Origin of the sequence: Rhodanobacter sp. ANJX3 (genome assembly GCF_014200755.1) — a bacterium.
Classification (GTDB): Bacteria; Pseudomonadota; Gammaproteobacteria; order Xanthomonadales; family Rhodanobacteraceae; genus Rhodanobacter.
The window spans coordinates 228,218-343,560 of the sequence record NZ_JACHCM010000001.1 but is presented as its reverse complement, the minus strand read 5'-3'; the positions used below and the strand labels follow the sequence as shown (position 1 = coordinate 343,560).

The window sequence follows — 115,343 nt, the reverse complement described above, 5'->3', positions numbered from 1 at the left end:
GTTCGTACAATTCCGGCGGGTTGGATGTAACCGGGCTACCGTCAGTTGGCCAGCAACCGTCAACCGTCAACATCAATGGTAATCGGTTAGGCGGCGCTGTCTTTGTGGGAGTAACGATTCCGCTTTACGACGGCGGAATTAGAAATGCAAGACTGGCGCAAGCTCGCGCTGAGAGCGATAGCGCCGACGCCAGGCTGACGCGCGTACGCGAAGACGCCGTCCGCCAGATCGTGTTCGCCGACAATGCCCTGCACACGAGCCTTTCAGCTTATGCCGCTTCGCAAAGCCTGGCGGCCGCGGCACAGACGACGTTCGACGCTGCGCTGGCGGCCTATCGCAGCGGTGTCGGCTCCATCACCGATCTCACCTTGGCTGAAAGCCAGCTCCTGCAGGCAAAGAACGCGTCCACCGATGCTTACAGCACGGCGCTGTCGGCCGCCGCGACGCTGGCGCTTTCGACCGGGACGCTCGGCACTGCGCCACAATAAGCATCTGGGGAATGACGTGAATGTAACTTTGCTTCCCGCTGCCATCTTGTTTGTGATCGCCATTGTCGGTGTCTTTACGTTACGGCGTTTGTCGGATCGAATCCGGATCAGCTTCGACGCTGTCTGTTTCATCGCCATCAGTCTGTACCTGGTGAAACAGGGCACGTTCCCAGTGTTCTCCCCGCTAAGTGGATCAGCGGATAGCGCAGCGCTGTGGCTGCGCGCCATTGGCGGCGCCTGGTGGCTTCTGGGTTCTCGGATCGTCGTCGCCGGCCTTTGGTTTGTCATCCATCGACGGCGACGTTCACACGAGGCCCGGCTGTTCTCCGACCTCGCTGCCGCCGCCATTTACATCGCGACCGCCGCGGTAGTGCTGAACTCGGTCTTCGCGCTTCCAGTGACCGGCGTCGTGGCGACATCAGGTGTAGTAGCGATCGTCCTCGGGCTGGCGCTCCAGAACACCTTGGCCGACGTATTTGCAGGCATTGCAGTTGGGATTGAGGCTCCGTTCGGTGTTGGCGACCGAATCCAGATCGCTGATCGGATTGAAGGGCTGGTCGTTCAGATGAACTGGCGGTCGATTCGCATTCAGACAGATGGTCACGATATCGCGATCATTCCAAACAGCCTTATCGCCAAAGCCGAAATCATCAACAGAAGCTTTCCTGGTGAACGGCGAACAGCATTTGTTGAACTTACCTGCTCAGGAGATGCCGCCCCGGAACGTGTCATTGAGGCGCTACAGCAAGCGACAGCGCTATGCCCGGACATTCTGCGAGCACCGGCGCCGCGAGCGGTGCTGTCGCAACTTGGTTCCAAACGAAGCGTCTACAGAATTTCTTTCTTTGTTGAGAGCACCGCGCATCTCTCATAAACAAAGGATTTGCTCCTGCGAGGAGCGCGGCGCCAGCTTCACTATGCCGGCTTTCTCGACAGGAATCGTGGACGCGAAATAGCAAGCCTCGTTGTCAAAGACCACAGGCTTGCCACCCGCCGACTGTTTCGCGACCTTGCTCTTTTTGAATACCTCGCCGAACGGCAGATCGATGAACTTGCTGATCCTCTCGAAGCGCGTCATTTGGAACCTGGGGATGTCCTTTTTTCACAGGGAGAGTCAGATACCTCGCTCTATGTCGTAGGCTCGGGCATTGTCGAGTTCACACGGCAGGCAGGGGCAAATTTCGAAACGCTAGGTTGTATCGGCGCTGGAGAATATGTCGGTGAGATCGGCTTGTTGACCGGCGCTCCTCATGCGGCCACCGCCGTCGCGCGCACGTATTGCAAGATCTATCAGCTACCACGTGAGGCGATTGCACCGTTGCTGTCCGGAAATGCCGACTTGACTTCCGCTTTTGACAAGGCAGTACGGCGTGGCCTGGACATCCTTCACCGAGAAGTCGCTGTTCGCGCCACATCCGGTGTCGGCGTAAAAGGGCAATTGCTCTTACGTATGCGAAGGGTCTTTCATTTTGGCCCAGAGTGAGCCCTGCTTTTGACTTCCGCCAGAACTGAGCCGGGTTTGGCTCAGTTCTGGATGGAACTCAACAAACATCGTATTCAGAGCATCGTGCAAGCGATTACAACCCAGTCCAGCGATGCTGGTAGACCCTGCTCGATGGCATGCGCAAGGTCACTTCAGTACCCCTCTTGTCGCCGGGTCGCAGCGAGACGGACCCGCCGAACTGACGCGCACGCTCTTTCATGCCAAGGATGCCCCAACGCCCTGATGGCGCGCCGCCTTTCGAAATCGAATCAGGAATACCAAGGCCGTTATCGATGACGCGCACCGTAAAGAAGATCCACCCGTAGCGCAAAACAACGTCAAACGACGATGCTTCGGCATGCTTCCAGACATTGGTGATCATTTCGCGCACGATCGAGAAAATTTCATCCTCGGCTTTGTGATTCAAGGTGGTTGGATTGCCGGTAATCACGAGCTTGGCGGAGCCTGTATAGCCTTGCGACGAATTCAGAATGAGTTGACGAATGGATTCGGCCAGATCAAATGCGCCGCTTCCTTCGTTGCGAAGCTCCATCACCTTGTCACGGCCTTCCTTCAGCACGCTCTGTGCGCTTTGCACGGCCGCGGCAAGCACTTGTTGTCGGACTTGTGGGTTGGCGTCGTAGTCCGACGCGACGTGAACCTGCAAGATCAATCCCTGCACGCTTTGTAGAAGCGTGTCATGCAGGTCGCGTGCTACGCGTTCACGTTCGTTGCGACGAATACGCATGCGCGCTTCCAGGCGGCGAATACGCAAGTGATGCCATAGCCAAACAAATACTAGAAGCGCCGCAACGACGAGCGCGTCGAACCACCAAGTCTGATAAAAGTTGGGCGCGATGGAGAAGATGGCTTCAGCTTGGTTTGAACTCCACATGCCGCCCTCGAGCTTGGCTTGGAGCTCAAAGGTGTACGTGCCAGGCGCGAGATTGGTGAAATAGGCTTGCCGCCGTGCATCGGCGTCTTGCCAAGTCGGATCAAGACCTACGAGGCGGTACCGAAACCGCAGGCGCTCAGGTTCGCCCAAAAGAGGCGCTGTGTAGTCGACGCGAAGGCCATTTGTTCCTTTGGGAAACTCCGGGTGACCGGAGGCGGTGTAGGCGACTCCGCTGGCATTGAGCGTTTGAATGACCGGACGTAGTTCCGCGTTTGACAGACCGAGAAGCCGCGGGTCGATCCACACGACACCATTCTCTGTTGCCGCCCATAAACGCCCATCCGATCCACGGATCAACGTAGGCGTGGGTCGAATCTGGACGGCAGGGCCGTCGAGACCATCGAGCATCGTGAAATGGTCGAAGGTGACCGAGTATGCGGGCTCTTTATTGAGACGCTTAAGCTCGACGGCGGTGATTCGATAGAGACCGAAGGCCCCGTTTAACCACACATCGCCGTCGGCGGTTTCAACGATGCCGGAGATGTCTTTGAATGTCTCGCCATGGGCGCCTTTGAGTGGCGTGAACACGCCGCCCTTTAGGTAGTCGACACCTCGCTCACCACCGACCCACACCTGGTCATCGTGCGCTTCAATGACTTGAATCGCTCCGACCGCTATACCGTTGCTCGTGTCAAAGTGCGTGACCTTGTCACCGGAAACTTGGAACAGCCGGTTCTTCGAATAGCCAAGCCACATTGATCCGTCATATGCCGCCAACAAACTCAATGGATTTTGATCGCTTGGCAATTGCTTGAGACCGCCGTTGGCGGTCCACGATTCATCTTTGTAGCGGTACAAGCCATGCCCAGCGATGGAGAACCAGATTGAACCGTCGCCTTCTGTCGCTAGCGCTTGGCCTGAAAATCCCACAGTCTTAAGGCCCGATGGAAGACCGAAGTTCCTGATCTGGTCACCTTGCACCTGCATCAACCCAGGCGGGGCGGACAACCAGATGGTCCCCTTCCGATCCCGCGTCATCATTGACGTTAGCAATGGAATCGCAGGTACCTTCGCTACAACATCGGTGACGTGATAGCCGGTGTCCCGGGTGCTTGCGACCCAGATGTCGCCATGATCACCTGGCGCGAACGCGGGTTGAAAGATCGCGCCATCGAATGGGACGACATTGAGGCGCGTTGCTCTAAAGCGATCGAGGCCACCGTTTGTTCCCAACCAAAAATTTCCTTCGCTATCCTCGAACATGTCATAGACAAAGACTCCGCTCAGCGGTGTCTGGGGATTCAGCGTTTCAGCGACGGGGGGGGTAGCGTGGGGGCCGCGATTGGGCCATCGATAGCGAATAAGACCCGTCTTGTTCGCTTGCCACACGGCGCCGGACGAGTCGGCGACGGTGGCCGAGACGCCGAGCGTGTCGGGCGACGGTATGGACGCGGGCGAACCGAGTCCTTGTTGTGCGTACGCCGAAAGATCGAGCGTCTCGAAATGCTTCGCATTCGGTGGCAACCGAAATGCGTGCTGACCATCCGCAATCCATAACGTGCCATCGGACGCGAGATGCATTTCTTGCGGATGCGCAATCGCCAAACCCCACGTGGGATTGATCGAATGCCATGCGCTGTGGGTGAACTGCCCGACGCCCAAGGTCGTGACGACCCACAACACTCCGTCTGGCGTTCGTGCGATGCCGAACGCTGTCCCTGGGGGAAGCCCGTTTCCCGAATAGTTTGTGATCTGGCCATTCCGTAAAACGCTTACTCCGCCGACGGAAAAGCCTATCCACAGATCGCCGTTTCTATCTGCCCAAAGCGAATGAATGTGCGACGATTGCAGTTGGTCATCCGCGCGGATTTGAAAGCGAACACCATCGAACTGGTACAGCCCATAGTGAGTTCCGACCCAAAGAAATCCATCCGAGGTTTGCGCGAAGGATGTTACTCCGACCGGCGCACCATCGCGACCAGTGAAGGATGTGTGGTGAAGCGCCAAAAGCGGGCGATCGAGGGATGACGACGCTACGGTCGGCGCAGGTCGGGGCGGAAACGGAGTGGGCTCCGTTCGGGTTAGCCCTGGAACACATATGGCGATCGCCATTACCCAGCAACAGCTGACGGCCTTGCGATGAGATACCTGACGCGGATGATTCTCGGCCTTCCGCTCACTTGCTGCAGCCTGACCCAGAAAAAGTCGTCTTGCAGCTAGAGGGTATAGTGACCTGCGATCAAGCCATGACAGCATGACTGAGCCTCGTCATCCAACTTTTCCTCGGTGGAGGGCGGCCGATAGGACGCCGCGCGGATACTGCAACAGTCGAACGCAAAAATTACTTCACCTCATGATCTCGGCACACACCCTGCAACTGAGTTGATGCGCTCAATGAGAGTCGCAGCCATCCGGGGGGCGCTAACTACCGATGATTCCCCTCTTTATGCCAATCGAGACCGCATGCGTCCTATCTCGCGCTGCGAGCTTAGACATAAGCGCCCTCATATGACTCTTGACAGTCTCCTCGGAGATTGCAAGCTCTCGCGCAACCAGGGCGTTTGAGTTTCCCGCCGCCACTGAAGTCAACACGGCGATTTCGCGCAAAGTGAGCTCATCATCCACGGCATGGCTTGCCAACCCTGCGGCAATTTCCGCAGGCACGTACTTCTTGCCTCCCGATACAAGCCTTATCGCCGGCGACAGTTCATCCAACATGCTGCTCTTGAGGAGGTAGCCGATCGCGCCTGCCTTCAGCGCTCGAAGTGCCTCTACGTCACCTTGATAGGTGGTGACCACAAGCACATGCGCTGTTGGATGCTCCGAAATGATGATCGATGTTGCTTCTACGCCCCCGAGACCAGGCATCCGAAGATCCATAAGCGCTACGTCCGGCTTATGTTCTCGGTAAAGCTTCACTGCTTCGTGACCATCACTCGCTTCTGCCACCACCACCATGTCCACCTCTTTGGACACAACGGCAACCACTCCGGCGCGGAATAGCGGATGGTCATCCGCCACCAGGACTCGAATTCTCCTATACGCTTGTTCCACGGACCTCGATCTCGATAGATAGTTGGGTCAACATGAAAGCGAGAGGCTGACGACCGCTCAGATCCGTGAAGGTCTGTTGACGGCACCAGCAGTCCCGATCTTTGATATCGGGAGTCATTATCTCACCCTTTCCAGCATGAATACTGCGCTGCTGGCGGCATCAGGACAACATCCCCCTCTGCCTACAACCCCGTAAAAACGTGAAGGGGAAACGAGGTGAGGCCACTAAGGATGCGGTGAAATACTTTCCACGAAGCAACCCATGATCTGGGCCGCAAGCTTCGGATACTGGTGCTGAACACCATTACCCGCACGAGGTAAGACGCTGAGAAATAGCGAGCGCCATTTGCGCGGTAGATTGAGCCAATTTTCGACCGGGAACCCGATGTCATGGTCACCTGCGATGACCAAGATGGGAGTTTCCGACCTCTCAAGAAAGGCGCGATACCCACCGTCATCGTGAAAGGCTTCATCGTGCGAAGATTCTTTGAGAAGTCTTAGGTACAGATCCTCTGGCACATCCGGACTACGTCCAGATGTCCTAAGTGCTATGCGCAGGCGAGAGGTCCGGGCGGCCGCCCTGCTTTCTACGGACATGGGCTCGAAAAAAAGGATCGTCTCTTCATCCAAGCTATTGTGGGGCTTCAGCGCACAGGCTGAGAATGCCGGTGTAGAGCCGTGCGCGTTATCTCCAGGTGGCACAGTGCCAATCAGGATCATATGCGTCACGCGTTCTGGCCACACCGTCGCGACAACTTGAGCGGCTTGTCCTCCGAGCGACCAGCCCCCAATGACGAATTTGTCTTCGCCTATGGCATCGGCGAGAGCCACTACGTCACGGGCGAGTGATTTGGGGTCATAGCTCGGGTTACCTGTCGATTGACCAATACCTTGATAGTCGAACGTGATCACGCGAAATCGTTCTGCAAGGCAATCCAGAAAGGCGGGATCCCAAGTATCCAACGTGCCACGGAAGCGAGTGCAAAGTATGAGAGTTGGCCCCGCGCCATACGAACGATAGGCGATCTGGCGATTGGCCGCCTTTGCAAACTGCGTCGGGATGCCCGTAGATATCCAGTTTCCCACCGTGGTCATTGCAAATCTCCGGCATTGGACAAAATGCTCCGACAGAATGTGACCTGTCTGCGAACTCGCTGCGGTATGCGTCAACGCTGGCGACGCGATTGGGCAGACGCTTTGGCCTCAAAGACACAGGCGAAACTACGGCACAAGAGCCCCGCGCCAGAAACTATCGGACCAACCGCTCACTATGAATCTTGTGCGCTTTAGCAGCGTATTTACACACTCAATAGAATCACAATCGTCTACCTCAAAAGAGTGACCCGTTGGTCGCTATTTGATGCAACGAAGCCAAAACCCGGGGCGATGGAAAGCGACATTTCATCCCCTACGAGATCGTCGCCATAAAGCTACCCACGATAACAGCGGCTAATCGCCCGGCCCTGACTAGGCCACTGGTTAAGAGTGGAGGCGCGACGCTGGGGTTAAGCGGCGGCGCATGCCAGTGGAGACGACGAGATCATCACCGTGTCGTCAGTAATTTTACCCTATGCATATTGCCGGCAAAATTATTGACCTCCTCTCGGTGCGCGAGCCAGAAGCTTCAATCTGCCCGTCAGAGGTTGCGCGCACCCTGACTGATGGTGAAATGGCATGGCGGGCAATGATGCCAGCCGTGCGCGAGACGGCAGCCGCATTGGCCCGCTCAGGCCGCATCGTCATCACGCAAGGCGATCAACGGATTGACCCCAATGATGCATATCGAGGCCCCGTACGGCTGCGGCGAGGGCCCGTATTCCGATGAGCGCGTAGAACGCTCACCGCGAAATGCTGTAACCGGCTTCGCCAGAAACTGCGGTGGTTAGGCTAGGATCACCCAATGGAAATTTGCGGTAAATATTCTGAAGTCGGCAGCTCTTCGGCCCCCTTAGCTATAGCTTCCTCGACCTCATGGGGCGAGATGGGCTGCACGAGGCATAGGACATCCAGCTTTGCCTTTGCGCGCACGTAGAGCTCGTCAGTGGGCTTCATACGGCCTGTGCGCACTTCCCGCTCCGTAATTTCCCGAAGCGCAACTTTATTAACCCTTCCAGATAAGGTTGACGCTTCGCTTACGAGTAGGCATCGGAACTGAGTCTCATGAAGAGCTTTGAGCCTGCGAAGCTCTTCAAAAGTGCCAGCCTGTTTTTCCAGGTGTCGACTGAGACCAATGCGCATGGTTAGAAGGTGCTCTCTGCGCTCTATCGACTCCGCTCGGGCATATTCGGCCCTAATCCATCCACGCACCTTCTGGGCGATGAAGTATAAGTCGTGATTTTCCTGCCCGTCACACATAAGGGCTCCCCACCGATATGGTTGACTAAGTTGCGTCGATGAAAAAACTACCGGCGCGGCATACAAAAGTGTGTGAATTCAATCGTAAAAAAAAGTAAAAATTGTGGCTTACATGGACACACTGCCCATGCGACCATACCCCGGAGCGTCCATCTATACCCCAACGAATTGCTGCTGCTCTTAAGCTTAACGTGAACATGTGGAGCTTATCGACCGCTAGACAGCGCCCCTATAGCTGATCACCAATATCGCCGTGGAAATCGATAGCGTCGCAGCTGCCATGATCGATAGCTAAAGCAGAAAGGAGGCGTTTGCCGATGGATACCCTCAAGCGCTTAATTCCCCTGCATCGGTCAGCGAACTTTGGAGATCGGGTGGATAGCAAGGCCACAAGGTACAGGGTAGCGAATGGGACTGCTTCCACCGCCGTGACTCGGCACAGCATAGACGTGAGAAAAAAACCGTCTGCCGAAGCTCTCAATCCACAGGCTTGAGGTCGGGCGTGAATAACCGCCACTTCTTATCTCCGCCTTGCACGCATAAATAGCTACTTCGCTTTGTTCGGTAACCGTTTGCTTGGCAATTCTACGGGCAAATGCGAGTGCATCATTGCGTGAACCAAATTGCCTTTCCCCATCCTTCGGAATCGGTACTTTTCAACCGTGTGTAGCGTCTGGTTTGAAAGGGATATAGAAAATTTCCATCTATGTATCCTCGGCGTCAGGCCACGGATAAGTTCAAACCTGTGATCGCCGGGTATAAAATTTGTCGCATTCGAACGAGTTTAGTCATTCGAGCTAAATCGGTTCCTTCCCAGTCCCGTTGTCGCTAGCGAAGCGAATACGTCAAGCTTCCTTGCGTATATCGTTTTCGGCTTATCGGTTGGGCATAGCCAATCTGGGCCGCGAAGAAGCCTATATACGCAAGTTATTGCCGGTGCTCAGCGATTCCGGCGCGTTCTATACCCTGCTGGTAGGAGGTCTGGAGTGAACAAGCGCCACTGGTCGTCGGCACCCTGGACGCAGACCAAACTATCGCCATGACCCCTCTTACGGTCTTCATTCGCTAAAGCCAGTGCGAAAGCCAACGCTTTATCCCGGGAAGCAAATCTTCTTTCGCCATCGCCGAAAACCGGAACAATCCATTCCCCGGATGGGTCGGAATCAAACGGGATTTCAAAAAGCCTCAAACCCGCATCCTCGGCGAATGGTGGCGGCGAGGCTAGGCTGGCGATCGTGAAGAATCCGTGCATGGAAGAATCGCTAACTATGTGCGGACTACCGGACTCGGAGCGAACATATTTATTGATCCGCGATGGCGGCTTTGTTTAACCAACCTCTCTAAATTTTTTTATGAAACAGTGCAGATAAAACTGCGGGTCTCGTGCACAATTCGCCGCAAAGGCCTTCGTCACCTCAACACAATCTTCGGATGTCCTAGCGCATGACCCGCATTCCTAACGGCGATCCTCTAGCCTTCCTCGGTACTAACAGCGGGATCGCGGCGTTAATTCGATCGTATGACTGGTCTTCAACCCCGCTGGGTACCATTGCCGAATGGTCGACCGAGCTCAAAAACATCACATCCTTTATGTTGCGCTCCAACGTCCCTATGACGCTACTTTGGGGCCCGGAAGGCATCATGATTTACAACGAGGCGTATCAGGAGTTTGCCGGGCAGCGGCATCCTGCCCTTTTGGGGTCGAGGGTCTTGGAAGGCTGGGTAGAAGTCGCCGATTTCAATGCCCATGTGCTGAAAACATGCCTGGCCGGCGGCACACTTTCTTATCTCGATCAACACTTGATCCTATCCAGGAAGGGCGAACCAGCGGACGCGTGGCTCTCACTGGACTACAGCCCGGTCGTTGACGCCGGCGGGAAACCAGCTGGCGTTATGGCCATCGTTCGGGATACCACGGACAGAGTGTTGGCAGAACGAAAGCTTCGCTTTGCACAAGAAGTGGGGGGCGTTGGAACGTTCGAGTGGGATCCAGACACCGGCCAATTGGAGGTGTCCGACCAGTACCGAAAAATCTGGCATATAGCGCCGGATATTGAAGTGACCGAGTCGCTACTCGTTAGCCTGATTCATCCGGACGATCGGCACCTCCTCGGACCGAGCAGATATGGCTCGTTCAATCCCATCAGTTACGCCGAATTTCGGCGCGTGTATCCGGAGACGGGAGAGATTCGCTGGATCGCGCGACGAGGCGAAGCCGTGACGCTAGCCGCCTCGGATCGTCAGCGCTACATCGGTATCGCGATGGACATCACTGAGCGTAAGGCTGCCGAAGAGGCCGTCGCACGCAGTGAGTTTCGTTGGCGAGAGCTGTTCGAACAAATGCAGGAAGGTTTTTTTGTCGGCTATGCCATACGTGATGAAGGCGGTCGCATGGTTGATTTCCAGCTGTTGGAAATCAATCCGGCCTTTGGCACCCAGACAGGCCTAGATGCATCAACTGCGGTGGGGCATTCGATCCTGGAGCTCGTGCCCACTCTGGATGCATCTGTCATCGACACTTACGCCGAAGTGGTGAGAACAGGCAATCCCATTCAATTCGAGATAAACGTACCTGCCCTGCAGAACCGGTGGTTCGAAGCTCGCGCTAGACGCATGGATGCGGACCGCTTCGCGGTACTGTTCGTTGATATTTCCGCGCGTAAGGCCGCCGACGACGCGTTGCGAGAAAGTGAAGTTCGCTTTCGGCTACTAGCGCAATCCATGCCCAATCAGGTCTGGACAGCGGATAGTGCCGGACAACTCGACTGGTTCAACGACCGCGTGTACGAATACTTTCAAGTTGATCCAGGCGCCTTGAACGGGGGGCAGTGGACCGTGGTGGTGCATCCCGACGATCTGGACGGGACGCTCGCTGCCTGGAATGCTTCATTGAGCTCTGGATCTCCCTATCAGTCTGAATTTAGATTGCGTCGCCATGATGGAGCGTATCGTTGGTACAGCACCCGTGCGTTGCCCGTACGCGGCGATAGTGGAAGCGTTGAGCGCTGGATCGGAAACAACGCGGATATTCATGATCAAAAAGTCGCCGAAGAAGCGATCGCCGCGCTTGCGGCATCACTTGAGCAACGGGTGGAAGAGCGGACCGCTGATTTGATAAAAAGTCAAAACGCACTCAGGCAAAGTCAAAAGATGGAGGCGATTGGCAATTTAACTGGCGGTGTGGCACACGATTTTAACAACCTGCTTCAAGTCGTCAGCGGCAATCTCCAGCTGCTCGCCAGTGATGTCGACGACAACCCGCAGGCTTTACGCCGTCTTGATAACGCGATGGCCGGCGTCACGCGCGGAGCCAAGCTGGCCTCTCAGCTGCTTTCCTTTGGTCGCCGTCAGCCGCTTGCACCGCGCGTAACCAACCCGGCACGTCTCATTCGCAATATGGACGATCTGCTGCGGCGAACGTTGGGGGAAGAAGTCGAACTTGAAACAGTCATTTCTGGGGGCCTCTGGAACATTTTTATCGATCCGGGCAATCTAGAAAACGCTTTGCTCAATCTGGCCATCAACGCGCGCGACGCGATGAATGGGCGGGGTCGCTTGACCATAGAAGCAGGGAACGCGTGGCTGGATGACGAGTACGCACGCGCCCACCCTGACGCTACCCCGGGGAGATATGTCCTGGTTGCTGTGACGGATACTGGATGCGGCATGGCACCCGACATCATCGAGAAAGTCTTCGAGCCTTTTTTCACGACCAAACCCGAAGGACACGGCACCGGATTAGGCCTGTCCATGGTCTACGGTTTTGTAAAGCAGTCCGATGGCCACATCAAAATCTATAGTGAAATAGGTCACGGTACGACATTTAAGTTGTACTTGCCTCGTACGACGCGCATCGAAGATAGCTTGCCTGCACAGGAAAAGGGACCAATTCAAGGCGGTCACGAAACGATTCTAGTGGCCGAAGACGACGACTCCGTTCGCGAGATCGTCGTGACACTACTGATAGAGCTTGGTTATCACGTGCTTCAAGCGAAGGACGCGCAGAGCGCGCTGTGTATCCTGGAAAGCGGCATCGAGGTCGATTTACTGTTTACGGACGTCGTCATGCCGGGTCCTATTCGCAGTCCTGAATTGGCAAGAAGAGCGCGCGCACTTCTTCCTGGAGTGGCCATCCTCTTTACGTCGGGCTACACCGAAAACGCCATCGTCCACGGCGGTCGACTTGACGAAGGCGTTGAACTGATCAGTAAACCCTATTCCAATGAGGCGCTCGCGCGAAAAGTCCGTACCGTGCTTTCGTCCCGGCCTCCAGCTGCGCCCGTCGACGCACTATCCTCTCCTCCTTCAAAACCCAGGTTAGCAACTACTGTCCCTAAGACGTCGAAGCCGTTGCGTATCCTGTTGTGCGAAGACGATGAACTCATACGCTTGACAGTCGTGGAGATGTTGCAAATGCAAGGGCACGAAGTCACGGAGGCGACGACTGCGCAACAGGCACTCAACTTTTACGCCGATAGGAGTTATCACTTATTGATTACGGATGTCGGGCTCCCGGACGACTCCGGCGTTGAGCTGGCCAAGGCCATTAGGCAGCACACGCCAGACTTACCGGTGCTGTTCGCAACGGGACGTTTTGACGATGATCGTGTCCGATCAGAACACCGCACGCGCACCATTTTGAAACCGTACGGATCAGAAGACTTACTGCGTGCGATAGAACAACTAACCAACTGATCAACCCGCTTTTTCACATTTTCTTAACGTCTACGGATGTCCCCAATTCGGAAATTTCTCACGCCAAACAATTGCTCGTAAGTTTACGTACGCTTTCTATAGAGCTAAATCCCCGATAGCTACGAACGCGTGATCTGGACTACGTCGGTGCGCTGGATTCACGCTTCGAGATGACAGAATTATCCGTCGAGCGTAGTAATCCTATCGGGGAGCCATAGGCATTGCTAAGAAGGGGAATCGATGTGGGGCACAACGCACCGGTAGATGCCAAAAAATCGTTGTGGGCCAAGCTAGGCGCCGGACTCATCACCGGCGCCGCCGACGATGATCCAAGTGGCATAGCGACGTACTCCCAGGTTGGCGCAGCTTACGGCTACGCAACGGTCTGGAGCCTCTTTTTGGCGATGCCGCTGATGATCGCCATACAGACCATCAGCGCGCGCATAGGATGCGCAACGGGAAGAGGTATCGGCTCAAACATGCGGCTTTATTATCCGCGGGGCGTGGTTTATGGGCTGATCTTGTCTGTGGTCGTAGCAAACGTCATTAACCTGGCCGCCGACATAGGTGCCATGGGGGCTGCGCTGAAGCTGCTTATTGGCGGGCCTGCTGTGCTTTACGCCACCAGTTTCGCTTTAGCCTCGCTGGCCCTGCAGGTGTGGGTGCCGTTTTCTCGGTACTCACCCATATTGAAGCTTTTGACGCTGAGCCTATTTGCTTACATCGCGACCGTATTCGTTATCCACGTACCGTGGGGCGACGTACTAAAGGACATCGTTTTACCAAAAGCAAAATTCGATGCCAAATATGCAGTGGCCATCGTCGCCGTACTCGGAACAACCATCAGCCCCTATCTCTTCTTTTGGCAAGCAGCCCAAGAAGTGGAGGAAATACGTGCAAGCAGTGACCGTAAGGCACTCAAGCGTGCGCCGTCTCAGGGGCTAGAGGCTATTCGACGTATCGGTATCGATACGACGATTGGCATGTTGTTTTCCAACATCGTGGCTTGTTTCATCATTCTGACCGCGGCGGTTGTGTTACATGCACACGGTAAAACGGATATCCAGTCGTCCTCAGATGCTGCCCAAGCGCTACGACCTATCGCTGGCCCCTTTGCCTTTTATCTTTTCGCCGCCGGTATTGTTGGTACAGGACTTTTAGCCGTGCCCATTCTTGCCGGGTCGACAGCGTTTGCCGTTGCGGGTGCATTTGACGAGCCGTACGGCCTTGAACAAAAGCCAAGTCAGGCCAAGCTGTTTTACGGCGTACTGATGTTTGCCAGCGTGGCGGGAATCGCTCTCAATTTCACCCCGATCGATCCGATCAAGGCACTGTATTGGAGTGCAGTTATTAACGGCGTCGCGGCTGTTCCTTCGATGGTGATGATCATGAAGATGAGCACGAACTCGAAGGTCATGGGTGCGTTCACCATAAGCACCTCACTGAATGTCTGGGGATGGCTCGCCACGGCGGTAATGGCCGCAGCGGCGGTGGTTATGTTTGTTACCTGGGGTAAGTGACACCTAATCGCCGATTAAGCACCGGGTCGACCGGCCGCCGCTGTGGGTTTTTTTTAGCAAGGAGATTCTCCACTTCCACCTTGGCCCAAGCGCAGGACTTGCCGCTCGTTCAGAGGTTGGCTTAGCTCGCTGGACTGAGCGCCCAGTTCACAGTCAAGCGACAGTTCATAGGCAATCGCCTCACATGAGAGCGCTCATTGTATCGTGGTGGTCAAACCCACTGAGCATCGATGCAATTGCAGCGGCGGTTATCAAATAAACCTACCGCCTGCCAACGGAATCAAGCTATGACGCTATCTTTGGAAGGACGCGTAGCCGTGGTGACTGGCGCGGCTAAGGGTTTTGGACGTGCAGCGGCTGTTGCGCTAGCCACTGAGGGTTGCGATATCGTCGGAATAGACGCAGCGGCGCCGGTAAGTTCCATTCCTGATTATAGACCCGCGTCGCCTGAGGACTTGTCGCAAACCGGTCGCTCGGTGCAAGCGCTGGGCAGACGCTGGCTCGCTTATCAACTAGACCAGCGAAACATGCCTGCGTTACGAGATCTTGCCCATCAGATCAAAACTGAATTGAAACGCATTGATATCGTCTTCGCAAACGCGGGTATCCAGCCTGGCACGAAATTCGGAGCATCTTATTCAGCGTCAAAGTGGGGAATTCTCGGGCTGATGAAATCAGTCGCTTTGGAACTCGTAGAGCACAAAATTACGGTGAATGCCGTCATTCCAGGCCTCATTAATACGACTCTTACCCGGCATGAGGATCGATACGCGCAAGCGCTCGGGGAAGGCGGAAAGTCAGCATCGGTTGACCCCGAGAAAGACGAATCGGCGGCAATCAAAGTTCTTAAGGGGAAAACTCCCCTTGGTCTTCCCTGGATTGAGCCGGAAGACGTTGCGTCTGCTGTAGTTTTTCTCGCGTCCTACGCAGCACGTATGATTACTGGCACGACAATAGCTGTGACCGGCGGGGACAGTGCTCACGGAGTTGCGTAGAGACCCCACTGAATCTTCGTCAATGAAGCCGCCCATTACCGTGGAGCCTGCTGACCAAGCGTCTAGCGACTGATGCCTATCGACGAATGAATGACGCCACTTTTCGGAGAACGCATATGTCATCAATTATCAACGGACTTGCTCTGCCTTGGTGGGAATTCGCGGTACGAGGCGTCGCAGTCTACCTCATTTTGCTTTTACTGATGCGCGTATCCGGCAAACGCTCCTTCGGCGAAATGTCCGCGTTTGACGTCATCGTTCTTGTCTTGGTCGGTGGCACGCTGCGTACCTCCATCATTGGGGCTGACACCTCCTTCCTTGGGGCGCTGATCGCCGTTACGGGCATCTTGGCGACCGACAAATTTCTTGCAATCATCTGCACAAAATACCCGGTCGTAAATCGTATCGTTGAAGGAAAAGCGACGTTCCTTGTTCGTCGTGGAAAACACGTTCCCGGTGCACTTAAGCGATGCAACATACCTTTAGCCGCGTTTGATCGCGCACTTCACTCTGCGGGCCGCGAAGATATAAACGATTGCGACAATGCCCGTCTGGAGCCGAACGGTCGAATCACTGTTACATCAGATCGTTAGACAGCGTAAGAATCAGAACGGTTGGGCAAAGACGCTCACGCCGTTAGTCTCAAATCGGTGCCAAATAATGAGCTGCCCGCCCCGCCGTGATCGCGTTGTCGGCATCGGGCAACCTGGTTTCGACGTTCCCGGCATACGTTTTGTCGGGGAGCGCGGCGGGGAGAGCCAAATGAGAGTCCGCAGCTAAATATTCGAAACTCGCTCTCGACTGCGGCCGTTCACACCGAGCACGCTTCGAGGACACGCGCTGTTAATGGTCACTGTTGAACGATGCACTGCCATGCGGTTACTTGATACCGCCTCGCCTACACGGGCACGAAGAAATCCATGAAAGCTCTAAGTACTTCTTTAAGAGATCGCCTGCATCGATATTGGTCAGCGGCTAATTACCTGACGGTTGGCCAGATATATCTGCAAGAGAACCCCCTGCTCAAAGAACCGCTGGCGTTTAAGCACATCAAACCCCGATTGTTAGGGCACTGGGGAACAACGACCGGGCTTAATTTCATCTATACCCATCTCAATCGTGCGATCTGTCAGTTTGACCTGAACATGATTTTTATAGCGGGCCCGGGTCATGGTGGTCCAGGCCTAATTGCGCATACTTACTTGGAGGGCTCTTACAGCGAGATCTATCCCAGGGTTGAGCGGAATTCGGCGGGGATGAGACAGCTGTTTCGCCAATTTTCTTGGCCCTACGGCATTCCTAGTCATGCGGCTCCCGATACTCCTGGGTCGATTCATGAAGGTGGAGAGCTTGGATACTCGCTATCCCACGCTTACGGAGCTGCCTTCGACAACCCGGATCTCATTGTGGCTTGCGTGGTCGGCGATGGTGAGGCCGAAACAGGTCCATTGGCTACCAGCTGGCATTCCAATAAATTTCTCAATCCAATACGCGATGGGGCGGTCCTGCCGATTCTTCACCTCAATGGATACAAGATAGCCAATCCCACCCTGCTCACTCGGATAAGTGAAACCGAGTTACTTCAGCTCTTTCAAGGGTATGGCTATGACCCTATCGTCGTCTCGGGGGACGACGAGATGAAAATGCATGACGCTTTTGCCGACGCTCTTGATGGAGCTTTAGCAAAAATACGACGTATACAGCACGCCGCTAGAAGGGCCGGCGAACCTGCTAATCGTCCGGCGTGGCCGCTGATCATTTTTCGCTCGCCAAAGGGATGGACAGGCCCCAAAAGCGTCGATGGACTTCCAGTCGAGGGGAGCTGGCGCTCTCACCAAATTCCCATCGCTCACCTAGAGAAAAAAACGCATCTCAAAGCTCTCGAAAAATGGATGCGCAGCTATTCGCCTAAAAACCTTTTTGACGCGGACGGGCGATTGGTGCCGGACCTACAGGAGCTATCACCCAAGGGCCATCGTCGCATGGGAATGAATCCCCACACGAACGGCGGCTATTTGCTAAAGCCGCTGATACTGGCTGACTTCAGGGAGCAAGCCGTGCTCGTGGAGACGCCGGGTGACCGGAAGGCAGAAGCAACCAAGGTCTTGGGCATCTGGCTGCGTGACGTTATGCACTTAAACGACGCGGAAGCGAATTTCCGTCTTTTTGGTCCGGACGAAACCGCGTCTAACAGGCTGGATGCCGTATACGAAGTGAGTCAGAAAAGTTGGATGGCTGACTCCATTGAGACAGACACCGACTTAGCGACCACTGGCCGCGTCATGGAAGTTCTGAGTGAACACCAGTGCCAAGGCTGGCTCGAGGGTTATCTGCTCACAGGGCGACATGGTCTTTTCAACTGTTATGAAGCCTTTATCCACATTATCGACTCGATGTTCAACCAACATGCAAAGTGGTTGAAGGTAACCCGGTCAATGCCATGGCGTCCGAAGCTAGCTTCGCTTAACTATCTGCTCTCGTCTCATGTCTGGCATCAGGACCATAACGGCTTTTCTCATCAGGATCCTGGCTTCATCGATCACGCCGCGAACAAGAGCTCTGCCGTGGTTCGAATTTACCTCCCTCCCGACGCCAACTGTCTACTGTACGTGGCAGATCAATGTCTACGTAGCCGCCATCTCATCAACGTCATTGTTGCAGGCAAGCAAGCCGACTGGCAGTGGTTGAATATTGAAGACGCCTGCGCGCATTGCGCGGCAGGAGCCGGCACGTGGCGGTGGGCAAGCACAGATCCAGATGATCCAGAGCTTGTTATGGCTTGTGCCGGTGATGCTCCCACCGTCGAGGTACTCGCTGCCGTCATGCTACTGCGCAGCTATGAGCCGGATCTGCGTATCCGGGTGGTGAACGTCGTAGACCTGCTAATTCTTCAACCCACAAGCGAGGAACCGCACGGCATGGATAATGACCAGTTCGATCGTCTTTTTACCGCTGACAAACCGGTAATTTTCGCGTTTCACGGTTATCCCGGAATTGTGCATCGGTTGACCTATCGCCGGCATAACCACCAAAATATTCATGTTCGTGGCTACCGTGATGAGGGCACGACAACCACAGCATTGGACATGATGGTGAAGAATCACATGGACCGCTTTCAATTGGCCTTAGATGCGATTGAACGGGTTCCACGTCTGAAAGATCGTGTCGAAGCAGCAAGGCAGCGCTACTGGACCGATATTGAACGACACCATCTGTACGTCAGTGAAAACGGAATTGATCTTCCCGAGATTGTAGACTGGCAGTGGGTTGCCCCATCGGTCAGCTAACGATGAACGCGAGCCCTGAAAAGAGCGGCATCATTGTTTGCCTCAACATCGGTTCAAGCTCGTTGAAGTTCTCTCTCTACAGTCTGGCTTCTGCCGCGCTGACTGAAATAGGATCGGGGACTATCGGGTCTCGTGAAACCTCCCCTCAGCTGTCCTTCGATTACGTACATCAAGATAGAAAGCCGCTAAAGAAAGTGCCCATCTCCGGGCTCATTACGACCTCGCTTCGTGAATTGGCATTGGCGGAAGGTGAAATCATCGCGATCGGCCATCGTTTAGTGCATGGCGGTCTAACGATCTTGGAGCATCTTGTCTTGTCGAAGACAGTCGTTGCTACGCTTCGGCGTGCGGTGCCCTTTGCCCCTTTGCACCTGCCGCCTTCGCTAGATTTGATTGATGAGTGTTTCGAGACATTTCCGGGTACGCCGCAGGTCGGATGCCTTGACACAGCTTTTCATAGGACGCTCCCCGCTTTAGCGGCAACACTACCGCTACCCACTCAAATCCGCGATAGCGGCATAAGGCGCTTTGGTTTCCATGGCTTGTCCTGCGAGTCGGTCCTTGAACAGCTCAGAAATGCGCCGGTAAGGCGGTTGGTTGTCGCCCACCTAGGTGGGGGATGCAGCATTACGGCGATTCTCAATGGTCAATCCGTGGACACTTCTATGGGACTTACGCCCATGGGCGGCGTAGTCATGAGTCGCCGTACCGGCGACCTCGATCCCGGGATAATTTTTTATCTGATGCGCGAACAGCGTTACGACGTGAACACGTTAGAAGACCTTTTTGAACATCGGTCTGGTCTTGCAGGAATCTCCAAATCGGACGGCGATTTACGCGATCTGCAAAGCGCATCCGATAGGGGCGATGCCGATGCGGCACTCGCACTCGATATCTTCAGTCACTCAGTTGCGAAGCAAATCGCTGGGATGTGCATCGCCCTGGGGGCCATTGACGTACTGGTTTTCACGGGCGGCGTAGGTGAAAACGCTGGCGTAGTGCGAGAACGCGTCACACAACTCATCGGAGCCCTGGAATTGTCACTGAGCATCCTGGTTTTGCCAGCTCGCGAAAATGAGCGGATAGCCTTCCATGTCGCCAACCTGATCTAGCTTTTATCGACGAATACTAAACTTCGATGTCGAGATCTATGACTATGCAAACGTCAACTTACCGTAATGTCGTCTATCCGACGCACCATCTTTTCTCTAAAAAGGGTAGAAGTCTCGCGACTCAGTAATGTAATTAGTCGGCTTTGGATGTGGAGAGAGCTATGCCGATCGCAGCCGGTAATCGAAAGCTAGTACTTGAGGGTTATGAGGCATGGCTCCATGCGACCGATGCTGAAAAGAGCCCCTACGCCGCAAGCTTATTCGCCAAGCTGATGACAGATTTCGGCTCAGCCAACTACGAGGGAATGACGCAGACCGAGGTAGAGGCCGTCATTCTGTTACCTGAATAAAACATCGAAGATCATAGAAGCCCCATAAAAAACTATGACGAAGATTAATTGGACTAGTGGCAACGAACTCACGGAAGCAGCCACGCTGACTTTCGGCACGGCACCTACGTCTGTGGATCATGTCAACGGATTTATCGTCGTGGCCGGTGCTTTTTTTGTTGATGATGTTGGCTGGTATGGGCAATGGTCGATCGCAGAGATGTATCCACCTAACTCGTATCGGTTGTTGCATGACGGTATTACTTTCGACGTAAGGGAGAGCGAGCTGGAAGCCAGAGCGGACGCAAGGATTGATGGGCTAAGCGCTGCCGCTACGATCCGACCCCACGTCGATCGCTGCTAGAGCTCGCCCGTGGTAACAATCGATGGCGACTTTAAGGTCACGTTTGAGAAATGTTGACAGCCTTCCTCCGCTCAGTTTTGTACCATGCCCATACGAAGTCCCAGCGAGGCCATGATCCATAGCGTGCCGGCCAGCATGATGGAAAGAATCAGGGCGGAGAAAATCAAAAGCTGAAGATCTTCGCGCTTCTGCCTGAAGCTGATATGCAGAAAGAAACGAAAGTGCACGACGATTTGCACGAGCGCTAATACGCCGATAACGGCAAGCACGGCTAGCGGCGTCATCGCACCCCATTTCACCATGGCAAACGGCACGATCGTGAGCGCGAGCGCCAAGCCAAGGCCCCAGACATAGCTGAGGAATTCCCGGCGTTCCTGCGCTTTGAGATCGGCTTTTTCGTTACCCGATGGCATGCATGCACCCCGGTAGATAGACGACTGAAAAAATGGCGATCCATATGATGTCCAGAAAATGCCAGAACAGCGCCAACCGCATGATGCCGAGCTTGGCCTTGGTATCCACACCGTAGCGCACGAGCTGGCCCAGCAACGCAATCATCCACAGGCACCCTGCCGCTACATGCAGCCCATGCAGCGGCACCAGGTCGAAGAACGCCGAAAGAAATCCGCTGCGCGTGGGCACGCCACCTTTAGCAGCCATGCTGGCGAAGTCGTGCAGCTCCACGCCGATAAAGGCCAGCCCTAGCAGCAGCGTCACCAACAGCCAGGCAACCAGACGTCGCTCGCTATGCCGATATTTCATCGCCAGCGATGCCATGCCGAAGGTGAAGCTGCTCGCCAGCAGCAGCAGGGTTTCGACGAACGTGCTGGTGAGGTCGTAGAGCTGCGAGGCGCCGGGCCCACCGGCGGTGGCGCTCAGCGACGTGAGGTACGTGGCGAAAACCATGCCAAAAAGAATGGCATCGCTCATCATGAATACCCAGAAGCCGAACATCAGCCCTTCGGCCGCCGCATCGTCTTTGCCGTGACCAGGGCCTAGATTGAGTCCAGGATGTTTGGCGATGCCGTCACTCATTGTTCGGCGCCCGTATCGATCGGCATGGCCAGCCCCTCATTGGCAGAGGTCGTTTCCTTGTCGCGCGCTATCGGCTCGGCGCGCGCCACGGCATCCATCCAATGCTGATGCTGGCGGCGCACTTCTTCCGCAGTCACGACGCGCGAAGTGTTGCGGGCAAAGCCACGAACGATCATCGCGGTGATTACTATCGTGCCGAAGATGATCACCATCCACCAGATGTGCCACACCAGCCCGAAGGCGATGGCGAATCCCGCCGCGCCGAGCACAGGCCCCAACGCGCTGTTTCGGGGAACCTCGATATCCTCGAACGGCACGGCCGCTGTGTAGGCCGCCCCGCTTTCCTTCATCACGGTAAATGCGTCGCGATCGGTCACCACAGGAATTGCCGCAAAGTTGTATTCCGGTGGCGGCGCCGAGATGGACCATTCCAGGCTACGGCCATCCCAGGGGTCGCCAACAAACACGCGGTTCGCGTGCCGGTGTTTGATCGATACCCACAGCTGCACACCCAGCGCGCATAGCGCTGCGACCACCAGGATGGCACCGAAAAAAGCGACCGTTTCCAGCGGCACATAGGCCGGCTCGGTGTAGGCCACGGTGCGCCGGGGCATGCCCATCAATCCCAGGGCATAAAGCGGAAAGAAGGCGAGCATGAAACCGAGAATCCAGCACACCGCTGACACTTTCCCCCCGCGTTCGTCGAGACGAAAACCGAACGCTTTGGGAAACCAGAAATGGTACGCCGCGATCATGCCGAACAGCAGCCCCGGCACGGCCACATTGTGAAAGTGCGCGACGAGGAAAACGCTGTTGTGCACCTGATAATCGATGACCGGGTCGGCCAGCAGCACACCACTCAGGCCACCCAGCACGAACAGCAGCATGAAGCCCATCGCATAGATCATCGGCACACTGAAACGTATGCGCCCGCGGAACATCGTCCACATCCAGTCATATATTTTGACGCCGGTCGGGATGCCGATCAGCATCGTGGCCACGCCGAAGGCTGCATTGAGATCTGCACCCTGCCCCATGGTAAAAAAATGGTGCAACCAGACCGTGAAGGAAAGAACGCCAATCGCCATGGTCGCCACCACGAGCGAACGATAGCCGAATAAGGCCTTGCCGGAAAACGTGGAGATCGTTTCCGAATAAACGCCAAACGCCGGCAGGATGAGGATATAGACCTCCGGATGGCCAAACAGCCAGAACATGTTGGCGAAGTGCATCATGTTGCCGCCAAGATCGTTCGTGAAAAAATGGAAGCCCAGGTAACGGTCCAGCGCCAGCTGCGCCGTCGCCACGGTCAGCGGCGGCATCGCGAAAATCATTAGGATACTGGTGCACAGCGCCGTCCAGGTGAAAAGAGGCAGGCGCATCAACGTCATTCCCGGCGCGCGTTTCTTGTAAATAGTGACCGCGAAATTGATGCCGGTGAACGTGGAGCCCAGCGAGGAAAGCGTCAGCGCCCAGATCCAGTAATCCGGGCCAACGCCCGGGCTGAAGCTGGCTTCCGTATACGGCGGATAGCCTAACCAGCCACCCGTCGAAAACGTGCCGAGCACCAGCGAGATCATGACCAGCGCGGCGCCGGCGGCCGTCAGCGCGAGGCTGATGGAATTGAGCACGGGAAAGGAAACGTCGCGCGCACCGATCTGCAGCGGCATGACGTAATTGATGATGCCGGTCAGAAACGGCATGGCCATGAAGAAGATCATGATCGTGCCGTGCGTGCTGAACAGCTGGGCAAAGTGGTTTGGCGTCAGAAAGCCACCGCCCAGACCGTATGCCTGTTGCGCCCGCATCAGCAGCGCCTCGAGCAGCGCCCGTATCAGCATGACAAAAGCCAGCACCACGTACATGACGCCGATCTTCTTGTGGTCCGGGCTGGTCAGCCACTGCGACCAGAGCACGCGCCACAGGCGATAGCGGCTGATCAGCGCGACGGTGACGATACCGCCCAACACCACCATCAATGCCGCACCGGTGGCGATGATGCCGTTGATCACCACGCCCTTGCTCGGGTGTTGCAGCATGTCCCAGAACGGCAGCGCCTGAAGGCGAAGCCGTCCGAAAGGATGCGCCAGCATGCCGGCGCCGATCACCGTCGTTGCCCCATCGGCATGTCTGCCGTCGTGGCTGCGGCGCCAGGTGTTCCGTTTGTCGCCGCAGCGGAATCCGCAGGGATGGTCATGGGCTTACCAGTACCGGTTGTTGCCACCACGGCGGAAAAAAGCGACGCGGGGACGTCCTTGAAATACACGCTGCCACCAGCGGCCCCACGGCTGGTCAGAGCCGCCACCAGCTCGCCCTGCGTCGACCGTCTGGCGATGAGCGCAAGCGCGGACAAATTCATGGGCACGCCCTGCGTGCGGGCGTGGCGCACCCAACCCAGAAATGCCGTCGGCGTCATGGCGACGGCCGTGAAGTGCTGTTGATGAAAGCCGTCGCCGTTGTACATCGTGTTTTCGCCCAAGAAGCGCCCTGCCTCACTGGCTTCCAGATTCAGCTGGGTAACCATACCGCCCATCGCATAGATCTGGCTGCCCAGCGCGGGAATCTGCAACGACTGCATCACCGTGGCGGAGGTCAGCGTCAGCGCAATGGGGCGTCCGACCGGAAGCGCCAACTCGCCGATGCTGGCCACCCCCTCGTCCGGATAGATGAAGAGCCATTTCCAGTCGTAGCCGATGACCTCCACGCGCATGGGGGCGACGCTGGAAGCGATACGCCTGTACGGATCCAGTGCATGCGTGCTGCGCCAGACCAGGATGCTGAGCAGGGCCACGATCACCAGCGGACCGCCCCAGGTTGCCACCTCCAGCGGCCCGTAATAGGACCATTTCGGCGCGTACCGCGCGCGTCTGGCGCGATAACGGTAGCGCCACGCAAACCAGGGCAGGATCACGAAAATCGGCAGCGCGACGAAGATCGCCAGCAGCACCACCACGTCAAGAAGCTGGTCGTGCTGCGATTGCGCGACGGGACCGTGAGGATCGAGGAAACCCAGACGCACGCTGCTGCAGCCAGCCAACGAAGAAGCCAGCTCGAGAAGGCCAGTCGCCGCGATGGCAACCCTTGTTCCGCGTCCGATGGATTTAAACCCCATGACGTTGATTCGCCCATTGCACATCGCTGAGCAGCGCCGACTTCGGCTCACAATCAAAGTTGCTCACAAATTGCCGCTCCCGGTCGGATCGACTTCTTGTGAGTTGCTCTACCATCCGGTAATCGTGCGCGCGGCCTTGTTCAAGCGACGTCAACCCAGTCGTCATTAACTCAAGCGGCGTTGGCTTGCTTGAGTTCATTCGGTCTCATACTGTTCGGTGAAACTCTCATCCTGCCTGGCGTCGATCGAAACGTCTCTCGCATGATCCCGATGCGCTGATAGGTGCTAACACTTTTGCGCCTTTCGAACTCCCAAGCGATCTGCGCGATTGGAGCAACGATGCTTCCAAGCGCAAGCTATCGACTTTTGCCATGCAGTTGCCGGTCCATACTTTTTCTGGTCAATGAAGTCTTTCGGCTCCATCAAAAGTTTCGTGAATGGAAAATCATGGCATCTGAACTCGCGCATGAAGAATTTTTCGGAGTGCCTCGACGTGCGCACGGAGGGCGTACGTTTGTGTACGTCCTCCAATGTCGAGGGGAAGACTTGCTCAAAGTCGGCTTTTCGCACCAACCGATCGTGAGATTCCACGCGCTGCATCCCCGGTTCTATGCGTTCTTCGACCTCGATGAGAGTTTTCTGATCGAGACGGATCGGCTAAAGGATGCCCGCCGTATCGAAAGGCTCTTCATCGAGCGCTGGCCAGAACATCAGGCACCCGCGCCGCTTGCTATCAAACCGACGGCAGGTGGGCACACGGAATGGTTTCGCGGCGTTGGCGATTCCGTTTTTCAGATCGCGCAGAGACTGGCCGAGCGATACGGCCATCCTGTCCACGCGCCGGTGCGCCTTTGGCTTCGTGCGCAAATGATAGAACGCGCAGACTTGCTCTTTGCGTGGTCGGATCGCCTATTTCAGATCGTCGACTGGCAAGATAAAAATCAGCACGACCAGGCGAGAGATCCGAGATACCGCCGCATGCTTTGCGACGCGCTGGATGCCATGGAATCGGTAGGTATTGAAAGCAAAGAACTTGTCCCCGAGCCTGTGCATCAATGGTATTTGTCGAGCTGCGCATTGAGGTCTTGATGCCTCATGTCGAGAGTCTCAAATTTTGATACAAGCTCGTTGTAAGCTCCGCCCAATGCGCCAGCCTTCCCTATTTGCCAGCGATACATCGGCCTTGTTGAGCGGGCCGGAGGGCGAGGTCCGTTACTACGCGAATGTCCTGACGCCAGAAGACGCCGGCCGATGGTTTGCAGATTTGCATGAGCACACCGTCTGGCAGGCCGAGCGACGGGCAATGTACGACCGTGAAGTGGACGTGCCCAGGCTACGTGCGCATTTTTTACGCAACGACCACCTGTCGCCCACCCTGCTCGAAGCTTTCGGCCTCGTGACCCACTATCTCAATGTTCCGTTCAACAGCGTGGGATTGAACCTCTACAGGGATGGACACGACAGCGTCGCACCTCACAATGACAAGCTTTCTTTTCTCGAGGCCGATCAGCCTATTGCGGTGCTATCCCTGGGCGCGACACGCCGTATGCTCATTCGCCGGAAAAAGGCGCCGTATAGGCGCCTATCCATTGATCTGGAAGCGGGAAGCTTGCTGGTCATGTCATGGACGAGCCAATGGCATTACGACCACGGCGTGCCAAAAGAGCGCGGCGTGGTCGGCCCCCGGATAAGCCTGGCGTTCCGGGTGTCGAAGGGCGCCAGCACCGGCGAGAGTTCTTCGTCCGCTTAGTTGGACGGGCCACCCATCACCGGCACTATGGCACCCGAAATGTAGCTCGAGCACGACGGCGCGGCGAGAAAGACATAAGCAGGGGCGACTTCCTCCGGCTGTGCGGGACGGCCCATAGGGCTGGATTTTCCAAAGTCTCTTATCTTCTTCTACGACTGATCGGCCGGGTTCAGCGGTGTCCACACAGGCCCGGGAGCAACCGCATTAACGCGAATCCCTTTGGCAACCAGGTTTCGCGCAAGCGCTTTGGTGAAGGCATGAATGCCGCCCTTCGTCATGGAATAATCCAACAGGTTTTCATTGCCGAAGAGCCCAGTCTCGGATCCCGTGTTGATGATGCAGTCGCCGCTTTCAAGGTGAGGTAGCGATGCCTTGGCCATATGGAAGTAACCGAAGAGGTTGGTTCTCAGCGTCAGTTCGAAATGCTTCTCGGTAATGTCTTCCAATTGATCAGCATGTTCCTGGAACGCCGCATTGTTGACCAAGATCGACAACTTACCGAGCTTCTTGATCGTCTTTGCCACCGCCTTTTTACAAAAACTGAAATCTCGCACGTCCCCATCGATCAACAGGCATCGGCGGCCTTCCGCTTTGACGTGATCTCGTGTCTTGCGGGCATCCTTGTGCTCGTTCAAATACACGATGGCGACATCGGCGCCCTCCCGCGCAAAGAGCACGGCGACAGCGCGTCCAATGCCGGAATCGCCACCGGTAATGATGGCGACCCGGCCATCGAGCTTCCCGCTGCCGTGATACGCCGGCGCTTCGAATTGAGGAGCCAGAGCCAAATCCGATTCCAGCCCTGGCTTACGCAAGTGCTTCTTCGGTAGCGGATTGGTTGGATACGTCCTTGCTCCCGCTTGTGAAGGCTTGTGAGCTTTCTTGCGCGTGTTTTTAGTTGCGTCTTTCGCGTCTGTTGCGCTTTGAATGCGACGCTGCAGCCGAGCGGTTTTTGACGTTGCTTTTTTTGCTGTTGCCATGGTCATCTCCGATATTTTTGACGATAGCTCGCCATGCGCATGTATCAATTGTTTATGGGCTAACGGATCGCACTATTCGCACGGGAACGCCCTTTGACGCAGGCGTCTTCGACGCCTCGTCGTGATACCACAGAGGTATCAACGGATTCATTTCCGGGTAGTAGCCACCCAGGCAGCCATCGGGGAGATTGAACGGTGTCACCGTCAAACCGGATACTTCTCGATGCACCCCGTCTTCCGCATCGCCTGTGAGATTGACGACATCGCCTTCATTCAAACCCGCGCGCGCCATGTCCGCAGGGTTGATCAGCAGAATTGTCCGCGATCCCTCAAGACCACGCAGTCGATCGCTGAAGCCGTAGATCGTCGTGTTGAACTGATCGTTCGAACGCATTGTGATCAGATGATATCGGCCCGGTGCATCGCCGATTCCCAGGGCCGAGATGACCGTTGGATGAGTAAATTCCGCCCTGCCGCTTTCGGTTTTCCAAATGCGATCATGCGCTGGGTTGCCCCGATAGAAACCTCCCGGCTGAAACATCCGTTGATTGAAGTCGTGAAACTCTTTTGCGTATGTCTCGGCGATAAGATCCCGAACCCGACTGTAGTCCGCCGTCCACTCGTCCCACGGGCGCTTGGGATGTTCGGGTAGCGTCGCTTTGGCAATGCCTGCGATGATCGCCAGCTCCGAAAGAAGGTGTTCGCTGGCGGGCGCTCGTTTACCGATGGACCCGTAGATATGGCTGAAGCTGTCTTCGATCGAGACAGACTGCGGACCGCTAGCCTGGATGTCTTCTTCGGATCGAACCAGACACGGCAGGAGATAGGAGGCTTTACCGTGCACCAGGTGACTGCGGTTGAGTTTGGTAGCGATGTAGACAGTGATTTCCTGGCGCGTCCACGCCTCTTCCATGATGGCCCGATCGGGTATCGCGCGGACAAAGTTCCCGCCCAGACTGATAAAGCCTTTAACTGAGCCATCGCGAATACCTTCGCAGGCGTCGACGGTGGTTAGCCCCTTTTCTCGGGGTGGCTCGAAATCGAACATTTCCGCCAGCTTGTCGAGCGGCACCAGCTCCGGTTTTTCCGAGATGCCCACCGTGCGCTGGCCTTGTACGTTGGAATGGCCACGCACTGGCGACATGCCGGCGCCCTGGCGGCCGATATTTCCCCGCAGCAGCATCAGGTTTACGAGCATGCCAATGCTCTGGGATCCATGAACGTGCTGGGTCAGGCCCATACCGTAAACGCCGATGACGCGCTCGGACGCGATATACACATCTGCCGCCGCCATAAGGTCAGCGCGCGCCAGGCCCGAGGCCGCTTCTATCGTTTCCCATGTCACCGCGCTGGCAATATCGACAAAGGCGTTGAACCCATGGGTGTGCTGGTCGATGAATGCACGATCGAGCACGCCTGGCGACCCCTCGGCAATCCGTGCCGCGTCGACCGCGAGCACGTGCTTGCAAAGCCCCATCAGTGCGGCGATATCGCCGCCAGGCCTAACCTGCAGGTACATATGCGATAGTTCCGTCGCATCATCGGTGAGCATTTGCAGCGGATTTTGAGGATTGACGAAGCGGAGCAGGCCCTGCTCGCGAACGGGGTTAAAAGTAATGATCTTGCAGCCTCGCTTGACTGCGTCCTGGAGAGGATGAAGGAAGCGGGGGCTGTTGGTTCCGGGATTTTGTCCAAAGTAGAAGATGGCGTCGCAGTGTTCGAAGTCTTCAAGCACACATGTCCCGACGGGCGATCCGATGACCTTTTTCAGGCCCACCGACGTTGTTTCGTGGCACATGTTCGAGCTGTCAGGAAGATTGTTGTTCCCGTACAGGCGCGCCGATAGCGCGTAAAGATAGGAGGCTTCCAGACCGGCCTTGCCCGAGGCGTAGAAGACAACTGATTTAGGATCGAGGGTTTTCAGCGACGATCCAATGCCTTCGAAGGCCGCCTCCCATGTGCATTCGACATACTTGTCCGTGGCTTCGTCGTAGCGCATGGGATGAGTCAACCGGCCTTCCATCTCCAGATCGTAATCCCGCCATTCGAGCAGTTCGGTAACCGTATACTTGGCGAAGAACTCCGGCGTACATCGGTTTTTGGTCAGCTCCCATATCGTGGATTTGGCCCCGTTTTCGCAAAACTCGAATTTGTGCGGATGTGCCGGCTTGCCCCACGCACACGAGCTGCACATGAAACCCTCGGTTTTGTTTTGGCGCAGCAGGGTCTGCACAATCGTTGGACTAGGTAATTCTCGAAGAAAGACGCTGCCAATACCTTTGAGAGACCCCCATCCGCCAGCCGGCTCACTCGGGGTTACAGGCTCCACCTTTTCGTCAGTCATAGCTACTTACCCGTTAGATTTTTTGGAAGGCGCTACCGCGCGAGTGAGACGAATCCAGCCTGCGCGCCTCGCCTACTGGTTGTGGTGGTTGTCCTCACCCGTACCGTTCAGCGCATCGCCGCTTGCGTCGGTATCTTCCGGCTTGGTGGGAATTGATGAACTCTCAGAGGATCGCTTTTTATTATCGCTATCGGGCTGAGTATCGGATTCGTTATTTTGGGGCTTATTCATCGATGGCTCCACGAGCTTGTGGTTTTAAGGCGCAGCGTTTTAACAAAAAAATCATTAATGCGATTTGTCGCGCTGCGGCGTTTGGACTTACGGTAGCGCTCATCAAGCGGGTTGAACGAAGATGCGCGAACCCGCCAGATTCACTATGGAGTGAGCACTACCTTGCGGCAGGCGTCGGCCATGTCGTTGAAGGTCTTGTAGCCAAGTGCCGCATCAGCAAGATTCATTCGGTGCGAAATAATCACGTCCGGCTGAAGATCGCCGTCTTCAATATGCTGAAGAAGTTTCGGGAGATATTTCTGTACGTGGGTCTGTCCCATCTTGAATGACAGACCTTTGTCGAACGCATCCCCTATCAGAAACGCGTTGACGAAGCCGGCATAGACGCCTGGAATGCTGACGATACCCGCACGGCGCGTCGACGCAATGCACTGACGAAGGGTTGCGCCCGAGCTAGTTTCCGCCTTTAACGCGGTCATCAGGCTGTCCCCCATATTCCCTTTGGCCTCAAAGCCGACTGCGTCGATACTCGCATCTACACCTCTTCCACGCGTCGACTCCAAGATCTTCTCAGAAGGTTCGACATCATCGAAGTTGATCGGTATCACTCCATATGTGGCTTTTGCAAAATCCAGACGGTAACCAACGTTATCGACCATGAAAATAGTTTCCGCTCCCATGAGCTTCGCTGACGCAGCCGCCATAAGCCCCACCGGTCCGGCGCCAAAAATGGCCACCGTTGATCCCTGCTTGATTTCCGCATTAAGCGCGGCCTGATAACCTGTCGGGAGGATGTCGCTTAGAAACAGAACGCGCTCATCGGACAAGCTACCCGGGACAGCAAATGGGCCAACGTTAGCTTTCGGTACACGCACTAATTCAGCTTGGCCTCCGGGCACTCCACCGTAGAGATGGCTATAGCCAAACAAGGCGGCTGGGGGCGTTATTTTATCCTTGTGCTTGAGCGCTGCGCCTTGGTTTGGATTGGTGGTCTCGCACGCGGAATATAATTCCTGCGCGCAGAAGTAGCACTCGCCGCAGGCAATAACAAAAGGAATCACCACGCGGTCACCTTTCTTAACTGCGGTGACGTCTTTGCCGGCTTCCTCAACGACTCCCATAAATTCGTGGCCTAAGATATCTCCAGATTTCAATTCTGGAATCTTGCCGTGGTACAGATGAAGGTCTGAGCCGCAGATAGCAGTCGCTGTGACTCGCAAAATCACGTCGTCACCCGCTTCAATTTTTGGATCGGGTACGGTTTCGACGCGGACGTCTTTCGTGCCGTGATAAGTCAAAGCTTGCATGATCCATCTCCTCTGGAAGGGAGCCCCACCATGCGAAATTTAAGGTCAATCAAAAGTGATTACCTGACGTCACTGCGATCTCACTTTCCCGCGCATCTCTGCTCCTAAGGAGCGACACCAGCGACTACCCCGAGGTGTGGTGTCTGAAAGATATGAACGCCGAAGCTTCAGCCGGCCCGCTTTGAGCACCTTCCTTTACAGGTCGATCGAATTCGTGATCGTCGGCATGCTCTGCACCGCCGAGGCACGAAGTGGCCCCGGCGATTGACGCGATTTTGCCTTTAGATAAAACAAGATATTTCTCAAAGCCCGATTGAAGAGGAATCGAATGAACGCAAAAGAAAGCTCCGGTATGCGGGCGGCGGCGGCAGCGATGAAATCGTCGAACTCAGAGACCAAGTCACGTTTAATCGTAGTTTCCAATCGCGTAGCTCTTCCCGGCGAAACCTCCACAGGAGGGCTTGCATCCGCCATGAGCGCAGCACTCGCCGAAAGCGGTGGACTATGGTTTGGATGGAGTGGAAAGATTGGTAGCGTCACAGGTGATGTGGTTCATCGTGTATCGAACGGGCAGGTGGACTACGTAACCATTGACCTCTCACGCCCAGATCATGAGCAGTTCTACACCGGCTTTTCCAATAGCGCGTTATGGCCGCTGTTTCATTATCGTCCTGACCTGGTCAATTACCGTCGAAAGGATCTGGATGGATACCTCCGCATCAATGAAACGTTTGCCAACAAACTTTTCCATTTGATCAATCCGGATGACGTCGTGTGGATCCACGACTATCACCTAATTCCCCTGGGTTCGGCGCTACGTGCGCGCGGCATAAAAAATAGAATAGGCTTCTTTCTGCACACCCCACTGCCCGCGGCAGCGCTGCTCATTGCGCTGCCAAAGCACCGGGCGCTATTCGGGAGCTTTGCCAGCTACGATCTCGTCGGCGTTCACACTGCGCGCGATGCGCGGGCCCTTGAGGACTATTTCCTCCATGAACTGGGGGCCGCCATGCGAACGAAGGGCCGGATCCGCAGCCCGAGCGGGAGGGTGTTTCAAGTGGGCGTCTTCCCCATTAGCATCGATACCGAAAAGGTGGCTCGCCTAGCGAGAGACGCGTCACAGGATGTGACGGTCAAGAACCTCAAGGCAAGTATGGTGGACCGGTCGCTGGTAATAGGCGTGGATCGGCTCGATTATTCCAAGGGGCTGGCCGACCGACTAAGGGCGTTTTCGGCGTTCCTGGAAAACAACGGCAACATGCAGCGAAAAGTAACGCTGCTGCAGATCACTCCGCCCTCGCGCGGCACAGTGCCTCAGTATCGGCAGATTCGTCGAGAGCTCGAACGTGAGGCCGGCCACATCAACGGAAAGTACGCGACCGCGGATTGGGTCCCGGTTCGCTATGTCAATCAATCTTTCCCGCATGAAGTTCTCGCCGGATACTACCGAGCCGCCAAGGTGGCGATCGTTACACCGCTACGCGACGGCATGAACTTGGTCGCAAAAGAGTATGTGGCATCCCAAGACCCCAGCGATCCTGGGGTTTTGATACTTTCCGAATTTGCCGGGGCTGCTCACGAGCTTGACGGCGCATTGCTCGTTAACCCGAATGATATCGATGAAGTAGTACAAGCGCTTGAGAAGGCCTTGAGAATGTCCCGGTCAGAACGTCTGAAGAGATGGCGAAAGATGATGGCGGTTCTCGAGAAACATGACCTGACCGCTTGGCGGCGAAAGTTCGTTGACACTCTGTCGAGCGAGCCACATTCGCTCCCCTAAATCTGACCGTCACTTTTGCCTGCCGGGCCACCGACCGATTGGATGTTGGAAGTGGTTACAAAGCGAAATCGGTAGCCCGGTCACATTTGCCTGCGCTCGATACGCAGATTGAAGTCTCTAAGCCGTATACGCTACCGATATTCAGCCCCAGACCTCGGCTTTTCGCTGGAATGGATTGGAAACGTCGAAACGGGGTATCCGGTAGGTAGCTCTTCTAATTTGCTGAGAACTGCATATTGTCCTGATCCTTTGAGAGCTCCTCATCCACTAGCGCTCGGATGTCAGTTTCACAGTCGGCTGCATTTTCCTTGTAAAACGTGAACGTTTTCTTGCCGTCTTTGAAGTGGATGTGACCAACAAAGGCGTCTTGGTCGATGGAGTAGCCAAATCTATAGCGCACGTTTCGATATTCGTGCATTTCAGGTACCGAGGTCGTCATGGGTGCTCCTCCAATTTCGTGGCATTCAGTAGCATCGACAAGTGTCGACGATTAGCTTTGCGGCGTGCGCTCACGCAGGCTCATAACTTTCAACCGCTCGCGGCCTCATCGAGCGCCCTCCTTGGCGCTCTTCAGCCGTTGAAGCTGAAGGCGCTGTCGGTTTGGTAGGACTTAATCTTCCGAGCGTAATGTTTTTTGACGCTCGGACGTATCGGTTGGCATAAGTCCAAATCTCACCTGTCTCCGCGATTAGAACAACCCAATACAAATCCGATTCCGGTCCGTAGTCCAGCATGACGTGGGCGAAGCCTTCGCCTTTTGGGGTATTCATAGGGATAGGTGGATTTAGCTGGATCATTACGTTTTCCGCCTAAGTTATTATCCACTTAATGTATTTTGAGACTTAAAGTTGAACCCTGCAGGGTGAACAAGTCGAGAAAAAAATGGATGTCCATATTTCACTCTGATGAGCCGAGAGGATTAATTTTTTCCGGCAGCTTTGCAGCCTCTCCGATCCACACATTCCTCACGCAGTTGGGCAGTAATATTGAGTTCCAGCCCAAGGAGAGTCGACATGTTTCCAAAAAAAGAAATGCTGGTTGGTTTGGCCATTGCTGCGGCGTTTGCTGCCCCAGTTGGTATGGCGCAGTCTGATGGCTCAAGCATGCACTCGAAACAGGACGCAGTGTTTGTCGCGAAGGCATCGTCCGGTGGACTGACTGAAGTGGCCGCGAGCAAGTTGGCTGAGGCGCACGCTAAATCCGACGACGTCAAAAGTTTCGCAAACACAATGATTGCAGATCACACCAAGGTCGGTGATGAGCTCGCTCAAACGGCGCAGAAAGATGGCTATACGCCGGCGACGGGCCCAACTTCATCGCAGCAGGCGAAGCTCACGAAATTGGGTACGCTCAATGGCGAAGCGTTCGACAAAGCGTATAAATCGATGATGGTCATGGATCATCAACAGACGGCTACTCTATTTAAGAAGGAGGCAGCGTCTGGCAAGAACAGCGACTTGAAGTCATTCGCCTCTGAGACGTTGCCCACTTTAGAGAATCACCTCGCCATGGCGACTAAGCTCTAATAGATACAATGAGCGCCGGCACAAGTTACTTAGTTTTGTGCTGGATGCTAAGGGCTAGCCATGTTTTCCCACTGCTGTTAAGGGAGAGAATTTGAAAAAGGCTGCAGGCTGGTTGTGACATTGACATTGCGGATCTAGACGTTCGGAATAACTTTTTTCGCATGATAGCGACGCTGGATCTGAAGGATTTCAGAAACGTTCATTTCATCCTCAAGCCTTGCGACGCTGACAAATGCAATGAGGGCGCGATCGCGCGTGGGAAGCCACTTCCAACACGCTTTCACTATTATTTTTGCAGAACGGCATTGACTTTTGTTGAGGCGTGCGGCAAGCCCGATGCTGTAGCTCTTTGCAATTTCCAGAGACTTCTAGTTATTTAGGATCCCGCGTTCGCCTTACGCGTTTAACTTCAAAGCGAACGAACAAAGGTAGCTTTGCAATCTTCCCGGCAAGCTCATTAATGGCAGAGTCAACTGTGGACTATGTAGGACTTCTTCAGTGGCCCGCGATGTTGATAACCGTCGTAGCCGCTTGGTTCGTTTCTTCGCAGAAAAAAGCCTCTCGCGGCGTTGGCTTTTGGTGTTTCCTTGTAAGCAACGTGCTCTGGATTGTTTGGGGATGGCATGCTGAGGCATATGCGCTTATCGTCCTGCAATTTTGCCTCGCTTTCATGAACATACGTGGTGCCAGAAAGTCCGACGCTCTGTGATGAGCTGCCATAGCGGATCAAAATTCGCGATCCCTATATGCGGGGGATATGGGCTATCGGTATAGGGTCGCGGTTGTCCTCTTACCAGTAAGCACGTTTTGTTTGGGATAGCCGCCCGAAAGAGTGTAACTATCAGGGAAACTGCCAGACATCCAGCCGATAGTTGGCCGTGTCTCGGCGCTCGAGCGAGGTCAGGTTGGCGTGTCTCGCAAACAGTTCGCATGCTTCGTCGGCACCCAACGGGTAGTCCGTTGAGCCAGTCCAATGCACTCCGATGCACACTGCTGAAGGTTTCACCGCTTCAGACAAGCGCTTCGCGAGCTTGAACAACGCTTCGTGCTCTAAGTAATAGAGGACTTCAGATGCAACGACCAGATCCATTCCCTTGCCTAGCCATCCCTCTGGCAAATGCGCCTGGCGGAAGTCGACGCGAAAGCCGGCACATACTTTTTTAGCTTCACTGATCGCTTTCTCGCTAGTGTCAACGGCGATGATACGTTCGCATCTTTCAGCAAGCAGGCGAGTAAGAACGCCAATTGAACATCCGAGCTCAAGACATAGCGAGAACCTGCCAGGGGGAAGCGCATCGATGGTTTTTTGATATTTATCTGCCTCATAGTCACTGTCCCTGAAGCGCCAAGGATCTATTTCTTCCTCGTAGAGCCGTTCGAAGTGCAAATGGTCATACTTTGACATTCAAGAGAACCTCGTAGGGTAGATCGCTGAAGCGCAAAAGACCTTCAGGCAATACAAAAGGGTCAGCCGCGTCGTTGATTAAGGTGCCGTGCTGGCTCTGGTGCTCAACAATGGCTTTTCTTTTTTTTTCGCGGAATTTCTCAATATCAATGCGGCGTCCCTCCGGCATTTCGCTGCCCACCATCTCGTCGGTTACCCAAGTCCAGACCGCATATGCAAGCATTTCTATATTCTGTACACACCGGATTGCGTCTTTCACCATCGCATGGGCGGCTACATGATCGCTGTGGGGATCAGATGCAGCAGGGATGCAAATGACGGCATCGTTGGATTGCTCGACCCAACTCCGGATATTGCTAACAAGGGCGGCCCGCTCCTTGTCCGAAAGTGCTAGCAGACCCGAGTCCGGTGCACCTAAAAATGTCGTGGCCACCTCGCTCAAACCCAGCGCGGCGCAAGCCTTCTTTCCTTCGCTGCGTCTAACGTTTCCCAACCGGTCTGGTGGGTAGAGACGTGATCCTGGGTGGGAACCTTCCCCGTCGGTGAGAAAGAGTACGCGAGGCTTGTTTCCTGAAGCCGCCGCCCACGCAAGTAATCCACCGCATCCCAGGCTCTCATCGTCGGGGTGGGGGGCGACAACGAGGAGATCTCGGTCGCCGATGACTTCCTGCGGCAAAACCAGTGGAAACGACGACATAACGGATGCATAGCTAAACCTCTGCGTCATCGCCACTCCCCGATAAGGTTGCAATGCCTTTAGCGAAAGCGTGCTCCCCCAAGAATTCAAGCAATGCATCGGGCGCGGGCTGACGAAGGTACGTCGTCAGATCGCGAAGAATGCGTTCCCCAGGATGATCGCGACTGAGTAGCTGCAAGCCGATGCCCCGCTGCACTATCTCCATCACATCCAGCAATGACCTCTCCACGACCACGCGCGCCGCATTGGCGTGCTGAATGACTTTTTCGACTGAAGGCCTCTTTGCAGACGCCAAATAAGCCGTATCAAGAATCCACTTTCTCCCTGTTTCGAGCGCGGTAACACAGTGAGCCATCCGTGCGCGTTGATGGGAGTCCGTCGTTCGTCCTCGCCGGACGAGCTCCAAGCGCATTAATTCAACCAACGCCTCTCCAGCGCCCAACTGAGCTGCGAGGAATCGCCACGAGCCACCGGAAAATTGAGGTTGGCTGTGATAGTCGTCGGCCTTTCCGAAAACATGCGAAGACTTGATTATGCCGTCAAACTTCACCGATCGAGTCACCGATGCGCGCATGCCATGCATTGACCACTCAGATGCGTCACCCACCTTGTAAACGATATCCGGCCAGACTATGACCAGGCCCTTCTGCGGGTGACGTGCGGTGACAAGCGGGCGCTGTATGCCGCCGGCTCCTGACGCATAGGCTTTAGGGCCTTTCAGCATTAGACCTAGGCCTTCCTCTTCACAAAGCAGAAGCTCGCCTTCACGCGAGGGTGCATTCCACACCCCAAGCAATCCACCGTCGGAGACGTAACGGCATACGCTATCCCGTTGAGCGGCATTTCCGAATGTCCATAAAAGCTGAAACGCGTTGACATGCCCTTCAAACAGCCGCGCACACGAGAGATGCAGTCCACCTATCGTGCGCAGTAGATTAAAAAGCAGATCGACGCTCTCAGCATGCCACCCTGCGCTTACCCCGCCATAAGCAAAAGGCAAAACGGATTTGAGGCAGCCTGCTTTTTTCAAAATTTCCATGCTGGCCGCGGGAAATGTTTCGGCTAGATCATCTGTTCGAGCGGACAGGCTCAGCTCTTCTCGAACTTTGCGCAACTGCTCGAGCACACTCTTAGTTAATGGCCTGGTTGTGCGGGTCGCTGCTGAAGTCATGCTCGCACTTCGCTCCTTTCAAAGTCCCAAGCATCCTCGTAGCCATCAACCAGGCTCCGTATGATCTCCTGCGCTTTTCTAATCTCGCTAGGCAGCTGGGAGGGCGGAATGGGAACTCTCTTCAACGAAGGCGCCATCCGCTCCAACTTCTGCCAGATGTCATCGAAATGTTTACAGGCACCTGCCTGGATTGCTAGTTGGTCTGCTATTTTAAGGTAGCGAACCCATTCCCCTGCAGCGCTTGGCCATCTCTCGCGATTGATCCATGCTTCGCGTAGACGTTTTCGAAGTGATGCACGCTGGTAGGCTGCCTGCGCCGTTTCGAGACGAGGGTCACATGGCGTGAGCGGCGCCTTGAGCCGGCGACGCAGAGTATCTGCCATTCCTCCCGGCGCTCGTCCGAACAACCTGCCGGATGTGAGTACTCGGGTAGCGCAGTCGTGCCGCACACGTCTGCCTTGTGCTTCCATCATCCCGATGAGAAGCCGGTCCTCTCCGCAGGGCACTATCGGGAAATCGCAGATCCCGCGCAGAGCGTCGACTCGCACTGCGATGTTCGCGCCCGACGCATTGTAGTGTCGAGGCCACGGGTCATGAGGAATGGGATCGACAATCGAATCGAGCTGATCAAGAAGCGACGTATATTGATTCTCGAGAGTCCCTCGGCTATCAAGCAGGGGAATAATATCGTCGCTGTCGTCTGGATTCAGATCCACCTGCCCTGCCACGGCATCGTATCCACCGCGCAGCATCTGGCAGTAGTTGGCTATCCATTGGGGCGGCGCGACGCTGTCGGCGTCCGTCATGAACAACAGTCCAGACTTTTCGTGGAGGAGTTCGATTGCTGCGTGGTTTGCCATACGGCGCGCAAAACCCGCGTTTCTACGTGTCTCGGGAAGTCGAGCGTGATACGCGGTTACCGCAATTCGAAAACTTTCGAGATTCCGGAGGACGAACTCATAAGTGCCGTCCGTACAACCATTAGCCATCAAGACGACGCGGACCTGACCCCTTCCTATCAGTAAGCCGGAAGAGTCGCGCTGTTCAGACAGCGCCTCCACGCATCGGCCAACGCGTTCAATCTCGTCACATACGGGTATAGCAATACAGATGAGCGGGCGCGGATGTTTTTGGGCTATGCGATTGGACTTGCAGTCAATCAACAACTTTTCCAATTGGCTCATGGCGCGCTTGTGAGAGCGCATAAGACCCAACGCGTTCCCGCGTAAAGCGTCTTCGGTGCCGCTATTAAGAGTTGGCTTGGCGGCGCGGCTCATTTGGGTTTGCACTGGCGATCCCTCCTATTCGCAGAGAGATTTTTAAACTTTGACCATCAATCGGCGGTGATGCAGTCGTATATCGGGCGTTCACGCAAGAGGGATAGAGAGAGCCTGTTGGCACATTGACTCGCACTCTGACGTACTTGGCGCGCGCCATTCTCCGCCGAACTGAACTAGACAGCTGGCGTCTAAACTCACCCTTTTTTTCCGACGACCCGGGTCGTGGGCTGCGGATTGGCTCCAACTTGACGGGTGTTTCACTGGGGCGCTGCTACCTGTAAAAGCACCCAGCGACGAAGGAGTACACCCCTGAGCGATGACAAATCTAAAGCAGGCAGTGCCGATCGCCAGTGCGTCAACGTCAACGAAACCTATGAATTGCGCGACTGGGCTAAAAAATGGGGGGGTCGGAACAGCAAGTTTGCGACGCTGTCGCATAAGTCGGCGTCATGGCGGATGACGTTGAGCGCGAGCTGAAGAAGTGAATCGTGTCACTCGCTCTTTATAAGCGGAAGCGGCAGTTCGATCACACTCCCGAGCCGAAAACCGAACGGTCGGCAAAAGGGTTCGCGCCCAATTTTCGTTGTGCAGCTTCACCATGCGAGCCGGCGGCACTACGACTTCCGGTTACAGGTAGGCGACATGCTGAAAAGCTCGGCATGTCCGAAGGGTCCCAGCTTCGATCCGGCAGTAAAGCGGCTCGCCGTTGAAGTCGAAGACCATCCTCTTTCTTACGCCACATTTACCGCGTATTTTAGTGGCTATGGGATAGCCTGCCCTAAGCATCGCACGTCGCGCGAGGCTTATTTTTGACCAGGGTCGGGGCTTAGGTGTTCAAAATTTGGTTCATACGCTTTGACAAACGCATTGCGAAGCACCGCAACGATAGCTTCTGAAACGCTCAAGCTTTTCTGGTCTGTGCGGCCGCTGATGGGCACACGCGTGGCGAACTGATCTTTGTCGTGGTTCTTGAATATGGATGTCACGCCTTGCAACGTGGCAGACCATGCCACCTGGATCGGATTTTTGTGCTCCTGTTCGACATCTTTTTTCCAGCTGAATATTTTCAAATCGTGGAATAAAGGCTTGGCATAGCCGGACAATTGCTGGTTTCGCGCCGCGAGCTGCATTACGAAGTCCCCCTTCCCGCTGGCAAAGTCGAAACCGCCATACGCCCGCGCCAGGTCATTCGCCTTAGTTAGATCTATGGAGAGCACTCTCAGTTCGAACGAGAAATTACCTTTAGTAGACAGTGGATCAAAGTCGCCTTTGAAGGTCAGGGGCGCCTGTCCGAGAATATCGGCGCGCACCTCTGCCGTCGCCACGACGTCCCCTTGATTACGGGAGGCGTTGGATAGATTGGTGAGCGTGCCGTTGACCTTCGTCGCTTTCAGGTCGACGCGCGGGCTCGATACAAAGTTTTGGAACGTCACCGTGCTGTTGTGAATATTCAACTCGTCAATACGGATGGGGGTGAGCGCCTCCATCTGCGCGCGCCAATCGGTGCCTTTGCCAGTTTGTGACGCCCCTTTTCCACCGCCGTCGACGAAATTAAGCGAAGAATCAAAGAAATCAATTTTCGAACGCACAACGCCATGCGTCAGTGCCCTCCAGCTGACAGCGATGTCGATGCGCGACGCTTTGAGAAACGGGACGGGCACCTTTCCCTCTACGTTCTCAATAACCATCCCGTCCATGGAGTAAGCACCGCGCCATAAATGGATATCGATAGCGGCGACGTGCCCTTTATAGGACCCCATGTTGGCCAGCCGCCGGTTCACATAGCTCAGGGCAAAGTGCGCCAACGCCAGCCGCAGGACCAGCAACAAAACGACCAATGCGGCAAGGGACCACAGGCCGACTCGATAACGGGTTCTCATGGCTTGGCGCCTCCGGCGATAGTTCTGAAGCTTTCCAAACGTACCGTCATGTGGACGTCAAACGAAGTTAGGGAGCCGTACCCTGCGTCAGCCTCCCTTTCTCTTGTCCGCTGTGCCATACGCCGAGGGAAAGCGTCCTCCAGCAACCACGGTGATGGCACCTGAATTTTTCATTGTCCCGAATTCACTAAGTTTGGTACCCGACCGTGATCATGGCGGGTATCGATTTAGTGAAAGTCCCTTGAGCGAGTATCGAGAGTTCCTAGCAGATGGGTTAGGTCGCGCAAATGATGCGCGATCAAGTGACACACGCCGTCCTGCACTTCCCACTGCCCATCGATCGCCAATAGTTGGCTTTCCAGCAGAACACGGTGCTGCAATTCAGCAATCTTTCTCCACACCACCACATTGACCATCCCGTATTCGTCTTCAATGGTCACGAATGTCACCCCACTCGCCGTAGCGGGCCGCTGTCGCATGGTGACCATTCCGGCCACGCGCACGTAGCTTTTGTGTGGGCGGGTATGAAGGGTCCTGCTATCAACGCAGCGCGAGGCATTTAGCCGGGCGCGAATCTGACGAAGCGGATGCGACCCGAGCGTGAGCCCCGTGCGCGCGTAGTCAGCCAGAGTGTTTTCCGCCTGCGTCGGGGCAGGCAAAAGCACCGCCTCCTCCTTTGGACTGCCGTTGCCAAACAGCGGCAGTTGTTTTTCAACGCCCGACGTGGCCCAACGTGCACGGTGTCGGTTGCCGGCTAATCCGCGTAATGCGGACGCATCGGCGAGCAATTCCTGGTGTCGCTTGTCAAGGCCGGCGCGCGCGCAGAGGTCGGGAATGTCATCGAAGGGTCGGACCGCGCGAGCAGTTTCAATGCGTAACGCGATCGCCTCGCTAAACCCGCGCACTTGTCGAAATCCCAGCCGAATGAGTGGTGCCCCGTCGGCATGACGAGGGTCATTTTCCAAGGTGCAATCCCAATCGCTGTAGCGCACATCCACCGGGTAGACGCGGATCCGATGGCGCTGGGCGTCCTGGACGATCTGACTGGGCGAATAAAACCCCATAGGCTGGCTGTTCAACAGCGCGCACGCAAACGCCGCCGGTTCGTGCGCCTTGAGCCAGCACGAGGCGTAGACGATCCCGGCAAAGCTCGCCGAATGGGATTCGGGAAATCCGTAGGACCCAAACCCTTTGATCTGCTCAAACAGCTGCGCTGAAAACTCAGCGGTATATCCCCGCTCGAGCATACCGGTCATGATCCGTTCGCGATGCTTTTCCATGCCGCCATGGCGCTTCCACGCGGCCATCGCGCGGCGCAGCTGGTCGGCTTCACCCGGGGTATAGCCTGCAGCCACGATGGCTAGCTTCATCACCTGTTCCTGAAACAGCGGCACGCCCAGGGTCCGCTCAAAAACGGCCTTCAAATCTTCGGATGGATAAGTCACTGGCTCTTCACCGCGGCGACGCTGTAGATACGGATGCACCATGTCGCCCTGAATCGGACCCGGCCGAACAATGGCTACCTGGATGACCAGGTCGTAGAACGTCGCGGGGCGGTGCCGGGGCAGCATCGACATCTGCGCCCGGCTCTCGATCTGGAACACCCCCAAGGTGTCGGCGCGCTGGATCATGGCGTAGGTCTGGGGATCTTCCGGTGGCAGCGTGGCCATCGTGTAATCCTGCCCGCGGTGACTCCGTAGCAGTTCCAGGCATTTGCGCACGCAGGTCAACATGCCCAGCGCCAAGCAATCAACCTTGAGCAAATTCATGGTGTCCAGATCGTCCTTGTCCCACTGGATAATCGTGCGATCCGGCATGGACGCGTTTTCCACCGGCACCAATTCACTCAACGGGGCATCGGCGATGACGAAACCACCGACGTGTTGGGACAGGTGTCTTGGCTTGCTGAGCAGTTCGCTAGTCAGCCGAATGACACGCCGGATGACGGCGCTGTCCGGATCAAAGCCGCGTTCGCGCAAATGATCGGAGATATCCGCCTCGCCGTCCCACCAAGCAAAGACACGGCTGAGCTGGTCAATCTGGTCGAGCGGCAATCCCAAGGCCTTGGCGACATCGCGCACGGCGCTCTTGCCGCGGTAGCAAATGACCGTCGCGGCCAAGGCCGCGCGCTCGCGCCCGTACTTGCCGTAGATGTACTGGATGACCTCTTCGCGGCGTTCGTGCTCGAAGTCGATGTCGATGTCCGGAGGTTCGTTACGCTCCTTACTGATAAAACGCTCAACTAGAAGATTCATGCGAGCCGGATCGACCTCGGTGACGCCGAGCGCAAAGCACACGGCGGAGTTCGCCGAGGACCCCCTACCCTGGCAAAGAATCCCCTGGCTTCGCGCGAACCGCACGATGTCGTGGACCGTCAGAAAGTAGGACTCGTACTTGAGTTCTTCGATCAATGTCAGCTCGTGTTCGATCTGCTGACGAACCTTGTCCGCACCCCCTTCTGGCCATCGCCAGCGCATCCCGGTTTCGGTCAGCTGGCGCAACCAGCTGGCCGCTGTATGTCCGTCGGGCACTAGCTCGGCGGGATAGCGATACTGCAACTCTTTCAATGTGAATGTGCAACGTCGCGCGATAACGACGCTTTCTTCTAGCAAGTGTTTCGGATAGATCGATGCGAGTTTGGGCAACGCGCGCAGGTGACGCTCACCGTTGCGCGCCAGCACCGCGCCGGCCTCGGCAATCGGCAAGCGATGACGAATGGCCGTGAGCGTGTGCTGCAGTGCCAGGCGCTTGCGGATATGCATGTGGACGTCACCTGCGGCGACCATCGGAAGGTTGAGCACGCGGCTCGCCTGCCCGAGTTCACGCAGACGTCGGGCGTCATCGGGTCCGTGATGTAGTTCGACAGCGAGCCACGCGCGTCCCCCAAACTGATCGCGCACCCATCGGCCCTCCTCCATCGCCACATCAAACCCGGGTATCCAAAGCACCAACGTGCCAAGCAGCCCATCCTCAATATCGGCACGCTCCAGCCGATACGTGCCTTTTTCCGAGGCACGCCGACCTTTGGTGATGAGCTGACACAAACTGATGTAGCCCTGTCTCGTCTCGCACAGAACAACGAGCTTAGGACCATCGGTCAACTGGATCTCACTGCCGACAATCAGCGGTACATCAGTGTCGCGCGCTGCCTCGAAGGCGCGCACGATGCCGGCCAGTGAGCACTCGTCGGTGATGGCCAATGCGTCGTACCCACAGATCTTCGCGCGATCAAATAGCTCGCGCGCACTCGAGGCGCCGCGTCCGAACGAAAAGTCCGACAGGCAGTGCAGCTCCGCATACCCGCTCACGCAAACCAACCGTGGATCATCCAGCCTGATTGTTCGCCCGGCGGGCAGAATGCCCACGCATGCTGACCCAATGACGTCTCCACCACGTAGTAATCGCGGCATACCTCGCCGTCGTCCCACCAGCCGGTTTCCAGGCGCTCAGGGCCCGACAGAATCAGCGGCTCGTACCCACGTAAAGGAATGGGCCGCTCCAATAACCACGTCGGCCGAGGGTGCGCTTCGATCGCTACGTCTGCGCTGGCCGCGATTTGTTGAGCGCGCTCCGGCCGTGGATCGGTCGTGCTGCCCAAGCCATAAACCGCACCATCTCCCAGACGGGCACGCAGACGCTCGCGCAACTGTGCAAACGGCAGCGCGTTGGCGGGCCGCTCATCGAAGAGATCGCGTCCTGCGGGCACGAACGCGGGCAGATCGCGCGCGATCAGTCTCAACGCCAGCACCGGTTCGGTGAGCGTCACGTGCTCCAGGCGGCCGCGGGCAAACTCGAACAGCATGGCTGAGTCGCGCTCGGCAGCGAGCAGGCCTACGACCACGTCGGTGTTGCGATCATCGCGGTGTTCCAGCCGCAAGAGGAACCGCTGGACCCCGCCATCGCGCCCGGCCAGATACGCAGCCAGGTCACCCGTCATGCGGCGAACCGGAAACACCAGCATGGCGAGATTTTCGACCTCGTGAACCAGCTCAATCCTCAGATCAAACACATCGGGCGGTCGGAAGCTGTCGAGCCCGGACGGCAGATCGCCGGTCACACGGTCCATGCTTGCCAGAAGCTCTGCGCCGAAGCGCCGGCGCAGGCCATCTCGAGGAAGCGCCAGAAGTTGACCAAAGGTGCGTACGCCCATCCCCGGCAAGCTCGATGCCGAGACGGGAAGCCGGCTTTTCTGGATGGGCACGCGTCGCAGCGCGTTTATCAAGGTGTCTCGGGTCAGGACAGCCAACCCGTCACTGGCACCGGCCAAAATGTAGGCGGCATGGGGCGTCGGTGCCGCCGCAATGCGGTGGCGGAACCCGAGCTCCTCCAGGTCGGCCCGCAGCATAGCTTCAAGGCGTGGCCAAGGGCCAAACAGCCCCATGCTCTTGCTGACTTCCAGCACGATGGCATGGGGCAGCAAACAGACTTCGGAGCTATAGCGGTAAGCCACCGCGGCCAGAAAACGGTGCCATTTCTCGACCCCGTCCGGGTCATACGGAACCGCATCGAATTGCGCCAGAAGTGCGTGGGCGGCGGTCAGCCTCTGACCGACGTGCAAACCCGATGCGCGCGCCGCGTCATTGGCGGCGACCACGGTCCGCGCGTTGACGGGTCCGTCGACGAGCACCAGCGGCCCATCGACGGGCCGGCGTCGGAGGATCCCATCCAGCGCCAGATGTGGCAGCAATAGACACGCCCACATAGCCGGCCGCCATCAATGCACGTGGCGCGAAAGGGGAACGGGCTGGCTCGGCGCATTGCCACCCCGACATTTGCGCACCCAGATCTGAGCACGCGGCGTCGCTTCCAGTTCCAGCCGCAGGGCCGCAGGCGACGCATTCGACAGATGACGACGGTCGCGAAAGGCCAGCGCGAGCGCTCGGCCCGTGTCGGCGGCAACCTGAAGGCGCCTCAGCGAGCGATCGTCGGCGTGATGCGGCCAGACCAGGACCGCTGAGCAGCTGCCCGACCGCAGGCACTGTTCGGTCGCCCAGAGCACGTCCTTGTCGGCCGCAGCGACAATTTCAACGCGGCGCATGTCGACGCCCCGCTGCTGCCAGCCGGCGACGCACGGCACATAGGGCGGCGCGACAATCACGACGCTGCGCTTGCCTTGGGTCAGCCGCGCGAGGGTGGGCAACACCAGCTGGAGCTCACCGACGCCATCTGCAGGCAGCAGGATTTCCGACAGTGCCGCGTCCGGCCAGCCACCGGCCGGCAGAATCGCGTCCAGAGCCTTCCAACCCGTCGGCTGATCGCCAGCCAGTGCAGGTGCCTCCCGGCTCCTCCAGACCTGGCGACCTTCCAGTAAGCTCGACAGTGCGACAACGGCGGCCATCAGCTGCGCCTCAACAAACCTGCGAACAAGCCTTCAATGGCGAAGTCTTCGGTGGGATCCGGATCAATCGGGTGGTAGCCGGGGCTATTGGGTAACAACCGGATCACTTCGTCTTTCCAATACAGCCGTTTGATGGTGAAACGATCGCCACCCACACGCGCAGCCACCACCTGGCCGTGGCGCGCCACCGGCGTGGCATGCACCCCCACCAAGTCACCGTTGAGGATGCCTTCATCGCGCATCGAATCGCCGATCACCTCGACCAGGTAATCCGGTTGGAGCTGGAACAGCCAGCGTGACACCCGCAATGTCCGCTCCACTCGCTCTTCTGAAAAGATGGGCTCGCCCGCGGCGATGCGCCCCACCAAGGGCAGCTCCATGGTGTCGGCATCAAGCGGGTCGGCTTCGTGGACCAAACGGATCCCACGAGCCTGATTAGGCTGGATAGTCAGCCGCCCTTTGGCTTCCAGGGACCGGACGTGTTTGAGGACCGAACTGACCTGACCGATGCCCAAAGCGTCGCCGATCTCATCCAGCGTCGGAGCCTGGCCGCGGCGCTCGATGTGGCTATGGATGAAAGCCAATATGTTGGATTGGCGGCTGGTCAGTTGAATGGTCATGACTATTAGTTTTCGCCTAAATGGGCGAAAATGGAAGCGGCAAAAAAGCCACCGGCAAGATCAAAGAGTTAGGTCTGGAATCCAAGTGAGGCACCCACATGGTTCAGCGGGAGGATGCCCAAGAGCGGTCTCAGGGCCTGAGATGGCTCCGTGATCCACTCATGACCGACGCACTGACCTGTCACACAGCGTTGGTGAGACTTGCCGGTATATCGTCCACGAACGCCCAGGAGCGCCGAAACCCCTGTGCTACCGCGCGCAAACATCGGCGCGTGGCTGAATCCGGATCCGAACGACCTACTAAGCCAATACGCCGTTCTGAATCGACGTGTGCGGCCCTTTTACGAACATTAGTTGGTAAAGCCCGAAAATTGATCCCTCCTATATTCCCTCACCTGCAGGGTGTCCACTTCCGACGATGCTAATGAGATCCCAGCCCTTGCCACATACGAATGATCCAAGTTCCCACCAGTTTTCAGATGGTCCGGTAACTTCCATGTCTTGTCCTTCTGCCGCATATGCGGACCCATCAGCTTCCCTTTCCTCTCGCAGCACGCTTGCGAAGCGGACACGGCTAAAGACATGGGCCGCCATCATGCTGCTGGGTATCAGTGCAAGCGCACTTTGCGCGCCGACGGCTCCGTTCTTTGACGGGGTTCTCCACGCCCGAAGTCCGCACGGTGTTTACACAGAACTCCGGTTTGAGCCTCATCGCCTGATCGCGCAGGTGCATGGGCCTCGAACATGTGTCTTGCACGCCCACCTTGTGCACGGCGATCCGCATGTCAGCCACTACGCGATCGAAACGCCTCAGGGCGGACATTTTTGCGACGAACTGGTCGACGGAGAAATCGTCATCCACCCACATTCACCGATCGACGTAATGGCTGAATTCAAGTCACCGCGTATGCGTTGGTCAGGTGAGTTTGACCGCTACATGCCAAGGCGCTGATTCGTTTTACCATCCAGGCCCGATATTTTCGAACGGATCCCAGGGAATACCAGAGGGCTCGCCCGTGTTTTTATTTGCCAACTTACAGCTGACTTCGCGCTATGCCCCTCGTCAACATACAAATCCAATGTTTTGATGCCCCCTCTCCCTCCTCGTGGGAAACGGGCACGCGCCAGTGGGTGACCGCCATTCTCAATGATGAGCCGCCGGCAGCCTGGACCGAGTTGTTCGACAGAGAGGTCGCTCAGAGAGGTGGAGACCTCGCGGAAAGCGAACCAATGATCAAAAAAAACACAATTGTTTTTTTCTCCGCGCCCGATAACGCCAGAAATCTCGCAGGTTTGTTTCGCGAGCTCACGGTAGCGGTCAATATCGCTTATGCGGCGACGTCCCTTACAATCGCTTCCAAGGACAAACCCTTCGCTCCGTAGGGCAACTGCCACGGCACGAGCGAGAGCGTTCCGCGCCTTTGCTCTCTTTCGTTTCGGCCCATTGACCCGACCGTAGGCAGCGTACTTTTTCACCATGGCCAACTTACCTACTGAAAAGATTTCACCGGAAAACGATCGGCATCCCAATCGCCCATTGCTATGGCGTGTGCTGCTACGAACGTTCAATGGTTTTTTCGATCATGACGTCTTGTCCCTGTCTGCATCGCTTTCGTTCTACACGCTGTTGTCATTCGCCCCGCTGCTCTTGCTCGGTGTCTGGTTGACTTCGACGGTAGGCTACGACGTGCGCCAGACGCTGCTCGACCAGATCGGTAAGCTCGCCGGGTCCGAGGCGCGAACGACCGCTGCAGCGGTGTATGCCAGCGCCAACCAGCATCCTTCAATCGGAACCTTCGCTGGCATTATCGGTATCGTCGTCTCGGTGGTGGGTGCCACCACCGTGTTTGCTCAGTTGCAGATCTCGCTGAACCTGATCTGGGGTATTCGGGCGCATCCGGGTAACGCAGTCTGGGGATGGCTGCACAGGCGTGTGTTGTCCGTCGGGGTCATCGCGGCGACAGTTTTCGTCATGGTGGTGTCACTACTGGTGAGCTCACTGATCGGCATGCTTCTACCGCTCAAAGGCTCGGTATGGGACGTTCTCAATCAGGTCATCAGCACGGCGGTGCTCGCGGTCCTGTTCGCCTTGCTCTTCCGGTATCTGCCAGACGCGCGTCTACCCTGGCGCCGCGTGACCTGGGGCGGCGGGGTCACGGCCCTGCTGTTCGCCCTAGGCAAATGGGTGATTGGGATTTACCTCTCCAGCGATAACATCGGCGGTGCCTACGGCGCAGCTGGCTCCCTGGTAGTGCTGCTGGTGTGGGTGTATTACTCCGGCGCGATCTTCTTCTTCGGCGCCGAAGTAGTTCACGCCTGGGCGCTGGAGCGCGGCGACCATGTGCAGCTCAGCCAGCACACCGAACGGCGAGACTGAGTGGGACATTTGACCCACAGCTTGATGGCAACCTCGAAATGTTGTCGCGTTTCGGTCGATCAAGCAAAAACTAACGCGCGCACAAGCGACGTTAAGCCCCAGCCTCACATTTAGGTCAGCAGACGGAACGCCAGCATGCTGCGCAGCGTTGGCTTTAATTGATATGACATAGGCATGATCGCCCCTCGATGCGGTGACGGACAAACCGATGTCGGCGCATACGGGTTCTAGCCCGTTTTTGCGCAGATTTCAAAGAAAGCCATTGACTTACTCCACTGGCATAGCCAATAGACCGCCGTCTCGCTCGGAAAGCTAACCCAAAGCGGTTGGTCGCGACGGGCAGAAATGGATCGGAACAAGCCGCCCGCCCTACCCCCGATAACGCTTCCTAATCACTTCGCCAGGCATTCGCGTAGCCCTCCCCTATTCCTCCCGCACCACTGTCTCTGGCCATTGAACCACCTTGTAGTTGGATGGCAAATTCACAGGTCGGTAGCCTGGTAGCCGCTCAATCCGCTCGAACACTGTTCGGTGAATGAACGCCCCTTCCGGGATGAAACGTGGCTCGGCGCGTGGCAAGTACCATCCGAGCACCGAACGGCGCTCCTTCCACTCCCTCCACTTGGAATTCTTGGGCAACCATTCGAGGGGCTTCCATCCGGCCGTCATCGACACGTGCAGCTCTCCCGTTGCATCTGGAGCTACATAGCTATGATTGCTGCCCTTCCTCGGGTGACCAAGAACGAGATGATTGACCATGGCACGATTGATAAGGAGGCCTTTGGCATGGGCCTCTTCGATCATCCAAAGAAGTGGATACTTTGAAAGGCCGCTTTCGGACTCGGGATAGCCTCCACCGACATCAGCATGGACACCGGCGAACCAAACTTGAAGGATATCTTGAGGGATTTCCGAAACGGGGTTAAAGGGAAATGGTCGATACGCTTGCCCCTCCTTCCAGGCATTCAGCCTAAACATGCGTCTACGCTCATCGATCGCCATCGCTTGTCGAAAAATCTTGACGCTTGAATTCGTCCTCGTGAAACGCAGTGTTTGCAGGTCGGGCAGAAACTTTTCTTTGCGAGGAGTGATGACTGACGCAACCGTATCCCATACCCCAACAAACTCGATACGGATGGTCTTTCCGCCCGCGACCCGGCTGAAATGCCACGCGGCCTCAAGCTCTGGGCTTCGATTTCCGTTGCCGGCTTCAGTCGCGGAGTTACCGATTTCCCAACGATTTACGCGCTGGCTATCGCCGCTTGATTTCTTGAAGGCCGTCAGAGCGTATCCGGCCAGATTCAGTTGATCAGGTCGCAGGAGACCTATGACATGGAGAAAGGCGGCGAGAACGCGAACTGTGTAGGCGCCGCGGCTGAATCCGAAGAGCCAGATTTTGTCGCCCTCTTCGTAGGTTTGGCTCAAGAAGCGGTAGGCGCCCAGTACATCGTCATCGAGCCCATAGCCGGTGGCTAGACCAAATACACCAAGCGCCTCTTGCTTGAAGCGCTGCCAGGCGTTTTTCTGGCCAATAGTCCCGATGCCTGGATTGTAGTAAACGCGTTGGCGATCGCCCTTTTCGAGAATTCGGTAAAGCTTGAGCACGTTCGAAATGGTGTTGTCGATCTGATTGCCGGTGCCGTCACAGCAAATGACAATATTTTTCGACATTAGGCCTCCGATTGTTCTTCGCCTCACACATTGCGCCGGCGCCCAAGCTAGCCGGTCCTATTCTGCATCGAATGGTTCTTTCCGCACCCAACGCACTTGCGGTATGGCCAACGTCCCGGGCGTTCAGAGCTGAGCAAGCACCCACAGACAAAAAAACCATTGCCGCCGCCGTGCTCCCAGCGCCAAATCCGAATGCTCTGGTACGAGATGCACGAAATATGTCTGCTTGCGTCAAAAGCAAACCACGGCTCTAGCCAGATAACAGCGGCTTATCGGATCGATTACTAAATCCCCCTCCCTCGCGGAGGAGAGGGTAAACACATCGCGATGGTCGATCAACGACATTAGGCGTCAATCCTCGAAGTCCCGTCTAACGAAATGTCTCTAGTCAACGATACAAAGTCAGCACGCTTGCCATCTACTGAATGAGACCTTTGCACACATAACCGCCCGTGACCGCCACGCACTGTCGATGAGTCTGATCGCACACTTGGCAGGTCTTCAACGGCGGCGGTGGTGGCGGGATGACATGGATGGGGCATTTGCCCGAACCGTTTGGAATGGAAAAGCCCTGGCAATTCGCGGTCCCCGGCGTACACGCCGTGACATAACTCGATGCATTGGGCTGCTCCTGCCCGCTAAAGCTCGTACCTGATTGCTGCAACTGCCCATTGACAGAAAAGTTGACCGTCATAGGGCAGGTGATTTGATATCCCTCATAGCCGCCCTGCGCGGGACAGCCTTTTTCAGCAAAACTACATTTCGTATTGGCTCCCCCCATGCAGATGGGGCCATAGCTGATCTGAGTGTTTCCATCACCCAGATTGTCCCAAACACGCACATAGACCATATGGCAGCCGGGTGCGAACGGGATCTGGATCGAACCACCACTGGGTGAACCGACCACTTGGGGACCGTCCCAGAAGGGGCTTCCAGTGCCCGGCGACGGCTCGGACTTTGGGTCGCCTGGGTCACGATCAGAATAAGCCGTATAGCCAGCAATACCTCGGTTGGCCCCATTGAACTGAAAGTCCACGGTGACCGGACCGGTATAGAGCGTGTCAAGTTGCGCTCCGCTGAAAGATACGATGGGTGGTGTCGATCCATTTGAAAGCAAATAGTAGTTAATGGCCCAAGCGAGCTGCATCATGTTGACCGAGCCAAGCCCAGTCGCCAAGTCATACCCGCGTGCAGCTTGATAGCCGTTGCTTTGACCATTCGCGTTGGATCCTTGCTCGATGTCGTAGAACGGATTGTGCGGTTGGTGAACAGTGGCAAAGATAATAGGACCTGCTCTACCGAGGGGCGCGCAAGGCGCGTCGTGATATGTACCGCAAATGTTTCCAAGCGTAAGTAGGTATGAATTTTCCTGCGCGAAGAAGCCGGCTAATTCAGGAGCAACGATGCTCGATCCTGTCGCAAAGCATCCCGCTCCATTGCCCTTACATTTGCCATAGCTGTAGTAAATACTTTGCCCCGCCCCCTGACCAGCCAGGTTCGGCGAGGCGTTCAGTGACATATCGGGAATCGCTCGTCGATTGCTCGGGCAGCCCGTATTGTTCCAAGCCGTCGCGGGAAAGGTATTGTTACTGCATCCCCCACCACCGCCGCCGCCGTTGTACGTTGGATTCACTTTGGCGCACGCATTCCCCGACCAGGCATTTTCTGATGAAAAGGTGCCATCGGTGTTTAGAATAAGCGTGGAGCCGCCAGCAGCGACGACGTTTGGGTCCGTCGCAGGGTATTGAACCACATTGGTAGTGTTGCATCCGTTGCCGCCGTAGTAGTCCACCCCCGTGTCGCCCGCAGCAGCAACAATCGTCCAACCAAGCGCCGTCATCGCATTGGTGATGTCGGTAAAATCGCCTATGGATGGCGTCCCCAATCCGCCATATCCAGACTCAGCCGCTCCGAAGCTGGTCGATGCGACGCGGGCCTTGTCGTCGGTAAAAGCTGCCTCCCACGCATTCAGTTGATCAGACAGCTGCGTGCCGCCACCTTCGTATACATGGATCGTTGCCGTATCAGAGTTGGCACCTTTGCTATTAGACATAGCCCCAGCCCATTCCGTATCTATCGTCATTTCATCATCGCAGCAGGCCGGGCCATCAATGGCGACATTTTCAATAACTTCGGCCAGACCATACTGTATGAAAAATTTATTCACATCGTTGGGGTCTGCCTTATTTTCACCAATAATGGCGATCGATGTTTCGGGCGGTGAGCCGGTGGCCAAATGGGCAGGATTGCAGCAATGGCTGAATTTCGCCAAGCCGTCGTAGTTATAGGCACTCTCACTCCATATATCTGACGGGACGTATGGATTAGATTGCGTGCGGATGTCCGCAGGCTTTGCTGAATTCATCGTGGCCGAGATCTTAGGCGTAACCACGTGACCGTGGACGGAGCCTTGAGCATCCCCACGCAAGACCGTGCGACTGATGAATGGCTCCGTGCTGACGCGTGGCGTATCTATCGGCGACGAATGGCCCTGGTCTTGCGACAGAGGAAGCACCTGCTGCATCGAATTAAGGCCCAATATGTCAGCGATTTTTGGCGCTATTTCCGACGAGATGGTAGGCCTCTTGTCATTTGCGTAATAGACATTTCCATTCAAGCTGTACTTGCCAAGTTTTACGCCGAGAAGCGTATTGACCTGTCCGACTGTTCCTTGGATCACAATCGCATGATTGGACGGCCATCGTTGGACTTCAGAAAGACCGCCTGCGCGCGCCCACGCTTCGACGGACTCGACATCAGCGTCTGAAGCCATAAAACGTGATTTCAACTGGTCGAAGGTAAGAAAGCGATGGAAGGTTGGGGAAGCAGGGTCGCTTACTTGGTCAATAAAGCTTGCAAGCTCACTGCGATGTGGCATGACGACGATCGTCAGCCGAATGGGAATGGTCGCCGGCAGATCTGCAGCCCGAACTGCGTGACCGGAAGCTACATCGGCTGGAAGCGATCCCACCAAAGCCATAGAGGGTACGACATTGGTCGCGACAGGCTTACTATCTGACGATGAAGAAGCCGCCGACGTTTTCATTCTATTCAATGGATTGGAATATCCAGTGCTACAGAAACATGTAGCGATGAATGCAATGACAATTTTAAAGGCAATGTTCATTAGTCACTCCCTTGTCAACGCATGGAACATCCGAAGAAAAATACACTCTGTGGCCGTACTTACTGTGCGGTTGCAAAAAATTTTAAGAATTGAACAAGACAAAATAAAAACAGATCATTTGATCGCAGTGCTTGCGTCGTCAAATTTTCAACATTACTAATCGATACCACTTTAACCTTGTGAAGCGAGCTCAGTCGCGCAGCGTTACGAGTTCCTTCCGTCGCGCTTTCCGATTGTATGCAAGCGTATTCATGCCTTCGGTTCCCACGTATTCAAATAGTCAAATGTGCGTCATGAAAATCGGGCGGCATATGTCCCGCTGGCCCCTTCCTAGGGCAGCATTCATAGGCGATTCTGTACTCCCCGAACCATGCCGCAGCGTCCGTTGGCGCATCGGAAAAATCTTTCCGGACAACGTTTACCACCTTTCCGCTCGCTGAAATTGTGGACCCGTCCTCACTTATCTGTGGTCTTTGCGCTTGAGGCATGCTCTGAAAGCGTCCGCGTCGGGTCGGCAGCAGTCCCTCCCTAGTATTGATAACTTGACCTAATCATCCGCCCTGCGCCGGCTCGGCTAAATGCGGCTACTTCCTCATCACTACCGACGATAAATCGTCGACGTCGTATTGACTTGCATTTTACATGCGGCTGCTGATTAGTTTTTATTCTAATCAAGACCACTTGCCCCACGTACTTGGAGCAGGGCTTCAATCTTTTTAATGTCTCCCGGACGGAATGGCTTCATATTGATATCAAAATCAAGCGTTCTGTCGTCTCCGACACTATGGATCTCCAACCGGTTTGGAGGTCGACTGCCGTGGGAGACGAGATCAATTTTCCTGACAGCTTTCATAATATTATTCAACTTAACTTTTCTACGTCTCAATAGTGACTGATAAACTAATTCACCGTCCGTTATTTGCAGCAAAAAAGATCTCCACCAGACGAAAATTAATATGCATAAGGCTCCGGCTATCACGGCGCCTCCCCATTCCGCATGATTAAACACCGCGCCATATAGAAATAGAAGAAACATAGGTACGGCGAAAGACTCAAAAATAATTAGCATTGAGGGTGCCGCCGTTGCGCGAATTGAAGGGTCATTCATCATTGGCATCCGCACTCTTCATCGGAACCAAGGGTATCTTCCACGGCAGAAACAACAGGGCCAAGTGCAGTTCCGGAAACTCCCTCAGCTTGCTTTACGGTCGCTATTTTCATGGCGGTGCTTACTGATATGCTTGAAATTGTTCCGTTCGACTGCTTCGTAACCATTTGTTTGAAGATAGCTGAATAACTTCCTCGACCGGATGTAATTCCTTCGATTTCAGGACCGATGATCCTACCTAATCCAGCGCCTAGACCAGTATCGAGCGCTAGCGATCCGTAGTTGAAATGACATTGCTTGTGAGTAGCCATCTTCAAGCCCTGCTTAGCTAAATTTGTGGCTCCCCCAAAAACGGCTCCTGTGGCTAGCGGCCCTAGATAGAGGCTTGCTTCTCCAGCAGCGGCGCCACCGAATGCCGATCCGGCGTAGTCCTGCCAACTGCTAAAATGTCCCTCAATGGCATCACTGAATCCCTGAGAAGCCAGACCGATTACTGCTCCTAAACCGGCGGCGGCGGCATCATCCACACCAAAGTAGAGCCCGGATGGATCGGTGTACATCAGTGGGTTTCCTCCGGCATAGGCATAAAAATTAAGTTGCCCACCGCCAAATCCCATCGGGTCCTCGGAGATAAACCGCCCCATCGTCGGTGAGTAGTACCGAGCCCGGTAGTAATACAGCCCCGTACTGTCCGCTTCCCGCCCGGTATACAGGTACGGGTTGGTAAATCCGATGGTGGTGTTGCTCTGCGTGACGTTGCCGTACGGATCGTAGCTGTACTGCTGTGTGATCGCGCCGGTGGGATCGGTCAGGGCGATCGTGCTGCCCAGCGCATCGGTCAGGAAGTCGGTCCGCCCGTTCACATCGTTCCGGGCGTAGCGCTCGTCTGTGCCTAGGCCGGTCAGTATGGGATTGGTGACGTTGCCGATCACTTCCTGCACCGCGTTCATCCCATCGTAGAGGTACGTCGTCGGTGCGGCCGCGCCCGCCGCGCTCTTGCTGGTGCGCCGACCCAGCGCGTCGTACGCATAGCTGAACTGGGTCGTTCCGCCCTGGGTGATCTGGGTCAACTGGTTGCGCGCGTTCCACACGAAGGTGTTGATACCGTTGCTGGTGAGGTTGCCGTTGGCGTCGTAGCTCATGGTGCTGCCGTTGAAGCTGGTCTGCCGATTGTTGAGATCAAACGTCCCCGGCCTAGTGCTGGGCGTCGGTAGTACGTTAGGTGCCAGACTGCCGCTCTGTCCGGTTCGCCGACCGTCGTTGTCGTAGCCATAGACCAGATTGCCCAAGACGGTGCCGTTGCCTTGCGCGTAGCTCAGACCGGTCAACTGGTTGCCGGCATCGTAGCCATAACTCACGCTAATGCCATTAGGCAGGGTCAGCGCGTTGCGTCGGTTGGCATTGTCGTAACCCAGCTGCACCGTCTCGCTGCCCTGCGTCAGCGACGTCAGCCGGTTCGCATTGTCATAAAAGTAATTGACGATAGCTTGCATCGCGGGCGTCATGCTGGTGCGGCGACCCGAGGCATCGTAGGTGTAGCCGATGGTGCCCTGCGGCGTGACGGTCGTGGTGGCCCGATCCAGACCGTCGTAACCCCAGCTGAGGTTGCCGCTGCTGGAGTCCACCAGGCCGGTCAGGCGATTGGCCGCATCGTAATTCGGCTGGGTGGTCGAACCGTCGGCGTAGGTCGTCAGTGCCGGGCGATTCAGCGCGTCGTAGCTGACCGTCGTGGCCTGCCCTTTGCGATCGGTGTGCGACAGCACGTGGTTCATGCCGTCGTACGTCCACGATTCGCTCTGGTTCAACGCGTCCGTTCGCGTGTGGGGGCGGTTGCGTGCATCGTACGTCGTGGCGATCACCGCTCCGCTAGGCAGGGTGGTGCTCAGCAGGTTGCTGTTGCCATCGTAGCTCAGGATCGTGGTCTGGTTCAGTGCGTCGGTCACCTGGCTGACACGATCGTCAACGTCGTACTGGGTCAGCGTGACGTTGCCCAAGGGATCCTGGGTGGCGATGGGCCGCCCGAGGGCATCTACCGTATAGCTCACGGTGCGACCCAGGGGATCGGTCACGCTGTGCAAGTCGTAACCCTGGTAACTCAAGGTCGTGGTATGACCGAGCGCATCGGTCAGCGTTACCGGCTGCCCGGCACCGTTGCACTGTATCGTGCTGCCATGGCCCAGCGGATCGATTATCTGGTTCAGGCACCGATGGTCATAACCAAAGCTGGTGGTATGCCCCAAGGGATCGGTCACGCTGGCAAGCTGATTACTGTCGGACGTGAAGGTGAACTGATAAGTCACCGCATTGGAGGTCCCATACAGTCGGGTAACGCCGGTGATGTTGCCCATCGCATCGTACGTATAGGCTGTAGTACGCCCCAAGGCATCAGTGACTTTATCGATCAACCCGGAGGGTTCGCGTACATACGTCGTGGTCTGCGCCAACGACGTGCCATAGCCATAGGTATCCGTGGCCGGATAGTGACTGGTCGGGTCGAAAGCCACCTGCTCCTGATGGCCATTCGGGTTCGTAACCAGCGTTGTGGTGACGTTGTTGTTGCTGTCGGTGGTATAGCCGAACTGGTAATAAGTACTGTCCGCGAACGTTTGCTTGGTAACACGCCCATTGGTGTCGTATTGATTGGTGACCCAGATCGTGCCGCGCCGATCCTGCATGGTGAGCATGCGATGGTTACTGTCGTAGGTGTACTGCTCCGTGGTCTTGTCCGGATAGGTCACCGTAGCTAGACTACCGGCCGGGTTATAGGCATACCCTACCGTGCGGTTCGCATTGTCCACGGCGCTGGTGACCCGATTGCTGCTGTCGTAGTTGAAGGTGATCGAGCGACCGCTGGGCGAAGTGACCTGATCGATAAGGCCACCGTTGTAGGCGAGCTGCACCTGGTTGCCATAACGATCGCGCATCCATTTCAGCAGATTGGGCACGTCGCTTTGGAAACCGTACGCGCTGCCGTCCTTCAGGGTGATCTGCCAGTATTCGCCGATCGCTGTTCCCGTGAAGAATTGCAGGGTCGCGCCATAGAAGGCGGAGTTAGTGCCGGTGTGCTCCCACACATCCCCGGCCAGCGGCCAGTTCGTCGCCGTGCCGCTGACGAGGTTGAAGGCAATACCCTGACCGCACGGCAACACCAGCTGTGGCGTCGTAAAGTTGTTGTTGCCGTAGAGGTGGATACCAAAGTTGGAATTACTGCCGACCCCAAACATATGCGAATTGCTATCGGCTGAGGTGTAGGCGCGGGTCAGCGACAACGGCATGATGTCGTTGATCGACAGGTCATTCCATTGATGGAACATGATGCCGGTCTGCAAGTCTATCGGACAGCCTTTGCTTTGATTGTTGAGCGTCTGCGCCGTGGCCGCATTAGCATTGGAGAGGGAGGCACCGGCCCCCAATGCCCAGACCAGCGCCACGCCCGGATCCGGTGCCAGCTGTTTGGCATCGGCGGTGATGTGGCCGCCGCCGTACATCTGCCAACCTTCCTTGACGCCATACACCCAAAAATTGCCCACTGCGTTCGGTTTGGCGTGACCATAGTTTGGATAAACCACCCGGATGCCTTTAGACGCCGTCGGCGTCAGACCCTGCACCACCGCATCGCCCGGTTGGATGGTGAAATACATCGGAAAGTTGTCCGGCAGCGGAAACGGCGCGTGGTCGACTGGCGTGGGTACGATGGCAATATGAGTTAAGACATGACCTTCGCGATCCTTGAAAACGGTACCCGCGGGCACGTGCAATTCGAGACCAGGCATGTCTGGATGCGTCAGCACCACTTCGCGACTGGTCGGCGACGGCAGCGTAATCTCGTCGCGCGGCAGCACGCGCGGCAGGTACATCACGTACGGCATGTGGACTATCGTTCGGCTCTTGAGGTCCGCTCCGACGAGGAATCGCCCGTATTGCGTTTCACCGTGGCTGGCAGTGCGTCCGTCCACAAACACCTCCTGCCGTCCTGCCGGTAGACCGCTGAGTACGAAGAGGCCCTGTGCATCGGTACGCGCCTTGAGATCGCCCACACTGACTTCGACATTGGCGACGGGTGTTTCATCGATCTGCCGAACCTGACCGATCAGCGCCGTGGTTCCCTTGGCAAGCGCGGCTTCGCGCTCGCGGGTATCGGGCAGACTCTGATGCGGTCGATACAAGCGCCAGTGCCCGCCGGTAGCATTCGGTGCATTATCCTGACCGGGGTACCAGGCGCCATCGCGGACAACACTGTGTTCGCGGCACAAGCTATCGACCTCGCGATCGATACAAGTTGAGCGGCCATTGCCAGTCATCAAGACCAGCGGCGGCAACGACACCTCATTAGCGACAGCAGAGGAGGGTTGTGGCCGCCCGCCCTGTCCAGCCACGACCACCCCGGTCGCCGTGGCCCGCGCTGTGGTAAAGCCAATCGCTTTGTACGGCACGACAATACCGGTCGCGGTATGTAGCCCCTTCACGAACAAGGTATAGCGCGAGCCTGGATACAGATCATCCGGCAGTTGCACGAAGGCCAGACGCCCCCCTTCGGCACCGGTTACATGAACTGACACTGCGCCCTCGGGCCCCAACAAGGTGACGGTCTTGGGATTCAGCTGGCGCACATCTACAGGTGTGGAGAAGCGCAATGCGAGCGGGCCCTGGATAGGGGCGGCCGTCGCCTCGGCGATGGGCAGACTTGCCACCACGGCAGCGGATGTTGCGGCGATGGGTGTGTCCGGTGTTGCGCCGGTCGGATCGTAGCGCACGGTGGAAGGCACGGCATGACCTTGAACATCCACGCCGCCTTCGATACGTACGGAACCATCGGCCTGCAACTGGGCGCTGCCTTCCAGGCGCGGACCATCGTGCACAGCGGCGAGCACCGTGTTCTGGCGGGACGTCGGTTGCCACAGCAGCGCCCCGGTCGCAGGCACGCCTTGCGCTGACCAGCCCCCGGTCATCAATACCCGACCATCCGTCATCACGGTCAGGGTGTGGCCGGCGCGGGCCGGCAGACCCAGGGCGTCGGCCGGTGCAAAGCGGCCCGTGGACGGCTCGAACCATTCACCAGTACCGCGCACCTGACCGCGCCCATCGATGCCACCCCATAACAGCACCTGGCCGCTGGGCATGACGGTGATGGAAGCAAAACGGCGTACTTCCGACAGCGATACCCGATGTCGCGTCGCCCCATCAATGACATACGCCAGGCCTTGCGCGCCATGGACTTCGAATGTACGGCCGTCTGGCAACAGCGTACGGGTGACTTCAGACGATGCCGGCAGCACATAAGTGTGACCGGCGCTGCTGATACGCGTCGCTAGCGGCAGCGTGCACAGGGCCAGTGCTGCCGCACTCAGCGCCATTACGCAGAGCCCGCTTGCCACCCCCCGCACGCCCCACGTCTTCCCTTGTGCCGTCATCATCGACTCCTTCGAACGATTACGCGTTGGTCAACACGTTCTGACCAAAATGGTATGTTTCGCCTAACACGCTTACTGCGGAACGAGTGTCAGCTGCGCGCCGCCGGGCTGCCCATAACCGGTGTAGACCAGTAGGGTGTAAACGCCCGTGGCCGGCAGGTTTGATAAATTCAGCACCGTGCCCGACCCGCTGACGTCGGCGGACGCGTAGTAGTTTGTCGGCGTGATCGCCCCTGTGTCTGGACGATATACGTCGACATACACAAACTGTCCCGCCGGAAGGTTGACGCCGGACAAGTTCAACGCGACTGCTGCGCCCGCGTTCGCGCTGAAGGTCAAACGCTGCACCTGCCCGGCGCCCAAAGCGACCGTCGTTGGTGTGTTCGCCGCCAGTGCCGGCCCCGTGGCGTCGGATTCGAGAATCGCGTTGAAGCTCATCGTGCTGCCCGCACTCGGCGAATACACCACGACCGAGTCATTACCTCCTGGCAAGTTCCATAACGGGAGTCGGCAACCGCTTCCCGGATCGTCCACGTTGCACATCGTCGAGGCCACATAGTTCCCGTTAACGTCGTACACATCGGCTGTCACGGACGTCGCGCTCGATCCTGCGATCGTCAGCCCATTAAGGGTCAACTCTAGATTGGCGCTTTGATTGGTCGCGAACGACAGGGTGACGTTTTGACCAGCGGTCGTCGTGGCGTAGCTATGCGATGTACCGGTCGTAAGCAGGGTCCCTGTCGCCGCTGCCAGTAAACCCAGCTGGGCCGAGGCCGGCTCGCCATAGCCCGTATACACCCTTACCAGGTAGCTACCGCTTACTGGCAGGCTGGGCAGATTCAGGGCGTTGTTCGAGCCGGTGCTCTCGAAATAGGCATAGTAGGAACTGCTCGAGGTGATCGCGCCGACATCCGGGCGATAAATGTACGCGTAAAGGTACTGCCCTGCTGGCGTCGTGCTTGCGCCCGACATATTCAGGGTCACTGCATCGCCCGCGTTCGCGTTGAACGTCAGGCGCTCCACCTGACCAGCTCCAAGGGCAACGGATGTTGGCGCGTTGAACGTCATGTTCGGTCCCAACGTATCGGACTGAAGCAAGGCTTGGAAGCCGATCAGGCCCGTGCTGCCACCGGGCGTCAACACTACCGAATAGGTTCCACCCGGAAGGTTGTACAAGGACTGCGTACAACTCGCTCCCGGGTTCGATGCCGAACACGAGGCGCTCGCCACCGAACTTCCAGCGGCGTTGTATACGTCAGAGGTGAACGAGCCGCTGATGTTGTTGAACGTCAGCTCTAGGTTATTGCCTGGATTGGCGGCAAAGGACAGATAGACGTTCTGGCCGTTCAGCGCGTTGGCATAACTTTGCGCCCCGCCGTTGGTCGTCAGCGTCCCGGTCATGCCGGGCGCCAGGGTCAGTTGCGCCGAACCCGGCTCGCCATAAACGGTGTAGATCCTCACGAGATAATTGCCGCTGACGGGCAAGTTTGGCAGATTCAGCAGCATGTCCGAGCCGTTGCTGTAGAGCGTGGTGTAGAACGGAGTGCTCGCATTGATCGCGCCCGCATCCGGACGAAACACGTCGGCCTCCACAACCTGGCCCGCTGGGCTCGTGCTCTGGTTCGACAATTTCAGGAACACAGTATCGCCCGCGTTCGCGCTGAAGGTCAGACGCTCCACTTGTCCCGAACCCAGGTTCACGGTGGCCGGAGTACTGGCTGTGAGCGCCGTGCCGACGACATCGGGTGACAATTGGGCGTTGAAACTCATCGTACCGCTTCCGCCCGGCGGCGCTATCACCACCTCATACGTTCCTGCCGCCAGGGCGTAGAGCGGAAGCCGGCAGCTGTCGCCCGGATTGTTGGTGTAGCAGCTCGTGGAACCCACGTTGGTGCCGACACCGTTATACACGTTCACCGAAACCGCCGTTGCGCCCGAGCCGGTGAAGGCCAGTCCGGTCACGGCTAATTCGAGATTGTTGCCTTCGCTGGCTGCGAACGACAGATTGACGGTCTGATTGGCGACTGCGGTGGCGTAGTTCGTGCTGGTAGCCGACAGCGCACCTGTCACGCCCGATACCAGCGTCAGCTGCACGGAACCCGGCTCGCCGTAGGATGTATAGACCTTTACGGTATAGGTGCCGCTTGCCGGGAGGTTCGACAGATTCAGGGTACCGCTCGAACCTCCGCTTACGTTAGTCGACGTATAGGCATTGGTGGCCGTAATCGTGCCCGTATCCGGGCGATAGACATAGACAAAGACGGCCTGTCCTGTCGGCGTGGTACTCACGTTGGACAGATTTAGGGCCACCGTACTGCCGGCGGTGGCGTTGAATGTCAGGCGCTCTGTCTGCCCCGCCCCCAAGGTGACCGTCGTCGGGGTATTGGTTACTAGAGCGGGGCCGACCACATCGGGGCCAAGCATCGCGTTGAAACTGATGGTACTGCTTGCGTTGGGCGACGATACCGTTACCGAGTAAGTGCCGGCCGTCAGGTTCCATAATGGAAGCCGGCAGCTATTCCCGGGGTTACTCGTATAACACGTGGTCGAAGCGACATTCGTGCCCGAAGGACCGTATACGTTGACCGCGGCCGACGTCGAAGTGGATCCCGTTATCGCGAGTCCGGTCAAGGTCAATGTTAGGGTATCGCCCTGATTAGCGTTGAAGCTCATCATGACATTTTGCCCCGCCGCCGCACCGGCCTCGCTTTGTTGAACGCCGTTATCCGGCAGCGTAGGAGTGCCATACACAGGGGGGGCGGCGGACACATCGGACTCTAGCGTCAATTGCGCGGAACCAGGCTCGCCGTAGACGGTGTAGAGCCTCACGATATAGGTTCCGCTTGCCGGCAGGTTCGGCAGGTTCAACGTGGCGCTCGAGCCACTGCTGTTTGTGGTCGCGTAGGTATTGCTCGACGTGACCACACCCGTGTCTGGACGGTACACATTGGCATAGATCGTTTGACCTGTCGGCGTCGTACTGACCCCTGACAAACTCAGAGCAACCGTGTCGCCGGCATTTGCGCTGAAGGTCAAGCGCTCTATCTGTCCCGTTCCCAAGCTAACTGCCGTTGGCGACCCGACCGTCAAAGCTGGGCCAGCCACTTCGGGTTCGAGCAACGTGCTGAAGCTGATCGTGCTGCTCGCATTCGGAGGCGACACCACCACCGAATAGGTGCCCGCGGTCAGATTCCACAACGTAAGCCTGCAATCGTTACCTGGATTACTCGTAAAACAGGTCGTCGAAACGATATTCGTTCCGGCAGCGTTGGTCACGTTCACGTACGCTGAATTCGCGGAGGATCCCGAAATCGCCAAACCGGCCAACGTCAGGTCGAGGGTGTCACCCTGATTGGCGGTAAAGGACAGATAGACGTTCTGGTTCACCGCACTGCTGGCGTAATTTTGCGATGAGCCATTGCTGGACAGTGTCCCGGCAACGCCGGACAAGAGGGTCAGCTGCGCCGAAGCGGGATTACCATAGGTGGTGTACACCATCACTGTGTAGTTTCCGCTCACCGGCAGCTTGGGCAGATTCACCGTGCTGCTTGGACCGGAACTCGTGACGTAAGCGTAAGGAGAACTGCCGGAAACGATTCGGCCGTTGTCGGGACGGTAGACGTAGGCATACACGGTCTGACCCGACGGCGTCGTGCCTACACCCGACAGATTCAGAGCCACCGTATCACCCGCGTTCGCGCTGAACGTCAGGCGTTCCACCTGGCCCGCCCCCAGACTGATGGCAGTCGGCGTATTGGCAATCAGCGCCGAACCGGTCACATCGGCCTCGAGCAGCGCATTGAAAGCCATCGTGCTGTTGGTGCCTGGTGGCGACACGATGACTGAATACGTCCCACTTGCCAGATTCCAAAGCGGCAGTCGGCAGCTGCCTCCGGGATTATTGGCATAGCAGCTTGTCGACGCGACATTGCTGCCAGCAGCATTGTATACGTTGACTGCCGCAGGACCGGTGCTGGTCCCAGTAATCGTCAGGCCGGTCAAAGTCAATTCCAGATTAGCGCCAGAGGTGGCCGTAAATGACAGATACGCGTTCTGATTGACGGCCGATGCGTAATTTTTCGACGTATCGTTGATGGGCAGAGTACCCGTCACCCCCGGTATCAAAGTCACTTGCGCTGAGCCCGGCTCGGCGTAATCAGTGTAGATCCTCACCGTGTAGGCGCCGCTTACCGGCAGGTTCGGTAGATTCAGCGATGTGCCAGAGCTGGCCGTGCTGACGTATGAGTAATAATTACCCGCGGTGAGCACGCCCGCGTCCGGGCGGTACACATAAACGAATAGCGTTTGGCCGGCCGGCGTCGTGCTTACATTGGCCAGATTCAGGGCCACCGTGTCACCGGCGTTCGCATTGAACGTGAGGCGCTCCGTCTGTCCCGAGCCCAAAGTCACGGTCGTCGCGGTGCTGGCGGTCAGTGCCGGCCCGGCGGCATCGGGTCCGAGCGCGGCATGAAAGCTAATGATGCTATTTGTCGATGGCGGGGAAACCACCACCGAATACGTCCCGGCGGCCAAATTCCACAACGTAAGCCGACAACTGTTTCCCGGGCTGGTCGTGTAGCAGGTCGTGTAGGTGACAAGCGCGCCGGAGGGATCGTAAACGTCAACTGACGCCGACGTGAGGCTGGATCCGGTGATCGCCAGACCGGTCAAGGTCAGGTCCAGGGTAGCGTCTTGATTCGCCGTGAATGACAAATAGACATTCTGATTGGCGAAAGTTGCCGCATAATTTTGCGACGTATTCGTGCTCGACAGTACGCCACCAGCACCCGGCACCACTTCAACCTGCACCGTACCGATCACGCCGCTCCCAGGTGCAATGATGACCTGATAAGTTCCCGTGCTGGTGGTCGGCATGGCACCCAGAGAGATTGGGCCGCCCGTAGTTGTACTGCTCGTGTAACTTGCCCCGGTGGGCGTATAGACGGTGTACGTCACTGCATGGCTTGCCGGTGTCGTCGTGGTGCTAATCACCTCAAAGGTGAGCAGCTGATTGGCGACGGCCTGGAACAGCACACGCTTGCTCTGCCCTTGCACCGAGGTGACTACGGTGGCAGAAACACCGGTGCTTAATGTTGTATTGGTTTCTACGCCTACGGATAACTGCGCTCCCGCGCCATTGGGCGTAAAAGTGGCGAGGTAGGTACCGCCCTTCAGCTGCGGCAGATGGATCGTTGGCGATCCGGACGATAGGTTGCCCTGTTGGATCACTACATTTCCCGGGGCATAGATCGTGTAATTGATGCTGCCGGTCGTGGTAATGGCACTTGCCTGCAAGCTTAGCCAACTGCCAGCGGTACCATCGAAGGTCACCGCGCCGGTCTGGCCCGATGCACCGATGCTCAGTGCAACAGGCGATCCGTTGAGCGCGGCATTGCCGCTGCTGACCACATTGGTTGCATTAAGACCAGTGGGCAGAATGACGATAGGGAGCGCACTCGTCGCCTGACCGTAAGGCGTTTGCACCACCACATGACCGCTGACAGCGTTATTGGGTAGGACGAATTGCAGCTGAGCGTCGGTCGCTGACGACAAGGTCACGCCAAGCCCACCTGCAAGCATGGTCGTATTTCCTGGCACCGGATATAGATGCGTACCGGCCACTGTCACAGTTCCACCAACCGCCGAAAAAAGCGGGGTGACTTGCGCAATGCTCGGCGGCAACCCGGTGCTATCCACCACGAACGACGTGGCGCTTGTTGCCGTTTGGCCACCCACGGTGACCGTGATCGGACCGCTACTGGCACCGACCGGAACACTGGTAACCAACTGCGTGGCCGTTGCCGACATCACGCTAGTTGTGCTGCCGTTGAAGCTCACGCTGTCATTAGCCAGCGTGCTACTGAACCCCTGTCCCTGAATGGTGACCGGGGTACCGACGTTGCCATGCGCAGGACTGAAGGTGAATACAGCAAGTTGCCCCGCCGAGAGTACGCTGCCGATCCGTACCAAGTTGCCTAGAGTGTCGTAAATGTAGGGCGTGCTGGTGCCATCGCTCTTGGTGATAGCCACGAGACGCCCATTGGCGTCATAAACATAAGTATTGGCTGGACTAGCGCCGGTGACTTGCGCCTCAGTCACGCCCAGACACAACAAAAAAAGGCTCCACAGCAGCAGGCGTATGACGACGCGCGCAGAAACCCACCCGCGTAGCGGATATTTCCTTTTCGCGGGCAAAGACATCAAGGCGATATCTTCGACAACCGCTGATCGCTCGTCCTGCGATTCCATACGCACACTCCCTTCAACCAATCCTCAGAAGGATTGATCGGATTGTCGACGTGGTACTCCCTAGAGGGAAATGTCCTCTTTTCCCTACCTGTAGCAAAGCACAGTTTCCTGCGCGTTGACAAGCGCAAAAAGCTCTAGAGCAAGTTCGACAGTATTTCCATGCGGTGATACTTCGAATAAGGTTAAGCAACTTTTGTTTTTGGCTGTGAGTTCCATAAAACGTCACACTGGTGGACGACATCCCCTCGCACTAACCTAGCGCTTAGAAGGAACTTATGAATCGATCAGGATTACTTGCGGGTACGTGGGCTTGTTTGCTCGGCCTAGCCGTGGCCAGTTGCAATCATCAAGCGGCGGACAGCTCGCTTGCCACACCCCCTGCGGCGAGTGCTGCAGCGTCCCCGACCAAGCCGGCTATCTCAGCCGATGACACGACGTGGGGAAATTATCTCGCCGCGCAAGGCCATATCCATGTGAAAGACGTCAGCATGCACCCTTATATTTACGTGATTCCAGGCGGAGACAGCCCGCAGGCCGACACGCGTCGTCAAGAAGAATCCGATTCGATCAGCCATGCGGTCGGCCCTATTCTGATACCCGGCGGATTACTGATCATAGGCGGACCCAGCGCTCAGCAAACCAGCGCTTTCATCACCGCGTTGTCCAAGCAGCTGAAAGCGGATGCACTCAGAGGGATCGTCGTCTTGGTGGTGAGCGAGGCATCCCAGGAAAAGGTCGTTCAAGGCGCGCTCAAACCCACCGGCGCGACGATTCGGTTCGTTGCGTTTTAACGCAGGGGATGTCCGGCCACATCGTCATTGGCGAATCATCAGAACCTGCCAACGAAGACTACTTACGTCGTTCATGATCACTCCACGCGCGCTCGGTCCATGGCTCGTTCTGTTTGTATTGGTCATTGGGGGTGGCTGGTGGGCGGCGCAACGAAAATTAACTACCTCCTCCCCGAATTCGCTCGTCGCGCTGGGGCAAAAACTGTTTAACGATCCGCACCTCAGTGCTGATGGCAACGTACGCTGCGCTTCGTGCCATATTCTCGAAAAAGCATTTACTGACGGTCGACGCGTAGCGATAGGCATCAATGGACGAATCGGTACTCGCAATACGCCAAGTCTGGCTGCCATCGGTGCGTCGACGACGACGTCGTTCTTTTGGGATGGCCGACGTGCGGCGTTAGAACAGGCCGTGCTGGATCCACTGACCAATCCTGTCGAAATGGGGCTCCATGACAACACCGTAGCGGTGGGCAAACTCGTCAATGACGCGGGCTACCGTGCTGCATTTTCGAGTAGCTTCCCGGATGCCGCGCCATTTATCACATCAGCGCACATTGCCGCGGCCTTATCCGCCTATGTCCGTTCTCTGAACCAGCGCGCGAGCGCCTTTGATCGCTATCAGGTGACGCACGATCCCTCCGCGCTTAGCGCTCTAGCGAAACAGGGGTTAATCCTTTTTTCGGGTAAAGCGCAATGTGCCGAATGCCATCGGCTGGATGGAACACCTGTCTCGCTGACTGACAACGCCTATCATCGCACCAGTGCAGAGCCTAGCGCTGTAGAGCAAAATCTGCCGGCGTTGACACAGGCGGTGATTGAACGTTCGTTGCGCGATGCCGATATCGGCCGTCGTGTTGCCACGCACGTTGACGAAGCACAGCTTGGTCGCTTCAACGTCACATTAAATCCCGGCGATATCGGTCTGTTTCGTACACCTTCACTGCGCAACGTGGTGTCAACGGCACCTTATATGCACGACGGTAGCGTGCCGACGCTGGATGAGGCGATCGACCGAGAGGTTTATTACCGGAGCCTGCAATCGGGCCATCCCCTCAATCTGAGCGTAATGGAGAAGCAGGAGTTGAAGGCCTTTCTTGAAGCATTATAAAAGGGCCGCCGAGCATTCTTTACTCGTTGCATCTCCACCGAAGAAGCCATCAGGATTTGGCGAAGATGATCTTTGAATCAGCGGCGTCGCTGTAGTCACAATCTGCCGGGGAGCTACTCATTCAGCTGCGCGAACTGCTCGGTGAAGCCTATCGCCGAACCCGCGAGGGCTTCCAACGCTTGCAGCACATACAGACCGGAACAATTGCCAGCGGTTAACGCTTTCCAGCAGGCCACTCAGGTTGGGTCGGTCAGGTAAGCATCTTTTCCGACGATGACCAGTTGCACACAACCGAGGTCGATGGAGGAAACGCATTGCCGGGTGCGTTCGATAGGGAGCATAGGCTCAAAACGAGGTGACGAAGGGCGTAGCTTAACCGCCATACTCTCAGCCGATGCGACGGGCCCACTTCAAAATCAGTCCAGCTCACCAGGGCGACAACGATATGCACCTTTCCGGAATGCCTCGACCCCCTCGACGACACCGGCGTTTTCCCGCCGACTGCCGTCCAAGTTATCCCATTGAAGCCATCCGCTCCCTACCTCGTTTGAGCGGGCGCCTCGCCTGGTTGGTGGCCGATCTAGGACAACAAGCGGGTTCAGTCCTCGTGATCTGGGACGAGGCGCTATGGTGCTTGGTGCGACGTCACTCACCAGTAGACGACTTGTCCTCAAACACGTCCTTCGTTGCCTTCGCGGTCTTTTCGATCATGTTGGCGGCTTTAATAGCCAGGCAGCTGACGGAATCTCACAGCCACCTGCGATAACAGCGGCTTATCGGATCGATTGCTAAATCCCCCTCCCCCGCGGAGGAGAGGGTAAACACATCGCGATGGTCGATCAACGACATTAAGCGTCAATCCTCGAAGTCCCGTCTAACGAAATGTCTCTAGTCAACGATACAAAGTCAGCGCGCTTGCCATCTACTGAATGAGACTTTTGCACATAACCGCCCGTGACCGCCGCGCACTGTCGATGAGTCTGATCGCACACTTAGCAGGTCTTCAACGGCGGCGATGTCGGCGGGATGACATGGATGGGGCATTTGCCCGAACCGTGTGGAATGGAAAAGCCCTGGCAATTCGCGGTCCCCGGGGTACACGCCGTGACATAGCTCGATGCATTGGGCTGCTCCTGCCCGCTAAAGCTCGTACCTGATTGCTGCAACTGCCATTGACAGAAAAGTTGACCGTCATAGGGCAGGTAATTTTGGACCGACCAGAGTTTTGTAGACACTCAGTCGCTGATTTGCGCGTAGCGCCGTTCTAACTCGACAGGCGACAGGTCGCCATTTGAACTGTGGCGACGTTTGGGGCTGTAAAACATCTCGATGTCGTCGAACACGTCAGCCCGTGAAGCCTCTTTGGTCGGATAAATCTGCCGTCTGATCCGCTTGCGCTTGAGCAGGCCAAAGAAGCTTTCCACGGGCCCGTTGCCGTGGACGTTGCCTCGACGGCTCGTGCTGGACACAAGACCATGCGCCTTCCGGAAGCTCTGCCAATCATCGCTGGTATAAAACCGAACCTTAGTCCGAGTGAATCAGGACACGAAGTTTAGGCTGGCGCCGCCAGACCGCAGAAAGCAGCGCCTCGCAAGACCAGGTCTGTATCCGCCCGATCACGCATCGCCCACCTGACAAGCCCATTCTCGATCCAGCCAGTGTATAGGAGGCGTGGTTCGCTATTTTTCGAAGGTCGAAGGTTATGTCGGTCGGGCGCTGTCGCCTGCCTAGATCGTGTAGCTACGAACCCGCCTCGCAGGACTCAAGGTTGACTTCGCAACGCACAGTCTACGTTCGGGGATCGTGACCGAGACCAACCGTTGGTTCGTGTCGTAGTCGACGATCATGCAAATGACCGAGCATTGCGCGGTCGCCAGCGCGATGGGTTATTTTCAGGCACGCTCAGCGTCAGATAACCCCGCCACTCGATTGCAAGTATTCGCAGGCGTTTAGCATAGGCCTTCGACTTCAATTCATGAATCCTAGTCGGCCGTTGACTAAGTAACGATCGTCATCTAATCTCACGTAACGATCGTTATTTAAGTTTTGGCACTCATAAACGCACGTCACGTGATAGCAATTTCTTACTGGAAGCCTATAGGCATCTCTAAACCGAGCGTCTTTATAAAGTGAGTGTTCTGCGTATACCGGAGGCCAATTGATGACCAGCCTAGTAGTGGTCAGATCATTGTGGAGTATCTTTTCACGAAGAAGAACTATTGAAAAACCTTTCAGTTTTACCATTTGTAAAGTTTCGTTGTTCGATTAAAAACGTACGGAATGACGATTCTTGAATTTCATTACTTGCTGGAATCAATGTGATGCCGCCAGATGTAGGATCGAAGACATCTCCACTTCCTGAGTTGATTCAGATGATATGGGGATTTATGGCTAGCCAGGCTATTTATGTTGCGTCTTGCCTTGAAATATTTGATTTTTTATCAAATGGTGAAAAGAGTTCTAATGAACTAGCCATAGATTGTGAAGTTAGCGCGGATGCACTGGGTAGGCTGCTAAGCTTTCTCTCCTCGTTAGACTTGTTATTCGAGAATAGTAGCGGGCATTATTCTCTTACTGAACGTGGCGACTATCTACGGTCCGGCCATTCACAATCTATACGAGGTATGGCTTTGCTCTATGGGCAATCTTTTTTCTGGGAACCTTGGGGCAACCTGCTAGAGACGGTCAAAACTGGGAAGCCCGCCTTCGACAGGATCTATGGCGAGGGCTTGTTTGACTACCTTGAGAAAAACCCATCTGCAGCTGCGATCTTCCATATCGCCATGGAAGGTGGCAGCAAGATTAGCTTGCAGTCGGCCCTCGACGCCTACGATTTCTCCATATTCGAGAAGATAGTGGACGTGGGCGGCGGGTCGGGGGCGTTTCTGCGCGGCATCTTGAAAAAGAACACGCGGTCAAAGGGAGTGTTATGCGACTTACCTTCTGTTGTGGAGAGGGTTAAGTCAGAAGATCTACCATCTAGGATTGAAGTAGTCTGCTCCGATATGTTCGTATCAGTTCCCAAAGGTGGGGATGCGTATATATATAAACGCATTCTGCACGACTGGGACGACGATGAATCAGTGCGAATTTTGAGTAACTGCCGCAAAGCGATTGTTCGCCACGGACGACTTTTGGTTATTGAGTCCGTACTGAAACAGCCTGGCCAAGCGGATCCCGCGCGTTGGATGGATATAAATATGCTGGTTATGCTTACAGGACGAGAGCGGACCGAGGAAGATTACCGGCGTATATTCAAAGCAGCGGGTTTTACATTAACGTGTGTGACGTCTATCGGTCGGGAATCGATCGTTGAAGGACGTCCGTATGAGTAAATGAGATGGCCCGGATTTGACGGACCCCTTTGAATGGGGACAATCCCCCGGGAGGTGTCAGATGGTCAAGCGTCAACGGTTCACCGCAGAGTTCAAGCGCGAAGCGGTCAGGCTGCTGATGCTGGCGAACGTCCTGCATCAGAGGTAGCCATGCGCATGGCGATCACACATTGCAAACCTGCGGCGGGACTGATTCACCACACGGATCGGGGCGCGCTTTATAGCTCAGCCAACTACCGTCGCTTGATGGCCGCCGATAGGCTGCTACCTAGCATGAGCCGTCACGGCGACTGCTACGATAACGCTTGCGCAGAAAGCTTTTTCTCCTCGCTGAAGAACGAACTCGTCCATGGTGAGGTCTTCGCGATACGCGACGCCGCGAGAGTCGCCATCGTCAGCTACATCGAAGGCTTCTACAATCGCAAACGTCTACATCAACACTCGGCTATCTAGTGCCCGCTGTTGTCGATGAGTGCTTAATTCACGTGTCCGAAAAAGCCGGGCCACCTCAAAATGTCCCCTCGGCAAAGGCCTGTCTCCTTATAGCATCTCCGAGTCGACGCTTGGAAGCATTTGATACGGCTCATGCAGTTGTACCCGGTCGAGCCCACAAAGTGTCCAATTATGGACTCCCGTGCGCTTAGTGTTGGAAATATCTTCGGGTTCCCGGTCGCTTTCGGCGCAGGCTTTGTTTCATGGCAATCTTGACACCCAGCAGCAAGCTAGGGGGATTATCCACCCAGGTTGGCTACGATCAAGCACGCTCGTCATGCCGATGGAGGGGCATGGACGGTTTGCTACGTTGCTCTATCAGCCGCGGCACCTGCCATTGCTCGGTGTTCAACACTCTGTCACAGGGAACGGACGAGTGCTACTCATTTGCGGGCCGCATATGGGCCAGCCCACAAGCGCGTCGCGTGCTCACCTGCAACCGCTCGTGGATCCATCGAGCGACATTTTGAAGGCGGATTGGCCTCACATTTTTTTGAATCACCTCATACAGGATCTGCTTGCCAAAGGTCAGGTCTTCGACCAATCGCTTGAGACGGCTGTTCTCTCTTGCAGCTGCTGCAGTTCAGCTGCACCCATATTCGCGTACTTTTTAGAGCGTCGCTTCGCTGATGCCCATCGGCAGGCGGACATCGGCTACTTAGGTAGGAGTTCTTCATCTCCTAGAGATTAACTTTGACTCGCTTTTTCGACACGACTAAAAAAAGTAGAGTTACGGTCGCGTCATTCCAGACCCAGAAGGCTCAAAGGAGGAGCAATGAAGAAGTCACGATTTACCGAAGAACAGGTTACCTACTGCTTTCAGCTGGTCGAGTCCGGCACCTAGGGTCTGATGAGCACCCGGTGCTCAGTGAAGTAATAAAGTAACGCCAGCACTGGCAGCGCAAATCCGATCCATGAAGTAAACAGCCAACCAGACTGCGTGAAAGTCCACGCGCCGACGGCAGAGCCCGTGGCACCACCCATAAAAAAAAAGGCGATATATATGCCATTGAGACGGCCTCGGTATTCTGGGGCCAAAGCGAAGATTGCCCGCTGGCCAACCACAAAATTCATCGATACCCCAAAATCGAGCACGATGGCGGCCGCTACGAACATTGCTAGCCGGGTCGAAAAATGGCCCTTTCCATACGTCATCAAGAATGAGAGCGCCACAAGCAAGATCGCAAAACCCGTAAGCAGTCGACTCAGCCCCTTGTCGGCAAACTTTCCCGCAATCGGCGCTGCAATCGCACCGGCAACACCAGCCAATGCAAACCACGCAATGCCAGCTTGCGACAATCCAAATTCCGGGCCGGCCAACAATAGTGGAATAGTCGTCCAGAATAAGCTGAAGGCGCCGAACAGGCACGCGTGATAGAAAGCGCGTCGTCGTAACAGCGGCGTCTGGATAAAAAGCCGTAGCATCGATCTGAGCAATGCGCCGTACGTCAAGCTGGGCTCTGGGCGCCGCGCTGGCAGAAAAAGCATCAGCACACCAGCCAGAACCGCCATGCCAATAGCCGCCAGCAAGAAAACCGTGCGCCATGAGCCGAGATGGGTCAGGAAGCTTGCCGCGGGACGCGATAGCATAATGCCTAGCATAAGGCCGCTAACCACTTTTCCGAGCGCGTGACCACGCGCGGCCGGCGCGACAAGATGTGAGGCGTAAGGCATGACGATCTGCGCTGCGACTGCAGTCAACCCGATAAAGAACATAGCAAATAGAAAGATCGGCGCGTGCTGCGAGATGCCGGCAATGAACAAGGCACATGTACTGGCAATTAAAGCCATGACGATCAGGCTTCGATTTTCAACAATGTCAGCCAGCGGCACCACAAGAATCAGGCTTACCCCATAACCTATTTGGGTCATCGTGACGATTAATCCCGCTGACTGTGGGGACAGACCCAAGGCAGCGCTGATGGGGCCAATCAACGGTTGTACATAATAGAGGCTGGCGACGATCATTCCGCAGGCAATCGCCAGTAGCAAGGTAATCCACCCTGGTAATAATGTCGTCGTTACTCCTGGCTCTAGCCGCTCAACATATTCCGTTTCCATCTAGTGTGTCTCTTCGATGAAGACGGCGATGTCGGCTCTTAACTGTCCGATCGTCATGCCGTCGTCGCCGGTGAACACGATTCCATAAGATGGCTTGCCGGCGATGTCGTCAGGTTTCGTAGATCCAAATGGCCCGACTTGCGTACGATCAACATCGCAAGCTCCAATGATTGCTCGTAGTTGAGCCGCGGATCGACCACCGATTTATATGCATGGGCAAGGTCAGCTTCATTGAGATCGCGCGCACCGCCAATGCATTCGGTGACGGCTTCGCCAGTAAGCTCCAGATGCACACCACCCAATCGGGTTCCTTCCGCGGCATGGATGTCGAACGCTTGTTCCAGCTCACCACGAATATTGTCGAAGCGGCGCGTTTTGTAGCCGTTCGACGTGCTTTCGGTGTTGCCATGCATCGGATCGGTCACCCAAAGAACGCGCCTTCCCGCGCTCTGCACGGCGCGCAGCAAAGGCGGCAACCCGCTGGCAATTTGCGCATAGCCCATTCGGTGAATAAGGGTCAGGCGCCCTGGTTCGTCGCCCGGATTGAGTACGTCAATCAACCGCAGCAGCGTGTCAGGCTCTATCGAAGGTCCAACCTTCACGGCGATCGGGTTGCGTATGCCGCGAAAATATTCGGTATGAGCACCATTCAGGGCTGCCGTACGCATGCCTATCCAAGGAAAGTGCGTCGACAGATTGAACCAGCCTTGGTGACGTGGCACCTGGCGGGTCATGGTCTGCTCGTAGTGCAGCAGCAAAGCCTCGTGGGACGTGAAGAAATCCACGCGTGCACAACCATCAATGGGTCCAGCTAGCGTTTCCATGAAGCGCAGCGAGTCGCCGATATTCACGACCATACGACGATACTCGGCTGCCAGCGGCGCATGCTCGACCCAGGCTAGTTCCCAGTATTCCGGATGACGGAAATCAGCAAAACCGCCATCGACCAGAGCACGCACAAAGTTCATGGTCAAGGCCGAATGCGCGTGAGCCTGGATCAATCGTCGCGGATCAGCGAGGCGCGCCTCGGGTGTAAAAGCCAATCCGTTGACCATATCGCCGCGGAAGCTCGGCAGGATCACGCCATTGCGTGTCTCGCTATCGGTCGAACGCGGCTTGGCATATTGCCCCGCAAAACGCCCTACCCGCAACACTGGCATCTTGAGCCCGTGCACCAAAACTAGGCTCATTTGCAGCAGTACCTTCAGCCGATTGGAAATAATCGGGCTGGTGCAATCGGCAAATGCTTCCGCGCAATCTCCACCCTGCAGCAGAAAACTTCGTCCTTCCTGCGCTTCGGCCAACGCATGCTTCAACGCCAGCACTTCACTTGAGGTCACCAGCGGTGGAAGCTGACTCAGCTCAGTGGTTACCTGTGAAAGCTCGTTCATATCTTCGTAGCGCGGTTGCTGCAAAGCGACGCGCCGCTGCCATGAGTCTGGGGCCCAGTCTTTTATCGGGCTCGCCCATGGATAAGGGAAATTCGCTGCAATCGTCACGAGCCATGCTCCCTATTCAAGTGCACATGCTTGTCCGCGCGAGTCGCAATCGGCCCGGTTCATGCGCGTGAAATTAAATAAACAAGCTACGTATCGGTCTTCATCGTTTCGCTCCCTGCAATAATTTCGGCGCTCCTACGTAGGATCGTCTTCCTTATTGATAAAGATAGTCTTGCCCGACCAGAGCTATATTTCGTTCAACTCGTCTTGGTCGCCAGATTCGGATCCAACGCCAGTTTCGGAGAAACTACTGGAACGGTCAGCATCGTGCTCACTAGGGACATGATCAACAACGCCGTAAAGGCATCATTCGAAATGATCCCCTTGTCCAGCAGGATATTCGCGAACACGATAGTGATCAGCGACTTTGTTTGCAGCAGCCAGCCGATGATCGACGCTTCGCCCTCGCCCCACTTCAAGATGCGGCCGGCAATATGCACGCCGATCAATTTGCCCAGCACCGCTGCGATCAGTAGCAAGCCGGCCGCCACAAACACTGTCAAGCCACCGATCGACCAATTGGTTTTCAAGCCAGTAATGAGAAAAAACACCGGCATCATCATCAACAACACGTAATGCCGCAGCAGATCCATCTTCTTTTGATCGAACCAGCGCAGATCAATCACCGCGCCTGCCATGAATGCGCCGACCATGAAATGTAACCCCGCCCATTCCGCGCTGAACGCAACAGTAGCCAGCCAGATAATCGCCGCGAACCAGCGATCAACTTCCGATATGGCTGCCATGAGCTTACGGAAAAGAACAGTCACCAATCCAAAGCTGACCAGAAACAGCAACTGGGTTTTGAGTCGCTCGAGATCGAGCATGACAATCGCCAACACAGTCCAGATCAGAACATCGTCCAAACTGGCATAGCGCAGAACGCGCTGACCAATGGGCTGCCGAAGCAATTCCATCTTCTCCAAGAAAACGATCAGAATCGGCAAGGCGGTGATCGAGCAAGACATGCCTATGGCGAGCGTGAATTGCCAGGTATGCGCCTGCATGCCGATCCAGCCCGGATGCTGCGCAAGAAGAAGTCCCACAATGCACCCTAGCGACAAGGGGACGCCAAGCGCGAGGCCCGCCGTAATGCCGCTCTCACGCCGGTAGCGCCACACATTGCTGAGATCCAGTTCCAAGCCGGCCACGAACACGAAAATCATGACGGCCCAGGACGCTATGCCGTTCAAATTCTGAATCGTGACTTCACTGAAAACCTGCCTGTAATAGTCTTTGAAATACGCCCCCAACGCGCCAGGTCCAAGCAAAATCCCGGTAATGATCTGCACCACTACCATCGGGGCAAAATAGTCGGTTCGAAAATAACGCCAGATCAGGAACGGAATACTGAATATGATCAGCATCGCTATCAAGAATGCTTCTGGCTGCGTGATATGAAATGTCACAACAAACTCCTGTCAGACACCGAAGTCCTAACGCGATTACCCCAAGGTACGGCGCACCCCTCATCGGCACGCCGCACCTATTCAATTAGCAAGGGCCGATAAGCGCCTCCAAAGAACACCAGCGGCTTGCCTTCCGTATCGCTGGAAAATTTGTCGACGATGGCGATAAGGATGTCGTGATCGCCAGCCTCCATCCGTCCCCAACTGCAGCATTCGAAATGAGCCAGCGCCCCCTTGATAAAGGGCACGCCGCTCCCGGCGATCGAATAGTCCTCCGGGCTCATCACATGATCTCCCGCTCTCGCGTATCGATGAGATATATGTGCCTGATGGTCCGACAGTACGCTTATCGAGTAGCTCTCCAAATGTGAGAACAGTGGATAGCACAGCGATTGCTTCTTGATGCTCCACTGGATCAAGGACGGATCCAGTGACAGAGACGAAAAGGAATTGATCGTCATGCCGATCGGGGCACCCATGTCGTTGACGGCCGACACAACGCAAACCCCGGTCGTGAAACGGCCCAAAGCATTTCGATACTGCTTCTCCCCAAGGTCCATAGCGCCCCCCTTCGTATCATCGTATTCGCACGTCTGCATGCCGCTTTTAGCATGCAACCCTTGCTCAGCAGAATTACCCGATCACCGCAAGTTCCGCCGGCTCTTCGTCATACTCATACATATGCATGACCCTTCTCGGATACACACCGTGCATATCGGGATCGCCGTATTTGCGGAAGTTAAACGGCTTCATGTCTTCGCGAATGAACTTGGCGAGTGCCTCGGCATCATCTTGGCTCACTACGTCGAGCTTCGAGTACTCGATGACCTTGTTGTAGATCGCTTCGAACTTCTTGACGAATTCCTTATCGCCGGCGCTCAACAGAAGATGCTTGAGGTCCATGGCCTTGCCCGCACCGCCCTTCTCCAGGTAGCTCTCGGTACCCATGAAGCAGAAGAAGCAATAGTTCTTGAAGATCTCGAAGTGCTTGAAGGTCTTGTACATGCCGTCCACCATCTTGGCGACATGGAAATATTCCGTCTTGATGGCTTTTTCATAATCGAGCAGCAATTTCCGTTCGAAATGCTTCTTGGGGAACATCTGCGTGTGCAGGATGTCTACCAACCGGTGAACGGACATGAATGTTGCCGCCAGACCCGTGCTGAACCACGCATCTAGCCCGTAAGCGGATGCCGGCAACATCGCCCAGCGATCTCCAGCCAGTTCCTTGTTGATAAACTGCAGCCGCTTGGTCTTGATAAACGGCATCAGGGTTTCTCGCCCTTTTAGCAGCTCCGAAACCATGGGGTACTTGTCGATTATTCCCCAGAATTCCGCGCTGGCTTCCTTATCGTTCATCGGATACAGATCAATGTCCAGGTTGACGCCGACACTGGTCACCCCGTTGTCGAATGGAATGAACCATATCCAGCCGCCATCGAAGCAATGATGCTGGGTCGCCCGCGATCTTGGCACCGGCGAACGATCCGCGTAGGCAGGATGCTTTTTGATGGTGTCGTCGAAAGCGCCGATATCCTTGAAATGGGTAAAGATGCATCGGCTCTTGAGCGGCGTATCCAAAGCGTCGCCTTCCAGCTTGAGATCGAATTTCCGGCCGATCACGGAATTGAAGCCGGTGGCGTCGATCACAAAGTCTGTGAGGACGGTATAGCTCTCCTCGCCCTTCTTGCAGTCGAGTTCCGCGCATTCCTTCTTGAACACGATGTCTTCCACCGAGGTCTTGTCCGAGTACTCGACGCCATACTTGATGGCGATATGGACCATGCGCTCGTCTGAATAGGCACGGTTGTATTGCGCATCGACTTCCGGCGTCTGGACGATTACTTCCGGAAACGGACCGTATTGATCAGGAGTCGTCTGGCCTTCCTTGTGCACAAAGTATTGGAACAATTCTTTTGGACCGCATACAACATCTTTCTGCGTAGCGATGATGCTGTCGTAGGTCGACATCTGGTCGATTTCGGGAATGTCGTACTTACGGCTGATGTACCGCATCTTCCTGCTCAACGCCGGCGTGCCGGATTCCCCCAACGCAAATCGACGATGTGTCCCTCTCTCGATTAGCAGTACTTCGTAGCCTAGTTTTGCCAGCACCAAAGCACACGCGCTGCCGCCCATTCCACTTCCGATAACCGTTACATCATATTTCTTCATGACCAAGATCCTCGTGACGATTGGCTACACCTATCCGTCTCCGCCGCTTTGCGGCGGAGTTCCGTGATCTCGTAAATGGAGAGTCTGCTTCTACGCGGTCTGCGCTTGCGGCTCCAATTGATCGGCAGCGATCTTCCGGCCCTGCGACTCAAGCCTGCGCCGAAGAATTCCTGACAAAATACCGTCATATACGCCAGCGCGGGCATCCAGCATGCGCATGGCTGCGGTGTAGGTCTTCTCGAAATCCGAACGAGAGCGGATATAGGGAAGGCCCGCGGCGAACCATCCATCACCGTGCGATTCATCCAATTCGCAATGCACTACGAAAAACTTGACCAGCTTCTCGCTCAATCCACGCTTGCGAAGATTCGCCAGAATCCTCCTCTGCTGCGCGGGAATAGTCAGCTCAAGTGCCCCCATACCGCCCAGGCCATACTGCAGACCATCCGCGAACCAGCAAAGGTTCATCTTGGTATTGAGCAGATGATAGGTCTCCGGATTCCAGTCGTCCTCTCGCGCACCGCCGAAGTGCTCCATCAGCGGCTCGAACAGGTTGGGATGCGCCTGCTCAAAATCGCCTTGGCCGAATTCGTCGTGCAGGTTTTCGTACAGTTCCTCGCGCATCTTGAATGGCACAAATAGACTGTATGCAGCAACATGCAGATGGAAACGCTGCATGTTCACTCGATAGTTCGACAAAAAGTAGCGAATTTCCTCATCGCTTAAATCATTTTTGTCGAAATAGACAAACAATTCGTGGTCGGTGACACGATGCTCGTGGATTCGAGCCTTGAGCCATTCGATGAACTCTTCCGCGTCGACGATGTGCGCCGGAATATGCGCCTTGGGGGCCATTTCTTTTTCGACATTCTCGATCAGTGAGCGAATCTTCCATTCCAGCTCGCTTCGCGGAGTGCCCAAGGCAAAACCTTCCGACATCAACTTGATATTGAGATGGAATAAGGTTTCCTGCAGCGCGCCCCACAGGGGAGATCTTTTATTGGAGAGAGCCTCCCTAACGATCCCGTCGACTTCGCCGATATATCCTAACGATCGCATCACGTCGAATTTTGCTTGCGGATAGCTGGCCAACTGTTTCATATATAGTCCTTAATAGAAATGAAATAGGGGGAGATAAGCAGCGATTTGACGTCAAACCACTCCCAGTTTGGCCGTCTGTCGCTTCATGACTTCGTCTTTCAATACGCCTTTAATGACTTTTCCCGTCGCTGTCTTCGGAATAACAGCCTCCAGCACAAGGCCGGGAACCTTGAAATCGGGGAGATTCTTCCTGCAATGATCCAAGATCGCCTGTTCATCGACTTCCGCATGGACAGCGCGCTCGTATAACAAAATTATTATTGGCTTTTGCCCCTCACCGTCCATGCCGACGACGGCCACATCCTTTATGCCGGTGAGTTGGCTTGCTACGTTTTCGATTTCAACCGATGAAATGTTTTCCCATCCATAGGGTGTTTCTACGTAGATCAAATCCTTCATGCGATCCTTTATTTCCAGATAACCATCCGGATGCACCACCGCCATGTCGCCGCTATGGAACCATCCATCCTTAAAGGCATTTTCCGTTGCCCGCAAATTGTCGAAATAACCTTGCGCCACGGTGTTGCCAGCCATCAGCACCTCGCCCAGCGTTTCGCCATCCCATGCCACATCGCGCATGTTCTGATCGACAACCCGAAGACCGATGCCTGCATGAATCCCTGCTATACCCTGGCGTATACGCAGCTTCATTTGAAGCTCCTGGGGTAGGTAGTTCCATTCGTCGCGCGCCTCGCAAACTACAAAAGGTCCGCAGGTTTCATTCAAGCCGTACTGATGAATCAGATCGACGCCCAGCGCCTTCATGGCTTTGATCAGGTGCGGTGTCGGGCTGGCGCCGCCGGTCAAGACCGTCACCCCGTGCAGTATCGACGCGTTGAATATCTCGTCCGTCAGATGGCGTACCAGCCGCGGCGAACCCGCAAGATGCGTAACATGATTCGACACAATGCCGAGCTTCAGCGAGGCCGGCGTCAGCTGGATCGCCTGTTCGTCAACAATTTGCCTTGCCCCAACAGCGACTGCGGCCCACATATGTCCCCAGCCATTAACGTGGAACATTGGTAGGGACCAGTAGTACACCGATGACGAAACCAGGTTCATCATCATCACTTCGCCCAAGGCATGCAGGTAGGCCGCGCGGTGGCTGTAAATCACCCCTTTCGGATCGCCCGTTGTTCCCGACGTGAAGTTGATGGCGATCGGATCGTTTTCCGAACGAATATATCGATCGAGCGGGATAACGGAATCGTACCTATGCTGCTCGACGTCGAAACACCGCAATTTGGTGTCGATATCATTTGGCGACGACGACGCGTCAAGCAACACCACAATGTGACTGGACAATTCCTTGAAGAGCTCGCGATGCTGACGAACAAGTGAGCCGCTCGCCAGGATCACGCGTGCTCCGCTGTAGAGAATCTGCTTACGGATGTCCTGCGAGGGAAGCCACGGATTGAAGGAGACAATGATGCCGCCGACCGCAGGAATGGCGTAATGCGCTTCGATGGATCGCGTGGAATTATGGGTAAGAAGCCCCACCCGGTGACCATATTCGATACCCAGGCTTCGCAATAGCGCGGCCATGCGCCGGGCACGAAGCAACAGTTCTCCAAAACTTATATCGCCGTTACCTGACGTCACCGCTACCTTATCTGATAGATAACGGCCGCATCGCTCCAGGAATGTAAGCGGAGTCAAATTCACAAAGGAGTGCGTATTCTTCACGTCGTTTCCTCTCGATCCATCAAATAGAAAAAACTCTTCGAATAGCGATTATTCGGTGCTATCTAGGTAATTTTCCGGCGATCCTCCTTACGCCTTCCGCAGCGCATGCTTCATCCTTATCGCCACCGGGAGCACCGCCGACACCCAACGCAGCGACGATCGCGCCATTCGCCTTAATCGCGACCGCTCCGGGCAATAAAGCGATGTTGGGGATGGTTAAAAAGGACGGCTCACTCGGTTTTCCGTTAAAGGCGGCGGCGGCCTGGGAGCTGGTGTCAAATTTAAAAACCGGCCCTAGCGTCACGACCGTATAAGCCTTGCGGAACGCGGTGTCCTTGGTGTGAACCGTGCTACCGTCGCTCCTTAACAGGATGCGCATCTCACCGCTCATATCGACTACCGCGGCGCCAACGTGATATCCGCGCGCTGCGCAATATTCAATCGCCCCTTGCGCCGCTTGCAACGCAAGATTCAACGGGAGCTCATATTGTTGCTGTGCATGTACTTCGCCACCGAGCGCGCATAAGGCTACCGCCAACCATACCAATCGATTCATTTGCCACCTCTAAAAAATAACGGCTTATTTGACGAGCAATGACATCTTATGAAGAGCATGACGATTGAACAGACCGCTACGCGCTTAAAACGGATCCGTACTTGCATCGATCGATTCGATAAATTTCACCAACACAGCCTGTGCTTTGGGATCGAATAGCGAATCCGTTTGTGCCGACAATCCGGCACTGCGATGATTGACATCGGAAACAACACATCTCAGCGTTTCGCAGGCTCCGTTGTGGTAATACGGCTGTAGGTTGTAGGTCCCCAGGATGGACGAGATGCTGTAGCCCGATCCCTTGCCGTCGCCGTTGAAATCGAAGCCAAGTGCCTTCAACCCGCCAGAATCCGTCTCTACACCGCCAATCGCTGGATAGCCTTCGATTGCATTGCCGGAGCCGATGACGTTCAAGTTGTACGAATTGATACTTTTCAAGTATCGGTACAGGAACTGCGATTGATTGGCGCCAGTGGACGCGGCTTCCATCTCGATATCGCTATCGGCCGGCGGTGAGATGAAGTCCTTGGAACTTGCGCTCCACTTACCACTGGAATGACAACTGCTGCATCTGGCGCGCTGAAAAAGTTGCCGGCCCGCGGCGATATCCGCATCGTCGAAACCGCCAACCGGATCGCCTCCGCGCATCAACAACTCCTGCTTCGTCAGCGGGCGGTTGGGAGTACGAATGCCGTAATGCTGCCATTCTTTCATCGCATCTAGTCCCGGTACTTCGACCGTACTGCCCGGCAACTCAACCGTTGGCTGGGGTCTGCCCGCATTCGGCACCGTGAAAGCCGTCATGATGCATGGAGCTTCGGCAAAGTCGTGCCACTGGCCTATGACCAATCCATGGTCGGGATCGATCGTGCTTTCGGTAACGGAGGGATAACCCGGCGTCACCACGCAAGGCAAAGCTTCGGTCAACGGACCGGGACCTGAGACATTCCGCGTGTTGAAGTCGGCGTCCTGCACTTCGTCGAAGATCGCCGAAGCGTCGATGATGCGCTGATCAAGCGGATTTCTCGGATTAAATGTGCCATTGAGAGCCAGGGTTTTTCGCGGGCCGGTATTGAATTGCCAGATCACTCCATCAGTCAGTCCTACCGGATGGCAGCTCGCGCAGCTCTGCCGCCCTTTCTCGGACATGCGATTCCTGCTTGATCCAATTCCTGAGGGATTGACGAAGTTGCCGCGCGAAGAAAAGAACAACTCCGCGCCGACCAGTATCTTCTCGGCTTCCGAACCCGGCGTCGGCAGGCTTTCTATTTGAATAACCTTAACGACTTTGTCGGCATCGAGATCGACCACCGACACATTGCGCGACACATAATTCAACACATAGGCAAAACGGCCCGCTTTATTGATGACCAGGCCTATAGGATTCTTGCCAGCATTCTCGCCGCTAGTTGCCAGCACATCTGGATCATTGAGATCGATATAACGGGTGGTTGTGCCATTGACGGTAAAGCCAAGCGCACCGTTATCGAGCACTCGCAGCTTCACCAGCAGATCGCTGCCGCCGGAAGCCACATAGGCATAGCCGCCACCGCTCTGCGTGGTGAAGGCAATCGCATCCAAGTTGGCGAAATAAAGCTCTTGCTTGCCGGACTCGGGAACCCTGCCACCCAAGTGAAGATTAAGGTCGCCAGCGTCGCTAGGCTTGACTTCAACGTTATCAATCGCGTTAACGAAAGCCTGCGTATCAGTCTTATAATACAAAGGACCGGAAGGAGACGCTGCAATATTGGGAAGATATGCGGCCTGTCCACGTATCACAATGCTGTGCAGCTGATTAGGAAACGCGTAGGTAGCATTCCCTTTCGTATCAAGAAAACCGCTGTTCTGTGGCGCCATGCGGACTACTACCGGATTTGCCAACGCAGTCGCCGCTGTGCTCCAGGTGTCCACGCTTAGTCGGCATACGACGCCCTCTTTCCCCATATCGTCGCGCTGCACGCCACCGTTTGAGGTGAACGAAAGGTAGCGCGTAACTAACAAATAGCGGCTGTCACCAGTGATGGCCAGCGCACCCGGCTGAAAGTGCCTTTCATGATTGGGTTGATTGCATGCACTGTTCCTCAGGTCGTAAGTACCCAGGATGCGTTGGTCTTTGGCATCAATCCAGGTAATGGTGTCTTGGCTGCGGTTTGCGACAAACACTCTTTTGCCGTCGGGCGAGACCACTACGCTTCTCGGTTCCGACCCGGTTGTCAGTCTGCCGTCCTGAGCTGCGCTCCGATCCAACGCAGCGAAAAATCGATTAGGGTCGGCATTAATCACTTTGATCACGGAAATCGTGCTATCGGCAGAGTTAGCCACATAGGCGTATCGTCCATCAGGCGATACGGCTACGCTCCTAGGGTCCCTGCCTACCGCAATTGTTGCAATCAATCGCTGGGTGTCGGTACGAACGACTGTTACGCTATCGAAGTCCGGATTCACCGACCACAGAAATAAGTCGTCCGAACTAAGTGCTATCGGACTCGAATAACTCGACCTCAAGCCACCGAGGTCAGTTGAGCGGGAGCTCTGTGCATAAGCCGAAAACACCATCGTATGCAACGCAATGCCTAAAAACAACGCATAGCGGCTGACTTTATGTACAACACTTATATATGCCTGAAACATATGGCTAATCCCTTTAAGCCGAATAAGTTTTAAATGCCTACATATCATCCAGCGAGATCCTCCCGCCATACATGGCAAAGCGTGCCCGCGCCTTGCGCAACCATCACCGCGATGTTCTGCTTTTATATAGTCCCCAAAAATCCTCAGCTTCGGACGAAGTCGTCATTATTCCGAATGACTATCAATCCCTGCCTCGAATAACCCCCAAATCCGCTCGCCATCTGCGAATCATGCTGCCATGATCTGTATTATTAAGATTTACGTATGAAACTAAACATACATCACCGGTTACTATATGTTACCGCCGGATCAGCTAGGCAACTTACATAAATATGCTATTCAAAAAAGATTACAGATTAATAAAAAAGAAACGATTTGGATTGCATTACATAATTCTCGATGTTACGATCGAATTACATGAAACGCATCAGTTCACTATTTAAAATAGAGCACACCTACAAAGTGCTTAAGCTGCAGCCTATGGCGCATAGAACGATGCTTACTGCTCTTCAGCAACCATTTTTCGAACGCAATAAAAGCACCACCATTACAATGAATGGGCAAATCCAACAAATCCATCCCCGTCGAGGGCCGTTGAAGCCATCCACTAATTTCCCATGGCAACATAACTATCGTTATCCGATCTTACATAACGATAGTTATGCTGTCAACAATATCTACGACTGAATCTACAGCGATTTGCAAGCCATGGATTATAGAGACGAACAAAAGAAGTTGACGCGTCAGCGCATTGTGGACGCCGCAGGTCGCGGTTTTCGCAGAGGCGGCTACGGCGGCATCGGCGTGGATGGGCTGGCGAAAGAAGCTGGCATGACCTCCGGTGCGTTCTACGTGCACTTCGATTCGAAGAAAGCGGCATTCCGGGAATCGATGCTCTTGGGGATCGCCGAGTTGCACGATGGCGTGAAATATCTGCAAGCCGAGCACGGTGCCGCGTGGTGGCCCGAGTTCGTGCGCTACTACCTGAGCGTCAAGCGCACCTGCGACCTTTCTGATAGCTGCGCCTTGCAAAGCTTGCCGCCGGAAGTCGCCCGACTAGACGAATCACTGCGCGAGGAATTCGAAGCCGGCCTGCGCCGCATTGCCAAGACCATCGTGGAAGGCCCTTCGTCACCGATCACACCTGCAGACGAATATGCTGCTTGCGCGGCCCTGGCCTTGCTCACCGGCGCGGTCACTCTGGCTCGCGCCGTTGCCAGCGAGGATCTAGCCGAAAAGATCGCGCAAGGCGCTCTGCGCGTATTGCTGCCGACATCAGCAAAGAAGAAAATAGTAGCGGCGAAGAAGAAAAAGAAATAATCGACTCGCTGCTTTTATCCTCAAGTATTGAGCCTGCGTAAGCTCGGTTACCCGGACTTGATCTGGGGTAACACAGCATCCCAAGCTAAGCCCTCGCTGTGCAGTTCAGCATCCACTGCACGCCAAATTTATCGGTGAATTTTCCGTAGTAGTCACCCCAGGGCTGCACCGCCAGCGGCGTCGTGACATTGCCTCCTTCCGACAAGCTATTGAAAAGGAGCTCCGTTTGCGCCCGATTTTCGAGCATGAAGATCATGGCTGAGCCCCTCATAGGCTCGGCATCGTCATTGTCCGAGGCAAATAAATTGACGCCCTGCCCCGTAAATTGGGCATGCATGATTTTTCCGCGCATCGCTTCCGTTCGCACCGGCATGCCGTTCTCGCCGTGGCGGACCATGGAGACGACCTTGCCTATACCGCACTCGGTATAAAACTGCAATGCTTCTTCGCAGTGCACCGTAAAAAATAGATAGTTTGAAAGTTGCATCGCCGCCTCCGTTTATAAATACACCGCAAACTCGTTATTTAGGAACGGCTGCATCTTGTTCGACGTCTCAAGCCATTCCCGATACGGATCGCTGCGTTTGACGATACCGCTGCCCGCGTAAACGCGCACTTCATCACCGGTCATTCTCGCTGTGCGAATAGCCAGCGCAAAATTGGCGTCATCACCTAAAGTGAAAAAGCCAAAGCCACCGGTAAAGAAACCGCGCTCGATCTGTTCGTGACTGCGTATGCGCGCTCCACTCAGTAGCACGGGTTTCCCCCAGATCGTCGCCGGTGGATAAATCGCGGCCAGCAAATGAAACACGTTGATGTCAGGTCTAAGCTGACCAGTTATGGTGCTTTTGAGATGCTGCACATAACCAAGATCGAGGACGCCTCGCGATTCAAGCTGCTCGATTGACTCGGGAATGCATACGCTACTCAAATTATCGTAGAACATGCGTGCCGCGGTCTCATGCTCCTCGATTTCCTTACCATCGCTAAGCAGCTCGTTACGATAGCGCTCGCTCTTGTCCTTGAAGTTAGAGCCTTTTCGCGTTCCCGCCAACGGTTCCACCACAACTTTTTCGCGCTGCTTCTTTACCAGCATTTCGGGCGAAACCCCGACCCATGCATCACCACCGGACCATCGAAAGACGTATTCGTAATGAGCAGTTTTCTTGCCTGAGGCAGCCATCTGCAACAGTTCGAGAGGCGAAAGCTCGGATTGGTGGAACAGCCTCACCTCGCGGCAGATCACCACTTTGTCTAGCGCTTCTTGCGAAAGCTCGCCTATAAGATCTACCAGGTTATCGATGTACTCCCTGCACTCGGGTATGTCCCTGCGACGACTCACCCTAAGCTGGCTATTGGGCGATATGTCGCGTGGTAGGTCGACGATAGCTCCGCCGGGATACGGACATTCCTCGCTGTCGAAAAAACTGAATTGACACTCTTCGGCACTCACCCGGCACGTTATGCGCGGTATGGTGAAGATCAGCGGCTCCTCCAGGTTTTCCGGGTGAGTGCCGCATCGCCATCCGCCAAGCAGAACGGTTGAAGTCGGCAATCGATAATGCTCTGAGAGAAAGGAACGCAGTTCGTCGATAAAGCTCGCCGCATGGCGAAACACTTCCTCGTGCAAATCGCCGCCGTCGAGCCGATAGGTAGATTCACGCTCGACGACATCCCGATGCATGAGCCGCATGCGAAGCGTGCTGCCCTCCTTGTGCGTCTCGACCTGGAACTCACTGCCTACCCCGATGATCGAGAGCGTTTCTTCGGGCGATACATAACTGAATAAGCCAAGGAATTCGTTTGACAGGCCCGGGTACAGAATCTCAAACCGTTGCGCGATGGCTGCGCCGACGACACCTGTCGCCAGATCCGGGTGTGGATTGTTGAAAGTGTGGTGCTGCAGCGTAGTCACTGAATGCCCCTGTACGCTCGCGCCAGATCGCTACAAACATGAAGTACCTGGAGGAAATCGAGCCGCGAAGCACGCGATGCAACACTCTTTCCATGTTGTATTTGCGTGGCATGTTCAATTTCCAGCCGCAGGCCAGCCAACACACTGCCCTCGTCGGCGTGCAGCAGCGCGGTATGTTCGACCTCCGCGATAACATCGTCTATCAGCGGGCAGGTCGCGTCATGTCGGTCCACCGAATTTACCCACCATGGATCGCACATCCATACCGCCGGCGCCGCCGCTTCTCGCAGCACCTGTATTAGATGTCTCAACCCGCTCAATTGCCTCCCAAGGCTTGTCACCAGCACGATCTTGCCCGGTTCCCGAGTAGGATTGAGTTGCATGTAGATGTCGAGAAGCTGTGCTGCCGAAAGTTGCGGACCAACACGTATCCCTATCGGGTTGAGCACACCCCGCAGAAATTCCAGATAGCTGCTGCCAGAAAAGAGATTGATGCTCTCGAGCCATAGCAAATGCGCGCTAGAGGCGTAAAATCCATCAGAGATGCTGCCACGACGGACCAGCGCCTCCTCGAAGTGCAGGTTCGCACCTTCGTGTGAGATGTACGGCTTGAATTTACCGTGGCGAATCGCCCTCAGTGCGTGCAGCGAAGCCTCGTAGGCCATCAGCATGCGGTTGGCGTTCGGGCTGCGTCCGCGCGGATCTGGCGAAACTTCATTCACCATGTCCCCGTAGTAACTCGTCATCGTGATGCCGTCGATGACTTCAGTCGGGTGCACGCAAGATCGCGCATAATTGCCGGCAAGCACACCGATCGGCAGCACCGGCATGTCGAGCATGATGGTCAGATACTTGTGCACCGATTCAAGGTTCTTCACCTGTTCGCGCACGAGACCGGAACTGACATCCTCGAAACACTCCTCGGCATTGCCAAGCTGAAGGGCAAACACCCGACCCTCTGCCGCCGCTCGCAGCTCGACCTTAAGCGCGTGCACTTCCGCCACGTCCACTAGGCCCGGCAGGCGCGACAAGCTCGTCACGACCTTGGCGAGGTTCTCCTCCTGCGGGTATGAGGGCATATGCTTTGGTTCCTTGTCACGCCACCCGTGCGGAAGCCATCGGTCGTGTTCCTGCGACTCATGACTATTCATATCCTTTCGCCCTTATGGAGAAGAGTAAAGAGTGGATCGCGTGTTAGGTCGGATCGATCAGAAGGTGGCGCCGCCGTCGACAACGAGGTCATGCAAGGTGATGTGATTTGCCTCGTCGGAAAGCAGGAACGCGACCGCCTTGGCGATATCCTCAGGTTCTGCAATCTTTTGCAAAGGGATACCTGTTCGATACAAATTCTGATCGCCGTCGATCAGCTTGCGGTGCCGTTCATCCGTATGCCCAGCCATTGCTGCCAGCATGGCCGTATTGGTCGAGCCAGGAGAAACAACATTGCAGCGGATACCGTGCTTGCCAAGTTCAAGGCCTATGCATTTAGTAAGCATCGCGACGGCAGCTTTCGACGCGCAGTACGCCGACATGTTTATACGCGGTGTCGCAGCCGCATTGGACGCAATGGTGACAACTACGCCGCATCCTCGCAAAATCATCCGGCGGGTGACGCTATGCGATACGAAAAACGTACCATGCACGTTGATGTTGAATGTATCGGCCCATTCCTTTTCCGTTACGGCCTCGAAGGAATGCGGAAACAGCACGCCGGCGCCATTGACCAGGCCATCAATCGGGCGCTTGCTTTCGATATGGTCCACAGCTGCATCGACGCTATCCCTTTGTGAGATATCAACTGCAACAGCCTCCATGACGGGGCCGGCTTTATTCAGCTCGATGGATAGCTGTACCAGTCGCTCTCGATGGATATCCAACGCGTAAACAAACGCTCCCTCATCAATCAGTTGACGGGTCACAGCTTCGCCAATACCCTGCGCAGCGCCGGTCACGACGATCGTTTTCCTTGCGAATCGTTGTCGCATTGACCACCCCTATTTTTATCCCGCACCTTTGGGCGACGCTTCGCCGCAACTGATTCGTTTAGCTTTCACAAAACTTCCCAGCGAAGCCAATGTTCATTACCTGGGATGACCGCAAAATAACCAATGTTCGTTTTTAAATACGAACATTAAATGTGCCAAATAATCGTCAAAATCAAAAAATAATATTTCAGGATGTTACATAACGATCGCTATTCAGTCAACTCGAACACCACATCAGCTGACGACAAAACACGTCCCGAACAATGCGCAACGTGACGCAACGCCATCTCATGATGATTTAACGAAAAGTCGCCTAGTGCGTCCGAAACGAAGAACGGTTTGATATCCGCCATAAATGCATCCGTCGCGGTAACCAGGCAACCGATATGCGCATATACGCCGCAAATGATGAGCTGGGTGCGCTGGTATTTCCGTAACCGATCCAGTAAATCGCTCCGAGCGAAAGCGCTGTAGCGATGCTTTACCAGCACCTGGTCTTTCCCTTCAACAGGCGCTAGCCCGCGCACAATCGCCTGCGCCTCGCCTTCGCTCGGCATCCCAGCACCCCAGAAATCCAACAGCAGTCCTCTGCTTTCCGCGGCTTGTCCGCCGGGCTGCGCGGTATAGAAAGTGGGAATTTCAAGCCGATGGCATGCCTGCCTAATGACATCGATGTTCATCACGATCCGGTTGACGAAATCGGTCGACTCGTAGGGCTTTAGAAAATAATTCTGCATATCATGGACTAGCAACGCTGCATTGTTTGCGTCCACTTTCCATGGAAGTGGCGTACGAGCAAGCGCAACATCGGTAGGTAGCTCGTAATGTTTGATCTTAGGAATAGCCATCCGTGCCCTCGTTATCCTGAATTTCGTTCTTTCAATCAGATTGAATTGTTTTTGGCCTATAATCAAACTTTCCCGTATATTTTGATATAAGCATATCCATCATTAACCAGTCACCTTGGCGAAAACCATGGCATCAACCTTCGCTCTGCAGAAATCCGAACTTATCGATAAAGCACATGCGTCGATGGAGCAAGTGTTTGTCGATCAAACATGGAACCTGCGTCAAAAATTGGCCTTGACTTGTCGCATTCTGTTCGATGCCGGCCACAGCTCGTCACTGTCCGGACAAGTCAGTGCCCGCGCCGTGCCTAACGGCACGTTCTGTACCCAACAGTTCGGCCTGGGACTTGATGAGATACGTGAATCGAATCTTGTTCACGTCAACGAAGACCTCGAAGTGATCGACGGCAGGGGCATGGCAAATCCAGCTAATCGGTTTCATGCCTGGATCTATCGGCACCGAGCGGATACAAACTGCATCGTCCACACGCATTCTCCACACGTCTCGGCGCTATCGATGTTGGAGACTCCTCTGGTGGTGTCGCACATGGATTTCTGCCCGCTTTACGACGATTGCGCATTCCTGTCATCCTGGCCTGGCGTGCCGGTCGGAAACGAAGAAGGTGAAATCATCACGCTCGCACTCGACAACAAACACGCGGTACTGCTTGCCCATCATGGTTACCTGGTTGCGGGAAGAACCATCGAAGAAGCATGCATTCTTGCACTTCTGATCGAGCGCGCCGCTAAAGCCCAGCTACTCGCCATGGCCGCAGGAGAAATCAAACACCTTGCTCCGGAGCTTGCATTGGAAGCCAGGACCTGGATGACCACTGAGAAACGCTATGCGGCAACCTTTGCCTATTACGTCCGCGCCGCCCTGCGCCATCACGCCGACTGCTTGACCTAGATCACGCAGATTAAGCTCCCTGCCCGTGGGTGGCGCTCCGCCCACGGGCAGGGAGCATTGCAAAACACACGCACAACTTCAGCTACTTTCGTTGATCACTCATCAATACATCGATCGATGCTTGCATAACCCTCCTAGCTAAAATTATCGGGGCATTCCGCTTCGGTGGATAAGAACAACCCAAAATAGGAATATCCATCCGGCTCATCACGAGCCGCTGCGCTCAACGTTGTGGAGGAACATCAACCTCGGTCGTAGCGATGGTCGTAAGACCGTGATTGTTAGAAGCGATATAGGTAATCGTGTAGTACTGCTCAGTACCGCTCTTATTCGAGAAATCAAGATCAAAGCTGTAATCCGGTTCGCCGATATGCGCGTTCCGCACCGACTTGTTGATGTCGACATTCTTGTCCGAAGAAACAATGGACATCAATTCTGCATGCGACGACGGATCGCTGTAGTCCTTGAGATGGTGCTCGATGAAAACGTGCCTGAAGTCGTGCATAGCGCTAAGTGAACTGCTCCCCGCCACGTGGGAATACACATTGAAGATCGGACGCGGCGTAAAGGTCAGTCCCCTAGCCTCCGACAATCCATCCGGATTTCCGTCCGCGATGATGCCCAGGAATTTGCCGGTGACACGGTCGTACTCCATGACCTGGTTAGTACCGGTGCTGACTACATACAAATTGCTGTTAGGGCCACCGAAGCGAATCGCGTGCGGATCGACAATGCCGCCGTATCCAGGCGGAACGAATATATCCATGAAGGCCAGGGTCTTGCCATTGAAACGCAGTACTGCGTTGGTCCCCGCGCTCCCTACATATAGATTACCGTCGGGACCGAACTCCAATCCAATCGGTTGAACCAGATCGCTGGGATTCGGAGGTGCGATCGCACCGAGAAACTTCTTGGTCTGCAGGTCATAGTGCAACACGCTGTTGGTGCCGCCGCTGGCCATGTACATGGATGTCTGATCGAACGTTTGCATGAAGGGCTGGGTTAGGCCGCCGTCCACTTGATCGTGAGTGGCGAAGACATCGATGAACTTGCCATCGCTGTCGTAGCGCAATATCTGATTTAAGGTCGAGTCGCCAACGTACACCTTGTTATCTGGTCCAAAATTCGGGGCCGAAGGTGAGATCAGCCCCCCGTTGCCCTTGTCGATGTACACACCTTTATACGCACCGCTATACCCATCGAAACGCAGCACCTGCCCCGATCCGGATGCAGAAAGGAACAGGTCGCCGCGAAAGCCGATCTGCGATGCGACCGGTCCGGATACAGCGGCAATCACGCCGAGAAACTTGCCGGTATCCTCGTTGAACGACATGACTTGGTTGCTACCAAAGCTGCTAATGAAATAGGTCGCGTAAGGGTCATTGGAGTCGTTGCAATAGCCTGCTTGAGGAGCTATGCAAGCTCCCAGCAAAGCCGTGGCTATCAACAGCGAAAAGGCTTTCCGCCCGGGGCTAGCCACAAATCCTTCAACATATGAAGCAACTAGTGAAAACATAAACATCACCTCCTGTGTGGGGAAAATTTTGTCTGTTTTTCGCAAGAGCGGCTGCGACGCATCAGCTCGCTGGGCCAGCCCCTTTCAGCTTTCGGCCGTACTTGTCTACGGTAGGCAACATTTGCCCATGCGTGACTTGATGTCTCGCATAACGCTCATTTCAATGTGCCCCCACTTGCGTTATCCCCCTGGAAGATAACGATAGTTATTTGACTATAGATAACGATTTACATCTAGTCAATAGAAAATGTGCACTAAAAATCAGATTGGCGCGCAAGATTAAAAAATCGACGTTTAGATCGTGACAATTGATGATTCGAGAGCTTTTGGCCATATCACCGTAATGTGGATATGCCTTCATGCCATCGAATAAAAACAACATCTGGTAGATCAGATGGATGTTGTGATACGCATCACATGGCTTGTATACGAAATATTTACACCTGTAGCATATTTTGCGGCATTCAAAGCAGACTACGGAACATTTCAATAAGGTGGATGTGACTGTATCCATCGTGTTTCAAGCACAAAAAGTATCAAATTGCAGTCCATTAGCAGGCTGTTGAGAAACACCCATCCACGGGCTCCGCGATAGAAGGGTAGATCGTGAACCGACGGCGATGACCTTTCGTGCCGCCGGCCTGACGCACGCCACTCATGTCGGCGAGGGTTGCCACCACTCGCCGATACCGCCAAGTCGGATGAGGTTGTAGGCCGCAAAATTCCAGTGCACCCACGCGCTGACCTTCGCCAAGCCGATCCACGGCAGCTTGCGTAGGTCGCCGATGGTCTTGGCCCAGCCGAAGCCCTGCTTTATGCGTTTGCGTATTTGAAGACTGATGGCGTAGCCCTTGCCGCGCGCCGTGCGTCCGTCGATACCGCTACGCCGCCCGTTGGCGGTGTTGCGGGCGATGTGCGCCGATCCCGCGCTGTTTCAACTGGTCAACGAAATCGTGCACGTCGTAGCCCTTGTCCGCACTCAACGTCACGCCGCGATGCAGGTGCGCTTCGGCCAGTCAAGGCGCCCTCACGCTCTCCGGTGCCCGTGGCATGAAGCACATCTACGCCTACCAGCAGGCCGTTGCGATTTTCCATCAGGGCATTGGCCAGATACGCCAGACGCGCCTGCTGGCCCTGGCCCTTGCGGGCCAGTCGCGCATCCTGATCGGTGGTCGAAGCATGTGTATCGTTGCCGCGTTTCTGACCACGGAAGTCACTGCCATCGCCGTCGTGCAAGCCATCCTTGGGGCGGAAACTGCGATGCGAGGCTCAGGCTTCCAGCAAGCTGCCATCCACCGAAAAGTGCTCGTCGCTGACCAGATCATTGAGTCTTGCTAGCAAGACCATGCTGGTGAAAAACCGTTGGGCGATCTCGGCATCGAACAACCGATCCCGATTGAACGAAATGGTGGAGTGATCCCATACCGTGTCGTCGATGTTCAAACCCACGAACCAGCGAAACAGCAAGTTGTAGTTCAACTGCATCAACAACCGTTCGCTGCGCACGCTGTAGACCACCTGCTGCAAGCAGCCGCTCGAGGGGGAATCGATGCGCGTCCGACAGCGGCGTAACGTGTAGCCAGCACCTCGTCGAGGTCCTGCAGGATCGTATCGACCAGCACTCGCAGCTTGCGGATCGGGTGATCGGTCAGAACGCGTTCGCCCACCGGAACATACGAGAAAATGTCCAACTGCTGGATATCTGCCCCGCGCACCGCAACTACCCAATCATTGATGAGGGCTATCATTGTCGCGACTGCGAGGCGTTTTTCAACAACCTGTTAGAGGAAGCCACAGGAGGATCCATGCGAACTACTTATAATCATAAAACTCTCTTCACTCGCAATATGTGTGGACTGAAGACGCGCCGACTGCCCACACAAACGCTATTGTTCGTCGCGATGTTATGCGTGACATTACTTTTTGATGCGAGATTTTCGCATGCTTCGGAAGTAGCCGCGGTCCAGCCGATCACTCGCTCAATACTTGAACGACGGCCGATACTCGGCACTAATCTGGAACGGGAAGTCATCCTCGTCGCCTTTCAACCGGGGGTGATCGCGCCGCCACATCACCATACCGATGCAGGCTTCAACTACGTCATCGAAGGCACGGCTGAATCGGGTTACGGCAACGAAACACCCAAGCTCTATCATGCCGGCGAAACGTTCCTGGATAAGGCCGATGTGCCGCACACCGTTTTCATGAACCCCGAAAAAAACAAAGTGCTACGGTTTCTGATCGTGGCCAGCGTCCCGGCTGATAAGCCTTATACCATAGTGCCCTAGCCGAATATTTCGGGCTAACTGATCTCACAAACCAAAAGCCCATGACTGGCGTTGCCACTGGCTCAGCAAAAGATGATGCTTGTGTTGCCGCCAATCAGAGATCAGGCATTTATTGCCAGCGCATCGACCCCCTCACTGCTGTAAAGGAACACCGACTTCCGTCGTGTTGGGCTAAGTAACCGTGTAATCGCTGAGACGAATCCGTATTTTATTAGCATCGAATATTTGTATTAGCTACTATCCATTCCGTCAAAGTGCTTCACAACGGTTAACCTGACTTTAAAGCTGATAAATAATTAGACGAAGCCCTACAAACATTCACACCTCAGCTAGGGATCGAGCATTGGAACAACTTGCTAACTAGCGAAAGGCCTCATACAGGGGGCCTTTCGCAAGATGCTTGCAACTTATTAGGCGGCCGGAGCGCCACTCGTCAGCTGTGCATTGGTCAACGCGTGACCAGCAATGCCCCACGCCCCATCCACAGCATGTACGACATTCACCCAGATACGATCCTTAGGTTGTTTACCCTTGGACGCCTCATGGACGATATCGGTGGCTTCTTCGATATAGCCCTGCTGGATTTCACGGGTCGCAAAGGCAAACCCCGGAACTTTCCATTCGATAAACACGACCGGGCCTTCCATCGACCCAGAGAACGTATGGTCCTTGGGCACCACGTGGATCGAACCGACGATATTGCGCTTCAGATCCAAATTTTCAGACTGTCCATGCCACTTGAGCATGCAATCGGAGAGACGGGAAAACGTTGCCTTTTCGGTTCCTTTCGGCAGAACGCCTTCGGTGAGGGTCAGTGTGAGCGGCATGGGAGTCTCCCGATAGTAGTTAGGGACACACACAATGCGTGACCCTTACGAGCGCGTACATAACGATCGTGATTTCATCATAAATAACGATCGTTATTTAGTCAACTAACGGCTGGGACGTGGTTCAAGTGTAGGCCGGCACAACTCTACAGTCTCGGTCTTGCTATCAAGCCGCATGATCGTCTCCTGTTCTGTCGTGTTGAAACGACGAAGCCTGCTGGCGACGATCTGATCTCGAACATGGTGCGTCTCACATCAAGGAGAAACGCCCCGTTCGTCGGTTCCACCACACATTGCAACATCGGCTAGGCCACTCAACGGGCGGTATTGAGGTAGTCTCCCCTACCCGCGATAACGCTTCCTAATCGACACTGATCGTTGCCTTTTTTTGCTGCCTGTGCCAGGCCGTACAACGTGTGCTTGGGAATCTCGATGCGGGTGGCCACATCCACCACCGTAAAGCCCCGCTCGATGACATGCCTCACCGCCTCGGCACGGAACTCATCCGTGTAATGTTTGTTGCTACTCATAAACACCACCGTCATTGCCATGAATTATGGCGTCCGTATGTCTACGAAAGGCTGGTGGGTCCATTGCGACAATTAGCATGTGTTGGACGTCTTGTTTGGATTGCTCGAAGAAGCGCGCTATTGATGGCACGGTTTGCGGACGGGAATAAACGAGCAACGGATTTTAAAGTCGAGGATTATTCAACGTCTTGGACGTTGCAAGCACCGTACGATTACGACCATCGGCTTTCGCTTGGTAAAGCGCACGGTCGACGCTCTCCAGCGTAGCGTCTAGGCCCTGGCTCGAGCCTTCGACCAGGCCGGCCGAGAAGGTCAAATGTAGCTCCACGAGCGCTTCAGGCGCACGCCGGCGGTCGCCCAAACTGGAACGAATGTTGTCGATGAAAGCCATCGCCTCATCGACCGAGATGCCAGGCATCAACAACAGGAACTCTTCGCCACCCCAACGACCGAGCTCACAGATGCGTGGCAAGAGGGATTGTGCAACTGCTGCGAAGTGACATAACACCTGATCTCCCAAGGCATGACCAAACTGGTCGTTGATGCGCTTGAAGTGGTCCAGGTCAATCAGTGATATACACAAAGGGCGTGGCTGAGCGGTTCCACCTTGGCATGCTGCTGACAACCGTTCGCCGATATAGCGTCGATTAAACAGACCTGTAAGCAGGTCATGCGCCGCGATGACTTCCAGGCGAGCTTTGGCCACCTCTAGCTCGGTGCGCTGGGCACGCACCTTCAAACGCATCCGACTAACCTCGCTGAGCAGAAACGCCATGCAAGGCAGGCAGATAACGGCAAAGACGAAGTGCAACGCTTCGGCGCGCGGGTCGAACTGCTCGGGATAAAAATAGGCCAGCGATGCCATCATCGCACCGAAGCCGATCACGCTAAACCAAGCCAGTAATCGGGTTTGCCGCGGACTCATGGCCAGGAAGCCAAAGAGCGGCAACAGTGCTACAAGCAGAAATGTTAAGGCGCGCACTGGACCAACGGTTGGGTAAGCAAAGACCAGTGCGGTCACGGCAAATAGGTTCTGCGGCATCGTCAAAGCCGGATCGCGCAGGCGACGGCTCCAGCCACTGCGCACCAGCAAGTAAAAAACCACCGGACCAGCCAGCATGTAGATCGTCAGCCAGAACGCTAGTTGCAGATCACTGAAGCCGAAATACACAGTCAAACGCACTGCCAGGATGCTTATCAGATAGACCAGCATAGCCATTACAGTGCGTTCAACAGCCATCCGCATCGAGGCATCGCGACCAAGCACAAGACCATGCATTTCCTCCCCCACGGCAATGGCCCACGCCCGGCTCATGGGTACTCTACCGACACGGCTTGCTCGCTCATCACGCGATCACGCCCAGCATTCTTGGCACGGTAGGCTAGGTGGTCAGCGCGCTCGACTACTTGATCGGCGGTTTCCCCCTGTTGCCATTGAACCACGCCGACAGAGATCGTGACTCTTAGTTCGGGACGGTCTAGCCACAAGGTATCCCCGGTCATGTCCATGCGCAGACGCTGCAACACCGCGGTCGCCATGGGCAGGTCGGTATCTGATAGCAGCAACAGGAACTCTTCGCCACCCCAACGCGCGATCACATCGGTCTCGCGCAAACAGCGCAGGGCCTGTTCTCCGAAACGGCGCAGTGTATCGTCGCCGGCAGCGTGACCGTACTGATCATTGATCCGCTTAAAATGATCCAGGTCAACTAGGGCAATGCATGTGAGAACCGATTCGCCCTGCAATCGCTCCTGCTCACGCGCCAAACGCTCGACCATGAAACGACGATTGAACAAACCAGTCAGCGCATCGTGGCTGGTAAGCAGCTCCAGCCCAGCCAACGTTGCTTGTAGCGCCCGGCGTTGCTCATGCATGCGAGCCCGCAATTGCTCCACTTGTGCAGCGACGATTGACATGGTGGGCACCACGGCAACCAAGATGAGAAAATTGATCACCTCTTGTCGCGGGTCGAAGATTGCGGGCCAATGCGATCCGACTAATGCCATCGTACTGCCATAAGCGGTCAGCGTGAACACTGCAAGCCAACGTCCCTGCGATGGCGTTAGCGAAAATCTTCCGATCATGCCAAATGCCATGACCAACGGAACAAGTAACAGCGTGAGGGAGCGAAAAGCCGGAGTGAGTATTGCGTAGGCTATGCACATGACGACAATGGCGCACATCATCTGCAGCATAGTCATTTCTTTATCAGTCAAACGACTGTCTAGTTCGCAGCGAATCACTATATAGAACAGACTTGGGTTTATCAGCAAAATAAGCGTAAATACGCGAGCTCGGCCGAAATCGGTCAGCCCCAGCACGACACCGAACCATACCGCCAACACACACGCCAAGTAGATAACCATGGTCATTAAAGTGCCGATAATACGTGCGCGCTGTGCTGATACCGAACCCAGCACCAAGCGGAGGGTGGCGGCTTTAATCCGATACAGATAACGTGCCACTGGTTAAGCGACCCCTATTTAAAAGACCGATCTATCTTGTTTAGACGAATCAAAATATATACAGGCTATCGGCCAATGAGCGCAGGACTTTAAGTAGGCAGCTGAAAAGGTTAGGCGACATACTGGCTCAAAGTTAGTTGCCGGTAGGCAGCGACCGCTCACCCGCCAGAGAAAGCGCAAGCTTATGCGCTGCGAGCGCTGCATCGCTTTGCCCAAGCGCTTGGTAAACACTGGCCTGAACCATCGCCGCACGCATGTCAGTCGTCGCCCACGGCGCAAGTGTGCCGCTGATTGCCATTGCCTGATCAATATGTCCCGCCGCCAACGCTTTAGAGGCATAAGATTGTCCGACATCGACCAACAATTCGGGCACCCCCAATTGTTGGGCGCGGTTCATGATGGTCGCAAATTTTTGCAGTGACAACTCCGTCTCGCCCTCAGCAGCGATTTGTTCGGCTTCCGCCAATTCGATATAGATTTCAGACCAATCATCGGGCGTCTTCGTGGCAACCCACTCACGCATTGCCCTTGTTTCGATGCGAGCCTGTTTAATCTCTCCACTCCCTCTAAGCGAACGAATGAGGACCAACCATGTTTGTGCGTACGGAATATCGCTTGCATCTTTCAGCGCTGGCATCTTTGCTGCCGCAGCAGCGTTGAACGCCGTTTTATAGTCACCCTTAACGAGAGCGATGTTTGCTTGAAGCGCTTGAGTTAAAGCTAGTAAAGTTTTGTCAGTGGCTTCACTCTCTTTTAAAATCGAATTAACCATTATTTGCGCTTCCTTGACCCGTCCAACATCGGCCAACGCTTGCGCTCGATGAAGGCTTAGCCAAAAGCTGATGGGTCGTATTTTCACGAAAGACGGTGTCGGCCAAAAACTATCCGTCGTTTTCAAAGCCTCTCCAAAGTGGAGTAACAGCCTTTGGTCGTTGGCTATGTCAATGGATACGGTAAGCATTGCCTTATTTCCACCGATCCTCGAGAACTCCTCATAGGATTTCTTGAGAAATGACATCGACGCTTCAAGTTGGCCGCGGTCGGTCAAAATAAGCCCTGTTTGGTAATCTGCTATGGCGGCACCCTGCAGATCTCCCGCTCTGGCATAGCTGACTCTCGCGCGGCCTACGTCGTCTGAAGCCTGCACAAAAAGCTGAAGAGATTTTTCCACTTGCGCGCGGAAGGCGTACGCGTAGCCGAGATAGATTTCGTTACCATTTCCCTGTAGCAGTGGAACTGCTTGGTCAAAAAACTTCAAAGCCTCCTCTTTTTCCCCCTCATACTGAGCGTGCCCGCCGAGAGATTCAAAAATTTGTCCGCGAAGGACCTCCGTCTCTGGCCGCACAGGCAATTGCTCCAGCAATGCATGAAGGTCTCTCCCCGCGGTCCCGTAATCCCCCGCATCCATTTTCAGTAGTGAGTCGTAGTACCGAATGACCGGTAGATTTTTTACGGACGGCGGCGCTTGTTCAATAAGCCGCTGGGCAAGATCTTCTTGCGCAGAAAGGCGCGCCGTTATGATGCGCTGAACCAAAAGCTGCTGAGCCACCGGAGGGTCGACGTTCTTCAGTGGCTTGAGGCCGAATCGAACAAGAAGCAGATCCGCAGCAATATTGCCAGCGGTTAAAGCATCGTCAGACACCGCGTGGACGCGCACCGTTTCATGAGCTGAAGTGCGTGCGTCCAGCTCTACAATCCACTTGCCGTTGGCAAGTGAAACGCGTGGATTAATACGCATTGATACGCCCAATCGTTCGTCTGAGAACGCATCCTTGCGAATGTCACCGACTTTTACATCGAGTTGGCTTACGACAATCTGACTTGCCATCGTCGGCATTTTTGCGTGATTGAGCCGATCCGAAATGAGCGCCATAAGCCCCAATTGAAGCCATTGCCAATCGTTCGGCGCTTTCACTTCTGCAGGTAACACAACTGCTAGGCCGGTGCCCGTTGCAACGACGGGCAAGAATGCTGTGTCCTGATAGCGACGATGTAGAAAAACAAGAACAGCAATCGCAACGGCGACGACAAGTGAGGTGGATAGCGCAATCTTCGTTCGCGTACGAACTGTGTAAAGATCCCGCCATTTCGTTGACGATTTAGGTGGCTGCCGCGCTGCGACCTTGTCTTTATCCAACGAACCATCGAAGGGACTAACCTCGTTCGAAAAATCAGAGGCAATCGCCACATCGAAACTCTTCGGTATGACTGCCGTTGGTATCATCCATCGATAGCCGACACGGACAATCGTTCGAATGGCGCTCTGCTTACTACCGGCATCATCCAATTCACGGCGTAAACGGACAATCGTTTGTGCCAGAAGATTTTCGCTGACGTCTGTGCGCCCCCAAACAGCAGAGATCAACTCATCTCGGCCAACAGGGCGTTCTCTATGCTTGATTAGATAGGACAGACAGTCGAATGCACTGGCGGGCAATGCAATGAACACATCTCGGCGTTTCAACTCTCGCGCTAAAGGATCTAGCGAAAAATCGCCGAAAACATAAAGTTGAGCTTTCATATCAGCACGTTAGCTGATCGTTCACCAACACGCTACGTGAGCCATTTGTGAACCGCTCCGGTTTTTGAGGAGGCTCCAACTCTTGAAAAGATAGAGCCACGAACAAGTCGGCAAATTCTCCCCAGAAGTCCGCGAGTGCGCCGTGCTTATGCTGCAAGAGCACGAGGCTGATGATGGTTGCAGTCGACCTAGTCGCTGGCAGTTTAATTTACGGCCTCGCCTTGAAGTACATCGGTATGGGTCAATCGCACCATGAGCGGCCTTGAGTCCATCAGCATAGCGGTTGTGTTGTCAGGCAGCTCAATAAACTCAAGGAGATCCTGCTGCAGGGGAGTGTTGAGCTGGTTGGTTACCAGCAGAGGAATACGCAGCTTATCGGTGGTATCGATGCTAACTATGTTTTCCAGCGCGTCGACCACAAGGCCATATTTGTGCCCGCAGTGTTCGACGATGAGGATTTTGCTGTTGGCGAGGTTCTCCGCCTCGTCCATGCTGTAGTGGATCCGAAGGTCGACAACCATGATCAGTGCCTGTCTCAGGTTCAGCACGCCGCGAACGTAGGGTGGAGCGCCCGGTGGACGCACCAGGGTCGCGTCGTAATCGACTACTTCGCGAAGCTGTTCAATACGCAGACCCATGAGTCGATCAAGCCGAAACGTTATCCAGGTCTCGCGTATGCGCTGGCACCGATTTTCGACTTCGCGCTGTTCGCTGTCTGCCACTAGATAAAGATCACGGTGGCCCTGAATTATGTCAGTCATGAATGGGGCCTCCAGCAAAGCGGGCGCGTTGACCATCAAAAGGTCGTCCATGCCGGAATCGGGACAACTGATGCAGCCGGCGAATAAGCCCTCCTCGCCTCGGATAGTCGGCATCGGCAGCAGTTGTGTATCAAGGTAAGCAACAATGCTGCCGACGTTATCGACTAGCAGTCCGAGGTAAGCATCACCCTTGCGCAGTACAAACACCCGGCGTGGATCTTCTCCATCCTCTCCGTTCGTCGGTTCGGCGCCGTGACTTTTCAGTCCAAGGAAGCAGGCGAAGTCTACAACTGGCACCGGGCGACCGCGCAGTTCCAGCCATCCCAAGCAGCGCTCGTTACCGAGTACCGAATGCTTCAGTTCCGGCAGTCGAATAATTTCTTGGATCGCTTTCATCGGCACCGCCATCTGCCGGCCGCCGCTCTGAAAAGATATCGCCTTATGACGGTTGCCGTATGTCATTCGCCGTTGGTGAGCTTGCTGTAACACATCGGAATTGAGTAATTGCGGTAAGCCCGGCAGACGCGCCAATGCGGAGGCGGATAAGACCTGTAGGATGCGATCGTCGAAGAGAAAAGCGCTTTCGATCAGGACCAACGATTCGCTGTCATGGCGTGATGGCACTACCTCGTTCGTCGCTAGTTTCAACATCTCACCGATGCGATCGAACAGCAAGCCCAGGCGCGCTTGGCCAGAAATGACCAAAGCGATCCGCGCCTCACTGTTGTCCGTGCTATCGGGTAAACCGAGAAAGCGGCCCAGGTGCACGATGGGGATCAACATGCCACGCAGATTGAACAGGCCCAGCACATGCTCCGGGGCGTCAGGTATCTTGACGATGGTGCCGGGGAAGGTCACTACTTCCTGCAGCGCATCGATAGGCAGCGCCAGCTCGAATTCGCCTAGGTGAAATGAACCAAATAGCTTGACCGTGTTCGGCGCTGCGGGCGTGTCTGGGAGAGCCGAACGGTCCATAGCGGGTTCCTCTAATTGATACGTTCGAAGGTACGCACGACATATTGCTGCGTGTCGCAATGGATGCTCAGCTGACGACCACTGATGCCACCTATTTCGGTATGCACCACACGGATCCCCGCGTCCGCCAGCAGCTGCTGGGCCATTTTTGTGTTCTGCTCGCCGATCAATCCGTTGGGGGTTAGCCGGCGCTGGTACACCATGCAAGCACCGCCGGCCACAATGGCTTGGAGCTGGTTGTAACAAGAAGGCGAAGCACCGATCAGCTGCAATAGCGAGGGCACGGCATCCGTCACATACTTTGCTGATGGTTGCGCCGCTTGCGTTTGAGAATACGGCAGCAGGCAGTGTGCCAGGGCGCATAGGTTGCGCTCACGCCAGAGAAGACCGATGCCTACGCACGAGCCAAGCGTACTGCGCAACACCTGCGGCGCGCTGCCAGTCCGTACTTCGCACATTTTCACGTGGATATCGTTCCCATTCACGCCGCGGTTCGCTCGTTTTGGTAAATCAGCGGCTGTTGGTAGTTAAAGCCGGTGCGGATACGGTTGAGGGATTCCGATTCGCCCACTATGAGTACCGCCCCTGTGGCCATCGATAGCCGGACGTTCTCCAGCACCGTTTCCTGTCCGGCCCTATCAAAGTAAATAAGTACGTTACGCAGCAGGACCAGATCAAAGCACGCAGGATCGACTAGCCCCTGGTAAAGATTGTGTCGGCGGAAGGTGATATGGGTGCGCAATGAAGGCGCAACGGCGCATGCCGTGCCGTCACTACAGAAGTACTTTTCCAGCATCGCTGGACGCGCCTTTTTCAGACCCTCCACGTTACGGCCGAAGTATTTTCCCGAGCAGCCTACGTCGAGTACGCGTTGAGCGATGTCAGTGCCTAGGATGCGGTACTTAAAGTCGGGATGCTTTTGGTGAAATTCTTCAAACAGCATCGCTGCCGAATAGGCCTCCTCACCGGTGGACGCGGCAGCAGACCACACCTGCAACGTGACGCCCGCATGGGCGGCATGCCATGCGGGCAAAAATTCTTGCCAGAGGTAATTCCAGATTCTTGGCGTACGAAAGAACGAGGTCTCGTTCGTCGTAACCAGGTCTATGAAGTGCCCTACTTCGTCGGCCGAACTGTCCAGCACCGCGAGGTAATCGCTGTAGTTGGACAGTGACAATGTCTGCAATCGTCGTCGCAGGCGTCCGTGCAGAAGCGTCCACTTCCGATCGGCCATGTCGATGCCCGTGTGTCGCCGCACCTGGGCGAACAGTGCCCGTCGAGTGTCCATGTCCACCGCAGCTTCTATAGCTAGCATGATCTGCTCCGTCAGTTCTCGAAGTGGTTGACGGTGGCGCTTAATTCCCCCGCACCTTCCATCAGATTTCCACACGCACGGGCGATGTTGTCGCAGGTCGCGGCAGTCTTTTCCGTCTCTTCGGCGATCTGCTGTACCGCCGTCGCCACCTCACGGGCAGCCACCGCCTGTTCGTCAGCGCCGCACGAAATTTCCGCCATCGCTTGCGTGGTACGAGCAACGCCGAAGACGATCTTGTCGAATGCCTCGGCTGCCTGTCTGGAAATTTCGCCACCTTGCGTGACGCGCTTGACCGATTCGTTAATCAGTATCGAAATCTCCTTCGCCGCCTTTGACGACCGCTCGGCCAGCTTGCGCACCTCATCGGCAACGACAGAGAAGCCCAGCCCGTGTTCGCCCGCGCGGGCCGCCTCGATAGCCGCATTGAAAGCAAGCAGATTGGTCTGACTGGCGATCTCGCTGATCACTTTGATGATCTCACCAATGTCCTCGGAGGACTTGTTGATCAGCCCCATGGACTCGATCGACTTATCAATCGCCTTGGCGCCGCGCTCGGCCTCCTGCTGCGTATCCTTGGCCAACTGGTCCGCGCCCCGTGCATTACTAGCGATGGAGTTGATCGAAGCCGTTAGCTCTTCAATCGTTGCATTCATTTCTTCGACAGTAGCTCCCAGCAGTTGCGCACCACTGGCCATGGAATTGGACTGCTCGGCGATTTCAGTCGATGCATGGGCGAACTCGCCAGCACGGCGCCTGACCAAATCCTCCAATTCTCCCTGAGCAGTGATATCCGAAGCGAACTTGACGACCTTCTGCAGAACCCCATCCCCGTCAAACATAGGGTTGTAGCTTGCATGTAGCAAAATTGGCTGGCCTCCCTTCCCTACGCGGCGATAGCGGCCAGAGTCGAAAACGCCGCTGCGCAGTTTTTCCCAAAAAGCAGCGTACTCGCGGCTCGCGGCATAGTCCTTATCGCAGAGCATGCGGTGATGCTGACCAACAATTTCATCGAGCCTGTAGCCAACCGCCGCGAGAAAGTTCTGGTTAGCCGTAAGCATATTGCCATCGAGATCGAACTCGACTATCGCTTGCGACTTGTCCAGCGCGGCCATCTTGCTATGAACTTCCGCCGCCGCATTTCGCGACGCGGTGATATCGGTCGCAAATTTAATTACCTTGTACGGCACGCCTTCGCTGTTTAGCACGGGGTTATACGAGGCGTTGAGCCACACCATCTCACCGTCTGCCGTGATGCGTTTGTACTCGCCCCTTTCGAAGTTACCGTTGGCCAGCCGCGCCCAGAACTTTGTGTAATCAGCGCTAGAGGCATAGGCTGGATCGCACAGCATGCGATGATGTTTTCCACGGACCGCTTCGAGCGTATAGCCGAGTATGTCCAGGAAGTTTTCGTTCGCATCGATAATGTCACCGTTCATATCGAATTCGATCACCGCCTGGACCCGATGAAGTGCGTCGTTGAAGGCGGATATTTCCTTCATTTCCAACGACAGATCATGTATTTCTTTATTCATGGCATTTCCTTTAAACCAATGTGTTTGGGGCCCTGAACATGGCCTATGAGATAAATGCATCCATGTCGAGATGAGCCCATGCCGCTCGATCCTCGCGTGCAACGATGTGGTCGTCGCAATCGTTTTGAGCTAAATCGAGGGTTATTCCGTGCGCGTAACTACGCGTGCGAATGGAATACACGACGCGTACGCACGGATTCACCGCCGACGCCGACGCCAATTGCGGTCGTTTGATCACGATGGCTAAACGCTGGGACGCCAGCCTGACCAGGGATCCGATGGGGTACACACCGATCGTGCGTACGAATGCCTTGAAAAGCACGGGATCAAAATGCCCCGTCCAACCCGCCATACGGTGCAACGCGTCGGCGGGATCCCAGCCTTTTTTGTAAATTCGGTCGCTCGTTACCGCGTCGTAGACGTCACAGATCGAGACCATTCGCGCAAGCATGGGAATGTCCTCGCCCTTCATCCGGTCGGGGTAGCCCGAGCCATCGAATTTCTCATGATGGCGGAGGCAAGCATCCAGGACACCAGCATCGGTGGCATCTTGCGAATGCAGCATTTCATAGCCCATCGCGGGATGTTCGCGCATATAAATCCACTCCGCCTCGCTGAGTTCGGCCGGTTTGTTGAGGATTTCTAGGCTTATCCTGGCCTTCCCGAGATCGTGTAAAAGGCCAGCCATACCGCAGCGACCGATCTGCTCTTCGTCGAAGCCCACGCCTCGTGCGAATGCCATCATCAGGCAGGCAACGGCGACCGAATGCACGTACGTGTAATCGTCGACTGATCGCATTCGCGCCACGCTTAGCAGCGCCGAGGGGTGTCGTGTAAGCGTCAGCGACATGTCGCTGACAATTTGCGTCGCCGTCCGCATATCGACCGTTTCGGTAATACGCGCGTTCGAAAAAATGTCCGCAACCACGTCCTTGGCGTGGAGGCAGACCTTTGAGGCTTCTTCCAGTTCGCGCTCGAACGGCATCGGCAGGCTGGAGGATTCGCGCCTACCAGGATCAGCCGCAGCTACCGTTGTGCTCGGCTGCACCGCCTCACGCGGTCCGTCAGCGTGAGCCGGTTCCGCCACATCCAGGCCGCGTGCCGTATCGATCCATATTCCTTTCAAGCCGGCCGTGCGCAGCGCCTGGACCTCTTCGCTCGACCGAATCAGAAAGCGCGGCCGCCAGAAAGGATTTTTGAGCCAGGAACCTTCCATGCGACCGACATACATGCCAGGTATGAGCTGTTCAAATTTTATTTTCTTCAACATCGGGGCACCGCCAAACGACCAAACCTCGTCGGCGTCGATGGATACGCTCAGCCTTAAAAAGAGGCATTCGGAAACCATGCGAACGGGATCGTATTTATATGACGGCTTAAAAATCAGTCACTTAAACGCACAAAATCACCTCACCCGAGCTGAATCCCCTCCAGCTTGGTGCGGTTATTGCCCCCGCTGGGCACGACTGTTGCCTGTTTACTCCTCGGAGATCGCGTTCGGTCGCGTTGATTTGTGCTGCTGCGACCTTCATTTTTTTTTCGAGCTGCCGATAGCTCTCTAGAGCACGGCGGATCTCAAGCTGATGAATCATCAAAGCTATTCCTTCAGAGGGTTTCTTCTTAACCCGCTCTCCAGAGAGCTCTGGCACGATGGGGAAGCGATTCCACTCTCCTCCAGCGCGTTCGACTGTCTTGTCTATCTTGTAGAGCATCGCGAACGCCCTATCGGGCGCGACGAACTTATTTCGGCGGTATGGGCAAGAGCTGATGTGAATGACAGTCTGTTGGCTCAAACTATCGTTCGCTTGCGGCGCGCCCTGGGCGAAGACGGTAAGGAGCAGCAAATCATCCGGACAATTCTCCGGGTCGGATACCGTTGGATCGCCGATACCGTGGTGCACGCGGGTCCGCCCGCGGCCGAGCTGACGACCAACCGCGCCACCTTGCTGCCGTCGACATCCAAAGCACTACCCATCGGGACTGACGGCCCCCCGGCGTACCGATTTCCTCCAATGCGCCGCCATGTTCGGATCATTGGCACGGCCGTAGCGGCTATCGTTCTTTCCGTGTGCTTCGCCTGCTTCGCGCTTGCGCATCGTCAGCTGCCAACGTGGTCCATGAGTCCCGCAAAACGCTCGTTGACGGTAGTGTTACCCGCAAAGGTAAACGCGCCGGCTCAATGGAACTGGCTCGGTTTGGGAGTGATGGCACTGGTGGCCGACCAGATCAAGATCGGCGATGTCCAAATCGTCTCGAATCCGACGGTTCTAGCCCTGATGAACAACGACCATCAGCTTACGCCGCAACAGATCTTTTTCAAACCAGAACTGGGTATTTCAACGACGATTCAGCCCACGGTGTTACTGAAGAATGGTATCTGGACAGTTCGCCTTACGATTGGTCGAGCTAACGAAGCTGGTGATGATGTGCAGGCAGCATCGGCGAATGTTCTGCAAGCCGCTCACGACGCCACGTACTTGCTGCTCGCGCGCATAGGAAAAACACGCAGCGATGGGCGCCAGAGCCCACCAGTCGCCAACTGATTCCCATAACAGCGGCTAATCACGAGGTATCGTCGGAGTTGAAGCCCCAGTCTTCATTTCGAGACTTCGCTTTATCCGACATACGCGCTGAAAGTTTTTCTCGCATCTCAAGCACTTCCGATAGCCGGTAAGGGAATGTTTGCCCGATTGTTTTCATGTTGAATTGCGACGATGACAGACGCCGATATTTCGCAAGGCTTTTCCTGACATGACACGCACGCTGTCACGCTCCGGGACAATGTCTGAATCTGTCTTTGCGTTCGTTATCCAGCGAACCCGAGAGGTCTTTTGCACCACCTCGTAAACGCCCTGCTCTTCGCTGACGTGGGTGTGCGAACTGCGCGTTGGGTTGAGCTGCTGCGATTCCACCTGGCGGATGATGCCGCGCACGGCGCGTGCGTCGTTGAAGATGGCGTGCCCCAGCAGCGATAGTGTGTGGTCGGCTAGCTCGGTGTCATGGCTGGCGGTGACGACATCGCCGTGGGCCACAATCATGTCGATCAGCTGGTTGAGTGTGTCGACTTGGTCGAGGGTGATGCCGAAGCGGTAGCGCTCGCCCGTGTCGTAGGGCATCGTCTCGGCGGCTTCGGGCTTTGCGTAGGCGCCCAGCTCGGCCTCGCGTTCGGATCGGTAGGCTGGAAACGAGAGGTTGTTCAGCACCAGGCCCAACTGCTCCGCCAGAAATTCCAGGCAGATCGCGACCTGCTCCGCGTTGATTTCGGGTATCCCTTCGTGCTCTGCGTCCGGCGTGCGCGGTTGCGCGACATGCGAGAGAAACTCGGCGTAGTCGCGCAGTTTCTGCAGTCGGAGCTGGCTGTTCTCCGGTAGAAAATAACCCCTCGTTTCCCGATCATTTGCATCGAACGTCGACATGGCCGCCTCCTCATTCCGTCGAAGTGCCCGTGCACGGCATGACGCCGGACGGGAAGTCGGGAGGTTCGAAACCGCACACAGCCGGCGGGCGTATTCCCCTTGCGGGTGTTGTATTAGCCGCCCTCCCGACGCAGGCATCGCGTCGGTTGCACCTACAAAAAGCGTAGGTACAAAAAACCCACCGGTTTGACGGAGGTGGGTACCGCTGTGTGGGGAGTTTCGACGCTCCTTGAGATCGAGTCTGCTATCGCCGCTCGACCGTGTCAAGAGAGCTTGGGAAGCGCGACGACTCTTGTGCGTGCGAGATTGAGCTGAGGTCATTTCTCAGTAATAAGAAGCGAATTCTGCAGTCGCTTCTTCTTACCGCTCGTCGGTCGAAACCGAATCAAGAAACACTATGAGTTGTTTAAGCCGCTACTCGACTTAGTCGAACCCCTTCATCACCTGTACCCACAGGCGGGTCTTGGTATTCACGTTGGGCAGAATGTCCGGCGTGTTGCCGATGGGCTTGGCCACCGACGCCGAGGCAGTCCAGCTGTGTGGACCCGTCCAGTTCAGACCGAGGCCGGCACTGCTGAGACGGCCGCTATTGATGCTTCGCTCGAACGTGTCCTTGTAGACCGCCACGCGACCGGTGTCGCCGAACAGCTTGGCCTGCCACTGTCCCGTCACGCCGGGGATGGTGAAGTTGTGTCGATATTCCAGGGAGAACAGATTGCCCTGCGAGCCGGCCAGTACGCCGACGTCGTAGCCACGCACGGTGCTGGGGCCACCGAGGAAGAACTGCTCTGACGTGTCGAGGTTCTTGCTCGCCCATTGCTGGGTGAAGCTTGCGTACAGCGCGTCGTCGTCGCCCAGTTTCTGCAGACGGGACAGCGAGAAGGTGTACTTGTTGTACGAACCCTGCGTACGTGCCGTGATGTAGTCGATGAGGTTGGCGAGACCGTTGGTGTAGTCGATGTCGCCGTGCGACATGCCAAGGTTGTAGTTGATGATGCCGTGCGCATCGCGCTCGTCGCCGGCCAGCGTGGCCACCCACACGTTGGCCTGGCGATCGGTGTCGATGCCGACGAGGCCGATGTCGTCCTTCAGCAGCTTGCGGTCGAACTCGATCTGGCCGTACAGGTTGGCCGCGGTGTTGCGCACGATGGGCTGGGTCAGCGTGAGGCTGCCCACCAGCGCCGAGCCGTAGGCATCCAGTGGCGACAGCTCATCCTCCAGGTTGTAGTGCAGCGACGACACGCCGGCGCGCAGCGTGGTGCCCTGCCCGTTCAGCAGATAGCGGTAGCCGCCCTGCACGTAGTTCATGCCGCCGCCCGAGCTGGCCGCGCTGAAGTCGAGCAGATCGCCTTCGTGCAGCAGGCCGTTCACGTCGAAGCTGCCGGTGGCGCGCGCGCGGCCGGTGTATTCGTTGCCGTAGTCATCCACGCCCAGTGTGCCCGTGTAGCGCGGCGCCGAGGTCACGTCCACCACGAGATCCGACGTGCCCGACGCGTCACCGGGCTTGATCGCGGAGCTGACCTGTGCGCCGGGGATGTCCGACAGCAGCAGCAGGCTGCGTTCCAGCGTGTCGTTCGACACCGGCTGGCCCGGCTGCAGCGGCGCCAGGGTGGACTGCAGTGGACCGTCCTTGACGGCGCTCTGGTTTTGCAGCACGACCTTGCCATAGCGCGCCTCGACCACCGCGAGCTTCACCACGCCATCGGCCAGGGTCTGCGCCGGCACGTACACGCGCACCAGCGGGTAGCCGGCGCGCAGATAGGCTGCGCTGATGACGTCGGCCAGATCGCTGAGATTGCCCAGCGTCAGCGCCTTTCCCTCGTAACCGATCACCAGCGAACGCAACTGCTCATCGGATAGCAAGGTGTTGCCGGTGATCTGGATGCGCTTGACCATGAAAGGCCGCGAATCGGCAGCCGGCTGCTTTTCGGAATGCAGCATGTGCAGGTCGAGATCGGATGGCGGCACCGTCGAAGGCTGCTGCGGCGCCTGCTGCAACAGCAGGCCGCTGTTGATGCCGCCGGTGCTGGGGATGCCGGTGGGCACGGATTGGGCATGCACCGCGCCTGACAAGGCCAGCGACATCATGGCGGCCAGCGTGCCGAGGCGCAGTACGGGACAAGACTTGGTGTTCATGGCTTTCACTTGAAGAGGGTTGACTGAAGAAAAGTGAATCGTTCGGGACATGCGGTTCACTTCCCTCACGGCAGCGCCTGCGCGGGCGGGCGCACGCCGCCATCGATCACCTTCAGGGCCAGGCCCGAGCTGAAATCGCCGCGCGACACGTTGCGCTCCACCGGGCGATGCAGCCGCTTCTTGTTGCCGATGAAGGTACCCACGCTTTCCTGCGCGGCAAGGCCGTAAGGCGTGGCGAGTACCTTCGAGTTCAGCACACTGTCTACACTGGCGAGTGTGCCGTTGCTGATCCCGAACGCCGACGCCTGCGCGCCGGTGATGTTGGCCTGGGTGTACACGGTCGGGCTTGCCAGCAGGTAGTTGCCTGCGTCGGCACCGCTCAACTGCACGCCCGTGACCGTGACCAACTTGTCGCTGCCGATAGTGGGATCGGAGAAGTTGGCCGTCCCGTAGCCGAACTGCACGGAGTCACCCGCCACCACGCCAGGGCTGCCCAGCGTCACCGTGTCCAGCGTGCTGCCGTTGTAGATCTTGCTGGTGCCGGTGGCGTCGGCCACGAGGGTCTTGGGCGTGATGCTGAGCGTATCGACGCCGCCGACCAGGGTGTAGTTGCCGGCCAGGCCACCGTTGCTGCCGTCGGACAGTGTCAGCGAACCCAGGCTGGTGAATAGCTTGTCGCTGCCGACGTTCTTGTCGCCTACCTGTCCCGTGCCGCCAAGGTTCACCGTTTCGCCATTGATGCCAGTCAGCAGGCCGCCATTGCCGAACGCGCTGGCAACCGCGTTCGTCGTGCCGTCGTATACGCGAGTGCCGCTGAGGTCCAGCACGTACGGGTTGATGGTGCCGACCAGGCCCGAAGGTTGCACGATGATGTAGTTGCCTGCATCGGTGCCGCCGATCGTCATGCCGGTGGTGACGCTTTCCGTGCCCGCATTCGCCGAGGCGAACGTGCCGGTAGCGTCGTTGCCCAGCGCAACGCTGTCGCTGCCGAGCAGCCCCTTCAAGGTCGAACCACCAAGACTTGCCGTGGTGTTACCGTCGTAGGTCTTGGTGCCTACCGTGGTGCCGGCGACCGTCAGCGTGGCCGGCGTGATCGTCAGCGTGTCGGTGCCGCCTACCAGCGTGTAGTTGCCGGCCAAGCCGCCGTTACTGCCGTCGGCCAGCGCCAGTGTGTCCAGGTTCGCGAACGGCTTGTCGGTGCCCACGTTCTTGTCACCCACCTGGCCCACACCGCTCAGCACGACCGTCTCGTTGCCGACCAGGCCGCTGATCGCCAGCAGCTTGGCATTCGCATCGGTGTCCGCGTCGTACACGCGCGTGCCACTGAGGTTCAGCACGGCCTTGTCGATATTCGCCGTCGTCGTCGCCGTGTTGTTGACCGTGTAGTTACCCGCATCCGTGCCGTTGGCCGTGATACCGCCCACCGTCACCGTCTTGCCGGTGCCGGCATTGGCATCGGAGAAAGTGCCAGCGGTATCGGCGAAGTCCACCGTATCGTTGCCGACGATGCCGCTGCTCGTCAGCGAGGTCACGACCGCCGTGGCATTGCCGTCGTAGGTCTTGTCGGCTGCCGTTGCCGCGACCGTGATGGCCTTTGGCGTGATCGTCAGCGTGTCGATGCCACCCGCCAGCGTGTAGTTGCCGGCCAGGCCGCCATTGCTGCCATCGGCCAGCGCCAGGTTACCCAGGCCTGTCAGCGCCTTGTTCGTGCCGACGTTCTTGTCACCCACCTCGCCCGTACCACTGATTACTACCGTCTCGTTGCCTACCAGGCCGCTGATGGTCGTCAGCGCGCCGGCATCCGCGTTGGTCGTGCCGTCGTATACGCGCGTGCCGGCGAGATTGAGGATCGCCTTGCCGACGTCGAGCGCACCATCGACGTAGCTGATGGCGTAGTTGTTGCTGCTCAGGCCGCTCGCGGTGATGCCGTAGTTGCCGGCGTTGATCGCGCCTTGCGACGTGCCGCCATAGACAAGGCTGCCGCCCAAGACACTCGACGTCTCGTTGTTGACGAGGCCGCTGTAGGTCACCCCGTTGCCGCCGGAATAGGCCAGCCCGTCGTAGGTCTTGCTGGCATCTTGCGCGGTGACCGTCAGCGCCGCCTTGCCGACGTCGAGCGCACCGTCGACGTAGCTGATGGTGTAGTTGTTGCTGCTCAGGCCGCTGGCGGTGATGCCGTAGTTGCCGGCGTTGATCGCCCCTTGCGACGTGCCGCCATAGACGAGGCTGCCACCCAAGACACTCGACGTCTCGTTGTTG

The 115,343-nt window shown here is 55.9% G+C and carries 82 protein-coding genes and 6 pseudogenes (1 of these 88 cut by a window edge); 31 read left to right on the top strand and 57 right to left on the bottom strand.

Features of this window, described 5'->3' with window-relative positions:
• The 3 genes in view from HDE76_RS01340 to HDE76_RS20505 are tightly spaced (at most 16 nt apart) and all read left to right on the top strand, a layout consistent with a single transcriptional unit that may run on beyond the window.
• Window positions 1-488 carry the final stretch of a TolC family protein gene (locus HDE76_RS01340; protein ID WP_184504942.1) on the top strand. Its footprint begins 1,042 nt before the window's first position, so only the last 488 of its 1,530 coding nucleotides appear in the window; the start codon falls outside the window, past its left edge; the stop codon is at window positions 486-488.
• 16 nt (window positions 489-504) lie between these two features.
• Window positions 505-1,362, top strand: coding sequence for a mechanosensitive ion channel domain-containing protein (locus HDE76_RS20510; protein ID WP_221262233.1), 858 nt, complete (start codon window positions 505-507; stop codon window positions 1,360-1,362).
• Between the two features lie 9 nt (window positions 1,363-1,371).
• Complete coding sequence (locus HDE76_RS20505; RefSeq protein ID WP_221262231.1) at window positions 1,372-1,971, top strand: cyclic nucleotide-binding domain-containing protein; 600 nt, start codon at window positions 1,372-1,374, stop codon at window positions 1,969-1,971.
• A gap of 94 nt (window positions 1,972-2,065) precedes the next feature.
• Here the strand turns inward: HDE76_RS20505 and HDE76_RS01330 are convergent, their stop codons facing one another.
• From HDE76_RS01330 to HDE76_RS01320, 3 genes are all read right to left on the bottom strand, one after another.
• The gene (locus HDE76_RS01330) at window positions 2,066-4,873 is read right to left on the bottom strand and encodes a sensor histidine kinase (RefSeq protein ID WP_184504940.1); all 2,808 of its coding nucleotides are present in this window, start codon (window positions 4,871-4,873) and stop codon (window positions 2,066-2,068) included.
• A gap of 414 nt (window positions 4,874-5,287) precedes the next feature.
• Window positions 5,288-5,920 (bottom strand): response regulator transcription factor, encoded by a 633-nt coding sequence (locus HDE76_RS01325; RefSeq protein WP_343205630.1) that lies wholly within the window; start codon window positions 5,918-5,920, stop codon window positions 5,288-5,290.
• 225 nt (window positions 5,921-6,145) lie between these two features.
• A complete protein-coding gene (locus HDE76_RS01320; protein ID WP_184504938.1) occupies window positions 6,146-7,015 on the bottom strand; it encodes an alpha/beta hydrolase in 870 nt (289 codons plus the stop codon).
• 475 nt (window positions 7,016-7,490) lie between these two features.
• Between HDE76_RS01320 and HDE76_RS01315 the strand changes: the two genes are divergently transcribed.
• The 10 genes from HDE76_RS01315 (at window position 7,491) to HDE76_RS01275 (ending at window position 20,577) form a co-directional block, all read left to right on the top strand.
• Window positions 7,491-7,745, top strand: a complete 255-nt coding sequence (locus tag HDE76_RS01315; protein ID WP_184504936.1) for a DUF3253 domain-containing protein — start codon at window positions 7,491-7,493, stop codon at window positions 7,743-7,745.
• A gap of 1,385 nt (window positions 7,746-9,130) precedes the next feature.
• The gene (locus HDE76_RS20645) at window positions 9,131-9,265 is read left to right on the top strand and encodes a hypothetical protein (RefSeq protein WP_255457529.1); all 135 of its coding nucleotides are present in this window, start codon (window positions 9,131-9,133) and stop codon (window positions 9,263-9,265) included.
• Window positions 9,266-9,718: 453 nt separating this feature from the next.
• Complete coding sequence (locus HDE76_RS01310; protein WP_184504934.1) at window positions 9,719-12,970, top strand: PAS domain S-box protein; 3,252 nt, start codon at window positions 9,719-9,721, stop codon at window positions 12,968-12,970.
• 242 nt (window positions 12,971-13,212) lie between these two features.
• Window positions 13,213-14,490 (top strand): divalent metal cation transporter, encoded by a 1,278-nt coding sequence (locus HDE76_RS01305; RefSeq protein WP_343205629.1) that lies wholly within the window; start codon window positions 13,213-13,215, stop codon window positions 14,488-14,490.
• A 287-nt stretch (window positions 14,491-14,777) separates the two neighbouring features.
• Window positions 14,778-15,485: an SDR family oxidoreductase gene (locus tag HDE76_RS01300; RefSeq protein ID WP_184504932.1), complete on the top strand. Its 708-nt coding sequence runs from the start codon at window positions 14,778-14,780 to the stop codon at window positions 15,483-15,485.
• 116 nt (window positions 15,486-15,601) lie between these two features.
• Window positions 15,602-16,078: a YetF domain-containing protein gene (locus HDE76_RS01295; RefSeq protein ID WP_179476549.1), complete on the top strand. Its 477-nt coding sequence runs from the start codon at window positions 15,602-15,604 to the stop codon at window positions 16,076-16,078.
• A gap of 327 nt (window positions 16,079-16,405) precedes the next feature.
• Window positions 16,406-18,772 (top strand): phosphoketolase family protein, encoded by a 2,367-nt coding sequence (locus HDE76_RS01290; RefSeq protein WP_184504930.1) that lies wholly within the window; start codon window positions 16,406-16,408, stop codon window positions 18,770-18,772.
• 2 nt (window positions 18,773-18,774) lie between these two features.
• Entirely contained in the window at window positions 18,775-19,884 is a 1,110-nt protein-coding gene (locus HDE76_RS01285) for an acetate kinase (RefSeq protein ID WP_179476547.1), read from the top strand.
• 161 nt (window positions 19,885-20,045) lie between these two features.
• Window positions 20,046-20,234, top strand: a complete 189-nt coding sequence (locus HDE76_RS01280) for a hypothetical protein (protein ID WP_179476546.1) — start codon at window positions 20,046-20,048, stop codon at window positions 20,232-20,234.
• A gap of 34 nt (window positions 20,235-20,268) precedes the next feature.
• Window positions 20,269-20,577 (top strand): hypothetical protein, encoded by a 309-nt coding sequence (locus HDE76_RS01275; protein ID WP_179476545.1) that lies wholly within the window; start codon window positions 20,269-20,271, stop codon window positions 20,575-20,577.
• 71 nt (window positions 20,578-20,648) lie between these two features.
• Here the strand turns inward: HDE76_RS01275 and HDE76_RS01270 are convergent, their stop codons facing one another.
• The 5 genes from HDE76_RS01270 to HDE76_RS01250 form a co-directional block, all read right to left on the bottom strand.
• On the bottom strand, window positions 20,649-20,990 hold the full coding sequence (locus HDE76_RS01270; protein ID WP_179476544.1) for a cytochrome C oxidase subunit IV family protein: 342 nt from the start codon (window positions 20,988-20,990) through the stop codon (window positions 20,649-20,651).
• On the bottom strand, window positions 20,977-21,612 hold the full coding sequence (locus tag HDE76_RS01265; RefSeq protein ID WP_184504928.1) for a cytochrome c oxidase subunit 3: 636 nt from the start codon (window positions 21,610-21,612) through the stop codon (window positions 20,977-20,979). The genes HDE76_RS01270 and HDE76_RS01265 overlap by 14 nt, the downstream gene beginning before the upstream one ends.
• Entirely contained in the window at window positions 21,609-23,705 is a 2,097-nt protein-coding gene (locus HDE76_RS01260) for a cbb3-type cytochrome c oxidase subunit I (protein ID WP_184504926.1), read from the bottom strand. Before HDE76_RS01260 ends, HDE76_RS01265 begins: the two co-directional genes overlap by 4 nt.
• An 11-nt stretch (window positions 23,706-23,716) precedes the next feature.
• Complete coding sequence (locus tag HDE76_RS01255; protein ID WP_179476541.1) at window positions 23,717-24,631, bottom strand: cytochrome ubiquinol oxidase subunit II; 915 nt, start codon at window positions 24,629-24,631, stop codon at window positions 23,717-23,719.
• An 82-nt stretch (window positions 24,632-24,713) separates the two neighbouring features.
• Window positions 24,714-24,923, bottom strand: a complete 210-nt coding sequence (locus HDE76_RS01250) for a hypothetical protein (protein WP_184504924.1) — start codon at window positions 24,921-24,923, stop codon at window positions 24,714-24,716.
• 347 nt (window positions 24,924-25,270) lie between these two features.
• Here HDE76_RS01250 and HDE76_RS01245 point away from each other — a divergent pair, with 347 nt between their 5' ends.
• Together HDE76_RS01245 and HDE76_RS01240 are read left to right on the top strand one after the other, a co-directional pair.
• The gene (locus HDE76_RS01245) at window positions 25,271-25,813 is read left to right on the top strand and encodes a GIY-YIG nuclease family protein (protein WP_184504922.1); all 543 of its coding nucleotides are present in this window, start codon (window positions 25,271-25,273) and stop codon (window positions 25,811-25,813) included.
• Between the two features lie 55 nt (window positions 25,814-25,868).
• Window positions 25,869-26,474 carry an alpha-ketoglutarate-dependent dioxygenase AlkB gene (locus tag HDE76_RS01240; RefSeq protein WP_179476539.1) on the top strand — a complete coding sequence of 202 codons (606 nt, stop codon included), beginning with the start codon at window positions 25,869-25,871 and terminating at the stop codon, window positions 26,472-26,474.
• On the opposite strand, the pseudogene HDE76_RS01235 reads toward HDE76_RS01240, so the two are convergent.
• From HDE76_RS01235 to HDE76_RS01220, 4 genes and pseudogenes are all read right to left on the bottom strand, one after another.
• Window positions 26,471-27,454 (bottom strand): annotated as a pseudogene (locus tag HDE76_RS01235) (SDR family oxidoreductase). The gene HDE76_RS01240 and the pseudogene HDE76_RS01235 overlap by 4 nt on opposite strands.
• A 52-nt stretch (window positions 27,455-27,506) precedes the next feature.
• Window positions 27,507-29,798, bottom strand: a complete 2,292-nt coding sequence (locus tag HDE76_RS01230; RefSeq protein WP_184504920.1) for an FdhF/YdeP family oxidoreductase — start codon at window positions 29,796-29,798, stop codon at window positions 27,507-27,509.
• Window positions 29,799-29,870: 72 nt separating this feature from the next.
• Complete coding sequence (locus HDE76_RS01225) at window positions 29,871-30,029, bottom strand: hypothetical protein (RefSeq protein ID WP_179476536.1); 159 nt, start codon at window positions 30,027-30,029, stop codon at window positions 29,871-29,873.
• A 143-nt stretch (window positions 30,030-30,172) separates the two neighbouring features.
• Window positions 30,173-31,336 carry a zinc-dependent alcohol dehydrogenase gene (locus HDE76_RS01220; RefSeq protein ID WP_179476535.1) on the bottom strand — a complete coding sequence of 388 codons (1,164 nt, stop codon included), beginning with the start codon at window positions 31,334-31,336 and terminating at the stop codon, window positions 30,173-30,175.
• A gap of 373 nt (window positions 31,337-31,709) precedes the next feature.
• Here HDE76_RS01220 and HDE76_RS01215 point away from each other — a divergent pair, with 373 nt between their 5' ends.
• Window positions 31,710-33,116 (top strand): trehalose-6-phosphate synthase, encoded by a 1,407-nt coding sequence (locus tag HDE76_RS01215; protein WP_179477085.1) that lies wholly within the window; start codon window positions 31,710-31,712, stop codon window positions 33,114-33,116.
• A 214-nt stretch (window positions 33,117-33,330) separates the two neighbouring features.
• On the opposite strand, the gene HDE76_RS01210 is transcribed toward HDE76_RS01215, so the two are convergent.
• Window positions 33,331-33,555, bottom strand: coding sequence for a hypothetical protein (locus HDE76_RS01210; protein ID WP_179476534.1), 225 nt, complete (start codon window positions 33,553-33,555; stop codon window positions 33,331-33,333).
• Between the two features lie 574 nt (window positions 33,556-34,129).
• Here HDE76_RS01210 and HDE76_RS01205 point away from each other — a divergent pair.
• Window positions 34,130-34,642, top strand: a complete 513-nt coding sequence (locus tag HDE76_RS01205; RefSeq protein ID WP_184504918.1) for a DUF4142 domain-containing protein — start codon at window positions 34,130-34,132, stop codon at window positions 34,640-34,642.
• Between the two features lie 841 nt (window positions 34,643-35,483).
• On the opposite strand, the gene HDE76_RS01200 is transcribed toward HDE76_RS01205, so the two are convergent.
• The 4 genes from HDE76_RS01200 to HDE76_RS01185 are packed head-to-tail and all read right to left on the bottom strand — an operon-like array spanning window position 35,484 to window position 39,099.
• On the bottom strand, window positions 35,484-36,047 hold the full coding sequence (locus HDE76_RS01200) for a class I SAM-dependent methyltransferase (RefSeq protein WP_179476532.1): 564 nt from the start codon (window positions 36,045-36,047) through the stop codon (window positions 35,484-35,486).
• Window positions 36,034-36,774: a PIG-L family deacetylase gene (locus HDE76_RS01195; RefSeq protein WP_184504917.1), complete on the bottom strand. Its 741-nt coding sequence runs from the start codon at window positions 36,772-36,774 to the stop codon at window positions 36,034-36,036. Before HDE76_RS01195 ends, HDE76_RS01200 begins: the two co-directional genes overlap by 14 nt.
• Complete coding sequence (locus HDE76_RS01190) at window positions 36,758-37,915, bottom strand: acyl-CoA dehydrogenase (RefSeq protein ID WP_184504915.1); 1,158 nt, start codon at window positions 37,913-37,915, stop codon at window positions 36,758-36,760. Before HDE76_RS01190 ends, HDE76_RS01195 begins: the two co-directional genes overlap by 17 nt.
• Window positions 37,912-39,099, bottom strand: a complete 1,188-nt coding sequence (locus tag HDE76_RS01185; protein ID WP_184504913.1) for a glycosyltransferase family A protein — start codon at window positions 39,097-39,099, stop codon at window positions 37,912-37,914. Before HDE76_RS01185 ends, HDE76_RS01190 begins: the two co-directional genes overlap by 4 nt.
• A gap of 405 nt (window positions 39,100-39,504) precedes the next feature.
• Between HDE76_RS01185 and HDE76_RS20910 the strand changes: the two are divergent.
• Together HDE76_RS20910 and HDE76_RS01175 are read left to right on the top strand one after the other, a co-directional pair.
• A pseudogene (locus HDE76_RS20910) lies at window positions 39,505-39,635 on the top strand (DUF3606 domain-containing protein).
• A gap of 48 nt (window positions 39,636-39,683) precedes the next feature.
• A pseudogene (locus tag HDE76_RS01175) lies at window positions 39,684-39,939 on the top strand (DNA polymerase ligase N-terminal domain-containing protein); the annotation flags it as partial.
• Window positions 39,940-39,998: 59 nt separating this feature from the next.
• Here the strand turns inward: HDE76_RS01175 and HDE76_RS01170 are convergent.
• The 5 genes from HDE76_RS01170 to lexA all read right to left on the bottom strand — a co-directional run bounded on the left by HDE76_RS01170 (window position 39,999) and on the right by lexA (window position 47,033).
• Complete coding sequence (locus tag HDE76_RS01170; RefSeq protein ID WP_179476527.1) at window positions 39,999-41,075, bottom strand: DUF748 domain-containing protein; 1,077 nt, start codon at window positions 41,073-41,075, stop codon at window positions 39,999-40,001.
• A gap of 227 nt (window positions 41,076-41,302) precedes the next feature.
• The gene (locus HDE76_RS01165; RefSeq protein ID WP_343205648.1) at window positions 41,303-44,383 is read right to left on the bottom strand and encodes an error-prone DNA polymerase; all 3,081 of its coding nucleotides are present in this window, start codon (window positions 44,381-44,383) and stop codon (window positions 41,303-41,305) included.
• Entirely contained in the window at window positions 44,380-45,777 is a 1,398-nt protein-coding gene (locus HDE76_RS01160; RefSeq protein WP_184504908.1) for a DNA polymerase Y family protein, read from the bottom strand. Before HDE76_RS01160 ends, HDE76_RS01165 begins: the two co-directional genes overlap by 4 nt.
• 12 nt (window positions 45,778-45,789) lie before the next feature.
• Complete coding sequence (imuA, locus tag HDE76_RS01155; protein WP_184504906.1) at window positions 45,790-46,413, bottom strand: translesion DNA synthesis-associated protein ImuA; 624 nt, start codon at window positions 46,411-46,413, stop codon at window positions 45,790-45,792.
• A complete protein-coding gene (lexA, locus tag HDE76_RS01150; protein ID WP_184504904.1) occupies window positions 46,413-47,033 on the bottom strand; it encodes a transcriptional repressor LexA in 621 nt (206 codons plus the stop codon). The genes imuA and lexA overlap by 1 nt, the downstream gene beginning before the upstream one ends.
• A gap of 595 nt (window positions 47,034-47,628) precedes the next feature.
• Between lexA and HDE76_RS01145 the strand changes: the two genes are divergently transcribed.
• The 3 genes from HDE76_RS01145 (at window position 47,629) to HDE76_RS01135 (ending at window position 49,410) form a co-directional block, all read left to right on the top strand.
• Complete coding sequence (locus HDE76_RS01145) at window positions 47,629-47,985, top strand: hypothetical protein (RefSeq protein WP_184504902.1); 357 nt, start codon at window positions 47,629-47,631, stop codon at window positions 47,983-47,985.
• 179 nt (window positions 47,986-48,164) lie between these two features.
• Window positions 48,165-48,416, top strand: coding sequence for a hypothetical protein (locus HDE76_RS01140; RefSeq protein WP_179476521.1), 252 nt, complete (start codon window positions 48,165-48,167; stop codon window positions 48,414-48,416).
• Between the two features lie 94 nt (window positions 48,417-48,510).
• Window positions 48,511-49,410, top strand: coding sequence for a YihY/virulence factor BrkB family protein (locus HDE76_RS01135; RefSeq protein ID WP_184504901.1), 900 nt, complete (start codon window positions 48,511-48,513; stop codon window positions 49,408-49,410).
• A gap of 423 nt (window positions 49,411-49,833) precedes the next feature.
• Here the strand turns inward: HDE76_RS01135 and HDE76_RS01130 are convergent, their stop codons facing one another.
• The 5 genes from HDE76_RS01130 to HDE76_RS01110 form a co-directional block, all read right to left on the bottom strand.
• Window positions 49,834-51,081 carry a DUF2235 domain-containing protein gene (locus HDE76_RS01130; RefSeq protein WP_184504899.1) on the bottom strand — a complete coding sequence of 416 codons (1,248 nt, stop codon included), beginning with the start codon at window positions 51,079-51,081 and terminating at the stop codon, window positions 49,834-49,836.
• A 418-nt stretch (window positions 51,082-51,499) separates the two neighbouring features.
• Window positions 51,500-54,208: a protease pro-enzyme activation domain-containing protein gene (locus tag HDE76_RS01125; RefSeq protein WP_184504897.1), complete on the bottom strand. Its 2,709-nt coding sequence runs from the start codon at window positions 54,206-54,208 to the stop codon at window positions 51,500-51,502.
• A 667-nt stretch (window positions 54,209-54,875) separates the two neighbouring features.
• The gene (locus tag HDE76_RS01120; protein WP_179476517.1) at window positions 54,876-55,316 is read right to left on the bottom strand and encodes a hypothetical protein; all 441 of its coding nucleotides are present in this window, start codon (window positions 55,314-55,316) and stop codon (window positions 54,876-54,878) included.
• Window positions 55,316-60,727, bottom strand: coding sequence for an RHS repeat-associated core domain-containing protein (locus HDE76_RS01115; protein WP_184504895.1), 5,412 nt, complete (start codon window positions 60,725-60,727; stop codon window positions 55,316-55,318). Before HDE76_RS01115 ends, HDE76_RS01120 begins: the two co-directional genes overlap by 1 nt.
• A gap of 72 nt (window positions 60,728-60,799) precedes the next feature.
• Complete coding sequence (locus HDE76_RS01110) at window positions 60,800-66,976, bottom strand: IPT/TIG domain-containing protein (protein WP_184504893.1); 6,177 nt, start codon at window positions 66,974-66,976, stop codon at window positions 60,800-60,802.
• Between the two features lie 275 nt (window positions 66,977-67,251).
• On the opposite strand from HDE76_RS01110, the gene HDE76_RS20500 reads away from it, so the two are divergent.
• Entirely contained in the window at window positions 67,252-67,767 is a 516-nt protein-coding gene (locus HDE76_RS20500) for a hypothetical protein (protein ID WP_218861879.1), read from the top strand.
• Between the two features lie 73 nt (window positions 67,768-67,840).
• A complete protein-coding gene (locus tag HDE76_RS01100; protein ID WP_179476514.1) occupies window positions 67,841-68,878 on the top strand; it encodes a cytochrome c peroxidase in 1,038 nt (345 codons plus the stop codon).
• Between the two features lie 1,235 nt (window positions 68,879-70,113).
• Here HDE76_RS01100 and HDE76_RS01095 read toward each other — a convergent pair.
• Window positions 70,114-70,484, bottom strand: a pseudogene (locus HDE76_RS01095) (IS3 family transposase); the annotation flags it as partial.
• Between the two features lie 715 nt (window positions 70,485-71,199).
• Between HDE76_RS01095 and HDE76_RS01090 the strand changes: the two are divergent.
• A complete protein-coding gene (locus HDE76_RS01090; RefSeq protein ID WP_255481426.1) occupies window positions 71,200-72,213 on the top strand; it encodes an acetylserotonin O-methyltransferase in 1,014 nt (337 codons plus the stop codon).
• A 186-nt stretch (window positions 72,214-72,399) separates the two neighbouring features.
• Window positions 72,400-72,671, top strand: a pseudogene (locus HDE76_RS01085) (integrase core domain-containing protein); the annotation flags it as partial.
• 874 nt (window positions 72,672-73,545) lie between these two features.
• Here HDE76_RS01085 and HDE76_RS01080 read toward each other — a convergent pair.
• From HDE76_RS01080 to HDE76_RS01040, 9 genes are all read right to left on the bottom strand, one after another.
• The gene (locus tag HDE76_RS01080; RefSeq protein ID WP_179476511.1) at window positions 73,546-74,766 is read right to left on the bottom strand and encodes an MFS transporter; all 1,221 of its coding nucleotides are present in this window, start codon (window positions 74,764-74,766) and stop codon (window positions 73,546-73,548) included.
• A gap of 53 nt (window positions 74,767-74,819) precedes the next feature.
• Window positions 74,820-76,265 (bottom strand): 3-deoxy-7-phosphoheptulonate synthase class II, encoded by a 1,446-nt coding sequence (locus HDE76_RS01075; protein WP_184504887.1) that lies wholly within the window; start codon window positions 76,263-76,265, stop codon window positions 74,820-74,822.
• 197 nt (window positions 76,266-76,462) lie between these two features.
• On the bottom strand, window positions 76,463-77,674 hold the full coding sequence (locus tag HDE76_RS01070) for a cation:proton antiporter (RefSeq protein ID WP_343205628.1): 1,212 nt from the start codon (window positions 77,672-77,674) through the stop codon (window positions 76,463-76,465).
• A 77-nt stretch (window positions 77,675-77,751) separates the two neighbouring features.
• Window positions 77,752-78,234, bottom strand: a complete 483-nt coding sequence (locus tag HDE76_RS01065) for a flavin reductase family protein (protein ID WP_184504885.1) — start codon at window positions 78,232-78,234, stop codon at window positions 77,752-77,754.
• A gap of 73 nt (window positions 78,235-78,307) precedes the next feature.
• Window positions 78,308-79,849 (bottom strand): tryptophan 7-halogenase, encoded by a 1,542-nt coding sequence (locus HDE76_RS01060; protein ID WP_184504883.1) that lies wholly within the window; start codon window positions 79,847-79,849, stop codon window positions 78,308-78,310.
• Between the two features lie 90 nt (window positions 79,850-79,939).
• Window positions 79,940-80,950: an iron-containing redox enzyme family protein gene (locus HDE76_RS01055; protein WP_184504881.1), complete on the bottom strand. Its 1,011-nt coding sequence runs from the start codon at window positions 80,948-80,950 to the stop codon at window positions 79,940-79,942.
• Window positions 80,951-81,001: 51 nt separating this feature from the next.
• Window positions 81,002-82,636 carry an AMP-binding protein gene (locus tag HDE76_RS01050; RefSeq protein WP_184504879.1) on the bottom strand — a complete coding sequence of 545 codons (1,635 nt, stop codon included), beginning with the start codon at window positions 82,634-82,636 and terminating at the stop codon, window positions 81,002-81,004.
• Window positions 82,637-82,694: 58 nt separating this feature from the next.
• Window positions 82,695-83,192: a heme-binding protein gene (locus HDE76_RS01045; protein ID WP_179476505.1), complete on the bottom strand. Its 498-nt coding sequence runs from the start codon at window positions 83,190-83,192 to the stop codon at window positions 82,695-82,697.
• An 84-nt stretch (window positions 83,193-83,276) separates the two neighbouring features.
• Window positions 83,277-85,823, bottom strand: a complete 2,547-nt coding sequence (locus HDE76_RS01040; RefSeq protein WP_184504877.1) for a beta-propeller fold lactonase family protein — start codon at window positions 85,821-85,823, stop codon at window positions 83,277-83,279.
• Window positions 85,824-86,240: 417 nt separating this feature from the next.
• On the opposite strand from HDE76_RS01040, the gene HDE76_RS01035 reads away from it, so the two are divergent.
• Window positions 86,241-86,510 carry a hypothetical protein gene (locus tag HDE76_RS01035; RefSeq protein ID WP_184504875.1) on the top strand — a complete coding sequence of 90 codons (270 nt, stop codon included), beginning with the start codon at window positions 86,241-86,243 and terminating at the stop codon, window positions 86,508-86,510.
• 21 nt (window positions 86,511-86,531) lie between these two features.
• Complete coding sequence (locus tag HDE76_RS01030; RefSeq protein WP_184505677.1) at window positions 86,532-87,143, top strand: TetR/AcrR family transcriptional regulator; 612 nt, start codon at window positions 86,532-86,534, stop codon at window positions 87,141-87,143.
• 85 nt (window positions 87,144-87,228) lie between these two features.
• Here the strand turns inward: HDE76_RS01030 and HDE76_RS01025 are convergent, their stop codons facing one another.
• From HDE76_RS01025 to HDE76_RS01005, 5 genes are all read right to left on the bottom strand, one after another.
• Entirely contained in the window at window positions 87,229-87,630 is a 402-nt protein-coding gene (locus tag HDE76_RS01025; RefSeq protein WP_184504873.1) for a VOC family protein, read from the bottom strand.
• Window positions 87,631-87,642: 12 nt separating this feature from the next.
• Entirely contained in the window at window positions 87,643-89,058 is a 1,416-nt protein-coding gene (locus HDE76_RS01020; RefSeq protein ID WP_184504871.1) for a chorismate-binding protein, read from the bottom strand.
• Window positions 89,055-90,209, bottom strand: coding sequence for a 3-deoxy-7-phosphoheptulonate synthase (locus HDE76_RS01015; protein WP_255481368.1), 1,155 nt, complete (start codon window positions 90,207-90,209; stop codon window positions 89,055-89,057). Before HDE76_RS01015 ends, HDE76_RS01020 begins: the two co-directional genes overlap by 4 nt.
• 57 nt (window positions 90,210-90,266) lie before the next feature.
• The gene (locus HDE76_RS01010; protein ID WP_221262228.1) at window positions 90,267-91,010 is read right to left on the bottom strand and encodes a 2,3-dihydro-2,3-dihydroxybenzoate dehydrogenase; all 744 of its coding nucleotides are present in this window, start codon (window positions 91,008-91,010) and stop codon (window positions 90,267-90,269) included.
• A 242-nt stretch (window positions 91,011-91,252) separates the two neighbouring features.
• The gene (locus tag HDE76_RS01005) at window positions 91,253-91,891 is read right to left on the bottom strand and encodes an isochorismatase family protein (protein WP_184504865.1); all 639 of its coding nucleotides are present in this window, start codon (window positions 91,889-91,891) and stop codon (window positions 91,253-91,255) included.
• Between the two features lie 127 nt (window positions 91,892-92,018).
• Here HDE76_RS01005 and HDE76_RS01000 point away from each other — a divergent pair, with 127 nt between their 5' ends.
• Window positions 92,019-92,801, top strand: coding sequence for an aldolase (locus HDE76_RS01000; protein WP_184504863.1), 783 nt, complete (start codon window positions 92,019-92,021; stop codon window positions 92,799-92,801).
• A gap of 223 nt (window positions 92,802-93,024) precedes the next feature.
• Here HDE76_RS01000 and HDE76_RS00995 read toward each other — a convergent pair whose 3' ends face one another.
• Complete coding sequence (locus HDE76_RS00995) at window positions 93,025-94,317, bottom strand: hypothetical protein (RefSeq protein WP_179476496.1); 1,293 nt, start codon at window positions 94,315-94,317, stop codon at window positions 93,025-93,027.
• Between the two features lie 655 nt (window positions 94,318-94,972).
• Window positions 94,973-96,032 (bottom strand): annotated as a pseudogene (locus tag HDE76_RS00990) (IS5 family transposase).
• On the opposite strand from HDE76_RS00990, the gene HDE76_RS20905 reads away from it, so the two are divergent.
• Complete coding sequence (locus HDE76_RS20905; RefSeq protein ID WP_343205627.1) at window positions 95,958-96,605, top strand: cupin domain-containing protein; 648 nt, start codon at window positions 95,958-95,960, stop codon at window positions 96,603-96,605. The pseudogene HDE76_RS00990 and the gene HDE76_RS20905 sit on opposite strands and share 75 nt — an antisense overlap.
• Window positions 96,606-97,015: 410 nt before the next feature.
• Here HDE76_RS20905 and HDE76_RS00980 read toward each other — a convergent pair whose 3' ends face one another.
• From HDE76_RS00980 to HDE76_RS00935, 10 genes are all read right to left on the bottom strand, one after another.
• Window positions 97,016-97,432, bottom strand: a complete 417-nt coding sequence (locus HDE76_RS00980) for a 4-oxalocrotonate tautomerase (protein ID WP_179476494.1) — start codon at window positions 97,430-97,432, stop codon at window positions 97,016-97,018.
• Between the two features lie 314 nt (window positions 97,433-97,746).
• Window positions 97,747-97,983 (bottom strand): transposase, encoded by a 237-nt coding sequence (locus tag HDE76_RS00975; RefSeq protein ID WP_179476493.1) that lies wholly within the window; start codon window positions 97,981-97,983, stop codon window positions 97,747-97,749.
• A 142-nt stretch (window positions 97,984-98,125) separates the two neighbouring features.
• Complete coding sequence (locus tag HDE76_RS00970; RefSeq protein ID WP_179476492.1) at window positions 98,126-99,277, bottom strand: GGDEF domain-containing protein; 1,152 nt, start codon at window positions 99,275-99,277, stop codon at window positions 98,126-98,128.
• On the bottom strand, window positions 99,274-100,428 hold the full coding sequence (locus tag HDE76_RS20900) for a GGDEF domain-containing protein (protein WP_184504859.1): 1,155 nt from the start codon (window positions 100,426-100,428) through the stop codon (window positions 99,274-99,276). The genes HDE76_RS00970 and HDE76_RS20900 overlap by 4 nt, the downstream gene beginning before the upstream one ends.
• Before the next feature lie 133 nt (window positions 100,429-100,561).
• Window positions 100,562-102,949 (bottom strand): transcriptional regulator, encoded by a 2,388-nt coding sequence (locus HDE76_RS00960; RefSeq protein WP_184504857.1) that lies wholly within the window; start codon window positions 102,947-102,949, stop codon window positions 100,562-100,564.
• A 203-nt stretch (window positions 102,950-103,152) separates the two neighbouring features.
• The gene (locus HDE76_RS00955) at window positions 103,153-104,685 is read right to left on the bottom strand and encodes a chemotaxis protein CheW (RefSeq protein ID WP_179476489.1); all 1,533 of its coding nucleotides are present in this window, start codon (window positions 104,683-104,685) and stop codon (window positions 103,153-103,155) included.
• Window positions 104,686-104,696: 11 nt separating this feature from the next.
• Window positions 104,697-105,143: a chemotaxis protein CheD gene (locus tag HDE76_RS00950; protein ID WP_218861943.1), complete on the bottom strand. Its 447-nt coding sequence runs from the start codon at window positions 105,141-105,143 to the stop codon at window positions 104,697-104,699.
• 23 nt (window positions 105,144-105,166) lie between these two features.
• Window positions 105,167-106,000 carry a CheR family methyltransferase gene (locus HDE76_RS00945; RefSeq protein WP_179476487.1) on the bottom strand — a complete coding sequence of 278 codons (834 nt, stop codon included), beginning with the start codon at window positions 105,998-106,000 and terminating at the stop codon, window positions 105,167-105,169.
• Between the two features lie 11 nt (window positions 106,001-106,011).
• Entirely contained in the window at window positions 106,012-107,532 is a 1,521-nt protein-coding gene (locus HDE76_RS00940; RefSeq protein WP_179476486.1) for a PAS domain-containing methyl-accepting chemotaxis protein, read from the bottom strand.
• Between the two features lie 43 nt (window positions 107,533-107,575).
• On the bottom strand, window positions 107,576-108,880 hold the full coding sequence (locus tag HDE76_RS00935; RefSeq protein ID WP_184504856.1) for an HD-GYP domain-containing protein: 1,305 nt from the start codon (window positions 108,878-108,880) through the stop codon (window positions 107,576-107,578).
• 235 nt (window positions 108,881-109,115) lie between these two features.
• On the opposite strand from HDE76_RS00935, the gene HDE76_RS00930 reads away from it, so the two are divergent.
• The gene (locus HDE76_RS00930) at window positions 109,116-110,075 is read left to right on the top strand and encodes a transcriptional regulator (RefSeq protein WP_179476484.1); all 960 of its coding nucleotides are present in this window, start codon (window positions 109,116-109,118) and stop codon (window positions 110,073-110,075) included.
• Window positions 110,076-110,228: 153 nt separating this feature from the next.
• Here the strand turns inward: HDE76_RS00930 and HDE76_RS00925 are convergent, their stop codons facing one another.
• From HDE76_RS00925 to HDE76_RS00915, 3 genes are all read right to left on the bottom strand, one after another.
• Entirely contained in the window at window positions 110,229-110,948 is a 720-nt protein-coding gene (locus HDE76_RS00925; protein WP_184504854.1) for a hypothetical protein, read from the bottom strand.
• Window positions 110,949-111,371: 423 nt separating this feature from the next.
• On the bottom strand, window positions 111,372-113,084 hold the full coding sequence (locus HDE76_RS00920) for a ShlB/FhaC/HecB family hemolysin secretion/activation protein (RefSeq protein ID WP_184504852.1): 1,713 nt from the start codon (window positions 113,082-113,084) through the stop codon (window positions 111,372-111,374).
• A 65-nt stretch (window positions 113,085-113,149) separates the two neighbouring features.
• On the bottom strand, window positions 113,150-115,343 hold a 2,194-nt coding region (locus tag HDE76_RS00915; protein WP_221262226.1), incomplete at its 5' end, for a YDG domain-containing protein.

Excerpts from the sequence above, each read along its gene's own strand:
- HDE76_RS01285 (WP_179476547.1), top strand. The coding sequence starts at position 18,775 with ATGAACGCGAGCCCTGAAAAGAGCGGCATCATTGTTTGCCTCAACATC.
- HDE76_RS01115 (WP_184504895.1), bottom strand. The coding sequence starts at position 60,727 with ATGACGGCACAAGGGAAGACGTGGGGCGTGCGGGGGGTGGCAAGCGGG.
- HDE76_RS01215 (WP_179477085.1), top strand. The coding sequence starts at position 31,710 with ATGAAATCGTCGAACTCAGAGACCAAGTCACGTTTAATCGTAGTTTCC.
- HDE76_RS00980 (WP_179476494.1), bottom strand. The coding sequence starts at position 97,432 with ATGCCGCTCACACTGACCCTCACCGAAGGCGTTCTGCCGAAAGGAACC.
- HDE76_RS20500 (WP_218861879.1), top strand. The coding sequence starts at position 67,252 with ATGAATCGATCAGGATTACTTGCGGGTACGTGGGCTTGTTTGCTCGGC.
- HDE76_RS01315 (WP_184504936.1), top strand. The coding sequence starts at position 7,491 with ATGCATATTGCCGGCAAAATTATTGACCTCCTCTCGGTGCGCGAGCCA.
- HDE76_RS01250 (WP_184504924.1), bottom strand. The coding sequence starts at position 24,923 with ATGAACTCAAGCAAGCCAACGCCGCTTGAGTTAATGACGACTGGGTTG.
- HDE76_RS00935 (WP_184504856.1), bottom strand. The coding sequence starts at position 108,880 with ATGGTTTCCGAATGCCTCTTTTTAAGGCTGAGCGTATCCATCGACGCC.
- HDE76_RS00995 (WP_179476496.1), bottom strand. The coding sequence starts at position 94,317 with ATGTTTTCACTAGTTGCTTCATATGTTGAAGGATTTGTGGCTAGCCCC.
- HDE76_RS01100 (WP_179476514.1), top strand. The coding sequence starts at position 67,841 with ATGATCACTCCACGCGCGCTCGGTCCATGGCTCGTTCTGTTTGTATTG.
- HDE76_RS01275 (WP_179476545.1), top strand. The coding sequence starts at position 20,269 with ATGACGAAGATTAATTGGACTAGTGGCAACGAACTCACGGAAGCAGCC.
- HDE76_RS01265 (WP_184504928.1), bottom strand. The coding sequence starts at position 21,612 with ATGAGTGACGGCATCGCCAAACATCCTGGACTCAATCTAGGCCCTGGT.
- HDE76_RS01310 (WP_184504934.1), top strand. The coding sequence starts at position 9,719 with ATGACCCGCATTCCTAACGGCGATCCTCTAGCCTTCCTCGGTACTAAC.
- HDE76_RS00925 (WP_184504854.1), bottom strand. The coding sequence starts at position 110,948 with ATGTCGACGTTCGATGCAAATGATCGGGAAACGAGGGGTTATTTTCTA.
- HDE76_RS01195 (WP_184504917.1), bottom strand. The coding sequence starts at position 36,774 with ATGACGCAGAGGTTTAGCTATGCATCCGTTATGTCGTCGTTTCCACTG.
- HDE76_RS01240 (WP_179476539.1), top strand. The coding sequence starts at position 25,869 with ATGCGCCAGCCTTCCCTATTTGCCAGCGATACATCGGCCTTGTTGAGC.
- HDE76_RS01090 (WP_255481426.1), top strand. The coding sequence starts at position 71,200 with ATGCCGCCAGATGTAGGATCGAAGACATCTCCACTTCCTGAGTTGATT.
- HDE76_RS01060 (WP_184504883.1), bottom strand. The coding sequence starts at position 79,849 with ATGAAGAAATATGATGTAACGGTTATCGGAAGTGGAATGGGCGGCAGC.
- HDE76_RS00930 (WP_179476484.1), top strand. The coding sequence starts at position 109,116 with ATGAATCATCAAAGCTATTCCTTCAGAGGGTTTCTTCTTAACCCGCTC.
- HDE76_RS01220 (WP_179476535.1), bottom strand. The coding sequence starts at position 31,336 with ATGCAAGCTTTGACTTATCACGGCACGAAAGACGTCCGCGTCGAAACC.
- imuA (WP_184504906.1), bottom strand. The coding sequence starts at position 46,413 with ATGGCCGCCGTTGTCGCACTGTCGAGCTTACTGGAAGGTCGCCAGGTC.
- HDE76_RS01295 (WP_179476549.1), top strand. The coding sequence starts at position 15,602 with ATGTCATCAATTATCAACGGACTTGCTCTGCCTTGGTGGGAATTCGCG.
- HDE76_RS01005 (WP_184504865.1), bottom strand. The coding sequence starts at position 91,891 with ATGGCTATTCCTAAGATCAAACATTACGAGCTACCTACCGATGTTGCG.
- HDE76_RS01270 (WP_179476544.1), bottom strand. The coding sequence starts at position 20,990 with ATGCCATCGGGTAACGAAAAAGCCGATCTCAAAGCGCAGGAACGCCGG.
- HDE76_RS01290 (WP_184504930.1), top strand. The coding sequence starts at position 16,406 with ATGAAAGCTCTAAGTACTTCTTTAAGAGATCGCCTGCATCGATATTGG.
- HDE76_RS01040 (WP_184504877.1), bottom strand. The coding sequence starts at position 85,823 with ATGTTTCAGGCATATATAAGTGTTGTACATAAAGTCAGCCGCTATGCG.
- HDE76_RS01110 (WP_184504893.1), bottom strand. The coding sequence starts at position 66,976 with ATGGAATCGCAGGACGAGCGATCAGCGGTTGTCGAAGATATCGCCTTG.
- HDE76_RS01170 (WP_179476527.1), bottom strand. The coding sequence starts at position 41,075 with ATGAGAACCCGTTATCGAGTCGGCCTGTGGTCCCTTGCCGCATTGGTC.
- HDE76_RS01260 (WP_184504926.1), bottom strand. The coding sequence starts at position 23,705 with ATGCTGGCGCATCCTTTCGGACGGCTTCGCCTTCAGGCGCTGCCGTTC.
- HDE76_RS01055 (WP_184504881.1), bottom strand. The coding sequence starts at position 80,950 with ATGAAACAGTTGGCCAGCTATCCGCAAGCAAAATTCGACGTGATGCGA.
- HDE76_RS01080 (WP_179476511.1), bottom strand. The coding sequence starts at position 74,766 with ATGGAAACGGAATATGTTGAGCGGCTAGAGCCAGGAGTAACGACGACA.
- HDE76_RS01145 (WP_184504902.1), top strand. The coding sequence starts at position 47,629 with ATGCTGCTGGGTATCAGTGCAAGCGCACTTTGCGCGCCGACGGCTCCG.
- HDE76_RS01300 (WP_184504932.1), top strand. The coding sequence starts at position 14,778 with ATGACGCTATCTTTGGAAGGACGCGTAGCCGTGGTGACTGGCGCGGCT.
- HDE76_RS00945 (WP_179476487.1), bottom strand. The coding sequence starts at position 106,000 with ATGCTAGCTATAGAAGCTGCGGTGGACATGGACACTCGACGGGCACTG.
- HDE76_RS01015 (WP_255481368.1), bottom strand. The coding sequence starts at position 90,209 with ATGAATAGTCATGAGTCGCAGGAACACGACCGATGGCTTCCGCACGGG.
- HDE76_RS01065 (WP_184504885.1), bottom strand. The coding sequence starts at position 78,234 with ATGGACCTTGGGGAGAAGCAGTATCGAAATGCTTTGGGCCGTTTCACG.
- HDE76_RS01205 (WP_184504918.1), top strand. The coding sequence starts at position 34,130 with ATGTTTCCAAAAAAAGAAATGCTGGTTGGTTTGGCCATTGCTGCGGCG.
- HDE76_RS01135 (WP_184504901.1), top strand. The coding sequence starts at position 48,511 with ATGGCCAACTTACCTACTGAAAAGATTTCACCGGAAAACGATCGGCAT.
- HDE76_RS01045 (WP_179476505.1), bottom strand. The coding sequence starts at position 83,192 with ATGAATCGATTGGTATGGTTGGCGGTAGCCTTATGCGCGCTCGGTGGC.
- HDE76_RS01320 (WP_184504938.1), bottom strand. The coding sequence starts at position 7,015 with ATGACCACGGTGGGAAACTGGATATCTACGGGCATCCCGACGCAGTTT.
- HDE76_RS01190 (WP_184504915.1), bottom strand. The coding sequence starts at position 37,915 with ATGACTTCAGCAGCGACCCGCACAACCAGGCCATTAACTAAGAGTGTG.
- HDE76_RS00920 (WP_184504852.1), bottom strand. The coding sequence starts at position 113,084 with ATGAACACCAAGTCTTGTCCCGTACTGCGCCTCGGCACGCTGGCCGCC.
- HDE76_RS01025 (WP_184504873.1), bottom strand. The coding sequence starts at position 87,630 with ATGCAACTTTCAAACTATCTATTTTTTACGGTGCACTGCGAAGAAGCA.
- lexA (WP_184504904.1), bottom strand. The coding sequence starts at position 47,033 with ATGACCATTCAACTGACCAGCCGCCAATCCAACATATTGGCTTTCATC.
- HDE76_RS00970 (WP_179476492.1), bottom strand. The coding sequence starts at position 99,277 with ATGAGCCGGGCGTGGGCCATTGCCGTGGGGGAGGAAATGCATGGTCTT.
- HDE76_RS01225 (WP_179476536.1), bottom strand. The coding sequence starts at position 30,029 with ATGAATAAGCCCCAAAATAACGAATCCGATACTCAGCCCGATAGCGAT.
- HDE76_RS00955 (WP_179476489.1), bottom strand. The coding sequence starts at position 104,685 with ATGGACCGTTCGGCTCTCCCAGACACGCCCGCAGCGCCGAACACGGTC.
- HDE76_RS01210 (WP_179476534.1), bottom strand. The coding sequence starts at position 33,555 with ATGACGACCTCGGTACCTGAAATGCACGAATATCGAAACGTGCGCTAT.
- HDE76_RS01130 (WP_184504899.1), bottom strand. The coding sequence starts at position 51,081 with ATGTCGAAAAATATTGTCATTTGCTGTGACGGCACCGGCAATCAGATC.
- HDE76_RS00960 (WP_184504857.1), bottom strand. The coding sequence starts at position 102,949 with ATGAAAGCTCAACTTTATGTTTTCGGCGATTTTTCGCTAGATCCTTTA.
- HDE76_RS01230 (WP_184504920.1), bottom strand. The coding sequence starts at position 29,798 with ATGACTGACGAAAAGGTGGAGCCTGTAACCCCGAGTGAGCCGGCTGGC.
- HDE76_RS01280 (WP_179476546.1), top strand. The coding sequence starts at position 20,046 with ATGCCGATCGCAGCCGGTAATCGAAAGCTAGTACTTGAGGGTTATGAG.
- HDE76_RS01000 (WP_184504863.1), top strand. The coding sequence starts at position 92,019 with ATGGCATCAACCTTCGCTCTGCAGAAATCCGAACTTATCGATAAAGCA.
- HDE76_RS00975 (WP_179476493.1), bottom strand. The coding sequence starts at position 97,983 with ATGGCAATGACGGTGGTGTTTATGAGTAGCAACAAACATTACACGGAT.
- HDE76_RS00940 (WP_179476486.1), bottom strand. The coding sequence starts at position 107,532 with ATGAATAAAGAAATACATGATCTGTCGTTGGAAATGAAGGAAATATCC.
- HDE76_RS01035 (WP_184504875.1), top strand. The coding sequence starts at position 86,241 with ATGAAACGCATCAGTTCACTATTTAAAATAGAGCACACCTACAAAGTG.
- HDE76_RS01120 (WP_179476517.1), bottom strand. The coding sequence starts at position 55,316 with ATGAATGACCCTTCAATTCGCGCAACGGCGGCACCCTCAATGCTAATT.
- HDE76_RS01125 (WP_184504897.1), bottom strand. The coding sequence starts at position 54,208 with ATGAACATTGCCTTTAAAATTGTCATTGCATTCATCGCTACATGTTTC.
- HDE76_RS00950 (WP_218861943.1), bottom strand. The coding sequence starts at position 105,143 with ATGTGCGAAGTACGGACTGGCAGCGCGCCGCAGGTGTTGCGCAGTACG.
- HDE76_RS01030 (WP_184505677.1), top strand. The coding sequence starts at position 86,532 with ATGGATTATAGAGACGAACAAAAGAAGTTGACGCGTCAGCGCATTGTG.
- HDE76_RS01185 (WP_184504913.1), bottom strand. The coding sequence starts at position 39,099 with ATGAGCCAATTGGAAAAGTTGTTGATTGACTGCAAGTCCAATCGCATA.
- HDE76_RS01200 (WP_179476532.1), bottom strand. The coding sequence starts at position 36,047 with ATGTCAAAGTATGACCATTTGCACTTCGAACGGCTCTACGAGGAAGAA.
- HDE76_RS01160 (WP_184504908.1), bottom strand. The coding sequence starts at position 45,777 with ATGTGGGCGTGTCTATTGCTGCCACATCTGGCGCTGGATGGGATCCTC.